We start from the raw sequence: 98,813 nt of genomic DNA, 5'->3' as shown, positions 1-98,813 counted from the left end.
GCACCCGTCACACCGGCGTCGGCCGCGCCGGCGCCCGCTGCGCCGGTGCACGGGCATGAGATGCCGTCGACGTTCGCCTCGCAGGCCCCGGCCGCACCGGTGATCGCACCGGTCCTGCAGGGCTACGCGGCACCCGCCGCCACCGCGCCGGCAACCGCCACCGCGCAGGGCGCGGCGTTCGGCATCCCCACCGCATCGTCGTACACCCAGCCGACGCAGCCGCTCGACGGCGGTGCCGGCCTTCCGGGCGAGGGGACGAAGACCAAGGAGCAGAAGCCTCGTAGCGGCGCGAAGTTCGCCGCTTTCATCGTCGCGGCCGCTCTGGTCGGCGGGGTCGCCGGTTTCGGCGGAGGCGCTCTGCTGAACGGGCTCCAGGACCAGCCCTCCTCGGGCACGGCGACCGGGCCGCAGACGGTGACCGTGAACAACCCCGGTTCCGTCAACGAGACCACGGCTGTCGCGACCGCCGCACTCCCGTCCGTCGTCACCATCGAGGTGGCGGGCTCCGACCAGGCAGGCAGTGGATCCGGTGTCATCATCAGCGATGACGGCTACGTGCTCACCAACACGCACGTCGTGACGCTGGGCGGCGCTGTCGCGGATCCGACGATCCGGGTGACCACGTCCGATGGACGCATCTTCGAGGCGACCGTGGTCGGCACCGACCCGATCTACGATCTGGCCGTGATCAAGCTGAAGGATGCCAAGGGGCTCACCCCGATCGACTTCGCCGATTCCTCGAAGCTCAACGTCGGCGACACCGCGGTGGCGCTCGGAGCCCCGCTCGGGCTCGCGAACTCGGTCACGACGGGCATCGTGAGCGCGCTGAACCGGAGCATCCAGATCGCTTCCTCCGCTCTGCCCGACTCGTCCTCCGAGGACGCTCCGAACCAGCAGCAGACGCCCGATCAGGGACAGGGCCAAGGGCCGTTCCAGTTCGACATCCCGGGCAGCGGCACGCCGCAGACCTCGGACTCCATCTCGATCGCCGTGATCCAGACGGATGCCGCGATCAACCACGGGAACTCCGGTGGTGCGCTCGTGAACAGCAAGGGCGAGCTGATCGGTATCAACGTGGCGATCGCGAGCTCGGGAAGCTCCGAGGAGTCGGGCTCGATCGGCATCGGCTTCGCCATCCCGTCGAACATCGCCAAGCGGGTCTCCGACGAGATCATCGCCGACGGTGCGGCGACGCACGGCCTTCTCGGCGCCTCGGTCCAGGACGCGTCGAGCGTGCAGGGTGCCACCGTCTCCGGCGCGTACATCGCCAAGGCGACGGACGGCGGCGCTGCGGCTGCGGCCGGCATCCAGGAGGGCGACGTCGTCACCACGTTCAACGGAGTCCCGATCACCAGCGCGAGCGATCTCACCGCTCAGGTGCGTGCGGCGGCGGCCGGCAGCGATGCCAAGGTCACCTACGTGCGCGGCGGCAAGCAGTACGACGTCGAGGTGAAGCTCGGCGAACTCGCCGGCTGAAGCCCACCGCGCGCCGAGAAGGACGCCACCCCGCGATAGGCTCGCGGGGTGGCGTCCTTCTCTTTCGGCACCGGCAATGCGGCCAAGCTCCTGCGGATCCCGCTGTATGCCGTCGGACGCATCGGCACGGTCCTCCTTCCGCGCGGTCGGCGCTGGGTCTTCGGCTGCGGAGCCGGGGTGGGCGACGGCGCCCTCGCACTGCAGCGCTTCGCATCGGCGGCCGGCCACGACACGATATGGCTCACATCGTCGGAGCGCGAGGACCGGGATGCGGCGGCGCTCGGCATCCGGTCCGCGCGCAAGGGCGGGCTTCGCGGCTGGTGGCACACAGCGCGGGCCGGGGTGCTCGTCGTGACGCACGGGCTCGGCGATGTGAACCGCTACGCGAACGGCGGCGCCTTCGTGGTGCAGCTCTGGCATGGGATCCCCCTGAAGCGCATCGGCCTGGACTCGCCCGCGACGACCCAGGTTCCGAATGTTCCCGGCGCAGCGCTGCTCCGCCGTGCCGTCGGCATCCTCTACCGCGCGGCGGCCCAGCGCATCCGAGTGCTCCCCGCGGCTTCGCACCGCGCGAGAGGGCGTCTGGAGTCCGCCTTCGGACTCGGGGGCGACCGCGTGGTGGTGACCGGAGAACCCCGAGTCGACGTGCTCTCGCGTGGTGCGGTCGACGAGGTGCGGTCGGCGGCATCCACTCTTCTCCGTGCAGTGGCGGGAGAGATCCCCCAGACGGCGCGCTCCATCCTGTATGCGCCCACCTGGCGTGACGGTGCCCCCGACCCGGCGGTTCCCACCGCCGACGAGTGGATCCGCATCCTCCGGCTCCTCGAAGAACGTGACGCCGTCCTTTTCGTACGCTCGCATCCTCTCGGCGAAGGCGGGTATGCGCCGCCACTTCCGAGCAGGCGGGTGCGCGCGCTCGGGGCCCCAGTGCTGGCGGACGTGACGCCGGCGCTCGCGGCATTCGACGTGCTCGTGACCGACTACTCGTCACTCGCGTACGACGTCGGTCTCCTGCGCATGCCGGTGCTCTTCCTGGCCCCCGATGCGGAGGAGTACGCCACCACCCGTGGGTTCTACGGTCGGTTCGACGACGTCGCGGGCCCGAATGCCGCCGCTGACTGGACGGAACTGCTCGCGCAGCTCGACGCCCTCCTCGCAGACGATGCCGTCCGCGACGCGGCATCCGTCCGTTCCGCTACGCTCAGCGCGGAGATGCACGCGTATCGGGACGGACGCAACACCGAACGCGTCTATCAGGTCATCCGCGCACGGGGGATTCCCGCGCCGAAGGGAGCAGTATGACAACGGCCCGCATCGATGACGCGGCGGAGGCCCTGATCATCGAAGGGACCGGTCAGCGACCGGAGACGGCCGACCTGCGCGGACCGCGGGCGCACGTCGAGGCTCGTATCAGCGGAGGCGGCGCGACCTGGAAGGCGACGTTCCCGCTGCAGGCATCGCGTTGGGGCGGGCCCTCGCTCCCGCTGCCGACCGGCTCCTACGAACTGCGGATCGCCGGCGCCGACCTCGACGGCGTGCGCATCGCTCCGGTGGTGCTCACCGGGGTGCGCATCGCCGTCGAGGCCGGTGTCGTGCGCATCGCCGCGCCGATCGATCCGGTGTACGAGACGGCGGAAGGACGATCCACCCTCGAGGAGAGGTACGTCGCACAGGCGGGAGGCACGGAGAACGCCGTGTTCTTCGAGAGCTTCTACGGACGCAGCGTCGGCTGCAACCCTCGGGCCATCGACCGGGAACTGGCGGCGCGAGCCCCCCAGGTGCGACGGTATTGGAGTGTGGTCGACCTCTCCGTCGAGGTGCCGGAGGGCGCGATCGCGGTCGTCGAGGGCAGCCCGCAGTGGTGGCACGCACGCGGAGCCGCTCGACTGCTCGTGGTGAACGACTGGCTGCGACGGCGCTTCGCTCGCAAGCCCGGCCAGAAGGTGCTCCAGACCTGGCATGGCACACCCCTCAAGCGGCTCGCGCTGCACCGTCCCGGTTTCGATCCGCGCCGGATGGCGGCGGTCGTGAAGGAATCCCGGCGCTGGGACGTCCTGCTGGCGCAGAACCCGTATTCCGAGCGCATCCTCCGGAAGGCGTACGCCTTCTTCGGGCGACCGATCTGGGTGGAGGGATACCCCAGGAACGATGCGCTCACGACGGGTGATCCCGTCGCGGTCCGTGCAGCGCTCGGCATCGGCCCCGACGAGCGGGTGCTGCTCTACGCGCCGACCTGGCGTGACGATCGCGCCGAGATGGTCGACTTCGTCGACGCGGAGCTTCTGGCACGCCAGGCGAACGCCGTGGTCCTCGTCCGCGGTCACTCCCGCACTCTGGAACAGGGGCGGGATCTCGCCGGTGCACGGGTCATCGATGTGACCGGCTACCCGGAGACGGCGCGGCTGCTGCTCGCCGCGGATGCGCTGATCACCGACTACTCCTCGGTCATGTTCGACTTCAGCGTCACCGGCAAGCCGATGTACTTCCTCGTGCCCGACATCGATCACTATCGCGGACAGCTGCGCGGTTTCTACTTCGATCTCGCGGAGAGGGCGCCCGGTCCGCTCGTGCGGACGCAGGAGGAGCTCACCGCTGCCCTCGACGACGAGCGCCATGAGGCGACGTATGCGGATCGCTATGCCGCCTGGCGTCAGCAGTTCAACGCTCGCGACGACGGTCATGCCGCGCGGCGCGTGGTCGACCGCATCCTGGACCTCGGGTTCGTCACGGCCTGAGCGCGGCGGGGCGCGAGCACGCTCGCGTGGAACACCTCCGGCGAGAGATCTCGTCAGCGGGGGTGTCAGCTCGACGGTTTCCGTACGAGGGGGTCAGGGCAGCGGGGTGTTGCGGGTGCCGAGACGCGAGGCGTCCACGGTGTCGTGGGCTCCCCGGAGCACGCCGCCGAGGAAGCCCAGACCCCAGGAGATGTGCATCGTCGGCAGGACGAGGAGCGTCCACATCCGCTGTCGCACGCCCCCTCCGCCGGGAGCCAGCGCGACGCCGAGGATGAGCAGCAGGTAGAGGGCGAGCGGTCCGTACACGAGAAGGGAGGCGACCATCGAGGCCACCCCGGTGAGCACGCCGGTCACCTGCAGGACCCCGACGAGGACGGCGAGGGCGACGACCACGACAAGCGCGGGCGGGGCGAAGTATCGAAGCCCGTTGCTCCGTCCGAACCGCCGAACGAGCTCGCCCCGCCAGGCTCCGGTGGCACGGAACTGTCGGGCCAGACGCAGCCAGCTCTCCCGTGGCCAGTAGGTGACGGACAGGTCGGGGTCGAACCAGACCCGATGACCTGCCTGGCGGATCCGGAGGTTGAGCTCCCAGTCCTCGCCGCGTCGAATCGTCTCGTCGAACAACCCGACCTCGTCGAGCACGTCACGCCGCATCACGCCGAGGTAGGCCGACTCCGCCTCGCCTTCCTGGGAGCTCCCGTGATATGCGCCACCACCGAGCCCGACCGGCGAGTTGTACAGACGCGCCACGGCCTTCTGGAAGGGGGTGCGTCCTTCGGCATGCATCACGCCGCCGACGTTCGCGGAGTCGGTGCGTTCCAGGGTCTTCAGCGCCCGAGCGGCGTACCCGGGGGAGAGCTCGGAGTGCGCGTCCACGCGCACGATCGTGTCGTAGCGGCTTGCGCGGATCGCGGCGTTCAGGCCGACGGGGATGTGCGCCGCAGGATTGTCGACCAGCCGGATGCGGTCGTCCGCGTCGGCGAGCCGTCGCGCGAGCTCGGTGGTGCCGTCCGTCGACGGCCCCAGCGCGAGCACGAGTTCGGTGGGAGCGTCGACATCCTGTGCGAGCACCGACGCGATCGCGTGTTCGAGGTATGCACGCTCGTTGAGCACCGGCATCACGAAGGACACCCCGGGCCGGGGAGTGGGGAATTCGTCTGCGGGCACATGACGATCATGGCACGGCGTCGACGGACGTTGCCTGAGGGGGTGGGAGGGGCAGACCTCGGGTACGTGGCTGGGGCTCAGCCGGAGGAAGCGACGCGGACGAACTATTCTGGAGGGATGGGTGCACTGTCTGACGCGAAGAAGGCATATCGTCTGCTGAAGCGGGCGCTCGCGTCTCGCACCGCTGTGCAGCGTGTGCGGCGGCGTCTCGCCGAGCGCGAACCGCTTCCGGCCGATCATTTCAAGGTCGCGGTCTACTTCGCCGACGGCGCGGTGAACATGTACCAGATGCGCCAGTGGTACCGCCCGCTCGCCGAGCTCTCGAAGCGCTGGCCCGTCGTCGTGCTCTCCCGCCAGGCGACCGGGACCGAGAAGCTGCTCGAGGAGGATTCGCCGCCCGTGGCTTTCGTGCCGAAGGTGCGCGACATGGAACGCTTCATCGCGACCCAGGACATCCGCCTGGTGCTCTACGTGAACCAGAACACTCGGAACTTCCAGATGTTCCGCTACGGGCGGCGTTGGCACGTGTTCATCAACCACGGCGAGTCCGACAAGATGTACATGACGACGAACCAGTACAAGGCCTACGACTACGCGTTCGTCGCCGGACAGGCCGCCCGTGATCGTCTCTCGCGCACGCTGTGGGACTACGACGTCGACCGCCGCACGATCGAGATCGGTCGCCCGCAGGCCGATCATTACGCCGGCACCCTTCCGTACACTCCCGATGAGCGCACCGTGGTGCTCTACGCGCCGACGTGGGAGGGAGACCGACCCAGCGCGCACTACGGTTCGATCGCATCGCACGGCGAGGTTCTCGTGTCTCGCCTGCTCGCGACCGGCGCCCACCGTGTCATCTACCGTCCCCACCCTCGCAGCGGGGTCGTCGACGAGGAGTACGGAGCCGCGCACCGACGGATCGTGGCTGCGATCCATGCGGCGAACGCGGCGGACCCGAACGCACACCACATCTACGATGCAGCTCCGGAACTCGGTTGGCAGCTGACGGCGGCTGACGTCGCGATCGTCGACATCTCCGCGATGGTGTACGACCGGCTTGCGGCGGGGAAGCCGCTGATGATCACGCGTCCGACCGACGAGCAGGCATCGATCGACACGCAGGGCTACCTGGCGGACTGCGAATGGTTGACCGCCGAGGCGGCGGCCGACATCGTGGCCGAGGTCGACCGCGTCCGCGCGGATGAGGCTGCGATCGCCCGGTTGCGGATGTGGGTCCAGCACTATTTCGGTGACACGACGCACGGGGTGGCCACCGCGAAGTTCCATGCGGCTGTCGACGGCCTCATGCAGGAGTGGGAGCGCTGGCAGGCTCACGAGGTCGGGACCGTTCGAACCGACGAGGACGACGACGACGACGAGGAAGCCGACGAGGACTCCTGATCATGGAGCTCCCCCTCGCGCGTGCGATCGCCGCTCGTCTCGATCTGGTGGGTGCCACCGGCTCCACGAACGCCGATCTGCGCGCGCACGCGTCCGATGCCGACGCGTGGCCGCACCTAGCCGTTCTGGTCACGCACGACCAGACGGCCGGACGTGGCCGCCTCGACCGCACCTGGACGGCACCCGCGGGCGCGGCCATCGCCGTCTCGGTCCTGCTTCGGGCGCTTCCCGCCGATCCTGCCGCGCGCGGGTGGATTCCGCTCGCCGCAGGGCTGGCCATGGCGGAGGCGATCGCTGAGCAGCTTCCGACGCACGACGTCGCCGTGAAGTGGCCGAACGATGTCCTCGTGGATGGACGCAAGATCTGCGGCATCCTCGCGGAAGCGACGACGGACGCCGTCGTTCTCGGCGCCGGCGTGAACACCGCCATGACGGCCGAGCAGCTTCCCGTGCCGTCGGCCACGTCGTTCGCCGCACTCGGCGCCGTCGCGGAAGACGATCTCCTGCTCTCCAGCTACCTCGAGAGACTCGACGGACTGCTCTCCGCGCTGACCGTCACGGAGAACGCGGTCGTGAGCGGTCTGCACGGCGCCGTGTCGGCGCGGTGCGCGACTCTCGGGCAGACGGTGCGGGTATCGCTGCCGGCTGGACGCTCTCTCGAAGGAGTGGCGACGGCGATCGACCCGGACGGTCGTCTTCTCGTCGAATCCGAAGGTCTCGAGCACGCGATCTCTGCGGGGGATGTCGTGCACGTGCGCCCGGCCGGAAGCTGACACGCCGCCGCACAGACGGCTTTGTCGCAGATCACGGGCACAATGGTGGGGTGACCCAGCCTGTGACGCTCGGCGGGCGGCCCCTGATGCCGCCGCCCGGTACGCCTTCGGAGGAGCTGTTGATCGCGCGCTTCCGAAGCCACGCACGTCGGCTGTTCTGGTCGGCTCTCGTCCTCATCGCCACCTTCGGGGCGACGGCATACTTCTTCGGCAACCTCCCGGCGGGGTTCGAGGACTGGATGCTCCTCGCCGCGGCGGGTGCGCTGTTGCTGTTCGCCGTCGTGCTGCCGTTCATCGTCTGGTACTCGCGGAGCACCACCGTCACGACGCGGCGGGTCATCGTCCGCCAGGGGATCGGTTCTCGTCGGCGCCATGAGATGTCGCATGCCCGGGGCTACACGATCGCCGTTCGGCGGGGGCCCTTGCAGCGGTTGTGGGGGTCGGGCACGATCACCCTCTCGAACGGCGTCGACGCGCCGCTGCGACTGCCGAACGTGCCGAACGTGACTCTGGTGCACGAGACTCTTGCCGACCAGATCGAGGTCGGGCAGATCCTCGCCCACCGCGACGCGCAGGCCGTCGGCGACTGAGTTCCCTCGCCGGGCATGCCGCGGAGCGAGCCGGCGCCGGCGACGCCCGTCGGCAACCGGTCGTGCGCGCCCGGTCGCGTGCGGAAGAATGGGTGCAGACGAATGGAGGCGGCACATGGCGTTGCGTGTTGGCGTGATCGGCGGAGGACAGCTGGCCCGGATGATGATCGCTCCGGCGGTCGAGCTCGGGATCGAACTGCGGGTGCTCGCAGAGGGGGAGGGGATGTCTGCCGAGCTGGCGTCCACCGCCGTGGGCGACTACCGCGATCTTGATACGGTGCGGGCTTTCGCGGCCGGCGTCGATGTCGTGACCTTCGATCATGAGCACGTGCCGCAGGACGTTCTCCGACAGCTGGTCGCGGACGGCGTCTCCGTGCACCCGGGGCCGGATGCGCTCCAGTACGCCCAGGACAAGCTCGTGATGCGCGCGCGCCTCGCAGAGCTGGGGATCCCTCAGCCCGAATGGGCGGCTGTGCGCACCGCCGCCGAACTGCAGGTCTTCCTGGACGAGCACGCCGGAGCAGGCGTGGTGAAGACGCCACGCGGAGGCTATGACGGCAAAGGCGTGCGGGTCGTGCGTGCGGCGGAGGAGGCACAGGACTGGCTGGCGGCGCTCGCCGACGGAGACGCCCTGCTCGTCGAGGAGCTCGTCCCGTTCGTGCGTGAGCTCGCCCAGCAGGTGGCGCGTGGCGTCGGCGGCGAGATCGTCGCCTACCCCGTCGTCGAGACCGTTCAGCGCGACGGGGTATGTGCCGAGGTCATCGCCCCGGCTCCTGCCGCGACCGAGCGTTTGGTGGAGGTCGCGGAGTCGATCGGTCGCACCATCGCGGAAGGTCTGGGCGTGACGGGCATGCTGGCGGTCGAGCTGTTCGAGACCGACGACGAGCGGATACTCGTCAACGAGCTCGCGATGCGTCCGCACAACAGCGGCCACTGGAGTCAGGACGGCGCCGTCACCGGCCAGTTCGAACAGCATCTGCGGGCGGTCGCCGATCTTCCTCTCGGGAGCACCGCGCCGCGCGCCGCCTGGTCAGTGATGGTGAACATCCTCGGCGGCCCGGCCGAAGGGACGTTGGACGAGCGCTTCGGGGCCGCGATGTCTGAGCACCCGCAGGCGAAGATCCACACCTACGGGAAGGCGCCCCGGCCCGGTCGGAAGGTCGGCCACGTGAACGTTGCAGACGATGATCTCGACGATGCGGTCTACGTCGCCCGTGCCGTCGCCGCGCACTTCGTCTGATCAGATCGCATGTGGCGGCTCTTCGCCGACACATGCGCGGCAAGTGGTGTGCCGTTCGGGGAATCTCACAGCGGCAGACCGTACCCTGATCTGGTGACCGAGCCACTGCACTCTTCCGCCGAGCCCCTGGTCGGCGTCGTGATGGGATCCGACTCCGACTGGCGCGTGATGAGCGATGCATCTCAGGCGCTCACGGAGTTCGGGATCCCCCACGAGGTGGAGGTCGTCTCCGCGCACCGCACACCCGACAAGCTCATGTCGTACGCGCGCGACGCGCGTTCACGCGGCATCCGCGTCATCATCGCCGGTGCCGGGGGAGCCGCCCATCTGCCCGGCATGCTCGCCTCCATGACACCGCTTCCCGTCGTCGGCGTGCCGGTGCCGCTCGCATATCTCGACGGCATGGATTCCCTGCTGTCGATCGTGCAGATGCCCGCGGGTATCCCGGTGGCGACCGTGTCCATCGGCGGGGCGCGCAACGCCGGTCTGCTGGCCGCGCGGATTCTCGGAACGTCGGATGAGGCTCTCGCCGATCGCGTCGAGGAGTACGCACGTGCGCTCGAGGCGCAGGTCGAGGAGAAGAACGAACGGCTGAAGGGTTCACTGTGACTCTTGCGCCTCCGCGCGCAACACGGCGCCCGCTCATCGAGACCCGGCCGCTGCGGCATCCTGATCCCGCCGATTCGGGGACGATGGTCAAACGCGGGTGGTGGCTGATCGCGGTGAACCTCCTGGTTCCGGGCTCCGCGCAGGTGCTCGCCGGCAACCGTCGCCTCGGGCGATTCGGTCTCGGAGCCACGTTGCTCTCCTGGTTCCTCGCGATCGTGGCACTGGGCCTCGCGCTCTTCGCCCGCCCTGTCCTGCTCTGGCTCACGATCGGTGGCGGGTTCTTCTCCGCCGTGGTCCTGACGATCGTGCAGGTGCTGCTGGTGGGGTACGTCGTGCTCTGGGCCGTGCTCACCTTCGACACTCTCCGCCTGGTGCGACTCGTGAAAGTGCCTGGGCCGTCCCGATTCGCCATCCCGGTCGTCGCGTTGGTGCTGTTGGGACTCGTGGGAGGCGGCGCAGGCTACGCTGCGACCGCCGTCGGATCGGTGCGCAACACGATCGGCTCGATCTTCGGACAGAGCGGACCGAGCGTGCAGCCCAGCGACGGCTACTACAACATCCTTCTCCTCGGCGCCGACAGCGGTGACGGGCGCGATTCGATGCGGTTCGACAGCATCTCGGTGGTCTCGGTGAACGCGGACACCGGGGCTGTCACGATCACCGGTATCCCGCGAGAGCTTCCGAATGCGCCGTTCAGCGACGGCAGTCCGATGCAGGAGCTGTATCCGAACGGGTTCGAAGGCCATGGCTCATCGACCTGCGGCTGGAACGGCTGGATGAACCATGTACGCAACGCCGCGGAGGTCTGTCGAGAGGATGGTGGCACCGGCCTCTATCCGGATGCCAAGGCCAACGGCTCGGAACCCGGGATCGAGGCGACGAAGGACGCGGCGGAGGGAGTTCTCGGAATCGAGATCCCGTACTACGTCTTCGTCGACATGCACGGCTTCGCAGAGCTCGTCGACGCTCTGGGCGGCGTGGAGATCGACGTCACCGAGCGTCTGCCGAAGGGCGGCCCGCCGGAGGGATGGACGGGCAGCGATGTGAACGAGTGGGCTATCGGATGGATCGAGCCCGGCAAGCAGCGCATGGATGGCGATACGGCGCAGTGGTACGCCCGCTCGCGGTACACCACCAGCGACTGGGATCGCATGAAGCGTCAGAGAGAGCTGCAGGCCGCGATTCTGGCGCAGTTCACCCCGCAGACGGTTCTCACGCGTTTCAACGAGGTGGCCGCGGCGGGGACGGCGCTGATCAGCACCGACCTTCCCTCCGACAAGCTCCCGGAGTTCTTCGATCTGATGCTCAAGGCCAAGGAGCAACCGGTCATCTCGATCGAACTCACACCCGAGACCGGCGTGGACGAGCACCAGCCCGACTACGCATTCATCCACGAGATGATCCAGCAGAAGCTGCATCCTCCGACGGAGACGCCGACTCCTGAGCCGTGACCCCGGGTGTCCCGGAGCGGCGGAATTCTGTGCGGGTCCGTGCCCGCTGGAGCGCGAGGTCAGTGCGCATGACAAAGCCCACGGTCGCCTCCCGAAGGAGAGCGGCCGTGGGCTTCCGGTGGGTTCCACCGGATGCACCAGACGACGGTGATCGGAGGGGGAGGGATCACCGTCGTCCAGTCGACCACCGCACGAGGCGGCAGCCGGACCTAGGCGCGCTTGCGGCGTGCAGCTCCGACCGCGACGAGTGCTCCGCCGGCGACCAGCGCAGCTGCTCCGCCGCCGAGGATCCACGGCGAGACGTTCCCGCCCGTGAGGGCCAGCTCGATACCCCCGCCGGTGAGCGGCAGCTCAGAACCTGCGGCCGCGACTCCAGGATCGTGGTCGCAGCTCACGGCAGCATCGTGGCCGTGCGAGACCGTGATCGTCGCCGTGTACGCACGCGAGCCGTTGAAGGCGACGGCGTAGGAGCCCTCTCCGTCGGACGGCGGACGGAACGTGAGCGTCAGGCTGCCGTCTCCGGCAGCGGTGTTGCCGGAGACCGCGGCTTTCCCTGCGTTGTAGCCGGAAACCGAAACGTTCACGTTCTCGGACGGCAGGAAGTAGCCCGGTCCGAACACGATCGTCGAGGCTTCGCAGATGTCGATGATCGGATCGCCGACCTTGGCGCCGGGAGGCGTCGGATACGAGTCGGACGACGCGGACGGAACCGTCGGCGCAGCGGTTGCGACGGTGGGCGCGACGAGTACGAGCGCGCCGGCGGCAAGGCTGATGGCAGCCAGTTTCTTCAGCATGATTTCTCCCCAGAATTTCACGCGGAATCGCCTTTGGATACACCCCTGCATCCAACTGCGTGACGTCGTCCTGCCCCCACGGCAGGATTGCGGACGTCAGATATTCCCCAGTGAGTCGACAGTACCCTATCGAGCTGTTAATGTCACGAAGCGCATCGGAGCGGTGATCGAGTCGTGACGGGGGTGTCGATCAGCGGGGTGTGCAGCACTTCGGTGAGACGCTCACCTGCGCCGGTGCCCTGGAACTCGATCGTGATCGTGGTCGATTCTCCGGGCGCGAGGGAGACCTCGTGCTGCACCGCCGATCGATCCCCGATCATCGCCGTCTGCACGCCCTCCTCTGCGCCGTCCCGATCGATATGCGACGGTGTCGACCCCTCGGGGCCGTATACGGCGATCAGAGTGCGCACCGTTCCTGCCGGTACGCCGTAGAAGCCATCGGCCGTGACGTAGGCGGGCAGGGTGGTCGCGGCGTCGGCGGGGGCTGTGTTCGTCCACGTCACCCGCACCTGCGTGGTGGGTGTTCCCTGGCACGTGCCGACCGATGTCGAGATGGCGGCGCGGGTGTAGTAGTCCATCTTGCCGCCGGTGGTGTCGTTCATCAGCACCCCGACGGAGGTCGTATCGGAGGTGTCGTCGGGGATCGTCCCGCCCAGGGCGGAAGCCGCGAGCACGGTCTCCTCGGGCTCGTGGGCACTCCAGATGCGGATGCGTCCCTCGGCCGCCGAGTCAGAGAGAGCTCCGAGCAGTGCGCGCGGTTCCGCGCGGGACAGGGCGGCACCGAACAGGGCTCCAGCGGCCTGAGCGAAGATCTCGTCCTGTACCGCGGGATCGGGGACGGCAGCGTAGATCGCCGACAGGAGGATGTCGGTGATGTTCTCGGACGTGGCCGTGAAGGGGCCGAACGTGAGATCTCCGGTCGCGGCGATCAGATGCTTCGCGACGACGGCGTCCACGGCGATGACGCCGTCCACGGTCCCGCCGAACCGTCCCTCCCACCGCGCGGCGATGGCGGCGCCGGCCTCACGGAAATCAGGGATGCTGGTGAGATTCTGCAGATATCGGCCGGGGCGATCCTCGAACAGGGCGATCGTGGAGTCGCTGAGAGGCAGGCCGGTCTCCAGCGGAGGAAAGTCCCGAGTCGATGCCTGGGTCTGAAGCGAGATCTTGCCGCCCTCGGCATGCAGCAGGGCGATCGATCCGATGATCCCGCCCGAGGATCGCAGCTCCGCGTTGTTCTGCATCGCGAGCACATAGTTGCGCGGGCCTTCGCCGCCGAGCATCGTCGGCAGCAGCACGGCGGCGCCGTGGAGCGAGCCGACGACGGTCGCCGCCTCGTCGACCGATGAACGCATGGTGCGGATGGCATCGGCGAGCGGGGGGAGCGTGGCGTCCGCGTCGATGCGTCTGCCCTTCGACTCCGCGGTGCCGAGCGCCGTGTCCGCGGCGCCGAGCGGGCCGGCGATCTCGGCGAACGGTGCGAGGTCGATGGTTCCGCCGGCGAAGCCGAGGCTCGCCAGGTCGAAGTCCGCGGCAACATCCAGGAGCGGCGTGAGGGCGTCGTTCGACACATCGTCGGCGATCTCGGCGATGTCGCTCACAGCGCTGAAGTTCGGTCCGATCCAGGGGAGGGCGCCGAAAGCGTGCCACACCGGGTCGGAGGTCAGGGCGTGCGCGGATTCCGCGTTGTGAGCGATGCTCCGCGCGATCGGCCTCGCGCCGTCGAGATCACCGGTAGCGATCGAGGCCTTCAGCTGCGAGGCACCCTTCGCGACCTGCTGAAGGTCGTTCACGGCGCCGATCCCGCGGACGGTGACCCAGCCGACGGCGATGAGGAGAAGGGTCAGCAGAATGCCGACGGTCCACCCGATCCATCGGCGCCGGACGGGAAGTCGACCATCGCTCACCCGAGCATTCAAGCATGAACCGCTGCGGCCGTGGTGGGCGAAAACTGTGCGAACGCTGACACTACGGCGGCGCGAGCGCTGACCTCACGGGGGGAGCGGCACAGCGGGGATAGCCTGTGTGCATGGGTGCTCGACTGCGTGTTGTTCTGGATCAGCTCGTGGATGTCGTCGATGCCGATCACGCGGACGCCGCGGTGGGAATCACCGCCGGTCTGGTCGCGACCGCCCCCTCCGGTTGCGCCGTGGACGCCATCGTTCCGGCCGGCGCGTCCGTGCCTGTGGCGGGAATAGGGGACATCCGCACGCTCGGGATGGGGCGTCGTGAACTCGCCGCAGCCTGGCAGCTCGGGATCGCTCCGGGTGTCGGCGGCGGACTCATCCATTCGCCGACGCTGATGGCGCCCCTTGTGCGCCATGATCGGGTGCACGACAACCACCAGACCACGGTCACGGTGTGGGATCTGCGAGCCTGGGATGCGCCGGAGCTGCTGTCCAAGGGGAATGCGGCCTGGCAGCGAGGCATGCTCCGTCGAGCTGTGAGACATGCCGACGCAGTGGTGGTGCCGTCTCACGCCGTTGCCGAGCGTCTTTCGGAGCTGGCGAAGATCGGCGACCGCGTGCGGGTGATCGCGGGCGCACCGCCGCAGGGATTCGACGTTCCCCGTGATGCCGCCGCACGTCGCCATGCTCTCTCGCTACCGGATGAGTACGTGGTCCTGAGCGGATCTCCCGCGAACCTGTCCGACGGGTTCCGAGGCGCGGCGGCCGCTGGTCTGGACGCTGTCATCGTCGATGCTCCCGACGGCGCGGAACCTCGCTACGCCGACGCGGCGTCGGCTGCAGGTCTTCCCGAGCGGCGTGCGCACGTGAGAGGAAGGCTGAGCGTCGAGGACCGCGCGGCGGTTCTGGACGGGGCCGCTGCTTTCGTGGCGACCGAGGCCGTGGCAGGGTGGCCGTGGCGTGCAGTCGAGGCCATGGTGCTGGGTATCCCGGTGGTGGCTGTCTCCAGCGGCTCGCACCACGACGTCATCGCCGACGGAGGGATTCTCGTCCCGTCCAGGGAGATCTCCGACGCCGTGGTGGAGGCGGCTGGGGGAGCGGCGGAGAGACTCCGAGTGCTTGCCGCCGATCGGTCGCGCGCGTTCTCCTGGGCGAGCTCGGCGGAACGCCTCTGGGGCCTGCACGCCGACTTGTGATTCGCTGAGAGCAACCTGCGCATACGGGCGACACGCCGAAAAGTTGTGGCGCAAAGTGTGTAACAGTGGCATCATCCCGCAACTTCCGTCACACTGGTCACATGTCTCGACGTGCCCCACGCTCGCGAAACACCATGAGGTTCCCCCGACTCCTCACCTGTTTCCTCGCTGCCTTCGCCCTTGTCATCGGCACTGTGGTCCCCGCCACCGCCGCAACCGCATCCGTCTTGGCGAGCGGCACGAGCGTCACGCGAGCAGCCGCCGATCCTGTCTCCGCCGGGATGGTGAAGACGACGCTGGCCGGATTCGATGCGGGAAACATCATCAGCGATGCGGTCTTCACGAACGCGGGAACGATGACGGAGGCGCAGATCCAGGCGTTCTTCAACAGCAAGGTTTCGAGCTGTCAGAGTGGCTACGTCTGCATCAAGGACTTCTCGATCACCTCCGTCACCCGCCCGGCCGACGCCTATTGCAAGGGCTATACCGGCGCGGCCAATGAGTCGGCCGCGAGGATCATCTACCGCGTCGCCCAGTCGTGCAACATCAACCCGCAGGTGCTGATCGTCATGCTCCAGAAGGAGCAGGGCCTCATCACCCACACCTGGCCGAGCGCGTGGCGCTACAACATCGCGTTGGGACAGGGCTGCCCTGACACGGCGCCCTGCGATCCGAATTACATCGGCTTCTTCCACCAGATCTACGGTGCCGCGCGTCAGATGCAGATCTACATGGAGGGCAAGTGGTTCCAGTGGTACGCGCCCGGCAAGACCTGGAACATCCTCTACAACCCCAACGCGAACTGCGGCAGCTCGCCGGTGTACATCGCGAACAAGGCGACGTCGGCGCTCTATTACTACACCCCCTATCAGCCCAATGCCGCGGCGCTGCGCGCCGGGTACGGAGAGGGGGACGGCTGTTCGGCATACGGCAACCGCAACTTCTACAACTACTTCACCGACTGGTTCGGCCCGACCCAGGGGCCGAGAGATGATCCGATCGGGGTCGTGGAGTCGATCGAGGCACTCCCCGGTGAGTATCGGGTGCGCGGTTGGGCGTTGGACCCCAACTCTGCGGAGAGCATCGGCGTGCACGTGTACGTGGGGTCGGCCGGCTACGCCTACACGGCGGACGGAGACCGCCCCGATGTCGGAGCGTCGTACCCCGGCAAGGGGAGCAAGCACGGGTTCGACGTCAGGATTCCCACTTCCGCGTCGGGCGGTATCCGGATCTGCGTCTACGGGATCAATGTCGGGGCGGGCGGAAACTCTACTCTCCGCTGTGAGGAAGTCATCGGCAAGACCGGTCCGCCCGTGGGGGCGCTGGAGGCCGTGGCCGGCGTCGCCGGCGGGGTAGAGGTGTCTGGCTGGGCTCTCGACCCCGATACCGCGGGCTCGATCGGAGTCCATGTCTACGTGGGGTCCTCGGCGACCGCGCTGGTCGCGAGCCGGCCGCGGAACGATGTGCGCGATCAGTACCCGCTCTACGGCAATGCTCACGGGTTCGGCGCGACCATCACCGCGCCCGCAGGGCAACAGTCCGTGTGCGCATACGGCATCAACGTCGGTAATGGTGGAAACGTGCTGCTCGGGTGCGCCACTGTGACGGTGCCCCCGGCGAAGGACCCGGGGCGTGCTCCGATCGGACACGTCGAGAGCATGGCCGCGGGTCCCGGAGGCGCCACGATCTCGGGGTGGGCGTACGACCCGGACACGACAGCATCGATCGATATCCGCATAGAGGTGGACGGCGTCGCCAAGAACTACCGTGCGGACAAGGATCGACCCGATTTCGGGGCGGCATATCCCGCGATGGGCTCACGCCACGGATTCAACGAGTTCGTGTCGATGTCCGTGGGATCGCACCAGGTCTGCGTGTACGCGATCAATGACGGTGCGGGCGGCAATCCGCTGATCGTGTGCTCGACCGTGAAGGTGACGTCGCCTGTCGATCAGGGGCGAGTGCCGAAGGGGTTCGTTGAGGGCATCGTGCCGGGGGCCGGCGGCGCGACGGTCACGGGATGGGCTTTCGATCCGGACACGACTGATCCCATCCAGGTGCACGTGTACGTCGATGGCGTGGGCAAGGCCTACCTCGCAGACAAGGCCCGCGCAGATGTCGCTGCTTCCTACCCGGGAGCAGGGCCACGTACCGGATTCAGCGAATTCGTTCCGATGTCGATGGGAACCCACCAGGTCTGCGTGTACGCGATCAACAACGGCGCCGGTGGCAATCCGCTGGTCTCCTGCACCAGCGTGAGGGTCACCGCGTCCGTGGACATGGGGCGTGTACCCCTCGGTTTCGTCGAGAGTATCGCCCCGGTGAACGGCGGCGCGACCGTCAGCGGTTGGGCGTTTGATCCCGACACGATCGATCCGATCCAGGTGCACGTCTACGTGGACGGTGTGGGCAAGGCCCTTCTTGCGGACAAGCCCAGACCAGATGTCGCGAAGTCGTATCCCGGCGCGGGGCCGAACACCGGCTTCACCGAGTTCTTCCCGATGTCGGAGGGGAGTCATCAGGTGTGCGTCTATGCGATCAACACGGGGAGCGGTGGCAACCCGTTGGTCGTCTGTTCCACCGTGAAGGTGAGCGCCCCCGTGATCGTCGACAAGGGCCGCGCGCCCGTCGGTTTCGTCGAGAGCATTGTGCCGGGTGCCGGAGGCGCGACCCTCACCGGCTGGGCGTTCGATCCCGATACGACGGACCCTATCCAGGTGCACGTCTACGTCAACGGGGTCGGCACGAGTTTCCTGGCCGATGGCGAACGCCCCGATGTCGGGGCAGCCTACCCGGGCGCCGGCTCGCGCCACGGTTTCAGCAAGTCGGTCGCGATGCCGTCCGGATCGAACCAGGTTTGCGTCTATGCGATCAACAACGGAGCAGGCGGCAATCCTCTGATCGTGTGCTCCACGGTGAGAGTGCCGTGACCTGCCGTTGATCCGCCGCGACAGCAACGTGCCGACGCTGAGGAGGCCGCTCCCGAACCTTTCGGGGGCGGCCTCCTCGCCGCCCCGCTGTGGTTAGACTCCATCGGGCATCCACCATCCAGAAAGACGGACGTGCGTAAGACCGAACTCGACTCCCTCCGTGGGCTGGCCGCACTTGCGGTCCTCCTCTATCACGCCACCGCTGCGTCGATCCCGGCGTTCTTCGACGGCGCGGAGCTTCTCCCGGTCGAGGGCTTCTGGAACAATGCTCTGATCTACTCGCCGTTGCGGATCATCACCGCGGGGCCGGAAGCGGTGTGGTTGTTCTTCGCGCTGTCGGGATTCGTGCTGGTTCGTTCAGCGGCGCGACCCGGATACCGTTGGGACGCCTACTATCCCAGCCGTATCATCCGCCTCTACCTCCCCGTCATCGGTTCGGTGCTGGTGACGGCGATGGTCTTCTGGCTCATTCCGCATGTCTCCAGCCCTGAGTTCCATCGGATGGTCATCGGACTGCCCACGACGTACACCGTCGAGAGTGCGCTCGAAGACGCGACGCTGCTGACGGGTACGAGCATCGCCAACGTCCCTCTCTGGTCCCTGCAGTGGGAGGTGTTGTTCTCCCTTCTGCTGCCCGTGGCCGTGCTGCTCGCGCGCCGGTTCCCCTGGATCTGCGCGTCGCTCGGTCTCATCGCATCGATCGCCAGTGTGTGGACCGGCTCGATGTTCCTCCTCTACATGCCCATGTTCCTGATCGGAGCGGTACTGGGCTACCACTGGGAGAGGATCGCCGAGCGATTCACGGGGCTGCGTTCCACGACATTCGGCGGGAACGTCGCGTGGGCGTCCCTCTTCGTCCTGGCCGTCTGCCTCATCACGGCTTCTTACACGTTCGACTTCGTCATCGACCGTGAATCCTATTGGAGCACGAACCTCTTTGCGAGCCTGTTCACTGTTTCCAAACTTACGGGGATCGTGTTGCTGCTCGTCGTTGTCATGCTCTGGACCCCGCTGCGGTCACTACTCCAGCTGAAGCCCTTCGTTGCGCTCGGGAAGATCTCCTTCAGCCTGTATCTCACCCATGGACCGATCGTGATCGGGATGCTCTTCCTGTTGGGGCCGGGCAAGCGCACCACGATCGTCCAGATCGTCCTGAGCCTCGCTGTCGCCGTCGCGTTCTATTACCTGGTGGAGAAGGGCGCGCACAGACTGTCCCGCCACGTCGCGCAGCGTATCCGCGCTGAGGATCGGTCCGTTCTCGCAGCATGATCGACGTGGTAGTCGACGCTGAGAAGATCGCCGGCCCACCACCGGGGAGCGCCATGACGACTAGGGGGTGTCAGATGCTCACGGCCGATGCTCCGGCCGATTCCCTGCGCTGAATCGACCGGTTCAGGCGGCGCGCGAGCCGGTGGATCGGCCGTTCGAAGGCGTAGTAGAAGCCGATGGCGATGGCGAAGCTGGCGACCACCGTGAGGATCGCGGGCACGGCACCCACGCCGATGGCGAAGCCCATGGCGATCATGATCGGCCGATGTACGAGATAGAGACTGAACGAGATCGTTCCGAGGAAGACCATCACGCGAAGCGAGAGCAGCCGGCTCAGAGGGCTCCATTGCACGCTGAGGATGGTGAGGAGCACGATGCCGGCCAGAGCGAACGGCATCGTGGCCAGGCGTGGATCGATGCCTATGGACTGCAGAGGGCGACCGACCAGGAAGAACGATGTCATGCCGCAGATCGCCACGACCACGAGGACGAGTCCGCTCGAATGCGCGATCCATCCACCGCCTCGGAGGAATGCGAATGCCCGACTGATCTGGTCCCAGTACTGCGCCAAGAGGGCTCCGAAGAAGAACATCGGCATGTACGAGAGGAGCTGGTTGCTGACGCTCCAACCGATCCCGCAGCCCACGATCGCGACGAGCGTCGCCCAACCGGGAAACCTGCGCACCAGGTAGAGATAGACCGGTAGGAGAAGCGAGAAGACGACCTCCCACTGCAAGGACCAGAGGACGCCGATACCGTTGCTCGTCCCTCCGAGCAGCGTGGCGTCGTAGACGATCTCCGACCACTCGTAGTTCTTCGGGAGGGAACTGATCACGATGTTGTCGCCTGGTTCGACGACGTGCGGAATCAGGACGTAGGTGAGCCACGCGAAGAGGATGGCGAAGAGTACGGGCCCGTACAAGCGAAGCATGCGACTGGGAAAGTACGCCGACCACGTGAAACCTGGACGCGTCGCCGCCTTTGTCAGCGCGAATCCTGAGAGGACGAAGAAGAACCACACAGCCTCGGCTCCCAGCCAGATGATGTGCAGAGGAGAGAAGATGAGGATGTTGAAGATCGTGCGGTCTGCCGGCAGAAGATCGATGCCGGCCTGCAACGTCGCCCAGTTCAGCGCGAGGACATGGTACAACAGCACCGAGATGGCGGCCAGACCGCGCAACGAGTCGAGTTCAGGATTTCTGATGGGTCAACCTCGGGGAGAGACGAACGCGACGGCGCGGAGAGCCACTTCTGTGCGAGTGCGACCGTCGACAAGATGGGTGCCCGAGTGCGGTCAATCGAGATACGCGGCGAGCGAGTCCAGCATAGGGGAGGGGGAGAAGCCCGTCGCGCTGATCCGGTCGAGGTTCAGCACGCTGTTGCTCGGACGGGGAGCGATCGGACCGGAGGCCGAGGAGAAGTACTCCTCGGTGCTGACTCCTGTCACGCGGGCGGCATCGTGTCCGGTGGACGTGAAGACGGTCTTGGCCAGCTCGGCCCAGGTCATCGGCGAGCCGGTTCCGGTGAGGTTGTAGACGCCGTACTCCGGACGAACGGACAGAAGGTGCTGCACCCCTGCCGCGATGTCCGCGGTGAAGGTGAGGCGTCCGGTCTGGTCGTCGACGACCTTCGGGTCGATGCCGCGCTCGGCGAGCGAAGCCATCGTCCGGACGAAGTTCTTCCCCTCGCCGATCACCCACGACGTGCGGATGATGTAGTGCTGCGGAACGGTGGAGACCAGAGCATCGCCGGCGGCCTTCGTCTGCCCGTACACGCCGAGCGGGCGCACGGCGTCGGTTTCGGCGTACTCGCCGGCCTTGGTGCCGTCGAAGACATAGTCGCTCGACACGTGCACGAGAGTGATGGCGTTCTCCGCAGCGATCTTCGCCAATGTTGCGACTCCGGTGACATTGGCAGCCCACGCATCTGCGCGTCCCTCGGGCGTCTCGGCCGTGTCGACCGCGGTATACGCCGCAGCATTGACGATCGTCGCGTAGTCACGCCAATGGCGAGCAGAAGAGAAGGAGGGGTCTGCGAGATCGAGCTCATCGCGCCCTGCGTACTCGTATTCCGGGGCATCGCCGAAGAGTTCTCGCAAGGCGCGTCCCAGCTGACCGTTGGCGCCGATCACGAGCGTCTTCTTCGGCGGAATCGGAGTGACGTCGGCAAGTCGCGGGTGGGCGAGGTCCTTCGCGGAGATCTCGACCTCGGACAACGGGATCGGCCATTCGATCGACGCGGTGTCATCGGCGAGGTTCAGGAATGAGTACTCCGCATCAGCGGACCAGTGGTCGTTCACCAGGTACACGTACGCGGTGTCTGCCTCGAGCGTCTGATATGCGTTGCCGACGCCGCGGGGCACGAAGATCGCCCGAGACGGGTCGATCTCCGCGGTGAAGACGCGACCGAACGTCGGGCCCTCTCGCAGGTCGACCCAGGCGCCGAAGATGCGTCCCGTCGCCACCGACACCCATTTGTCCCACGGCTCTGCGTGGATGCCGCGCGTCGTTCCGATCGCGTCGTTGAAGGAGATGTTGTTCTGCACCGGCCCGAAGTCCGGCAGCCCGGCCGCGATCATCTTCTCGCGTTGCCAGTTCTCCTTGAACCAGCCGCGGGAGTCCCCGTGAACAGGGAGGTCGGCGAGGAGCAGCCCGGGGATGTTGGTCTCTGTGACCGTGAGTGCCTTGCCGAACTCCGTCATCACTGCCCCTTCGACGCGTAGAACGACTCTGTGGCGTCCTTGGAAGGCGCCCACCAGGCCTCGTTGTCGCGGTACCACGCGATAGTCGATGCGAGCCCGGACTCGAAGTCGCCGAAGGTCGGCGTCCAGCCCAGCTCGGTGCGGAGCTTGGTCGAATCGATCGCATATCGCAGGTCGTGGCCCGCTCGATCTGTCACGTGGTCGTAGGCGTCCGCCGGCTGACCCATCTCGGTGAGGATCAGCTCGACGACGGACTTGTTGTCCTTCTCGCCGTCAGCGCCGATCAGATAGGTTTCACCGATTTCGCCCTTGCCGAGGATGGTGAGCACGGCGGAGGAGTGATCGTCTGCGTGGATCCAGTCTCGGACGTTAAGGCCAGCGCCGTACAACTTGGGCCGGATGCCGCGGATCACGTTCGTGATCTGACGCGGGATGAACTTCTCGACGTGCTGGTACGGACCGTAGTTGTTCGAGCAGTTCGAGATGGTCGCCCGCACCCCGAACGAGCGCACCCAGGCGCGGACGAGAAGATCGCTACCGGCTTTGGTGGAGGAGTACGGGGACGACGGGTTGTACGGCGTCTGCTCGGTGAAGCGCTCGGGATCGTCGAGCTCGAGATCTCCGTACACCTCGTCGGTCGAGATGTGGTGGAACCGGCGGTCATGGCGTCGCGCGGCCTCGAGCAGCGTATAGGTGCCGATGATGTTCGTGTCGAGGAAAGGGCGCGGATCGTGCAGGGAGTTGTCGTTGTGGGACTCGGCCGCATAGTGCACGACTGAATCGACATCGGCGAAAAGGCTGTCGACCAGCTTCGCGTCGGCGATGTCCCCCTCCACGAAGCGCACGCGGTCGCCGGGGAGTCCGTCGAGCGACGCTCGGTTTCCCGCATACGTGAGCTTGTCGAGCACGGTGACGTGGGCATCGGTGTTCTCGATGACGTGGTGCACGAAGTTGGAACCGATGAAGCCGGCGCCGCCGGTGACGAGCAGTTTCTGCATGACCATCAGCGTACCGGGTGGGGGTGCGGAGGATTCGGGGCGTTTGTTCAGGTGACCGCGATCAGGGAGACTGGTGTTCATGCGTGGCATCATTCTCGCCGGCGGCACAGGCTCCCGGCTCCACCCGATCACCCTCGGCGTCTCGAAGCAGTTGGTTCCGGTGTACGACAAGCCGATGATCTACTACCCGCTGTCGACCCTGATCCTCGCGGGCATCCGCGACATTCTGATGATCACGACGCCACATGATGCGGAGTCGTTCCAGCGGCTGCTCGGCGACGGCTCGAAGTTCGGGGTCTCGATCACGTACAAGACGCAGCCGTCTCCGGACGGCCTCGCTCAGGCCTTCATCCTCGGCGAGGAGCACATCGGAGACGAACCGGTGGCGCTCGTCCTGGGGGACAACATCTTCTACGGCCAGGGCATGGGCACACAGCTGCGCCAGTACACCGAGCTCGAGGGTGGCGTGGTCTTCGGCTACTGGGTCAACGATGCCACCGCGTACGGAGTCGTCGAGTTCGACCGCGAAGGCAAAGTGGTGTCACTCGAAGAGAAGCCTGCGCAGCCCAAGAGCAACTACGCGGTACCTGGCCTCTACTTCTACGACAACGAGGTCATCGAGATCGCCAAGGCGCTCAAGCCCTCGCCCCGCGGTGAACTCGAGATCACCGACATCAACCGCGAATACCTCGACCGCGGCAAGCTCAAAGTGCAGGTTCTCACCCGCGGAACAGCGTGGCTCGACACCGGAACTTTCGACTCGTTGGCGGAGGCTACCGACTTCATCCGCACCGTGGAGAAGCGGCAGGGCCTCTCGATCGGCTGCCCGGAGGAGGTCGCCTGGCGCATGGGCTTCCTCACCGACGACGAGCTGCGAGAGCGTGCCGAGCCGCTTCGCAAGAGCGGCTACGGAGAGTACCTTCTCAAAGCACTGCAGCAGGGAGGCCGCTGAGTGATGCCGAACGGCGCCCTCCCGGCCCCGCGGAGAGCCGTCGTCTACGCTCTCGCCGGTGATTCGCGAAGCCTGGAACCGACGGCGTCCACAGCCCTCGCCACGCTTTCGGCGCACGCGACCAGGGTGGTCGTGACGGTGCCGGCCTCGGTCAGCGATGCGGAGTCGCGTCTCGCCCACCTCGATGTGCAGCTCGTCCCCGTCGACACCGAGCGCTTCACCCCGACGAACTACCGGGATGCGCTTGATGTTCTCAAGCCGCTGCACGGGGAGATCGATGAGATCGTGCTCACCGGCGACGGTTGGTTCGGCCCTCTCGATTCCTTCGATGCGATGCTCGAGCGCATGGATGCGATTCCTGGTGACGGATGGCAGGCCTCCGAGATCATGGGAGACCTCGACGCTTCGTTCCCAGAACAGGGGCATCCGCTCGTGGCCATGCCGTGGGCCTGGTTCGTCGCACGTCGCTCTCTTTTCGAGAGTGCGGCGTGGTCGGCATTCTGGGACGAGGCGCATCGTATCCCGAATCCCGTCGAGTCGGAGCGGGTCATCGCTCCCAGGCTTGCTGCCGCGGGCCACCGCATCGAGTTCGCCTTCCCCGGGGATGCCTATCCGACGGGAAATGCACCCGCGCACGTCGCCGATCTCCTGATCGAAGACGGGTATCCCTTCCTCGACCGCGGCGTGTTCGCGTGGTATCCGTCTTATCTCGATCGGCACGGCATCATCGGTAGCGACATCCTCGATGTCGCGGAGACGCGTGGGTTGGACCGCGACGCGACGCTGAGCGCGCTCGCCCGCTCGGTCGCTCCGCGCACCCTGAATGCGAATGCGGGGCTCCTCGAGATCGCGTCGCAGAAGAGCGCCACGCCCCGCGCGGATACGAGCGGCCTCCGCGTCGCAGCCGTCGTCTATGCCCGTGACCTCCCGGCCTTCGAACAGCTCTGCGGGAAACTGGGTAACCTTCCCGCCGGGTTCGACCTGATCGTCACGACGACCGACGGGCGTAAGGCCGCGCGTATCGAGCGCTTCGTCGAGTCTCGGGACCTGGGCAATGCCGGACTCGACGTCCGCGTGACTCCCTCGCGCAAGGGGCGCGACATGGCCGACTTCTTCGTGGGATGCCACGACCTGCTCCTCGAACGCGAATACGACGTGCTCGTCAAGGTGCATGCCCGCAAACACGTCAAGAAGACGCTGAACATCGTGCGGTACTTCACTCGGTACCAGACCGAGAACCTCCTCGCATCGCCGGAGTACGTGCAGAATCTGCTCGGTGAGTTCGCTGCGAAGCCTCACCTCGGTGTCCTCTTCCCGCCGACGATGCACATCGGGTACTCCATCCTCGGTTCCGGCTGGGGGGGTGGGCGCTATCGCATCACCGCCGCGCGACTGGCCCGCAGACTCGGAGTGCATGTGCCTCTCGAGACGATCTCTCCCCTCGCTCCTTATGGGGGGATGTGGATGTGTCGGCCCGAGGCTCTCGCGTCTCTCGCCGAGCTGCGTCTCAGCTACCGTGACTACACGTCGAGCGGCCCGGTCAAGGATCTCGCCCGCGTCCAGGAACGCCTGATCGCGCACGTCGCCGGTGCGGAGGGCTACTACGCCGAAACCGTGCTCACTCCCGAGCATGCGGCGATCAGTCACACCGCGATCGACTACAAGGTGGATCAGCTCTTCTCGACGACACGCGGCTACCCCGTCGATGCGATCACGTTGATCCAGCGCGCGGGGAGGATGAGCGGGAGTGGCGCCTTCGGGCTCTCGCGCATGTATCTCAACATGAACCACCCCGTGCTCGCGGCGATCGCCAGCCCGGCATACAAGGCCGCCTACACCGCGATCTTCGTGGCCAAGTTCGGCCGTCGCGTGCTCCGATACGCGAAACGCCGCATCGACAACTACCGGGGAGGATTCTGATGAGAACCGCCGAACTCACCACCTTCCCGACGCGGGACGCCGCGCGCTTCCCCGATGGTGGGCGGCGCCTGCTCATCTATGTGGTCTATGACCGGCGCGGCGAAGTCGAAGACTACGTGCCGTACGCGTTGAAGGATCTTCGACGCTTCTGCGACACGATCCTCGTCATCTCCAACGGCGCCCTCGCGCCGGCAGGACGCGCGACGCTCGAGACCGTCGCAGACGAGGTGATCGAGCGTGACAATTCTGGGTTCGACATCTGGGGCTACAAGCACGGTCTCGACCACGTCGGCGAGGCGATCAGCGATTTCGACGAGGTCATCCTCGCCAACGACACCTGGTTCGGCCCTGTCCGGCCCTTCGACCCGGTGTTCGAACGCATGGATCGTCAGGAGCTCCATTTCTGGGGGATGACGGACCACGTCCGCGTCGAGCCGAACCCTTTCACGCACCGCGATTACCTCGCCTACCATCTCCAGTCGTATTGGCTGGTGGCTCGCAAAGAACTCGTCGCCAGCGTGGAATGGATCGACTACTGGGCCAACCTCCCGGCCATGAACGCCTACGAAGACGCGGTCGTCAAGCACGAGGCGATCTTCACCGAGCGCTTCACGTCGTACGGCTTCATCGGTGAGGTGGCGTTCCCCAGCATCACCGACAAGGTCGAGAACCACGCCGTGCTCTATGCCGAGCAGCTGCTCGACGCGGGGTGCCCGACGCTGAAGCGGCGTCCGTTCTTTCAATGGCCGCCCTACCTGGACCGCCTCGCGGTGATCGGCAAATGGACTCTGGACGCCGCAGCGCGCTACGGGTACCCGATGGAGATCCTCATGCAGGATCTGGCGAGGAACGTCGAGCCGAGAACGCTGAACGCGGACGCCGCTCTGCTCGACGTGATCCCCGAACACGACACGAACTACGACAAGAATTCGCCGTTGCGCACATTGGCGATCGCCCACATCTACTACCCGGAGCTCGCACCGACGATGCTCGACGGGCTCGACCGGCTCCCTGGGGACTACGACCTGATCGTGACGACCGCGGACGAGGGGCGAGCGGAACAGATCCGCGCCACTCTCGCGACCCGCACTCCTCGCGGCGCGGTGGATGTACGAGTGGTCGAATCGAACGACGGACGAGACCAGAGCGCGTTCCTCATCACCTGCCGGGAGGAGCTGCTCAACGGCGGCTACGAGCTGGTCGTGAAGATCCACTCCAAGAAGACACCACAGGACGCGTTCAACCCCGGCCGGCTCTTCGCCCGGCAGCAGTTCGGAAACCTGTTGCCCAGCTCCGGCTATGTCGCCAACGTGGTCGCATTGTTCCAGCGCGAGCCGGGTCTGGGCCTCGCCTACCCGCCGATGGTGCACATCGGCTATGGGACCATGGGGCACGCGTGGTGGGATAACCGCGCGCGATTCGTCGAAGTCGCTTCCGACCTCGGCATCCGCGTTCCAACCGACCAGCTTTCGCCTCTCGCTCCGTTCGGGTCGATGTACTTCGCGCGCCCGCAGGCTCTCCGTCTCCTGCTCGAGCCGGAATGGAGTTTCGAGGACTTCGGAGGCACCGAGGAGTACAAGGACGGTGGTCACGCACACGTGCTCGAGCGGATGCCTTCGTATGCGGCGGGTGAGCTCGGATATCACACCAGGACGATCGCCACTCCGGCGTACCTCGCGAGAAGCTATACGGCACTCGAGTACAATCTCGATCAGATGTCCAGCACCCTGATGGACACGACGATGCAGCAGATCGAGCGCATGCGCGCGGCCGGCGACTTCGGCGATGGGCGTCTGGAAGATTTCGCGTACATGTACGCGCGCATGAACAAACCCGAGCTCGAGCCGCGATTCCGCGCTGCCTTTGCGAGAGTCGCACCGTGGCGACGTCGTCTCGGCAGGCTGCGCCCCTCGCGAATCGTGCGCAGACTCTTGCCGAAGCCCGGCAGCAAGGGAGCATGAACGCATGACAGAGGCAACGCCGTCGGCGGCGAGCGCGAGGTTCGCGCGCATCGCCGAGATGCCCATGAGGAGCATCGGGGCAGTAGGTAAGGGGGCCTCGGGAGGTTTCCTCGGACCCTTCCGCGAACTCGTCGATCACCGAGAGATGCTCTCGCTTCTGGTCAAGCGCGACCTCAAGGCCCGATACAAGGACTCGGCTCTCGGGTTCCTGTGGGTGCTCGCACGGCCGCTCATGCAGCTCGCGATCTACTTCGTGGTGCTCGGCCACTTCCTGGGCGCTGCTCGCGGCATCCCCGATTTCGCCATCTACGTCTTCGCAGGTCTGACCGCGATGGGTCTCTTCCAGGAGATCCTCGTCGGCGGAACGGGATCGATCCTGGCCAACGCGGGACTCGTCAAGAAGGTCTACGTCCCGCGCGAGGTCTTCCCGCTCGCGAGCACGGGTGCCGCCTTGTTCAATTTCGGCGTTCAGCTGGTCGTGCTCGTGATCGCGACATTCGCCATCGGCAAGCCGCCTCTGCACGCAGGTCTCATCTATTTCCTTCCCGCGCTCGCCCTCATCGTCGTCTTCGGGCTCGCGCTGGCATTGTTCTGCGGCGCAGTCAACGTCTACCTCCGGGACACCCAGTACCTCGTCGACGTGATCACGATGCTGCTGTTCTGGGCCTCCCCGGTCGTGTATTCCTGGCAGATGGTGTCACAGCTCGTCACCGTCCCTTGGGTGATCGAGCTGTACACGGACAACCCCCTGACCCTTGCGGTGCTCGGGTTCCAACGGGCGTTCTGGGTCTCCGGCGACGCCGTCGAATGGCCGGACAACCTCATGATTCGCATGCTCATCGCGTTGATCGTCGGCGTCGTGCTGCTCTTCGTCAGCCATCGTGTCTTCCTGCGCCTGCAGGGCAACTTCGCGCAGGAGCTTTGAAAATGACAGAAAGCACGACACACGTCTTCGATGTGCCCGCACCCGAGGTGATCCGGGTCGCCAACGTGTCCAAGCGCTTCACGGTGCGAAAGGACTCCTCGCTCAAAGAGCGAGTCGTCACCCTCGGTCGCGCCGGGAGACAGCATCGTCAGGATTTCTGGGGCTTGAGTGACGTCAGCCTCGGTATCAGCGCCGGCACGACGATCGGCCTGATCGGCCACAACGGTTCGGGCAAGAGCACACTGCTCAAGGTGCTGGGTGGCATCATCCAGCCGACAGAGGGAACCGTCGAGCAGCGCGGGCGCGTGGCCGCTCTTCTCGAGCTCGGCGCTGGCTTCCATCCCGACCTGACGGGCCGGGAGAACGTCTTCCTGAACGGTTCGGTTCTTGGCCTCAGCAGAGAAGAGGTGGAGGAGCAGTTCGCCGCGATCCTCGAGTTCTCCGGCGTCGGCGATTTCATCGACACACAGGTGAAGTTCTACTCCTCCGGCATGTATGTCCGGCTGGCGTTCGCGATCGCCGTGCACACGGACCCGGACATCCTGCTCGTCGATGAGGTACTCGCCGTCGGCGATGAGCAGTTCCAGGAGAAGTGTCTCGCGAAGATCCGCGAGTTCCAGACCGAGGGCCGCACGATCATCATCGTGAGCCATGCCTTGGACCAGATCTCCTCGCTCTGCGACCGTGTCGTCGTCATGGACAAGGGCAAGCTCGTCTACGACGGGATCCCGGTGACGGCGATCGAGCGGTTCCGCGAACTTCTCGCGGAGAACGCCGTCGGACAGGCGCGACCGGATCAGATCTCCCGCGCACTCGAGATCCGCTCCATCGAGATCCTCGGGAAGAGCGGCACGGACATCGCCCAGCTCCGGGCGGGTGACGACGTCAACCTGCGCGTCGACGTCGAGATGCTTCGACCGATCGAGCGCTGGGCGATCGGGTTCAGCGTCGATTCGTCGCTGGGGCAGATCGCACTCGCATCGAACACCGACATGCTCGACATCGAGCTCGCGCCGCTCACGGCATCTCGCGACGTGTCGATCACCTTCACGACGGACGGGCTCAGCCCGGGGCATTACTCGATCAACGTGAACGCGTCGGGAATCAGCGAACCGACCTCGCACGGCCTGATGAACGGCGCGGAGTTCGAGATCCTGGGCGATGTTCTCTCCGTCGGTCCTGTGGCGACATCCGTGCGCATCACATGAATGCGGAGAAGACCCCGCGAGGCCCGCTGGTCTCGATCGTCGTGCCGGTCTACAACTCGGGCGTGCATCTGCTTCCGTGCGTCCGCTCTATCCTCGCGCAGACTCACGAGAACATCGAGGTCATTCTCATCGATGATGGATCGACGGACGAATCCGGAGCACTCTGCGACGCATTGGCTCTGGAAGACCGCCGTGTCGTCGTGCGCCATCAGGCGAACGGCGGCATCGCTTCCGCGCAGAACGCGGGTGTCGATCTGGCGACGGGAGAATTCATCACCTTCTGCGACAACGATGACCTCATGGCGCCGCGCATGCTGGAGCGCCTCGTGGGCCTGAACGAGTCGACAGGCGCCGACATGAGTTGCTGTCGGTGGCGGAACATCGGGGCGAGCCAGGGAGAAGCCGAACTGGCCAAGCACAGCGATGACCCGTTCGGGACGTCGATCGTCTTCCACGACGCGGCCAGGGCCTACCAGACGGTGTTCTCCGTCGCCGTGCGTCGCCTCTTGCGAGTGGAGCTCAAGTACTTCAGCGAAGCGAACTGGGGGAAGCTCTACCGGTCGCACCTGTTCGAGGGGGTCCGGTTCCCTGATGGGCGCTACGCTCAGGATGTCGCCGTCGCGATGACGCTGTATGAACGTATGTCGAAGGTCGTGTCCTGCAGTGATGCGCTCTACTACTGGCTTCAGCGTGGAGACAGCGTGTCGCACGCGGTGAAGTCGACCCGCTACTACTCCGACATCGTCCATGCTCATCTGGCCTCTTTCGACACGGCGCTGCGCATGGGAATCACCCCGGCCCGGGCATATTCGGGTCTGAAGACCCTCCGCTTCGAACGCCGCAGCGCGACGACAGCGCGGGATCGCGCGATCTACTCCGAAGATGTCGCGGCGGTACGCGCGCGGCTGAAGCGGTTGAGCCTCGGGCAGCGGCTGCTGTGCGCGGTGCTGTATCTTCAGCGCGCGATCGAGGTGCAGATCTACAACAGGACAGTCCATCGGCGTCGCTGACGTCGACGGCATCGCTATTAGGATGGCTAACCGTGGCGAAAGTGAATGAACGAGTGTTGGTGATCGTTCCCGCGTGGAACGAGGAGAAGAACGTCGGCCACACTGTTGCGGAGATCCTCGATGCCGACGACCGATATGACGTGATCGTGGTGGATGACGGATCGACCGATGCCACGGTGGCGGTCGCCAAGGCCGCCGGAGCCACGGTGCTCCCGCTGCCGTTCAACCTCGGCGTCGGTGGAGCGATGAAGACGGGGTACACCTACGCCCAGCGGCACGGATATGAGCGCGCGATTCAGGTCGACGCGGACGGCCAGCACAATCCCGCGAACATCGCCGAGGTTCTCGGAGGCCTTGAGAAGGCAGACATCTCGATCGGCGCGCGGTTCGCAGAGGTCGGTGACTATGCGGTCCGCGGGCCTCGCAAGTGGGCGATGCTCTTCCTCGCCTCCGTGGTCTCACGAGTGGCAGGTACCAAGCTCACCGACGTCACCAGCGGTTTCCGCGCGGCCAACTCCCGTGCGATCGCGCAATACGTCCGCTACTACCCGGCGGAGTACTTGGGTGACACCATCGATTCGCTCGTCGCCGGCGCTCATGCCGGTCTCACGGTGACGCAGGTCCCCGTCGCCATGCGCCCGCGTGTGCACGGGCGTCCTTCGCAGGGTGCGATCGGTTCCACCATCTATCTGTTCCGTTCCGTGTTCGCACTCGGGCTCGCGCTGATGCGCGGACGTCGAAAGGCCACCGCATGATCGTCTACGTCGGTATCGCGTCGGCCCTGTTCATCCTGGCCATCATCGTCTGGATGCTCCTGAGCAAGCGCCTCCGCGAAAAGTATGCGGTGCTCTGGCTCATCATCGGCGTCGCGATGCTCATCCTCACGGTGTTCCCGGACCTGCTCTTCTGGCTGTCGAACGTCCTCGGAGTCCAGGTGCCGTCGAACCTGCTCTTCGTCGGTGCGATCGCCCTCCTCGTCGGTGTCACCCTTCACCAGTCATGGGAGCTCTCCACCGCAGAGGACGAAACGCGACGAGTGGCCGAAGAAGTCGCGATCCTGCGTGCGGAAGTCGACGCGCTCAGGGCCGAGGGCGCGACTGGCGGGAATCAGATCCGCGACTGACGCGGAACGTCGCGTCAGTCGGCCCCGTGATGATCGCCGGCTCCACCGTCTCTCCGCAGTGCCGCGTCATCACGGTGTGTCGACTCCGTGGCCTCGGCCGAAAGCCGCTCGCACCGGGTTCGCCTTCACGCGCGGGCGAGCTCCGGTTCTTCCATGACGCGCAGGACGGCGCGGTTTCGACTGCTCCAGGCGACCCACGCAAAGGTCGTCAGCGCGATGGCGAAGGCGAGAGAGCCGACGACCCAGACCGTCATGGGTGAGATCGGCGTATTCCACCACCATTCGGCATCGCGGTCGAGGTTCAAACCGGGGTTGTCGAGCCCAGTGATGTAGCGGCGCATATTGATGTTGAGCGCCAGGCTGTTGGCCACCGACAGACCGGCGACGACGATCATCAGCTGCACTCGGCTCATCGAGACGTTCGCTCGACGCAGGCCCACAAGGGCGATTCCGACGAACATGATCATCATCGGGTACACGTAGCGCGGCTGCACGCCGGTTCCGACCATTACCCCCTCCCGAACGAGGATGTACATCGGGACCACGATGAGACCAGCTGCCACTCCGGCCAGCGCGAGCCATTTGCGCGGAGTGCCTTTCTTGAAGCCCCAGAAGACCACTCCGGCCACCATCGACACCGACGTCACCCAGACAAGAGGCGGCATCGGCGTGTCGAACCAGCCGAGGCCCCAGGAGCCGAGGGCGCCGGCCCAGAGGAGGGGGAGCAGCTGCAGGTTACCGACGATCAGCTGGTAGAGGCTCTGCGCTCCGCGCTCCGTCTCGGCCGTGAGGACCCCGGACTGCCCACTGGTCAGGAACAGCGATGCCGCGATGATAACGAGGGCGACAGGCAGGAGGAGCTCGAGCAGGAACCGCTTGTCACGACGCCAGCCGAGCACGATGGCGACGGCAACGGCGAGGACACCGTACGCGGCCGAGTCGCTTCGCGCGCCAGCGCCGATGACCATCAACAGGACGGCCAATGCCGCGAGACCGATCTTCTTGCGCCCGGTCTGCACAAAGAAACCCCACGTTGCCAGCCACAACCCGCAGGCCTGGATGATCGACCAGGAACTCGGATTCACGCTGGGGATCAGGAAGACGCCGAGCGGCACCAGGGCGACCAGTGAGCCCCACACCACGAGGTGCCTCATTCGCCACGGCAAGAGGAAGAAGAGGGCCGTCAGGACGCCGACGAAGAGCAGAGCGTTGATGGAACGCATGAGGATGATGGACACCGAGAGGTCCGGTCCGACGAAGGTGGTCATGACCGCGTAGAAGACAGGCGGGTAGCCGTTGTCCAGCCAGTTACCGCGGGTGGTCGGCTCCATGTTCGTCTCGTCGAGCGGGCAAGTCGCCGCCTGGCCGGAGTGGAAGGCGAAGCAGGCAGCGGCTTTGACGACATCGCCAGGGAGCTCACGGGTCGTCGCATCCTCGGTCAGCTCGCACTGTCCATCGACGGGACCGGACGCGCACCAGATGCTGCCCATATGGTAGTCCTCGTCCGGGCTCGAACCCGGAGGGGAGGAGACTCCCCAGGCGAGCAACGCGACAAGCAGCGCGAGGGGGGCGAGAACTGCTGCAACGATCTGTCGAGTCCGGCGGGTCATCGCGGAGGGGCTCCTCGTTCAGGGAAGCGACGCTGCCGACGAGTTGTTTCGGTGGCACAGAAAGTCGCGGGTATTGTTGGGTGGTGCGTGTTTACCGTGTCCCATCATATCTGCGTGCCCGGCCGCCACTTGGATGCACCGCCGACGTTGCACGGGCGCCATCACCGGCAGGGTCTGTGCGATGACGCTCGCTGGTGACACGAGCGTGAGCGTTGTCATCCCGTCGTACAATTCGGCGCGATGGCTCCCGTCGACTCTCGACGCTCTGGCCGTCGCGGTACGCCAGGCCGATGCGGGCGTCGAGGTGATCGTCGTCGACGACGGCAGCGATGACGGGTCTGGCGGTGTCGTCGAGCGGCTGGCCGCCGATTTCCCCGGGGACCTCGTGGTGGTGCGCCAAGAGAACAGTGGACGCTTTCTCGCACGCTGGGCCGGGATCGAGCGGGCACGAGGGGAGCACATCCTCCTCCTGGATTCGCGCGTCATCATCGCACCGGGCGCACTCTCGTACCTTCTCTCCGCGGTCGCCGCCGATCCGAAGCCGGCCGGGTGGAACGCTCACGTCCACACCGACCCTGCCTCGCCTCTCGTCGGCCGCTTCTGGGAGGTCCCGACATTCGTGTTCTGGGGTCGGTATCTGCGCGATCCTCGCCCGTATGACCTCACGCCCGCCACTTTCGACTCTGCGCCGAAGGGGACGGGCGCCTTCCTCGCCCGGAAGGAAGTCCTCGTCGCGGCGTTCACGCAGGCTTGGCCCGAGGGCGATGCCAAACTCATCTCCGATGACACCAAGATCCTGCGGTGGATAGCCCAAAACGGTGGAATCCGCCTCGATCCCGGCTTCTCTGCGACGTACCGTCCTCGGACCACAGTCGGCGGCTTCGTGCGGCATTCATTCGACCGGGGGACGCTGTTCGTCGACAGCTATGCGGGCACCTCGGCGGTCCGCTCGATCGTGCTGCTGCTCGCAGCGATCGGCCCGATCCTCGCGATCGCCGCGATCGTGTGGCTGGCCGTCGCCGGGAGCGGAGTCGTGGCTCTCGCCCTCGTCGCGGTCCTGGTGCTCCTCTTGCTCGCCCCACTCATCCCCGCGGCGATCAATCGATGCCCGCCGCAGGCCCTGCTGTCATACGTCACCTACATCCTGGTCTTCCTCGTCCCGTTCTGGAGCGGCCTCCTCCGAGGTATCGTCGTCCATCGTGGCGCCTTCCTCGATCGATCGAGATCCCAGGGACCCGTTGCCGGAAAGGCGCATCAATGATCATCTTCATCTACGGAACGACCGCCGAAGCGATCAAGATCGCCCCGGTCGTCCGCCGCTTGACCGACAAGGGGATCCCGGTGCAGCACTGGGTGACCCAGCAGCACACCGAGTCGCTGCGAAAGGCGATGCCCGAGCTGGGCTTCCCCGCGCCGACCGAAGTGATCGCCAACGGCTTCCGCGGCAAGCCCCTCAAGTCTCCGGTGCAGATGCTCGGGTGGATGTTCGACGTGGCCCGCTGGTCGGTCGGTAACATCCGCCGCATCCGCAAGACACTCCCTGCGGACTCGGTCGTCATCGTCCACGGTGACACCATGACGACGGTGCTCGGAACGTTCATCGGACGTCGACTCAAAGTGCCGGTCGCGCATGTCGAGGCCGGTCTGCGCTCCGGCAACTGGCGACACCCGTTCCCCGAGGAGCTCGACCGACGCATCGTCGGGCGCTTCGCCGATATCCACTACGTGCCCACTGAAGAGGCAGCGGAAAACCTCACGAAGCAGCGCAATGTCGTGCTGACGCACGGGAACACGGCGAAGGATGCCGTGCGGGATGCGGCGGGGGACGCCGCCGCCGAGACGGAACCCTACGGCCTGGTCCTGCTGCACCGTTTCGAGTTCATCTCCAACGCGGCACTGGTGACCGAAACGCTGCAGACGTTGGATGCGAACACACCTTTGCCCTTGCGTCTCATCGTCGATGCATACTCGCGAGACGCGATCGAGCAGACGATCCGTGACCTCGGTCTGACGAAGTTCACGGTGATGCCCAAACTCGAGCACAGCCAGTTCGTCGCCGCACTGCGCTCGGCCAGCTTCGTCGTGACCGACTCCGGGGGAATCCAGCAGGAGGCCGCCGTGTTCGGCATTCCGACCCTCGTTCACCGTAAGGTGTCCGAGAGCCGTGAGGGTATCGGCACCAGCGCGGTCCTGTCGGGCTGGGAGCAGAAGGCCGTCGCCGATTTCCTGGCGAACGCAGACGACTATCGGGTCATCGACGTCGACCCGGGGGCATCGCCATCCGACATCATCGTGGCAGATCTCATCTCTCGCGGCCTCGCGAAGCCCGCGGTCTGAGCCCTAGGCGACGAGCGTGCGCCGGAGGCGCCGTGCGTTGCGCATGTCGATCGCGAAGAAGGCGACCAGCACGACCGTGCCGATCGCCGCGTAGGAGATCAGCATCGCGGTCAGGTTCGGGATCGTGAGAGTGAAGGCGATCCACTGTGCCACGGCGGCGGCGACGAGAAGGGCTGCTGCGCCTCGCGATGCCGAGCTGGTCATCTTGATCATCATTCCTTGAGCGGCGATCCAGGGGAGATACGCGAGCGCGGTCGGTACGAGCAGGTCCGCCGCCGGCGCGTAGTCGGGCTTGTAGATGAGGCCGATGATCCAGTCGCCGAGCACGAGGAACACCAGGATCATCACGATGCTCGTCGCAAGGGAGAGCCCGAGTGTGGCGAGCACTCCGATGCGGGAGAGCGCCGGGTTGTCGCGGTGCTTGACGAAGCGCGGGAGCAGATAGAGGGAGAGGGTCGAGGGCAGCAGGAACCCTGTCTTCACGAGCACGATGGCCGAGGCGTAGAAACCTGCCAGATCTTCGGGGGCACCGGCCCGGAGGAAGATCACATCGGAGCTCGTCAACCAGGCGAAGGCGACGCTGAGCACCACGATCGCGATCCCGGACGAGGTGAAGACGCCGTTCCGGGGCCGCGGCACTTTTCTCGCTGTCCAGACGCCGCCGACGACAGCGACGACGAGTGCCGCGAGAACCGCCCCCATGATCCCGCCGAGACCGGTACCGACGGAGATCGCCAGAACGGCGAAGAGCACGCGGGCCACCTGCGAGAAGGTGGACCACCAGACGGCCTGAGCGACCTTGCCCGATCCTTGCAGCAGTCCCATCGCGTCGGCGAAGACGAAGCTCAGTGGAATCGTCGCTGCGGCGGCCAGGATGACGAGGGGCGTGGTGTTGAGCGTCGATGCGAGCCACGGCGACAGGACCGCGACGACGGCGCCGCCTCCGAGTCCGAGGAAGATCGCATCGAGCGGCCAGTGCTGTTCTCGTCTGGGCGTGTCTTCCGACGCGGAGAGAGCATGAGCCGTCTGGACGGTGATGGTGCTCTGAAGGGATGCGCTGCCGATCGCCGCGACGTTCACGATCACGAGGAAGGCCGCGAGGAGGCCGAGATCTGCGGGGGAGATGAATCGAGCGCTGACGAGCTGGAACGCGAACGAGGCCACGATGCCGAGCACGCTGGCGACGCCCACAGCCATCAGGGCCTTCGCGTGAGTGCGAACGTGAGAGCGCATCCCCGGTGCCTCTGGACGCGGTTCGATCGCCGATTCGTTCTCAGCCATCTGCCGATACTCCTGACCTTGTTCGCGCGCTCATGCGGGCGCGACGCGTGGGCGCACCGGTATCTGCGCCGCCGCAATGATACTCGGCGGGTCTGGGCGCCGGCTGTCGGGCAGCGCGCTCACACAGGTTCCCGGGCGGGGGAGGGTAAGGTTCTTCTTTGTGACACCCTCTCCACACGTTGACCCTGCGGTGCCTGTCGCCGGCGGAACTCGGATAGCCGACAGTGCTGATGTCTCGCCGGATGCGGTCATCGGAATCGGAAGCTCGATCTGGCATCTGGCGCAGGTCCGAGAGAACGCGATCCTTGGAGAGAACTGCATCGTCGGACGCGGTGCGTACATCGGTACGGGCGTGCGCATGGGCGACAACTGCAAGGTCCAGAACTACGCGCTCGTCTACGAGCCGGCCGTGCTCGGTCACGGCGTGTTCATCGGACCTGCGGTGGTTCTCACGAACGACACGTATCCTCGCGCCGTCACCCCCGACGGCCAGCTGAAGTCCGCACACGACTGGGAACCCGTCGGCGTCGTCATCGGAGACGGCGCGTCCATCGGTGCGCGTGCGACCTGTGTGGCCCCGGTCACGATCGGCGCGTGGGCAACGGTCGCGGCCGGCGCTGTCGTCGTGAAAGACGTCCCTGATTTCGCGCTGGTCGTCGGAGTGCCGGCGCGTCGGGTCGGATGGGTCGGCAAGGCCGGCGTGCCCCTCACGGAAACCGAACCCGGCGTCTGGGTGTGCCCGACGACCGGCTCCCGCTATCTCGAGACGGATGGCGTTCTCGCATTGGAGGAACGATGACGGAATTCATCCCCGCGGCGAAGCCGCTGATCGGCGACGAGGAACGAGCGGCCGTCGACCGCGTGCTGCTGAGCGGCATGGTGGCTCAGGGGCCCGAAGTCGCGGCATTCGAAAGCGAGTTCTCCGACCACTTCGTGGAAGGACTTCCCGTCATCGCGGTCAACTCTGGCACCTCGGGTCTGCACCTCGGCCTGCTCGCCGCCGGCGTCGGCCCGGGCGACGAGGTCATCGTCCCGTCCTTCACCTTCGCGGCCACCGCCAACGCGGTGGCGCTCACTGGGGCGACGCCCGTCTTCGCGGACATCGAGCCCGAGACGTTCACGCTGGACCCCGCCGCCGTCGACGCGGCGGTCACCGATCGCACCCGTGGCATCCTTCCCGTGCACCTCTACGGTCACCCCGCTCGTATGAATGAACTCGTCGAGATCGCCCAGAGACGCGGACTCGCGCTCTACGAAGATGCGGCACAGGCGCACGGCGCCGCGCTGAACGGACGCCCAGTGGGCACGTTCGGCACGATGACGATGTTCTCGCTCTACCCGACGAAGAACATGACCAGCGGCGAGGGCGGCATGGTCGTGACCGCCGATGAGGAGACCGCGCGCCGTGTGCGGCTGCTGCGGAACCAGGGCATGGAACGTCAGTACGAGAACGAGCTGATCGGCTTCAATGCACGAATGACCGACATCCACGCCGCGATCGGGCGCGTGCAGTTGACGAAGGTGGATGCCTGGACCGAGACGCGTCGATCGAACGCCGCGTTCCTGGATGCCAACCTCGAGGGCGTCACCGTCCCCCCGATCGCCGAGGGCGCGAGGCACGTGTACCACCAGTACACGATCCGTGTCGAGGACGACCGGGACGGATTCGTGAAGGCGCTCAGGGAGGAGCACTCGATCGGCAGCGGGGTCTACTATCCGATTCCCAACCACCGGCTTCCCTCTCTCGAGCAGTACGCGCCCGGCCTCGACCTCCCGCAGACCGAGCGGGCGGCCCGCGAGGCGGTCTCGCTTCCGGTGCACCCCTCACTCTCGGCAGTCGACCTCGAACGGATCATCGCTGCGGTGAACGCTCTCGCCGGAGCCGGCAGCTGATGGCCGCGCTGAAGGCCGGTCTCCTCGGCGTGGGGTCCATGGGGCGCCATCACGCGCGCATCCTCCGCGACATCGAGGGCGTCGAACTCGTCGCGGTCGCAGATCCCGGTGGCGATCCGTATCGTGTCGCTGGCGGAATCCCGCTCCTCGCGAACGTCCAGGAGCTGATCGCCGCCGGTATCGACATCGCCGTCGTCGCCATCCCGACCAGGTTCCATGCTGAAGCCGCTCTCGCTCTCGCGGATGCGGGCGTGCACACGCTGGTAGAGAAGCCGATCGCGGACGACAGCGTCTCGGGGCACCGCGTGAGCGAGGAGTTCGAAGCACGCGGACTCGTCGGTGCCGTCGGCCACGTCGAACGCTTCAACCCTGCGCTCCAGCAGCTTCGTCGTCGACTCTCCGAGGGGGATGCAGGAGCGGTCTATCAGATCGCCACCCGGCGCCAGAGCACGTTCCCAGCCCGTATCGGCGATGTGGGTGTGGCCAAGGACCTGGGCACCCATGACATCGACCTCACGGCGTGGGTCGCTCAGTCGGTGTACTCCTCGATCAGCGCACAGACCGCGTTCAAGAGCGGTCGGGAGTTCGAGGACATGATCGCGATGACGGGACGTCTCGAGAGCGGCATCATCACCAACCACCTCATCAACTGGCTCAGCCCCATGAAGGAGCGAGTCACTCTCGTGACGGGCGAGCGCGGCACCTTCGTCGCAGACACCGCCACCGGGGACCTCACGTTCCACGCGAATGGGACCGAGTTGTTCGAATGGGATTCGGTCTCCACGTTCCGCGGTGTGTCCGAAGGTGATGTGACGCGCTTCGCCTTCGCGAGGCGTGAACCGCTCCGCGCGGAGCTCGAGGCCTTCCGTGATGCTGTCCTCGGCCAGCCCAGCGAACTGTCGACGATGAGCGAGGCGGTCCACACCCTCGAGGTCGTCGAGTCCGCCCTCGAATCCGCGCGCGACGGCGGAAGGCTGGTGCGCATTGGGCGCGAGAAGCACTGATCTCCTCATCGTCGGCTCCGGCTTCTTCGGCCTGACGATCGCCGAGCGCGCCGCGAACGCCGGCCGCAAGGTCACGGTCATCGACCGTCGCTCTCACATCGGTGGCAACGCCTACAGCGAGGCCGAGCCGGAGACGGGCATCGAGGTGCATCGCTATGGAGCGCACCTCTTCCACACGTCGAACCCGACGGTGTGGGAGTACGCCAACCGCTTCACGTCGTTCACCAACTACGTGCACCGCGTCTACACGACCCACAAGGGCACTGTGTTTCCGATGCCGGTGAATCTCGGCACGATCAATCAATTCTTCCAGTCCGCATACACGCCCGACGAAGCGCGTGCGCTGATCAGGGAGCAGGCGGGGGAGTTCGATGCGAAGACCGCCGCCAACTTCGAGGAGAAGGGCATCGCTCTCGTGGGGCGCCCGTTGTTCGAGGCCTTCTTCCGCGACTACACGGCGAAGCAGTGGCAGACCGACCCGCAGAAGCTGTCCGGTGATATCGTCAGCCGCCTTCCCGTGCGCTACACCTACGACAACCGCTACTTCAATGACACGTGGGAGGGCCTCCCGACCGACGGCTACACCGCGTGGCTCGAGCGGATGGCAGATCATCCGAACATCGACGTGCAGCTGGATGTGGACTACTTCGACGAGTCCCAGCCGTTCAACAAGAAGGACACGGTCGGACAGGTTCCCATCGTGTACACCGGTCCCGTCGATCGCTATTTCGACTATACGGAAGGCGCGCTGAGCTGGCGGACCTTGGACTTCGAACAGGAGGTCCTCGACGTCGGGGACTTCCAGGGCACGAGCGTCATGAACTATCCCGACATGGATGTGCCCTACACCCGCATCCACGAGTTCAAGCACTTCCACCCGGAGCGCAGGGACGTCTACGACTCGGACCGCACGGTGATCATGCGGGAGTTCTCTCGGTTCGCTGAACGCGGGGATGAGCCCTACTACCCCGTGAACACCGCCGCGGACCGTGGCGGTCTCCTGGCCTACCGAGAGCTCGCTCGGGGCGAGACAGATGTCCACTTCGGCGGGCGTCTGGGGACCTACCAGTACCTCGACATGCACATGGCCATCGGCTCGGCGCTGTCGATGTGGAACAACAGTCTCTCGTAGACTCGACATCGTGAGTCACGCTGCTGTCGGGGCGCCCGGGACGCCCCGGCGATATCTGCATTCGTTGTGGCTGTTGTCGTCCCGCGACCTGAAGGTCCGCTATTCGACCAGCCTCCTCGGCTATCTCTGGTCGGTGCTCGATCCCCTCGTCATGAGCGCGATCTACTGGTTCGTGTTCACCCAGGTCTTCAAGCGCGACGTCGGTGAAGAGCCCTACATCATCTTCCTGATCAGCGCATTGCTGCCCTGGGTGTGGTTCAACGCCTCGGTCTCGGACTTCACCCGTGCATTCAAGAAAGACGCGCGGCTGGTGCGATCGACCGCCATCCCGCGCTCCATCTGGGTGAATCGCATTGTGCTCAGCAAGGGCATCGAGTACCTGTTCTCGCTGCCGGTGCTCGTGCTGTTCATCGTCGTCAACCTGTTCGTCGAGCTCGACCCGGGACGAACCGTGCATGTCGGCTGGGGCATCCTGTGGATGCCCGTGGCGATGATTCTGCAGACCATCCTCCTGGTCGGCCTGGGCCTGCTCGTCGCCCCGCTCTGCGTGCTCTTCGTCGACCTCGAACGCACGACGGCGCTGATCTTGCGGGCGATGTTCTACGCCACGCCGATCATCTACAACGTCACCGATCTTCCCGGCATCTTCCAGACCCTCGGAGCTTTCAACCCCCTCGCGGGCATCATGATGCTCTATCGCATGCCGTTCTTCCCTGATCAGTGGAATCCGTTCACTCTGACGATCAGCGTCGTCATGAGTCTGTTGGTCCTCGGACTGGGCATCTGGACATTCCGGAGCCTGGAACGACCCGTCCTGAAGGAGCTGTGATGGGCGCGGCCATCGAAGTGCGGGGGCTCGGCGTCCACTTCCGTCGTAACAGACGCGGAAACCGCAGTTTCAAGGATCTCTTCGCCGGGGCATCGCGTCGCTCCCGTCCGGGTGAGTTCTGGGCGCTGCGCGATGTCTCCTTCTCGGTGCAACCCGGGGAGTCCATCGGCGTCGTCGGGCGCAACGGTCAGGGCAAGTCGACCCTTCTCCGCCTGGTCGCGAAGGTGCTGCTGCCCGACGAGGGGACGGTCGCCGTCAACGGCGGCGTGGCTCCCCTCATCGAGATCACCGGAGGATTCGTCGGGGATCTCACGGTGCGAGAGAACGTCCGTCTCACCTCCGGCCTCCACGGCATGTCACGCGACGAGGTCACCCGCCGCTACGACGGCATCATCGAGTTCGCCGAGCTCGCCGGATTCGAGGACACCCCGTACAAGCACCTGTCAAACGGGATGAAGGTGCGGCTCGCGTTCGCCGTCGTGTCGCAGCTCGACGAACCCATCCTGCTCGTCGATGAGGTGCTGGCGGTCGGGGACAAGGCCTTCCGTGAGAAGTGCTACACCCGGATCGACGAGCTGCTGGCCGAGGGGCGCACGCTCTTCTTCGTGAGTCACAACGAGCGCGACCTCCGGCGTTTCTGCACTCGAGGGCTGTACCTCGACAAGGGTGCGCTGGTCCTGGACGCACCGATCACCGAGGTGCTCGACAGGTACAACGCCGACTACAACTCCTAGTCGTGGCTCGGGGCGCGTGTGGTCAGAGCCCCACGAGGCTCTGAAGATCCTGAACGGCCGCGCGAGCGGCATCCACGGAATCGGCCGTGTCGGACTCCGAGAGGATGGCAGCTCGAAGCTCCGTGAGGCGCTGCGAATAAGCCATGACGCCATCACGCCACTTCTGGTCGATCGACGAGGGCGGCGGCGCGTCGGATAGGCGACGTGCGTCCTGCTGCAGGGAGTCCACGACGGCAAGGGCGTCGTCAGGGTTCGACTCGGAGACGATGTCGAGGCCCTGCGGTGCATCCGACAGCCAGCCCCCGACCTGCTCGCGGAAGGTGTCGACGGTCGGATCGGCCGGAGATGGAGGTGTGGTCTGCGGTGTCGGCTCCTCTGCGGGCGACGACGGTGACGCGGTCGCTGTCGGGCGGGGAGAATCACTCGCCCTCGGTTCCAGAGACCCGCCGCGGGGGAGGAGGAAGAACACCAGCGCGCCGAGGATAGCGAGCCCGGCGATCGCGAGGCCGACGATCAGCCAGATTCGGCCCCTGTTCCTCGGCTTCGGTTCGATCGGTGCCCACCGGAGCTCGGGGGACGGCTCACTCATGAGGCGTCTTCCAGCGCGGGCATGGGCTTCCAGGAGCGGTCGCGGCTGATCTTGCGGCCTTCCTTGAGCCCGCGGAACAGGTTGCTCGTGCCGCGAACGGTGCGCTCGACGAAGAAGAGGCGGATGAGTTCCTTCGCGAAGGTCATCCCGGTGCCGAGTCCGAACAGCACGGGGTTGTAGTTGTCGTGCACACGGTAGTAGTGCTTGATGTAGGCGCGATTGCGCATGATGTAGAAGCGGTAGGCGTTGCTCGAGGCGTTCATGTGGCGGATGCCCATGTCCCACTGCTTGATCTCGCGTGTGCGGCGCAGCACGAACTCGTCGACGATGACGGCCGTGGTCTTTCGCGAGGCCAGCCACCCGTACATCTGGTCATCCCAGTAGATGAAGAAGCGGTGGTCGGGCAGGCCGATCTGCTTCACGACCGATCGGTGGATGAACATGCCTTCGAAGCAACCGCTGTTCATCTCCTTGAAGCCGGAGTCGTCGAAGCCCGAGGGAGCGAAAGGGATCGGGATGCCCATGCGCTCCGCGATGCGGTACTGCCAGTAGAACTCGCTGCCGTCGTAGTCGTAGCGGCGACCCTGGATGCTCTTGAAACGAGGGGCCCACTTGCCCATCTTCGCGAGACCGTCAGGAACGACCTCGACATCGTCGTCCATCATCCAGATCCACTCGGATCCGAGCTCATACGCGGTGCGCATGCCCTCGCTGAACCCGCCGGAGCCTCCCGTGTTCGTCTCCAAGCGGCGATACACCACCTCGGTGCCGATGGTGTCGCGGAAGGAGTCGACCACGTCGGTCGTGTCGTCGGAGGAGGCATTGTCGATGATCACGACGCGCCCGGGTTTCGGGTCCATCGCCGTGATGCTGGTGAGAAGTCCGGTGAGCAGATGCGATCTGTTGAAGGTGACGACGACGATCGTCGCCGCTTTCGGATCGAATGCAGCGGGCGCCGCGGTCATACCTTCTCCTCGAAGATCGATGGCAGTTCAGGGGGCTGAGGGCTCCGTCACCACGTGTCACCGTCGGGGACGATGCGGGACATGACGAGCAGTGAGTAGCCTACCGTCCGCTCCCTCGGGATCAGCGGAGAGGCTCACCTCGGCCGCAGAGAGACGATGGCTAGACTGGCTGCGATGAAGGTATTGATCACCGGCGGCGCCGGATACATCGGATCCACTGTCGCCACCGCGTGCATCGAGGCGGGGATGCAAGTGGTCATCCTCGACGACCTGTCCACGGGCCTTCGAGCGTTCTGTGAGGGGCGCGATCTCTATGAGGGCGACATCGCCGACCCGGAGATCCTGACCCGTCTCCTTTCGGATCACCCCGACATCGATGCTGTCGTCCACTGCGCGGCCCGCATCGTGGTGGCCGAATCGGTAACCGACCCCCTCGGCTACTACGACACCAACGTGGGCAGGACCATCGTGCTGCTCCAGCGGCTTCGTGACGCGGGTGTCTCCCGCATCGTGTTCAGCTCCTCGGCGGCGGTGTACGCGGGGGAGAGCGGTCAGGGCGCCGACGAGAACAGCCCCCTCGCACCGTCCAGCCCCTACGCCACGACAAAGGCCATGGTCGAGCAGATCTTGAAGGACGCGGCGACGAACGACGACTTCCGCGCGATCGCTCTCCGCTACTTCAATCCGATCGGAGCCGATCCGCAGATGCGTACCGGCCTGCAGAACCCCCTGCCCTCGCACGCGCTGGGGAAGATCATGCGGGCCCGCGCGACCGGTGAGCCGTTCTCGATCACGGGCACCGACTGGCCCACCCGCGACGGCTCAGGGCTGCGCGACTACATCCATGTCTGGGACCTTGCGCTCGCGCACGTGGCCGCTGTCCAGAGGTTCGACGACGTCTCCACACCCGATGAGCCCTACCAGGTGATCAATATCGGTACAGGGGAGGGCGTGACCGTCCGCGAGCTCGTGGCGGCGTTCGAGCGCGTCACCGGTGAGCCCCTTCCCACGATCGACACCGATCGCCGCCCCGGAGACCAGGCGGGCGCCTTCGCGATCGTCGATCGCGCGGCGGATGTCCTGGACTGGCGTGCGGAGCGCTCTGTGGACGACGGCGTGCGCGACGCGATCACCTGGGCGGCGAAGCTTCCCTCGGTGCGCTGACGACGCTCTCCGGCTACTCCTGCGGACGCAGCGTCGGGATGGCGCCCGTATGCGCCGCATCGATGTTCTCGCGCCACGACCGCGATTGCCCGGCACGCAGGGCGCACAGCACGAGCATGAACCACCCGGCGCCGACGAGCGTGAAGCTCTCGAACATCGAGTCGACCGCCAGGGTCACGAGCATGATCGGGGTCCACGCGTAGACGACCGATCGTCGTGTGCTCGCCACGAGCCAGGAGCGGATCAGGGCGACACCGCCCAGGAGCAGGAACACCACCAGGCCCGCGGTGCCGAGTTGCAGGAGCACGTCGAAGAACGCGTTGAGCGCGCTCTGGTGGCGATCGTCGAGCTGGAAGTTGATGTAGGTGAACGGGTATTCGCCGCGAGCCCAGTCACCGAACCATCCCCAGCCCTGGATCGGCTTCACCGCGACGAAGTCCAGGATGGTGTTCCACAGCGAGGCGCGGAGCGAGAAGTCGGATCCGGCGTCGAGCAGGGCGATGATCTGGTGGCGCAGCGCGAAGCCGGCAGCGAGAGCGAGGGTGACCACGACCCCGAGCATCCATTGCACGATCGTCCGTCGTTCCGGAGGCGCATGCCGGACGATCGTGAGCGCCACCGTGACGACGCCCACGGCACCGGCGAGCACCAGGACGGTCGGAGAGGAGGAGAGCACCGCCAGGAACCCCGCGAGCCCTATCGAGATCACGGCGAGCGGTGCGTTCACCGATTGCGTCCGCCACTCGATCACGAACGTGATCAGTGCGATCACCGCGATGAACCCGAGCATGTTGCGACTGCCGAACAGCCCCTGGATCGGGCCGCCCGCCGCGAGGTCGCCCTGCACGCCGAGGAATGTGAACGGCAGGTCGAGAAGCACGCCCGACAGGATCTCCACGGCGAGCGAGGCGGCGAGGAGCACCCGCAGCGTGTCTCCGATCGCCCGCACGGTCTGGAGGGTGTCCCGGATGTGTCCGATCGTGATCGCCAGGAACGCATAGCCGAACAGGGACATCCAGCCGAAGATCGTGTCGGACTTGTCCGTGCTCCAGAAGACGCTCACGAGGGCCCACGCGAGGAATGCGAGCAGCGACGACGGCGCGATGCGCAGAAGGGAGAGCTCGTCCCTGCGCACCCACAGGATCGCCGCGCCGAGCAGGCACAGCGCTGCGATGATCGTCGCCAGCGTGACGGCTGACGTCATCTGCCGGATCGCGTACGATCCGAACACCGCGGTCAGGGCAGCGAGCGTGAACGCACGAGCCAGCTCCACCGATGCGAGCAGGCGGACCATCGGGCGCGCCGGCGTCACGGCACCCGCCGCTGCCGAGCGCCGCGTTCGAACAGGAGGTCGCGCTCGCCGACGCCGACCAGCGGCACCGACTTGAGCTTGAACGACAGGAGCACCAGGAGCATCCACCCCCACAGCATGATCGGCGTGGACTCGGAGAAGCCCTGCACCAGCAGCACCACCGTGAACAGGCTGGGAAGCAGGGTCAGCGGGGAGAACGGTCGTGCGCCGTCGAGATCCCAGCGGGGACGGTCGACGGCGAAGAACCAGGAGCGCCACAGCAGCGTGCCGTACGCGACCGCCATGAGCACAACGCCGACGACACCGAGCTGGAGCAGGACGTCCAACCACATGTTGTGCGCGTGGAACACGGTGATGCCGTGGTCGGTGATCCACTCGTCGAAAGCGGGGTCCGTCGGGATCCAGGGGCTCGAGAAGCCGTTGCCGAAGATCGGGTGCTCACCGGCGCGCTGCAGCACCTTGGTCCAGATCTTGTCCGAACGGCCGGTCAGATCGGCGCTGCGGCCGAGGAGACCGAGCAGCGGCTCGCGCAGCAGCCAGACGCCCAGGGCCGCGATCGCCGCGCCGCCGATGGCCACGATGTAGATGCGCGTGCGTGCGCCGGGGGTGCGGGCGCGGCGCATCAGGAGTGCGACGACGAGGACCACCGCGACGGCGGCTGCGCACACCATCGCAGTGGCCGATGCCGTACGGAACAGGAAGTACGCGGCGAGGAGCATCCACAGGGCGAGCGTCGTGCGCCACCGCGCTCTGGCGGCGAACAGCACTCCGAATGTGATGATCGCGAAGAGCGAGATGATCGCCAGGAGATTCGCGTTTCCGACGATGCCCTGGATCCTGCCCCCGTCGAACAGGTTGTCGCGCACCCAGTACCACTGCGGATCGATCTTTCCGTCCGGGAGTTCGAGGAAGTTCGGCAGCAGCGGTCCATGAAGCACCAGAGAGACCCAGAGCTCGATCGCCAGGGAGAGGCCGAGGATCCATTTGAACGCGGAGGAGAGAGCGCGGACGATCTCATGCCAGGTCAGCACGTGGGCGATGAAGAGAGCGTTGACCGTGACCGACGCGAGCAGGACCCAGGTGATGAGCGTCGGCCCGCGCCACTGCGACCAGGCCACGGATACGAGCGCGAGGGTCGTGTAGCCGAGCGCGGTCCATGGCAGGCGACGCCAGCGGAAAGGCTGCGGCCGATTGCGGGCGAGCATCGGGACGCCGATGCCGAGCGTCGCCAGCGTGAAGACGGCGAGCGTGATCGCGGCGCCCTCCGGCCCGAGCAGGTTGTAGACGGCCGAGTGGGCGAAGGTCACGAAGAGCACGACGATCGCATACCCGCGCAGCATGAGATGCCCCGTCGACTCGCGCTCCGGCGCGGTGGGCGGGGCAGACACCGGATGCTTCGTGTACTGGGCCATCGCGTTCAGGTTACCGTCCCGCGCTCCCGACGTCGCTGAACGCGGCGACGCGGCTCTACGCTGGTGGCATGCTGCTGAGCCTCACCAACACGCCCCGTGATTACGCCTGGGGATCGGACTCCCTCCTCGCCGGACTCGAGGGACGCACACCGACCGGCGCTCCGGAGGCGGAGGTCTGGTTCGGCGATCACCCCGGTGACCCGGCCGACGTCGCCGGCGGTGGCACACTCGATCAGGTCACGGGAGGCACACTTCCCTACCTCCTCAAGCTGCTCGCGGCGGGACGCCCGCTCTCGATCCAGGTGCATCCGACGATCGAGCAGGCGCGAGCGGGGTGGGCGCGGGAGAGCGGTCTCGACGCCGACGACCCGCAGCGCAACTATCGGGATGACAACCACAAACCCGAACTCCTGGTGGCGCTCAGCGATCGATTCGAGTCGCTGAGCGGACTGCGTCCCGTCCCCGACACGCTTTTCTTGCTCGATGCGCTCGATGACAGCGGTGGGGTCCGACAGCTGCGCACACGTCTGAGTGCCGAGGGCGACGCCCTGCGCGACGTGATCGCCTGGCTGCTCGGCGGGGAGGCGGACGACGAGGTCGACGAGATCATCGGCGCGATCGTCACCGCCGCGGCTCGGGGCGAGGCGGGGGAGTGGAGCACGACGCTCCGCGCCATCGCCGACGTCGCGGCGACGTACCCGGGGGACCCGGGAGTCGTCGTGGCGCTCCTCATGAACCATGTGGTGCTCGAGCGTGGAGAGGGCGTGTTCCTGCGCGCCGGTCTGCTGCACGCCTATCTCTCCGGGCTCGGCGTCGAGATCATGGCCGCGAGCGACAACGTGCTCCGCGGCGGCCTCACGCCCAAGCGCATCGATGTGCCCGAGCTCCTGACCATCCTCGACACCACTCCCGGGGAGGTGCCGGTGCTGCGGGCAGAGAGCGCGGGGCCGGTCACGCCGTATCCCGTTCCGGTATCCGACTTCGCCCTCGAGCGCGTCGTGGTCGACGGAGCCGTCCTCACCCTCGACGTCTCCGGGCCGACGATGGTGCTCGCCACCGCGGGAGACGTCACCGTCTCTTCGGCCTCCGGGGACGAACTCGTGCTCGCGGTCGGCACGGTCGCCTTCGCCGACACGGACGAGGCGACCGTCACGCTCTCGGGCGTGGGCGAGGTCTTCATCGCCGGTCCAGGGCGATGATCCCCGCGGCCGATCACCGCATCCCGACACGCCGGTGATGGTCCATGAACCTTCAATAGTCGCTTGAGGGTTTACGATCCGCGACTTGACCGGAGCGAATGACACGGGTGTAATTAGTCATGCGCACGGCCCGCCGGGGGGCGGAGACAGGGTTGGAGATCGAGATGACGGGTTACCGTTCAGACGTACCGGAGAACTGGTTCGTCGATCCGATCAACCTCGGTGTTCCCGGGGTTCGACGCACCGATGCCGGCGATGACGACAACGCTCTCGCCTGGCAGAGCGACGCTCTCTGCTCGCAGACCGACCCGGAGGCGTTCTTCCCCGAGAAGGGTGGATCGACGAGGGACGCCAAGCGGATCTGCACGTCGTGCGACGTCCGCGGGGAGTGCCTGGAATACGCTCTCAACAACGATGAGCGGTTCGGCATCTGGGGTGGCCTGTCCGAGCGCGAGCGCCGGAAGCTCAAGCGCCGCGCGAGCTGAACGGACCCGCATCGGCGCGAGAGCGACGATGCCACCGGCTTCGCGGGCGCGCCGTATCCGGTGCGTCGACGTCGCCCCTCGCGCGCATAGGCTGACGACGTCATGCCAGCCCGAGTTCACGCCATCATCGTCGCGCGCACTGGATCCTCTTCCCGAGCGCAACTCCTCCGCACTCTCGACGCCCTTCGCACGCAGACCACCCCCGCGGCGGCGGTGACCCTCGTCGTATGCGGCGATGCGTCGTCCGTGCGCGAGAGCGAGGTCGTGGCGGGCACCGTCGAAGGGATCATCGAGGCGCGTGCCTCGACGTCCTTCGCCGAGGCGGTGGAGCTCGCCCGACCTCGAGTGCCCGAGGGGTCTGCGGTCTGGCTGCTGGCACAGGACACGACGCCGCACCCTCGGGCGCTGGAGCGTCTGAGCGGCACGCTGGAGCGCTCGCCGTCCGCCGCCATCGTCGCCCCCAAGCTCGTCGCCACGGACAACGAGCGCGAGATCGTCTCGCTCGGCGTCAGCATGACCGCGTGGGGCCGCTCCGTCGAACTCGCGGCGGGAGAGCTCGATCAGGGTCAGCACGACCGTTCCGACGATGCTCTCGGCGCCGATGTGCGGGGGATGCTCATCCGTGGCGAGGTGCGCGATGCCCTGCGACCCGATCCGGCCCTCGCGGGGGCCGATGAGGGACTTGACCTCGGGGTCCGTGCACGCCTCGGTGGTGGCCGTGTCGTCCTCGCGCCGAGTGCGCGGGTCTCAGCATCATCGGGCGGTCCTGCTGCGCTTCCGCCTGGTCGATCGCGCCGCGCTTACGTGACCCGCCTGGCCCAGCTGCACCGACGGCTGGCGTACGCGCCGGCCGCGGCCGTGCCGCTGCACTGGCTCAGCCTGCTTCCGCTCGCGCTGTGGCGCTCCATCACCGACCTCGTCGGCAAGCGGCCCGAGGCTGTTTTCCCCGAATGGGGGGCTGCCCTCACGGCCATGTTCCGATTCGGTGCGGTCGCACGTTCCCGCGCCGGCATCCGCGCCTTCCGCACTTCCGCCTGGGCCAGCATCGCTCCGTTGCGCGTGACGTCCTCCGAGCTGCGACGGCGTCTGGATGACGGGCACGGAAGCGAGGGAGGTGCGGTCAGCGAACTGCGTTTCTTCTCCGGTGGTGGGGCCTGGGCCGTACTCGCGGCCCTGGTCGTCAGCATCGCGTCCTTCACGAGCCTGCTCGCCTGGCCGACGCTGGGGGGCGGGGGACTGCTGCCGCTCCGTCAGACCATCGCCGCGCTCTGGAGCGATGCGGCGTGGGGAACCCGCGACGTCGCCCTCGGCCTCGTCGGCCCTGCCGACCCCTTCGCCTCCGTGGTCGCGGTACTCGGGACGCTCTGGCCTGCCGGCCCTTCCTTCGCCATGGTGCTGTTGTGGATCCTCGCCCTCCCGCTCGCAGTTCTGGGAGGGTGGTTCGCCGCCACGCGAGTGACCGATCGCGGAGGGCTCCGGATCTTCGCCGGCATCGCGTGGGCGCTCGCGCCCACGTTCCTCACCGCCCTGGTCGACGGACGTCCGGCCGCGGTGCTCGTCCATCTCCTGCTTCCTTGGCTCTTCCACAGCGCTGTGGTCGCCCATCGGTCATGGGGCGCCGCCGGGAGCGCGTCGCTGCTCCTCGCCGCCGTGCTCGCCTGCGCACCGTCGCTGGCACCCGCCCTTGCGCTGCTCTGGATCGTCGCCCTGGGCATCGTGCTGGGAACGGCGCAGTTCCGTGGCGCGGGGCGACTGCTCTGGCTGCCGGTGCCGACGATCGCCCTGTTCGCACCACTGGTGATCTGGCAGCTCGCTCACGGCACGCCTCTGGGGATCCTCGGCGACCCCGGACTCATCTGGGCGGGCCCCCAGGCCGCCGCTGACGCCGCCGGACGCCTCGCGATCGCCGGCGGCTTCCCGACATCGGAGCTGGGCGGCTGGATGGCGCTTCTGCCCGCACCCATCGCCGTGTGGGCACCACTCCTGTGCGCACCTCTCGCCGTGCTGGCGCTCGGTGCGGCGGTCGCTCCACGCTGGCGCGCGGGGATCACCCTGCTCGTGGTCGCCCTGTCCGGGCTCGCCACGGCGTTCCTCGCGGTCGGGGTCACGGTGAGCTTCGCGCAGGGGACGCCGGTGGCGATCTGGCCGGGTACCGGACTCAGCCTGGCGTGGATCGGTGTCGTAGGGGCTGCCCTCGTGACGCTCGACACCGCGCTCACGCTTCCGCGTCTGCGGATCTTCGCGGCCGTCGCCGCGGCCGTGACACTGGCGGTCTGCGCGATCCCGGCGCTCAGCGCGCTGCACATGGGGCGCTCGGTGCTCACGAACGGTCCTGAGTCGACGCTGCCCTCGTATGTGGCCGCACAGGCCGCGGGGGATCGGCCGATCGCGACCCTCGTGCTCACCCCGCAGAACGACGGAGGACTGGCCGCAGAAGTGGCCTGGGGAGCCAGCGAGACGCTGGGGTCGCAGTCGACGATGATCTCCACCGCGGTCGAGCCGCAGGGAGCCGACATCTCCGCCCTGGCCGTGGATCTCCTCTCGGCCCGCGACTTCGATGCTCCCGGAGCATTGGCCGCCGAAGGGATCAGCTACGTCCTGGTCGCTGAGGTTCCTGGTGAAGGGGACAAGGCGCGGGCGCTTCGTACCGCGGCTGTCGCCTCGATCGATCAGCGTGCCGGCCTCGTGCACGCGGGCACCACCGATCGCGGTGTGCTCTGGCGTCTCGATGCCGACGCCGCCGAACAGCCACCGCTGACATCCGCCCAGCAGGGCACTGCTCGCCTCGTGATCACCGTGCAGCTGCTCGCAGTCTTCGCGGCCCTCCTGCTGTCCATCCCGACCCGTGCGTCGCGTCGTGCGGCTCGCGCCCAGTCGCGCATCGTCGGTCGCGTGCCTGAGGAGCCGATCGTGCTGCCTCGGCACGCCGAGGACAGGGATTCCCTCGATGAAGCGCCCGTCGGGGTGATCGAGGACCCCCAGGACGCGCCCGCCCTGAACGACGAGGCACTGGCGCCGATCGCTGATCCGGTGATCGATGACGCCGCTGGGCCGGTGGACGAGGTGACAGTGGGCGACGCGACAGCGGACGGTGGGTCGGCGGACGGCGCTTCGGCGAGCCCCCACGACGAACACGCGAAGCCGATGGAGGAGGACCGATGAGCAACGGGAACCGCGCCTTCCGGGTCGCCGCGACCAGCGCCCGTGTCATCACGGGCGTGGCCGTGATCGCCGCCTGCGTCGTCGGTGTCGCCACGGCGATCCATGCGCCGTGGCCGACCGTCGCGCACGACCCCGCGCAGGTCGAGGTCACACCCGTGCCTGGCGACAGCGTGCTGGTCTGCAACGGCGATCTCCGTGCTCTCGGTCGTGACGCGTCGGCCCCCCTGGACATGCTCTCCGCGGCACCGACGAGCCTCACGTCCGGAGGCACGGCCGGAAGACCGTCGTCAGAGACGCTTGAGGTACCCGATCTGCCCGATGCGGGTGGACCGCAGGTGCTCACCGGCCCGGTCGATGGGCGTTCGGCACCGCTGATCGCCGGTGCCGAGTCCGTCACGATCGCCGCGGACGACCTCGCGGGATACGCCGCCCTGCCCTGCGGCGTGCCGAGGCTGGAGTCGTGGCTCGTGGGCGGGAGCATCGACACCGGCACCGAAGACATCATCACCCTCACCAATGCGACCGAGGTCCCGTCGACGGTGACCCTCGCCGTGTACGGAGCCGCCCGCAGCACCCGGACGGTCATCGTCCCTCCGCGCTCGCAGACGGCGCTCCCTCTGACCTCGTTCGCCACCGGCAACGATCTGCCGGTGGTCAAGGTGAGCGCGGTGGGAGCCCCGGTGAGAGCGGCCCTCCAGTCCTCGCTCGTGCGCGTCCTCGATCCTGCCGGCATCGATCTCCAGGACTCGGTCGCGGGACCCCAGCAGAGACTCGTCTTCACCGGAGTGCAGGCGTTCCCGGCCAACGGCGATGACGCGGAGATGGCCGTTCTCCGGGTGCTGGCCCCCGGCGTCGACGCTCGGGTCCAGGTGAAGGTGCAGGCCGAGGGCGCCACGGTGCCTGTAGACGAGTTCACCGTGCCCGTCGAGGCGGATCTTCCCGCTCAGGTCTCGCTCTCCGGCCTCGAGCCCGGTCGGTACACCGTCGAGGTCGAATCCGACGTGCCGCTCCTCGCCGGGGTCAGGCAGCAGGACGGCTTCGGTCTCGATTCGGACTTCGCGTGGGTCACCCCCGCGCCGGAGATCGACGCCGAGGTGGTCTTCGCCGTGCCCTCCGGTCCCGATGCACGACTGCAGGTGTCGAACACCTCGGACCGGGACGCGACCGTCACACTCGAGCGGGTCGACGGCGGTCAGGCCCAGGAGGTCGTCATCCCCGCGGGGGAGACCGGCGGGATCGCGGTGGAGGGGCGGACGACGTACCGGATGCGGACGACGGCGCCCGTGCACGCGGCCGTGACCCTCACGGCACCCGGGGCGCTCGCAGTGCTCCCGGTGCAGGCGAGCAGCGGCGGAGAGAAGCCGATCACGGTCTATCCCTGACGGAATGCGGGTGGCCCGGCCGCCGGAGTGTCAGTGCTCGTGACCGAGATCCCACGGTTCACGGCCGACGTACTCCGCGGCGGCCCGGAACACCGCGCTCTCGATGGCCATGCGTCTGTGGGCGGCATCGTCGTGCCCCGGAGGCAGGAGCCGCTCGATGGGAAGTCGGAACAGGACGATACGTCGATTGTCGCGATCGAGGTACCAGCGCGGCACCTCTTCGCCGGCGTCGAAACCCGGGATCGCGCCGATCTCGAACCGGACGTCCTGCAACTCTGGCCACGTCCCGCGGAGGAACTCCACGGCCGTTCCGACGGTGAGGTCGAATCTGTCGAGGCGGCCGTCGAGCGGAGCCAGCGGCGGTCGCACGACCTCGCTGCGGCCGAGACGCCCGTGTCGTCCGTGGCGTGCACCGCGCCGCGGGGCAGCGGAGGCATGAGCGGTGCGGCGGCGGGGCATGACGAAAGTCTAGGCGGTGCCAGGATCACTCGGCGCGGCATCCGGCGCTCACCCGGGGCGCGCCGTACGCTGGCGGAGATGGACGGACGACTGTGCTCGAAGGTCGGCTGCGCGCGCGAAGCCGTAGCCACCCTCACCTACGACTACGGCGATCAGATGGCGGCGCTCGGCCCGCTCGGCGCCGCGAACGACCCGCAGGCACATGATCTGTGCTCACCGCACGCGGACCGGCTCTCGGTTCCCGCCGGCTGGCTGGTCGTCCGTCACGAGGCCCTCCGCGCCTGACGGCGTTGCGTCGACACGCGGACGCAGCCGTCGGCGAGGATCCGAAGTCTGGATACGCTGACCGCAGGCGTGCCAGGGCGGCACGGCCGGAAAGGCACTCGTGATCGTCTGGCGCCGCTGGATCTTCCCCCTGCTTCTCGTGGTGGTCTTCGGAGCGTGTGCCGCGGCACTCGTCAAGATCGCGTTCTTCCCCGACCGCGCGGAGAGCGTCGTCAGCCCTGAGGCGGGGATCACGGATCCGGTGGTGATGGTGGAACGCGGTTCGGTGGTCAACGCGCTGAGCCTGAGTGGGAACGTGGCCCGCGACGACGCCTACGTCGTCCGCGGCGAGCTCAACGGCACCGTCCTCGCCGTGCACGTGGGTGAAGGAGCAGCGGTGGCCGCCGGCCAGAAGCTCTACACCGTGCGCCAGGAAGAGCCGCGCAAGGACATCGACGTCGTCGCGCCGGAAGCGGGCGACGTGTCGGAGTTCGCCATGGTCAAAGGCCAGGCCACCACGGTCGGGACAGAGGCGTACAAGCTCACCCCGGCCAAGTACCACCTGCTCGCGACGGTCGACCCCGTGCAGCTGTACCGCCTCGTCAACGCGCCCACGGAGGCGACGGTCACCATCACCGGCGGTCCCGCGCCGTTCGCGTGCACCGGAGTCGGGGTGCAGGTCACCGCGGAGGGCACGGCGAGTGTGCGCTGCGCCATCCCCGTCGATCAGACCGTCTTCGCCGGACTCCCCGCGAAGATGGACCTCGCCCTCGGCCAGGTCGACGATGCTCTGGTGATCCCGGTCACCGCCGTCCAGGGCGGCGCGGGATCCGGCAAGGTCTGGGTGGACGCGGGCGACGGATCCGACCCCGAGGAGCGCGCCGTGACGCTCGGCGTCAACGACGGCGTCACGGTCGAGGTGACGGAGGGGCTGGCCGAGGGGGACAGCATCCGTCAGTTCGTCCCCGGCTTCGTGGCTCCCGTCGAGGAGTTCTGCTACGAGGTCTCCCCGGGAGTCGAGCAGTGCGACAGCGGGATGAACTGGTGAGTCTCGTCGCGCTCGACGACGTCTCCAAGAGCGTGCTCCTGGCGGACGACTCCCGGCTGGAGATCCTCCGCGGGATCACCCTCGAGGTGGGAGCCGGTGACCACGTCTCGATCGTGGGTCGGTCGGGATCCGGGAAATCCACGCTGCTCAACATCCTGGGCATGCTGGACGCACCGACATCGGGCTCCGTCGCATTCGAAGGACGCGAGGTGCGCAGGATGCGCTCCGGTCGGCTCGACCGCCTGCGCGGGGACAACGTCGGCTTCGTCTTCCAGCAGTTCAATCTTCTTCCCGGGCGCACGGCGATCGACAACGTGATGATGCCGCTGGGCCACGCCAAGGGGAAGATGTTCTGGAACCGTCGTCAGATCGCCGCCGACATGCTGGAGCGGGTCGGCCTCGGGCATCGTGTCGAGCAGATCGCGGACAAGCTCTCCGGCGGCGAACAGCAGCGCGTCGCGATCGCCAGGGCGCTGGTACGCCGACCCGTCCTGATCCTCGCCGACGAGCCGACGGGCGCGCTCGACATCGACACCGGCGCATCCGTGATGTCGCTCCTCGACGAGGTGGCCACCGAGACGGACGCTGCACTGGTCACGATCACCCATGACCTCCATGTCGCGGCACGGGCACGTCGGCACTATCGCCTCGATGCGGGCCGCCTGGAAGCCGCCGACCTCAGCCGCGCCTTCGAAGCGTCGACCCTCGCGGCGTCGGTGCCTTCGGCGCCGCCGGAGGTGATCGCATGACCGGCTTCCTCGGTGCTCTCTCCGACGCCTGGGCCGAGATCCGGGTGCACAAGCTGCGTGTGCTGCTCAGCCTGATCGGCATCGCGGTGTCGGTGGGCGCTCTGACCGCGGTCGTCGCGTTCTCCGAGTACCAGCGCCAGTTCCAGGCCGAGCAGTCCGACCGGTGGGGCGGGCGCGCCGCGACCGTCGTCGTCTCCGTCAACAGCGATGACGGCTCTCCCGTCGACGCCGACGGCTTCGATGCCCGCTTCAGTCGTGTGTCCGAGCGGTTCGGCTTCAGCCACACCGCGCGCATCTCCCAGGGGCTGACGGTCGACCTGCAGCTTCCCGACGGCATAGCGCCGGTTCCGGCGCGCATCATGGATCCTGCGTTCTCGCAGATCCATCGCGAGCGGCTTCTGGACGGGCGCTGGTTCATCGACTCGGACACCGAGGCGATGGCACCCCCCGTCGTGATCACCGAGCCCCTCTGGGACCGTCTGGGGCGTGTGCCGCTGTCGCAGCACCCGACGGTGACCCTGAGCGGTCCGGCCGGTGGCACGTACCAGGTGATCGGAGTCACACCTCGCCAGGGCTTCGGCGACGAAGAGCTTCGCGTCGATCTGCTCTACGACGCGTACCGGGCTCGCGTGGACGCGTTGCCCACGGAGGCGTGGACCCAGTACGAGATCTGGATGGGCACGGGGCAGGTCGACCAGATCGCCCCGGTGCTCGCGATGGACCTCCGGGCGGGCCTGCCTGCCGGACAGACGGTCACGGTGAACAGATCGGACTGGGCGGCGCAGCCCGGCGCGATGGACGCCCAGGCGACCTTTGAGATGATCACCGGAGGAATCGCCGCGCTGATCCTCGCCCTCGGAGCGCTGAGCCTCATCAACATCCAGCTCGTGGCGATGCGCCAGCGCGTGCGCGAGATCGGTGTGCGACGCGCGTTCGGGGCGAGCTCGGGGCGGGTCTTCTTCGCGGTGTTCCTGGAGAGTCTGGTGGCGACGACGGTGGCCGGCGTGATCGGGATCGCGATCGTCGTCGCGGTGCTGCGGTCGGAATGGGTCATCACGTCGCTGTTCTACGGCATCCAGGACATCCCGCCGTTCCCGATGCGGGCGGCGCTCATCGGGCTTCTCGCCTCCGTCATCGTCGGCGCGGTGTCGGGCTTCATCCCCGCCCTCGTCGCCCTGCGGGTGAAGGTGATCGACGCGATCCGTTTCTGACACACCGGCGGGCTCGATCGGGTCGCCCGGTGGTGGTGGGAGGGTTCCTGCGGACGTCCGCTAGACGCCGACCCGACGGCCGGTGAGCCGTTCGGCACGACGATCGGAGTTCTCCAGCGCGCGCCGCTCGCGCTCGCGACGCAGAACGGTGATGCCGATCAGAACCTGCTCGGGCGGCGCCGAGGGCAGCGGTGAGACGAACGGGCTCGCCTCGGTGAGCAGATCCTGGGCGACGCGTGCCCGCGCCGCCGGGATCATGCGCGGGGCACTCTGCAGGAACTGGGAGATCCGGCGTGCGAGACGGTCGGGCAACCGGGCGACGTCGGCGATCTGCGCCCAGCCGGCCAGCGGTGAGGGAAGGACGGGGACGTGCGAGCTCAGAGCGGGTGTGCGCACGCGCTGGCTGTAGGTCCCGGCGACGAGGTCGCCCAGACGCTGCGATCGCGCGGTGAACGCGCCCGTGAGCACGGCGATCCCGCCGAAGGTCATGTAGATCTCGAGGACGCCGAGCAGCCCGCGGATGAACGCGTGACGGAAACCCGCGGCGCCGCCGTCCACGCGCACGATCCGTCCACCGACCGCGAGCTTGCCGAGGCTGCGTCCCTTCAACGCGACCTCCATCGTGATCGGGAGCACGACGAAGCTCACCACGAACGCCGAGACCACGGCGATGCGATCCGTCGTCTCATCGAGCACGCCCGCGTCCAGCAGCCAGATGCGCAGGAAGATCCACAGGATGAAGACGGCGTAGCCGAGGAGCATGTCGATCGCGGCGCCGAGCGCTCGCAGCAGGAACCCGACGGGCTGCACATCGAGCGCGACGGCCTCGCCGGACAGGACCTCGTCGGAGACGTCGATCGGGACGGACATGAGTACAGTAAATCAGGTGGATGCCGATGCGCTGACAGATGCACGCCGCGCCGAATGGGAGCGGCTCGACCAGCTCAGTCGCGCCCGTCTCGACGGCGACGGGGTCGATGAGCTCATCGTCCGGTATCGGGCGGCCTCCGCCGATCTCGCCGAACTGAAGACGTCCGTCGGCGACTCGCCGCAGGGCGCGTACCTGTCGACGATCCTGGTCCGCGCCCGGCTGCGGCTCACCGGCGCATCCGACAGCATCCTCACCCAGACGAGCCGCTTCTTCCGGTGGCAGCTGCCCGCGGCCCTGTACCGCTTGCGTTGGACGACGCTGGTCATCGCGATCTCGTTCATCGCGGTCGCCGTCGGCACCGCCGCATGGATCGCGAGCGACCCGGCGATCGTGGCCACCCTGGGGCCGCCTGCGGCCCTCGCGCAGTATGCGGAGGAGAGTTTCACGGGCTACTACACGGAGAACCCGGCAGCGGCGTTCATGGGCATGGTCTGGACGAACAACGCCTGGATCGCCATGCAGTGCGTGCTCTTCGGCGTCACGGGGATCTGGCCGGTGTACGTGCTGGTGCAGAACGCGATGGGTCTCGGCACGACCGGGGCGATCATGGCCGTCCACGACAAAGCCGACCTCATGGTGCTGTACATCCTTCCGCACGGGATGCTCGAGATGACCTGCATCTTCGTCGCGGCCGCCGCCGGGCTGCACGTCTTCTGGGCCTGGGTCGCCCCGGGGCACCGTACGCGTGGGCAGGCGCTCGCCGAGCAGGGAAGGGCGCTGGCGACCGTCGCGATGGGTCTGGTCTTCGCGCTGTTCCTCGCCGGGCTCGTCGAGGGATTCGTGACGGGCTGGGCACTGCCCTGGCCGGTGAAGATCGGGATCGGTGCGGCCGCGCTCGCCGTGTTCCTCATCTACATGCTGGTGATCGGCGGGAGGGCGCATCGCGCGGGTGAGACCGGCGACCTCGTCGAATACGAAGCGGGCACCCCGCGCCTGGTCGTCGGCTGACGCGATCGGTTGGGCGTCAGAGTCGACCGGCGGCCTTCAGCTCGAGGTAGCGGTCGGCGATCCGCGGTGGGAGGTCTTCCGGATCGGCGGCGATCGCTTCGCCCCCGGCCCTGCGGATCGCGTCGGCGACGTTCTCCGCGTCGCGGAGAGTTCGCTCGGCGGCCGCGGCGAGATACACGTCCTCGCGGGAATCACGACGGCGCGCGAGAGCGGAGATGCCGTCGTCGGTCACGGATCCGACGAGGACCGTGGTCGCACGTGAGGCGTTCGGGAAGGCGCCGAGGAAGCCACGGGCCGACTCGGCCGCGTCCTGCGCCGTCAGGGCCACGATCAGCGAGGGCCGCGTCGTGAGCGAGCGCACGGCGGCGAATGCGCCGTGCCAGTCCGTGTCGACGAGCCGCGCGTGCACGGGAGCCATGGCGTCGGTCAGAGCCGGAAGCAACGCGGCGCCGTCGACCCCGGTGACCCGACCGCGGACGACCCTGTCGTACATCAGCAGGTGCACGTGATCACCGGCACGCGAGGCGAGTGCCGCCAGCAGCAGTGCCGCCTCGAGCGCGGCATCAACGCGCGTACCGTCGCCGACACGAGCTGCCGCTGTACGTCCGGTGTCGATGATGATCACCACATGACGGTCCCGTTCCGGTCGCCAGGTGCGCAGCATCGTCGTTCCTGCGCGGGCGGTCGCCCGCCAGTCGATCGAGCGCACGTCGTCACCGCGCACGTACTCACGCAATGAATCGAACTCGGTACCCTGACCGCGCACCTGGATGCTCGTGTTGCCATCCAGCTCGCGCAGCCGAGCGAGGCGGGACGGAAGGTGCTTGCGCGAGGAGAAGGCAGGGAGCACGCGGATCGCTCCGCGGACGGAATGCCGTGCCTGCCGGCCCGCGATGCCGAGTGGTCCGCGGGAGCGGATCATCACGAACTCGCTGGCCAGTTCCCCGCGACGGCGGGGGAGGAGCGGAATGGCGACACGGCCGCGCTCACCCGGCGGGACGACCAGGTGCTGCCGGTCCGACGGCGCCCCCGCCGTCGGCTGCCATGCGTCGCGAAGCAGGGCGTGCAGTGGCCTGGTGCCGTGGTTGTGCACGGCCACGCTCACCGGGACCGGCTCCCCGATGCGCACACGCGCGGGCACTCTGCGACTCACCGTCACCGATCGGGGGCTCGCCGCGAGCGCGACGTCGACGGCGACGAGCAGCGCGCACAGGCCGATCCAGGCGCCGAGGACCGCGTACGCCGGATAGCCCGCGAGTCCGGCGATGACGAGCGGGAAGACGCCCACGGCGAGGGCGACGGCGAGGCGGCCGGTGACGAACACCTAGATCGGCACCCGGGTCTGCTGCACCACGGAGGTGAGCACCGCGTCGGCGGACACGCCTTCCATCTGCGCGTCGGGTCGCAACTGGAGGCGGTGACGCCACACGGGCACCAGCATCGTCTGCACGTGGTCGGGGGTCACCGCGGAGGAGGCGTTGAGCCACGCCCACGCCTTCGCCGCCGCGAGCAGACCGGTCGATGCGCGCGGGCTGGCACCGAGTTCGACCGACGGAGACTGACGGGTCGCCCGAGCGAGGTCGACGACGTAGCCGAGCACGTCGTCCGTGACCTCGACGGCGGCGGCCGCCTGCTGGGCTGCGCGGATCTCGTCGGCGGTGACCACCGCCTCCACACCGGTCAGCTCGCGCGGCGAGAAGCCCTCTGCGTGTCGACGCAGCACCGAGACCTCCGCGTCGCGTTCGGGCATGCCGACGACGAGCTTCATCAGGAAGCGGTCCAGCTGCGCCTCGGGCAGCGAGTAGGTGCCCTCGTGTTCGATCGGGTTCTGCGTCGCGGCGACGAGGAACGGGTCGGGCAGGGGGCGACTGACGCCGTCAGCCGACACCTGGCGCTCCTCCATGGCTTCCAGGAGCGCGGCCTGGGTCTTCGGCGGCGTGCGGTTGATCTCGTCCGCGAGCAGGATGTTCGTGAACACCGGGCCGGCGCGGAAGTCGAACTCGCCGGTGCGCGCGTCGTACACGAGCGAGCCGGTGACATCGCCCGGCATCAGGTCGGGAGTGAACTGGACGCGTTTGGTGTCGAGGCCGAGCGCTCGTGCGAAGGAGCGGACGACCAGCGTCTTCGCGACGCCCGGCACACCCTCGAGGAGCACATGGCCTCGGGCGAGCAGCGACACGAGCAGCCCGGTGACGGTGCCGGCCTGGCCGACCACCGCCTTGTCGACCTCGGTGCGCACCCGGTGCATGGCCTGGCGCAGTGCGGCGTCGTCGGTGGGAAGGTTCTCAACGGTCACGTGTTTCCCTCTGCTTCTCGGGGATGGGTGGTCGGTTCTGATCGGTCGACGTGCGTGCTGTCGTCCACTGCGGTCTCGAGCTCGTCCAGGCGTCTGGCGAGGTCGACCAGAGCGGCGTCGTTCTCGGGGAGCGGCCCGGCGAGCAGCGCCTGGAGCGTGCCCCGGGGAATCCGCAGACGATCAGAGGCTGCATCCGCGACCTCGTCTGCGCCCGCGTGGACGGGGAGTCCGAGCCGTCGAGCCAGTCGTCGCTGGGTTCCGTCGCGGAGCGCCTGCCCGGCGTGCGGTGCATCTGCGGCTCTGGCCGTGAGACGCGCACGTCCGTGCATCGTCTCCGACGCCCGCACGGTGACCGGCAGCGTCTCGGCGACCAGGGGACCGAACCGCTGACCACGCCAGATCGCCGTGGCGATCCCCGCGATGATCAGCAGCAGGATCGCAGGTGTGACCCAGGGAGGCGTGAGACTGCCGAGGGTGTCGACCGGCTCGGCCTCGATGTCGGAGTCCGCGAAGCTGGGGACGTACCAGACGACGCGATCGGTCTGACCCAGCAGCGCCAACCCGAGGGCGGCGTTGCCGTTCTCGGCGAGATAGGCGTTGCCGAAGAGCCTGGTGCCCTCCACCACCACTCGTTCGGGCGTGGAACGGCGGTCCACGAGGACGGCGGCGCCCTCGGCATCGCCGAAGCAGGCCTGCACGCCGTCAGCCGGGGTGAACAGGCGGTCGGCACGGATGGTCCCGACCCTCGCGAACTCGGCGACGTCGCAGTCGGGGGCCGCCGCCGGCAGTGTTCCCGTGGCGTTCTCTCCGATGCCGAGCTCGTTCAGCAGGTGCGTGCCGGTCGAGAGGAACACGACGCGCCCCGCCGGAGCGGTGAGCGTCTCCAGGGCTTCGTCGGTCAGGGTGTACGGGTTGGCCATCACGAGTGTCGTGTCTTCGTCGATCGCTGTGAGCGCCTCGGCCCGCGAGCGGCGGACGTCGACCTCGACGCCCTGATCGCGCAGGATGTCCGCGAGCGCGAGGGCGCCGCCGTCGTCTCGGGCTTCGGGGTCGAGGGCACCGCGCGCGCCGGGGGCGGTCACGGCGACACGCAGTCCGACCGCAGCGACGATCAGGACCAGGGCGGCGACGATTGTCCATCCGATGATCGTCTTGGCCCGGCTCAGGCGGTGTTCCGCTGTGGAAGGGGCAGCCGGAGAGGAGGCGGCGTGGTCAGGCTCGATCACGGTCATGCCGGCACCGCCTCGGGGCGGCGTGCGCGGATCCGATCATCGATGTCGACGAGATCCCGATAGGTCTCGGCGCTCGCGGTGTGCCCGAGGTAGCGGACGTCGTCGAAGGAGGAGGCTGCTCGACGCATGGCGGCTGCCTCGTCGACGAACACCGTGCTCGCCTCGCGGGCGATCGACTGCGCCGTCGCGCCCGGCGCCGGATCGATCAGATCGCGCTCCCGCAGGCTGCGCGCGATCGCCCGGTACCGGAGGATCGTCGCGGCGTCCCAGTCTCGTTCGCGGGCGGCCCGCTCGGCGTCCGATCTCAACTGCGCCGCACTGCGGTCGTCGGCCGCTCCGAGGAGGTCTCCCTGTGCCCGCCTGACGGCGCGGGAGCTGCGCGGTCTGCCCCAGATGATGAGCGCGGCGACCAGCGCGGCCGCGATGATGACGATGACGATGATGAGGGCGGACGGCCCGATGCCCGCCCCGTTGCCGGAGCTGAACAGGTCGGCGAGGAAACGGCCGATGTCACGTGCCAGGAGATCGAACCACGTGGGCTTCGCGTCGGCGTAGCGAGGGTTGGAGAGCTCTTCCTCCGCCCAGCGTCGGGCTTCGTCCCCGTCGGGGACGAACAGGTCGTCGAACGGTCGGATCATGCGGTGCCGTCTGCGCCGGGCGCGGCCCACCCGCCGTCATCGGGTGCTGCTTCCGCTGAGGGGACGCTCGGCATGGTGGATGTTCCCGATGCGGCGGTCGGCGCGGGAGGCGGCGGTGGCGGGAACGCGACGGCAGGCGGTGTCACGGGCGCCGCCGCCGGATACGGCATCGAAGGCTGTGCGGGGTACGGCTGCGCGGGGTACGGCTGTGCGGGATATGCCTGAGGCGCTCCCGGCTCTCCGAACGTCGGCTGTGCGCCGTAGGGCGGATACCCGTAGCCCTGCGACATCATGACGTGCTCCGGCACCTGGCGGGGCGGCGGTGCAGAGGTGACGGCCCGTGACGGATCGACGCGGAACGGATCGTCCTGCTGCTCGTCGGTCCAGCCGAGGTCACGGCGCTCCACGTATGCGATCAAGGTCTGGTCCAGACCCTCGTAGCGCATCCGGCAGTCGAGGTAGACGAGCGCCGATCCGGTGCTCTGGACCACGAGGGTGATCGCCTGGATGACGAGGAGCAGGATCTGCGGGGCGATCAAGGTCACGACGAAGGCGACCACCGCACTCGGGTCCTCTGCTCCTGTGGGCGCGACGACCGAGCCGAGGAGAGAGCCGAGCAGCGTGGCGGGGACGCTGACGACCTGGGCCGCGATGCCCATGATCGCGCTGATGAGGAAGGTCACACCGAACGCGACCCAGAAGCGCCCGCGGGTGAGCCTCCAGGAGCGGACGAAAGCGTCTCGGAAACGTGCACGCTCGAGGACCAGGATCGACGGTACGAGCAGCAGCTTCGTGGTGAGCCACACCGCCAGCGGGATGCAGGCGAGGACGATGACGATCACCACGAGCACGACGACGCCGACCATCTCGGCGCTCCCGCCCATGCCGCCGGCGATGAAGGCCGCGATGACGACGGCAGCGATGATGAAGATGCCGAACACGGCCGCGACGGAGAGGGAGGCGAAGCCGGCGAGTCGCCAGAACGCCGGGGCCATCCGGCGCCACAGCATCCGCAGCGTCGCCTTCACTCCGATCGCGGCATAGCCGATCTCCGCGGCGACGACGCCTTGCATCATCGCCGTGAAGGCGATCGAGGCGACACCCACGGCGAGCCCGGCGATCAGGTTCACCGCGATGGTCCCCGCCATCACCGCCTCGAAGTCCGGAGAAGAGGGAGAGACGGTCTCCAGGCGGCTGAACGTCGTGAAGAAGACGACGCCCATGACCACGGCCGTGACGACCACCACGACGAGCTGGGTGACCACGGCGAAGCCGAAGAGCACCTTCGGGTTGTGCCGAAGCGCGGCGAAGGCCTTTCCCAGCAGCATTCCGAACGAGAGCGGATGAAGGGGGATGATGCCCTTCTTCGGGGCAGGCGTCCACGTCTGTCCGGTCACAGGCACTCCCTCTCCATCGTGCGCTCCCATCGTGTCATATCCCTCGCGCGGCGCGTCATATCCCGCACACGGTGCGCAGACCTGGGATCGCTGGGACTCGGTGCCATAAGGTAACTCTTATGACCTCACGTATTCTCGTGGTCGACGACGACACCGCGCTCGCCGAGATGATCGGGATCGTGCTGCGGACCGAAGGCTTCGAGCCGGTCTTCTGCGCGGACGGTGCGCGCGCCGTCGACGAGTGGCGAGCGCAGCGACCCGACCTCGTGCTGCTCGACCTCATGCTCCCCGGCATGGACGGGATCGAGATCTGCACCCGCATCCGTGCCGAGTCCGGCGTGCCGATCATCATGCTCACCGCGCGCAGCGACACCGCCGATGTCGTCCGCGGGCTCGAGGTGGGCGCCGACGACTACATGGTCAAGCCTTTCAACCCGAAGGAACTGGTCGCCCGCATCCGCACCCGGCTTCGTCCCACGCCGCAGGCCACGAGCGAGCAGCTCCGCGTCGGCGACCTCACCGTCGACGTCGATGCGCACGAGGTCCGTCGGGGGACGGCTCCGATCGCGCTCACGCCGTTGGAGTTCCAGCTTCTCGTCGCACTCGCGTCGAAGCCCCAGCAGGTGTTCTCCCGGGAGATGCTCCTGGAGCAGGTGTGGGGCTACCACTACAAGGCCGACACCCGACTGGTGAACGTGCATGTGCAGCGCCTGCGCGCGAAGGTGGAGCTCGACCCCGACAACCCGAAGATCGTCATGACGGTGCGCGGCGTGGGCTACCGCGCCGGGAGCGTCGGCTAGGAGCACGATGGCCGCGACGACAGCGACCACCGCGACGGTCGCTGTCCTGCGCGACTGGCGAGGTTGGCCGACGATGCTCGGCATCCTGTGGCGCCGCTCCTTGCGGTTCCGCACGCTCTCGATCACCCTGCTCGCGACCTCCCTGGCGATCTTCATCACGTGCGTGACGATGGCTCTCGTCATCCAGAACGATCTCTTCATCTCCCGCAAGGACGTCGCACTCGAAGACTCCCGCCGCGCGGTCGATCAGGCGCAGGGGATCCTGGACGTGGCCGAGGTGGGGGATGACTCCGCGGCCCTCACCGAACTGTGGAACAGCGTCCAGTCGAACCTCACCCGCACGTCGAGCACCGATCAGCTCGCCGGCTTCAAGATCGACAATGCGAACGGGGTCCGACTGAACGGCTTCGAGGCCGGGCTGAGCAGGAGCCTGCTGAGCCCGGAACTCCAGGCGCGCGTCGTGGAGTTCGACGACCGCCAGGCCTGGCAGTCGGTGGCTCTGCCCTCCCCGGACGGGGGAGAGGTTCCCGGAATCATCGTCGGGCAGCAGCTCCAGGTGCCGGAAGCCGGGGCGTTCGCGATCTACTTCGCCTACGACCTCGGCGACGCGGACCAGACCCTGGTGTTCGTGCAGCGAACGCTGTGGATCGCGGGGATCGGTCTCGTGGCGATCGTCGCCGCGATCTCCTGGATCGTCCTCCGCGCCGTCTCGACCCCGATCGTGCAGGCTGCGGAGACCAGCGCGCGGCTGGCGGCGGGGGATCTCGGCGTGCGCCTCGAAGTACACGGAGAAGACGAACTCGCCACTCTCGGACGGTCGTTCAACGCGATGGCCGACAGCATCGAGTCGCAGATCAAGGAACTCGGCGAGCTGTCGATGGTGCAGCAGCGGTTCGTGTCGGACGTGTCGCACGAGCTGCGGACTCCGCTGACCACCATCCGTCTCGCCGCGGACATGCTCAACGATCAGCGTGAGGAGTTCGACCCCACCACCGCCCGCACGGCCGAGCTGCTGCACGCCCAGGTGCAGCGCTTCGAGACCTTGCTGTCGGATCTGCTCGAGATCAGCCGTTACGACGCGGGATCGGTGCAGCTCGAGTTGGAGGCGACGAGTCTCACCCACCTGGCAGAGGACATCATCGAGCAGATGCGTCCGTTGGCCGAGGGGCACGGCACCGAGCTGCGGCTGGTGGCACCGGGCGGCTACTCGCCCGTCGACATGGATCCGCGTCGGGTGCGCCGGGTGCTGCGCAACCTGATCGGCAACGCGATCGAGCACGGCGAGGGACGCCCGGTGGTCGTCACGGTCGACAGCAACCAGCACGCGGTCGCCGCCGGGGTGCGGGATTTCGGCCTGGGCATGGAGCCGGCCGATGCGGAGCGTGTCTTCGATCGCTTCTGGCGCGCCGACCCTTCGCGTCAGCGCACGATCGGGGGGACGGGACTCGGGCTCTCGATCGCCCTGGGAGATGCGACCCTGCACGGCGGTACCCTCGACGTCTGGTCCGAACTCGGCGTCGGGACGAACTTCGTGCTCACGATTCCCCGACACGGTGGAGTGCTGGACGGTCCGAGCCCGATCCCGATCGAACCCCAGGAGCCCTTCGCGGAGCTCGGCGACGCGACACAGCCGATCTCGCTGACGGACGCGCCCGCCGGCATGTTCGATGAGGAGGACTGGTCGTGACCGAGCGGAGACCGAATCGGCGGCTGCGAGGCCTCGCGTTGATACTCGTCGCAGCGCTGCTTCCCGCATGCGCGGGGTTGCCGACCAGCGGTGACGTCGCGGTCGGTCTCAAGCTGGGGGAGTCCCCGCAGGACGTCGACATCCTCCCCGTGGCCTCCGGCCCGATCACCGGTGCGGGACCCGAGGAGATCGTCGAGGGCTTCCTCGAGGCCGGTATCACGACGACCGACAACTGGGACACCGCACGCGACTTCCTCGCGCCTTCGTTGCAGCGCAGCTGGAGCCCGTCGGCAGGGGTGTCGATCGACATCGGCACGGACACCAGGACCGTCACCTCTTCGGTCCCCGACGATGAGGTGGAGAGTGCGGACACCGCAGAGGTCCAGGTCACGCTCGACCTGGTCGCGAGTGTCGATGACGCCGGAGAGTACTCCGAGGCCCTCGGATCGTCCAACGTGGCATTCACGCTGCAGCGGATGGAGAACGGCGAATGGCGCATCACGCAGGCGCCGGACGGCGTGGTGATCGATGAGACGCGATTCACCAAGGTGTTCGAAGGGTATCCGTTGCAGTACTTCGACCTCGGCTGGTCGAGGCTGGTGCCCGACATGCGCTGGTTCCCGCGGCGCCAGAGCCCCGCGACGACGGTGACACGGGCGCTCATCGGCGGCGAGCCCAGCGAGTGGTTGGACCCCGCAGTGCAGAACGCTTTCCCCGCCGACGTGCAGTTGGCGCAGGACGCGGTTCCCATCGTCGGCCAGGTGGCGGATGTCGCGCTCACCCGGCCCGCCTCGGGCCTCGACGCCGCCACGCTCTCCCGGATGCGCACCCAGCTCCAGGCGACCCTCCGCGCTGCCGGCGTCGCGGTGACCGAGGTCCGGTTCACGGTGGACGGCCGCAACCTCGAGGCCGGGGTGGCGGATGTCGTCCCCCCGTCGGCCACGACGGGCACTCTCGTGCTGCAGAACGGCGCGTTCGGGCGGATCGTCGGCGATGAGATCTCGCCCATCCCCGGTATCAGCTCGGAGATCAGCGCCGTCACGCAGCCGATCGTCTCCATAGACGTCGCCGCCGATGACTCCCGCGCCGCCGTGCAGCTCGCCGATCAGCACGTCTATCTGATCGGCGAAGGCAGCCTCGACGAGCTGGACGCCCGTCCCGGTCTCATCAAGCCCTCACTCGATCCGTACGGCTACACCTGGTCGGTCCCCGCGGGAGCACCGGCGGCGGTGCAGGCGGCGGGAAGCGATGCCGTCGGGCATCAGATCGCGAAGGCATGGCCGAGCGCATCGACGATCTCTCATCTGCGGGTATCGGCAGACGGCGCCAGGGTGGCGGCCGTGGTGACCGTCGGCAAGCAGATGTGGGTGGTCGTCGCGGCGGTCGTCCGTGACGCCGCCGGCATCCCGATCGAGCTCGGCGAGTTCACGCAGCTGACCCAGCTCTCCGAGCCGGCGATGGGATTGGTGTGGCTGGGGGCCGATCGTGTGGGTGTGCTCGCCGACCAGAGCAGCCCGCGTCTCCTCACCCAGGTGGTCGGCGGTCCGGGGTCGGCGGAGGCCGCACCGAGCAACGCCCTCTCGATCGCCGGCGCACGCACCGCGTCCGGGGTGAGGATCCTCGGCTCCAACGGCGAGCTGTTCGCGCACGCGGGGTCGGCCTGGCGCGAGGTCGCCTCCGACGTCTCCGTGCTCGCGACACGCGTGGGTGAATGACCTTCCCTGCACGGAGGGGACCTGCCTTCAGCTCATTCGCGCAACGGGGATGATCGGCAACTCCGGCGGAGGTCGAGGGCGCAGAATCTTCGAATGTGGAAGACAAGGGGTCCCCGCGGCGTCGGTGCCGAGATCGCCGCATTCCTCCTCGCTGCCACGTGTGCCGGATGCGATGAGCCGGCCACGCTCCTGTGCGGGCGGTGTGAAGCGGCGCTCCGGCCCGCCCTGCAGCTCGGGCAGACCCCTCGAGGCATTCCGGTCCGAACCGCCCTCGTGTTCGATGGGGTGGCCGCGCGCTGCATCCGCCGTCTGAAGGGAGAGGGGGAGACGCTTCTCGCCCGCCCCCTCGGCGCCGCCCTGGCGGCGGTGCTCGAGCCTGTGGTCACGCCGAGCACGTGGATCGTGCCGGTCCCGACCAGGAGAAGCGCGTTTCGGCGTCGCGGATACCGCGTGCCCGAGCTCTTGATCCGTCGCGCGCACGCAGAGCCTCAGCGATTGCTCTCGCTTGCGGACGGTACCGCCGATCAGCGCGGCCTCGGTGCACGCGCACGAGAGTCCAACGTGCATGGTGCGATGCAGGCACGCCGGTCAGGTGGGGGCGCAGAGGCGGTCGTCGTCGACGACGTCGTCACGACGGGGGTGACCCTCGACGAAGCGGCACGAGCACTGGAATCGACCGGCTTCCGCGTCGTGGCGGCGGTCGCGCTCGCCGCCACGCCGCGTCGTGGCGGATTCTGATGAAGCTCATCGGGAATGCACCGGCGACACAGCGGAATGATCCCGTGACATCCGTCGGCGGGCGGACTACGGTGGGGGGACACAAGGCGACCACGGTCCGCCCTTGGCCGGGAGGACCGGGACAAGGAGGCAGCAATGGAAACAAGCATCGTTGGCGTCGGAGTGGGTATCACCGATCGCTTCCGAACCGTTGTCGAAGAGAAGATCGCCAAGATCCAGATGCTCGCGTCTCGCGCGCAACGGCTGGACGTGAAAGTCACCCATCGCGTATATCGCAACGGTCATGTCCCGGATGAGACCGTCGAGCTGACCTTGATCGGCAAGGGCCCGGTCGTCCGCGCAGAGGCGACGGATGGAGACAAGTTCGTGGCCCTCGACCTCGCGGTCGACAAGATGTCCGAGCAGCTGCGTCGCGCGAAGGAGAAGCGAGTCGACGGACGACAGCATCCGCGCGGCGCGCATTTCGAGAAGGAGAGTGGAGCGCTCGAGGGCATCGACGTCCAGCCGGCATCGGCCGACATCCTCCACGCGGTCGCGACCGGCAGCGTGCTGGTGCAGCAGACCGAAGAAGACGACTATTCGCCCGTCGTCATCCGCACGAAAAGCTTCGATGCGGAATGGATGACCGTCGAAGAGGCGGTCGACAGGATGGAGCTGGTCGGACACGACTTCTTCCTCTTCGTCGACGTCCGCACCGACCACCCGAGCGTCGTCTATCGACGCAAGGGCTGGGACTACGGTGTCATCGCGTTGAGCACTCAGGCTCCGCCGTCCGAGGCGCTCGCCTCCTGATCTGAATCGCAGAACGGCCCGATCCCGTGAGGGACCGGGCCGTTTCTGTGTCGAGGGATGCGGCGGAGACTGAATGTCAGTCGAAGATGCCGTCCAGCAGACTGCCGATCACGAGGCCACCGAGGATGCCCGAGGCGAGATCGCCGCCGCCACCGCCGCGCCGTCCGCCGCCGCCCCAGCCGCCACCGCCGCCCCAGTTCTGATCCTGGGGACGCGAGGAATCGATGTCGCGCTGCGCGAGCTGCAGCGCTTCGGAGGCCAGGTGCGCGACGCGACGCGCCTGGACGAGCGCCGCTTCGCGAGTGTCCTCGGCGGGGAGGAGGTCGGACAGATCGACGCGAAGGCGCTCCGCCTCGGCGAGGCGGGTGCGGGCGTCGGCACCGATCCAGCCGCGGTGTCCGGAGATGAGGCCGCGCGCCACCCCCAGCTGCCGGTCGGCATCGTCGATCGCGTGCTGCACCTGAGCGATGCTCGGGAGAGGGTTCTCGGCGCGGTGACGGGCCTGAGCGATCGCCTGGTCGAGGGCCGAGTTCGCGTCGCGCAGCTGGGACAGCTCGGCGAACGGATCGTTGGGCTGTCCGGAGGGCGTCAGCGCGCCCAGCGCGGCCTGGAGTGCGGCGACCGCCTGGGCGACGGCAGGCACGTTCGGGGCTGTCCGCGCCGCGATGAGATCGCCGCGGGAGTCGGCGACCACCTCGGCCAGGGTGGATTCGGCGCGCAGGGCCTCGATCTCGAAGTCCTCCACCGCATCGAGCAGGGCAGACGCACGGCGGGTGGCTTCCGTCGCCGTCTCGAGGGCGACGTTGGCCTCCTCGTTCTGCTTCGCCGCGCGACGGCGTTCCGACACGTCGGCGCTGTGCGTAGCGAAACTGATGAGCTGCTCCGCCTCCGCCGCGCTGGCGGTGATCTGGTGCATGGCGGAATCGGCGTACCGGGCCGAGAGACGGGAGACGGCTTCGTTGGTCTGGGGGATGCGGGCGCTGAGCGCGGCTGCCTCGGCCCGCACCTGCGCGATGATCTCCGGGGCGCGTCGTACCTTGGCGACCGACTCGGCGAGGACGGAGGTCTTCTCGTCGAGCAGGTCCTGCGCCCAGTCGCAGAGCTGGAGGATGCGCGCGTTGCGCGTACGCAGCTCCTCGTCGGTGTCCGGGATCTCGTCGTGGTTCAGCTGGTGGAGCTGGAACGCTTCGCGCAAGTGGGTGCGCACCGCAGCGAGTGCCGTGCGCAGATCAGCAGTGAGCGACTCGCCGAGCTCGGCTTCCGCGAAGGAGAGCTCGTCGGAGGTCGTGCGGATCCGCTCGTCGGCGCTGACCAGGGCCTGCTCAGCACGTCGAGCCAGATCGGCATCCTGTGCGGCGAGTTCTTCCTGTTCGCGTTTGCGTCTGCCCCAAAATCCAGCCATGACCCGATCCTAGTTTCCCCGGGCACAGGGATGGCTGAGCATCCGCTCGGGGCGAACGGCGATCCCGTGTCGGTCCCGGCGTGCGGAGCGTGCCTGTGACGTGGGTCAGAGCGCCGGGAGGGCGTCGGACATCGCCGACACGGTCTTCGCGGGTCGCCCGCGCTTGGGGCGATCGGCGGTGAGCTCGAGCGCCATCGCATGGCGGGGACGCCCGCTGAGGCGCTGAGCGGTGTGATCGAGCCAGCGCACCTCGGCCTCCGCGGCGAAGATCATGGAGTCGGTCACGAGGGCCCACGCGAGTCCTTCGGGATCGTCGGCGTCGCCCCGTTCTCGGCGCTCCTGCCGAAGAGCTTCCAGCTGTCGCAGGGAGGCCGATCGCTGGGCGAGGATGGCTGCGGTCGCATCGACGCCCGGAAGAGTCGCCGCGACCGCGAGCTTGATCGCGAGTTCGTCCCGGGTGCCCTGGGGGCGCACGACGGGGGAGGAGAGCCACTCGTCGACGTCGGCGATCCCGGCATCCGTGATCCGCCAGTACACGTGTCCGCGATCGTCGGCCTCGCCGCGCGACACCAGGCCGTCGCGTTCGAGGCGCTCGAGGGTGTTGTAGATCTGCCCGACGTTCAACGGCCAGACCGATCCGGTGCGGCGATCGAATTCGTGGCGGAGCTGGTATCCGTAGCAGGGCCCCTGCGCGAGGATGGCGAGCAGGCTCTGGCGTACTGACATCGTTCGTCCCCCGTGACCGTTCTTTGGAATGCGATACCGAGTATATGGTTACCGGGCAACCCGACGATCCGACGCGCGGGACCGCCATGCAGGCGACGTGCAGGTCACAGCCCGGTAACATGGCGAAGTATGCCTGGCGTCGGGTTCACCGATGACCGGCGATTTACCCACTGACAGGGAGATGACATCCGTGGCCAATCCTCTTGAGAAGCTGCTGCGTGCGGGCGAAGGGCGGGTCATCCGCCGCCTGAATCAGGTCGTCAAGGCAGTGGGGGCGCTGGAAGAGGACATCTCCAAGCTCACCGACGACGAGCTGCGCAACGAGACCACGGAGCTGCGTGCTCGCTTCGAGAAGGGCGAGACGCTCGACCAGCTGATGCCCGAGGCGTTCGCCGCGGTGCGCGAGGCCGCCAAGCGCACGCTCGGAATGCGCGCGTACGACGTGCAGATCATGGGCGGCGCCGCCCTCCATCTCGGCAACATCGCCGAGATGAAGACCGGTGAGGGCAAGACGCTGGTCGCCACGCTCCCGGCCTACCTGAACGCGATCGCCGGCAAGGGCGTCCACGTCATCACGGTCAACGACTTCCTCGCCAGCTATCAGGCCGAGCTCATGGGACGCGTGTTCCGCGCGCTCGGGATGACCACCGGCATCATCGTCTCCGGTCAGACTCCCGCGGTGCGCCGCGAGCAGTACGCCGCTGACATCACCTACGGCACGAACAACGAGTTCGGCTTCGACTACCTGCGCGACAACATGGCGTGGCGCAAGGAAGACCTCGTGCAGCGCGAGCACTTCTTCGCCATCGTCGACGAGGTCGACTCGATCCTCATCGACGAGGCGCGCACGCCGCTCATCATCTCGGGTCCGTCGTCGGGCGAGGCCAACCGCTGGTTCGCCGAGTTCGCGAAGATCGCCCGCACGCTCGAAGTCGGCGAGGACTACGAGGTCGACGAGAAGAAGCGAACCGTCGGCGTGCTCGAGCCCGGTATCGAGAAGGTCGAGGACTACCTCGGCATCGACAACCTCTACGAGTCCGCGAACACCCCGCTGATCTCCTTCCTCAACAACTCGATCAAGGCGCTGGCCCTGTTCAAGAAGGACACCGACTACGTCGTCATGAACGACGAGGTCATGATCGTCGACGAGCACACCGGCCGAATCCTGGTCGGTCGTCGCTACAACGAGGGCATCCACCAGGCCATCGAGGCCAAGGAGGGCGTGCCGGTCAAGGCCGAGAACCAGACTCTCGCCACCGTCACCCTGCAGAACTACTTCCGCCTGTACGACAAGCTCGCCGGCATGACCGGTACGGCCGAGACCGAGGCCGCCGAGTTCATGTCCACGTACAAGCTCGGTGTCATCCCGATCCCGACGAACCGTCCGATGATCCGCAAGGACCAGTCCGACCTCGTCTACAAGAACGAGACGGCGAAGTTCGCACAGGTCGTCGAGGACATCGCCGAGCGTCACGCATCCGGTCAGCCGGTGCTGGTGGGAACGGTGAGCGTCGAGAAGAGCGAATACCTGTCGCGCCTGCTCGCGAAGAAGGGCGTCAAGCACGAGGTCCTCAACGCGAAGAACCACGCACGCGAGGCCGAGATCGTCGCTCGGGCCGGTCGCCTGGGAGCCGTCACCGTCGCCACGAACATGGCCGGACGAGGAACCGACATCATGCTCGGTGGTAACGCCGAGTTCCTCGCCGTCCAGGAGCTCAAGGGCAAGGGCCTCGACCCCGTGGAGACGCCCGAGGAGTACGAGGTCGCGTGGGATGAGACCTACGAGGCGATGAAGGCCGTCGTCGCGGAGGAGGCCGAGAAGGTCATCGAGGCCGGCGGCCTCTACGTGCTCGGCACCGAGCGTCACGAGTCCCGCCGCATCGACAACCAGCTCCGTGGCCGTTCCGGACGTCAGGGCGACCCCGGTGAGAGCCGCTTCTACCTGAGCCTCACCGACGACCTGATGCGTCTGTTCCAGTCGGGGGCGGCCGAGGCGATCCTCGCCCGCACGAACTTCCCGGACGACGTGCCGATCGAGTCGGGGCTCGTGTCCCGTGCGATCCGCAGCGCGCAGTCGCAGGTCGAATCCCGCAACGCGGAGATGCGCAAGAACGTCCTCAAGTACGACGACGTCCTGAACCGCCAGCGCGAGGCCATCTACGCCGACCGCCGACACATCCTCCAGGGCGATGACATCGCCGACCGGGTGCAGCACTTCATCGAAGACGCCATCAGTGGCGTCGTGAAGGATCACACCGGGGAAGGTCACAACGAGAGCTGGGACTTCGATGCTCTCTGGACCGAGCTCAAGACCCTTTACCCCGTCGGCGTGACGATCGATGAGGTGGTGGCCGAGGCCGCCGACCGCAAGGGCGGAATCGATGCCGATGGACTCACCCGTGAGCTGCTCTCCGACGCCAAGATCGCGTATGAGGCGCGCGAGGAGTCGCTCGGCGAAGCCGCCACACGTGAACTCGAGCGTCGTGTCGTGCTCCAGGTGCTCGACCGCCGCTGGCGCGACCACCTCTACGAGATGGACTACCTCAAGGACGGCATCGGCCTGCGTGCGATGGCTCAGCGCGACCCGCTCATCGAGTACCAGCGCGAGGGCTACGCGATGTTCCAGTCGATGATGGGGCAGATCAAGGAGGAGTCGGTCGGCTACCTCTACAACCTCGAGGTCGAGGTGCGTCGTGCCGGTGACTCGCAGACCGCAGAGGTCGAGGCGAAGGGCCTCGCCACGGACGGCGGCGAGCAGCGACTCGAGTACTCCGCCGCGAACGATGCGGGAGAGGTCGAGGTGCGCAACGACCGCGGTCAGGTCCAGCAGGCGGCCACCGATCGCGTACGCCAGGCGGCGGCTCGCGCGCAGGCACCGCAGACCGAGCCGGAGGAAGCGCCGCGCGGGGCTTTCGGTCAGCGCACCGATGCAGAGGCGCCCGCTGCCGGGAACCGCGAGCAGCGTCGCGCCCAGGGCAAGAAAAAGAAGTAGCGTCAGCGCAGGGAGGGCCAGTCCGCGTGGATTGGCCCTCCTTTCGTCGCTGTAGGCTTGGCCGATGACCCCAACGCGCAACTTCGACCAGTCGTCGAAGCTCAAGAACGTCCTGTACGAGATCCGCGGAAACGCCCTCGTCGAGGCGGCGCGGTTGGAAGCCGAGGGACACAAGATCCTCAAGCTGAACACGGGCAATCCGGCGATCTTCGGTTTCGACGCTCCGCACCAGATCGTGCGCGACATGCTCGCGGCGCTGCCGACGGCGCACGGCTACAGCGACAGCAAGGGCATCATCTCCGCCCGGCGTGCTGTCGTGAGCCGCTATGAGGAGATCGAGGGCTTCCCTCGATTCGACCCCGATGACGTGTATCTCGGCAACGGTGTCTCCGAGCTCATCACGATGACCATGCAGGCGCTGCTGGATGAGGGCGACGAAGTGCTCATCCCGGCGCCGGACTACCCGCTCTGGACGGCGATGACCAGCCTCGCCGGCGGGACGCCCGTGCACTACCTCTGCGACGAGGATGACGAGTGGCAGCCGGACCTCGAGGACATCCGCTCGAAGATCACGCCACGCACCAAGGCGCTCGTCATCATCAACCCGAACAACCCCACGGGCGTCGTGTACTCCCGTCAGATCCTCGAGGGGCTGGTGCAGATCGCCCGCGAGCACCAGCTGTTGCTGCTGTCGGACGAGATCTATGACCGCATCCTGTTCGATGGCGCCGTGCACATCCCGACGGCGACCCTTGCTCCCGATCTGCTGTGCCTGACCTTCAACGGCCTGTCCAAGACGTATCGGGTGGCGGGATACCGGTCGGGATGGATGGTCATCACGGGACCGCAGGACCACGCCAAGGGCTTCCTGGAGGGCATCACGCTCTTGGCGTCCACGCGACTCTGCCCGAACGTCCCGGCACAGCATGCCGTGCAGGCGGCGCTCTCCGGAGTGCAGTCGATCGAGGCGCTGATCGCTCCGACCGGTCGCCTGCACGAGCAGCGCGACATCGCGTGGGAGGGGCTCGAGTCGATCCCCGGCGTCTCCTGCGTCAAGCCGCAGGGGGCCCTGTATGCATTCCCGCGGCTCGACCCGAATGTGCACGAGATCCGGGATGACGCACGGTTGGTGTACGACCTGCTGGTCTCGGAGCACATCCTGCTCGTTCAGGGCACCGGCTTCAACTGGGCGACCCCGGACCACCTCCGGCTCGTCACGCTCCCCGAACCCCGAGTGCTGAGCGAAGCCGTCGAACGACTGGGGAACTTCCTCTCGAGCTACCGGCAGTAGCGGTCTCCGCCTCGGCGGGACAGAGCGTCGTCGCCAGTCGTCTCACGGCGGCAGCGAAGGGCGAGCGGGGAGCCACATCGGTCATGGGGCGCGCATGCAGCAGCGCCGCGTCGGCCGCGCGCTGGTCGAACGGCAGGAAGACGACGTCGGTGATGCCCGCGAACCTCTCGAGCGTGCGCCGCACCTGCCCTCGCGCATCGATCCCGAGGGGCCCCGATCGCACCCGATTGACCACGACGACCACGGGAGTGCGTGCGGCGATGCGTCGCAGCTCGGCATGGTCGCGCACGAATCTGCTGATTCCGAGCGGATCGGCCGAGGCGACCGCGATGATCAGATCAGCCTCTTCCAATGTCGCCGAGGTCGCCGCGTGACGACGCGGCCCCGCGAGATCGTGCGTGACCTCGTCGTCGGCATCGAAGGCGTCGGACATATCGACGACGGTGTCCTCGATCCACTCGCGGCAGGCGGCGAACGTCGCTCTGAGGCGCGTCGCAGAGAGCTCCGGCCAACGGCTGGGACGGTTGATGCCGGGCAGCACCTCGATGTCCCCTCCGCCCGTGGAGACCGTGGTGGCGAGTCTGGTCAGTTCGGCGGAGTCGAGAGCCCCGCGCTCCGCCCGCCGGCACGCGGCGGCCACGCCCGGTGAGTCGTCGCCGAGCCCGAGCAGGAGAGCGAGAGCCGGAGCGACGGTATCGGCGTCGACCAGAGCGGTCCGGCGTCCGGTGCGGGCGAGCTCGGCCGCCAGCTGGATAGCCAGCGTGGATCGCCCCGGGGCGCCGTGCGGACCCCAGACGGCGATGACGCGGTGGGGGAGGATGGACGGCGGCCGCGGCGCCGCATCCGCCTCTGTCGCCAACGTCGCTGCGACCTCCCATCCCGCGGCGTCGGCGCGCAGGGCCGCGGACAGCCCGAGACGGCCCAGCAAACGGCTGTCCGCTCCGCCGAGAGCCAGGATGCGCACGCCGGCCCGATCGCACGTGGAGATCAGTTCTGGGGTCAGCACCGCGCGCGTGGCAGGGACGATGACGGCTTCGGTGCCGGGAGGGATCTCGACGCCCGGGGCGGGCACGACGATCGAGACCACCTCGATGCCTTCCAGTCCGAGTTCCGCGGCCAGCACGCTCGCGCGGGGCTCGGGAACCGCCACGACGACAGCCGTCACGATCCGGACCCGACCGGCACGACCGAGAGGGCGGCCCCACCGGTGGTCGCGGCGAGCACGTCGGCCACATCGGCGCGGTCGATCACGACTTCGAGCTGGCTTCCGGTATCGGCGAGCACGCCCTCCTGGTCGAGCACGTCGTGCACGATCACGTCGGCGACGAGGATGCGCGGGACATCGTAGGACCTGCCCTCGTCGAGGGGCGGCGCCTGCCAGATCTCCACAACCGTGCCCGCCTCGACTCCTTCCGGGATCCCGGTGCTGCTCTGGATCACGACGGTCGTGGAACGGCTGCTGTCGGCGTCGGTCAGGGCTGACGTCGGAACGAGCTCGCCGCTCTGCAGAGTGCGCGCCGCCACGCTGCCAGGACGGACGTCTTCGGGCCCGAGATAGTCGTCGGCCAACGAGCCCAGACCGACGTCGACGACCTGGAAGTCCGAGGAGGTCAGCTCCTCTCCCTGCGCGATCGTCCGCGTGGCCTGGAGGGCCGGTACTGCATGGTCTGATGCCGACACGATCAGCCAGACGCCTGCGATGGAGAGCGCTACCAGTGCGATGCCCACGAGGAAGCGGACGTCGCCCCAGAACGCACGCCGAGGAGGAGGGAGGGATGCCATGGCGATATCGTCACAGAAACGGCGTCGATGGTCCGTGAGTTATCCACAGGAGGCGATCGGACCGGAATTCTGGCTCTCCGCGGGAGAGAATGAGGACATGTCCGCCTCTCCTGTTCGCGCCTCGCGTTATCTCGCGCCGGCACAGGTGGCCGAGCTGCTGAGCATCGAGGTGGATGAGGTCATCGCGCTCGTGCATGAGGGACGACTTCGGGGAGCACAACTCGGATCGCCGCCTCGGTGGCGGGTGGAGGAGACCAGTCTCGAGGGGTATCTGGCCGAGGAGTCCGAGAACTCCCGACGGATGGCGCTGTGGCATCAGTCCCAGACCGCGAGCTTCCCCGAGGTCTGGGGCACATCATCGGCTCATCGCAACTGATCGCCGGGGGCGCGTACCGCGACCAGCGCTGAGAACGGGATGATGCGGAACCCGTGCACGGCCCCGGCGAGCCGAGCCTGGCCCGCGTCGTGCACGGCCAGATCGAGGTGATCGGCAGCGGCGCGGTCGATCGTGCCATGGACGTCGTCGCCCACCCGTGTGCTGATGTGCACCGGGACGCGTCGCCGCGCGAGGTCACGCAGCACGAAACCGAGAGTCATCCGCTCCCGTAGCGGTATGTCAGCAGACGGCGGTGCGTCGAGACTCGCCAGGAGCATGCCGTGATCCGTCGCGACACCGCTGACGGCCGCGAGCGGAAGGAAGAGGGCGGTGGAGTCGCCGTGTGCCGCGCCAGTGCCGCGCGTGGAAACCGCGACCCAATCCGCACCGAGGCACTGCAGCGAGACCGGAATTCGTCTCCCGTTCGTGAGGTCGATCGTGGCGTCCGCACCGGTGCGGCACAGCGCGCGCAGCCGAGAGCGCAGATCCAATCGCGCGATGCGAAGCCGTTCCGACTCGGCGTCCAGCACCGCGCGCTCGGCCTCCCATTCCGATGCCAGCTGGCCTTCGAGGTCTTCGAACAGTCGGTCCCAGTGCATTCGACAGAGCGTAGGCGACACCATTCCCCGGCTGTACGAGTTATCCACATTCCTCCACCTTTTCCGCCCTCGCCCGGGCATCGCGGTGCTGTACTTGCTCACTCGCAGACCTCCCCGATCGAGAGTTCGACATGATGCCGCACGAGTACTTCGCACCCCAGCCGACACCGACCATCGAGCTGCCCGACCCTGTTCCGCTTCTGCGCAGCCTCACGCACGGCGTGCTCGAGGTACTTGCGGGTGTCAGAGAAATCGATCAGCTCGCCCGATGGTTCAGCGAAGAGGCGTTCCGCAGCCTGGTCACCCGATCGAACCTCTCCGCGCGAGCACGCAGTGCACGCGGAGTGCCTCCTGCACGTCCGACCTTCGAGATCCGCGCGCTACGAGTCACCGAGCCCCTCGACGGTGTCATCGAAGCCGTGGTGGTGGTCGCGGGTCCCGGTCGAACCCGGGCGGTCGCGGTGCGCCTGGAAGGGACGGATCGTCGCTGGCGCGCGACTTCGCTGGCGATTCTCTGAGGCATGTGACCGTAGGCTGGTCAGGTGTCAACCCTCAGCGATCTCGCCCATGCCCAGGGACTCCTGAACGACAGCGATGTCGAATGGCTCCATCGTCTCGCCGGCGACGGACAGCTCCTCGCGGACCTGGCCTCCGCCGACATCGTGATCTGGATCCAGACCGACGACGGCTCCTTCATCGCGGTCGCACACGCGCGACCGAGCGGCGCCGCGACCCTCTTCTATCGCGACATCGTCGGTGAACGGGTGCGGCCGCAGTGGCGCACGCAGGTCCAGGGCGCCTTCGAGTCCGCCGAGATCGTCGATTCCTCTTCGCCTGACTGGTTCGAAGAGACGCCGACCAGAGTGCGAGCCGTGCCGATCGTGAGCGTCCGCCGCGGCGCCGATGCCCAGTCCACCGTGATCGGAGTCGTCACCCGGCACACCAACCTCGGCGAGGTGCGCACGCCCTCCCGTCAGCAGATCACCTTCGACGAGTGCGCGAACGATCTCTTCCGCATGATCGCCGACGGAAGCTTCCCCGACCTCACCGCACCGACGTCACCGCGTCGCGGCGCCCCGCGAGCCTCCGACGGACTCATCCGCATCGACGTCGACGGGATCACCACATTCGCCAGCCCGAATGCGCTCTCCGCCTTCAACCGGATGGGTTTCGACGACGAGCTCGAGGGGGAGTCGCTCGCCGAGGTCACCACTCGGCTGGTGCCGCCTTCCCGACAGGTAGACGAGTCTCTGCCCGTCGTCGTCACCGGACGCGCGCCCTGGCGCACCGATATCGAGGCGCGCGGGGTGACGGTGTCGCTGCGCGCCATTCCGCTGAAGGACCACGGTACCCGGATCGGGGCGATCGTCCTCTGTCGCGATGTGTCGGAGCTGCGCCATCAGGAGCAGGAGCTCATCACCAAGGATGCGACGATCCGCGAGATCCACCACCGGGTGAAGAACAATCTGCAGACGGTGGCCTCCCTGCTGCGGATCCAGGCACGTCGTACGCATTCCGACGAGGCGCGGGACGCGCTCACGCAGGCCATGCGCCGCGTGGATGCCATCGCCGTCGTGCATGACACGCTCGCTCAGGGACTCACGCAGAAGGTCGATTTCGATGAGGTCTTCCACCGCGTGCTCAAGCTCGTCGCCGAGGTCGCCTCTGCGCCCAACACGCGCGCACGCACACAGTCGACCGGACGCTTCGGAGTGCTGCCGAGCGAGTATGCGACTCCGCTCGCACTCGCGCTGACGGAGGTCGTGACCAACGCGGTGGAGCATGGTCTCGCCGGGCAGGAGGGCGTCGTGACGATCGACGCCAAGCGCACCGAGGAGAACCTCCGCGTGACGGTGAGGGACACCGGACTAGGCCTGCCGGAGGGGCGGATCGGCCAGGGGCTCGGCACTCAGATCATCCGCACCCTCATCCAGGGCGAACTCGGTGGAACGATCGAATGGCACGGGAGCGACGGAGAAGGCACCGAGGTGGTCATCGACATCCCGCTGCGCTGGCTCGAGAGGTGAGCACGGCCGCTCCCGAACAGACGGAAGCGGCCTGAGAGTCGATCTCAGGCCGCTTCCGGACGATCAGGAGGCGCGGCGGGCGCGGGCGGCGCGACGCTTCAGAGCGCGGCGCTCGTCTTCGGAGAGACCGCCCCACACGCCCGAGTCCTGGCTGGTCTCCAGGGCGTACTGCAGGCAGATCTCGGTGACGGTGCAGGTGGCGCACACAGTCTTCGCCTTCTCGATCTGATCGACGGCCGGGCCGGTGTTCCCCACGGGGAAGAAAAGCTCGGGGTCGACAGTCAGGCAGGCGGCCTTATCGCGCCAGTCCATGGGGGCTCCTCGGTGTGGATTTCAAGAGATGTCGCGATGCGACCTCTCGGATTCGGGTAGTAGTTCGGGTTCCGCTACCCTGTTGAGATGCGGACGGAATGCCCGCGAATTGTGATGCGAGCGTGAACGCTCGCCCCACGCCGCTGTGGGAGCACATGACTTTCTCTATTCTGTTACATGAAAACCGTGAAATCAAGGGTTTTCTCCTCTTTCGATCCTTGGGAGACACCGTGCGCGCACCCGGAATCGCCCTCGCAGCTGCGGCGGTCCTCGCCCTCGAGGCGGTGGCTCTCCTGGTCTTCGCCGTGATCGAGCTCGCCGGCCTCGGTGCGGGCGACGCGGCCTCGCTGCCGACGGCGCTGGCACTCATCGTGCTCACGCTGATCGGTGCCGCAGCCCTCGTCGCGTTCGCCGTCGGCACACGCGTGGGCAAGTCGTGGGCGCGGTCCGGGGGAGTGGTCTTCCAGGTGCTCGCCGTGGCTCTCGCGCTGGCGTCTCTCACGCTGCAGCCGATCGCGTGGACATTCACCCTCGGTGTCGGGCTTCCCGGGCTGGTCGGATTCGTCCTGCTGATCTCGAGCGCGCGTCTGGAAGGCCCGCAGCGCGCTGCCGAGTGACCTCAGCGCCGTGCGGGCCGCGGGGCCCATCGGCCTCGGATCGAAAGTCGCGGCTCAGGCGTCGATGCCGAGCTGCTTGCGCAGTCGTGCGACGTGGCCGGTGGCCTTGACGTTGTACTGCGCGAGAGCGATCTTGCCCTCTTCGTCGAGCACGAAGGTCGAGCGGATAACGCCCTCGATGCGCTTGCCGTAATTCATCTTCTCGCCCCACGCGCCGTACGCCGTGTGCACCGCGTGGTCGGGATCGCTCAGGAGCGGGAAGGTCAGCCCGTCGCGCTCGCGGAACTTCGTCAGCGTGGCGGGTTCGTCGCGCGAGATGCCGATCACCCGATAGCCGGCGCCCTGGAGCGAGGAGATGCTGTCGCGGAAGTCGCAGGCCTCGGTGGTGCATCCGGGGGTCATCGCAGCCGGATAGAAGTACAGCACGGTCTTCTGGCCGCGCAGGTCGTCCAGACGGACGGTGTTCCCGTCCTGGTCGAGGAGGGAGAAGTCGGGGGCGGCGGTTCCGGGTTCGAGGCGCTGAGTCACGTGTCCAGCCTAACGGCCGGGCGCCTGCTCCGCCTTGTCCGCGAAGGTCTGCAGGAGCCGCTGCAGGGAGTCGAGCCGCGCTCGACCGGTCTCGCCCAGTTCGCCGCTCTCCGCGGCCTCGATGAGGGCACAGTCGGGGGCGTCGGCGAGGTGGGTGCAGCCGCGAGGGCAGTTCTCGGCGATCGCGGCGAGCTCGGTGAACGCCGCAAGGATGTTCGCGGGATCGACGTGTCCGAGACCGAACGAGCGCACGCCGGGGGTGTCGATGACCCAGCCGGTCCCGCGGGGGCCTTCGTAGCGCAGCGACACCGTCGACGACGAGGTGTGCCGCCCGCGTCCGGTGACCTGATTCACGTGGCCGGTGGCGCGCAGCGCCGTCGGGACGAGCGCGTTGACGAGCGTGGACTTGCCCACCCCGGAGTGGCCGACGAAGACGGTGGAGTGTCCGACGAGGGATTCGCCGATCTCGTCAACGGGCATCTGATCCTGCGCACTGGTGAACACCCGCAGGTCGAGCCCGTCGAAGTGCGTGAGGAACTCGGTGGGATCCGCGATGTCGGTCTTGGTGACGACGAGGAGTGGGCGGATGCCGGCATCCAGCGCGGCCACGAGATAGCGGTCGACGAGTCGGGCGCGGGGCTCGGGGTCGGCAGCCGCGACCACGACGAGCATCTGATCGGCGTTGGCGACGATCACGCGCTCGACCTGGTCGGTGTCGTCGGCACTGCGTCGCAGCAACGAGGTGCGGTCGATGATGCCGACGATGCGGGCGAGGGTGCCTTCGTCTCCCGATGTGTCGCCGACGACCCGTGCCTGATCGCCGGTGACGATCGGCATACGTCGCAGCTCCCTGGCGCGCGTGGTGGTGATCATGCGCTCCTCGGCGGTGTCCTCGCCGAGGAGGACGGAGTACCTGCCGCGGTCGACGCCGAGCACTCGACCCACCTGCGCATCCTCGTGCGCTGGGCGACGTTTGGTGCGCGGGCGGTTCGCCTTCGGGTTGGGGCGCGTCCGGATGCTGCTCTCGTCGAAGTCCTCGAAGTCGTCTTCGAGGTCGTCGGCGTCGTCGAGCCAGCTCATCCTCAGCCCCGCAGCATCCGCTCCCAGAGCATCGTGAACTCCGGGAGGGTCTTGGCGGTCGTACCGATGTCGTCGATCTCGACGGCGGGGATGCGCAGGCCGATGAGCGCTCCGGTGGTGGCCATCCGGTGATCGTGATGCGCGGCCCATCCGCCGCCCTGCAGTGGGCGGGGGATGATGCGGAGGCCGTCGGGAAGTTCTTCGGCTTCGCCGCCGAGCTTTCGGAGGTTGCCGATCAGTGCGGCGATCCGGTCGGTCTCGTGCAGACGGATGTGCCCGATGCCGCGGATCGTGGTCGGAGACTCCGCGAAGGCGGCGAGGCCGACCAGGGTCGGCGTCAATTCGCTGGCCGCGGAGAGGTCGAGATCGAGGCCGCGGATTCCGGAGCCGGCGCGCACGGTGAGCGTGCCGCCGTGACGGCCGACGTGCGCTCCCATGGCCTGGAGGATCTCGGGCAGCAGCGCACCGGGCTGGGTGGAGTGGGCGGGCCAGCCCGTGATCGACACCGATCCGCCGGTGACGAGTGCCGCGGCGAGGAACGGTGCGGCGTTGGAGAGATCGGGTTCGATCGCGATCTCCTTGGCGCGCGGCACGCCCGCTTCGACCAGCCATTCGCCGACAGCGGGGCGCTCGATGCGGATGCCGCGTCGGCTGAGGGCCTCGATCGTCATGTCGATGTGCGGGAGGCTCGGCAGGTGCTCGCCGGTGTGGACGAGGTGCAGGCCGACGTCGAACCGAGGAGCGGCGAGCAGAAGCCCGGAGACGAACTGGCTGGATGCCGAGGCGTCGATCTCGACCCGTCCACCGCGGATCCGACCGTGACCGCGGATCGTGAAGGGGAGGGCCCAGGTGCCCTCGTCGTCGATGTCGACGCCGAGATCGCGCAGCGCGCTGATCAGGCCGCCCATCGGACGGTGGAGGGCGGTCTCATGGGCGGTGAGATGCACGTCATGTTCCGCGAGTCCGGCGAGCGGGGCGATGAATCGCATCACGGTTCCGGCCTGCCCGCAATCGATCGTGGTGCCGCCACGGAGCTTCGCAGGGGTGACGACCAGATCGGGTCCGAACTCGTGTCCGGCGTCCACCTCCTCGATACCGACCCCGAGAGCGCGGAGAGCGTCGACCATGCGCGCGGAATCGTCGGAGTGCAGCGGCGAGATCAGGCGGCCGGGACCGTCGGCGATCGCGGCAATCATCAGCTCGCGGTTCGTCAGCGATTTGGAACCGGGGATCGTGAGCTCGGCGTGCACCGGCACGTCGGTCGTGGGCGCGGCATAGGCGCCCTGCACACGGGAAGGGGAATACCTGTTGGCGCTCATCGGTTCTCACCTTAGTAAACACAGGGAGCTTCGTCGCGAAAGACAGGCATCCCGACGCGAAGGAGAGAGTATGCCGGCGACGTTGGAGCGCGAGGTGTTCGACCTCAGCGGCCTAGACTGGCCGATGATGGATGACACCGCAACCGCAGACACCGTCAGCGACCCTCGGCGCGAGTTCGAGGAGCAGGCGATCCCTTTCATGGATCAGCTCTACGCCGCGGCGATGCGCATGACGCGCAACCCGGCCGACGCCGCCGACCTCGTGCAGGAGACCTTCGTCAAGGCCTACGGGTCCTGGGCGACGTTCTCGCAGGGCACGAACCTCAAGGCGTGGTTGTACCGGATTCTCACGAACACCTACATCAACATCTACCGCAAGCGCCAGCGGGAGCCGTTCCAGGGAACGATCGACGAGCTCGAGGACTGGCAGCTGGGCGGAGCAGAGTCGACCACGGCGTCGCACAGCCGGTCGGCCGAAGCCGAAGCCATCGACCGGATGCCCGCGTCGGTCGTCAAGGACGCGCTGCAGGCCGTTCCGGAGGATTTCCGACTGGCGGTGTATCTCGCCGACGTCGAGGGCTTCGCGTACCAGGAGATCGCCGACATCATGAAGACCCCCATCGGCACCGTCATGAGCCGTCTGCACCGTGGCAGGCGGATGCTGCGGGAGCTGTTGGCAGATTACGCCGCTGAGCGGGGCATCGCCGCGGCTGAGACGAGGAGCAAGAAATGAGCGACTGCGGCTGCGACAAAGCCCGTCAGGATCTGGAGGAATACCTCCGCAACGAGGTGTGCAAGACCGAACACACCGAGATCCGCGAGCATCTCGAGAACTGCCCGTCGTGCCGGGACGAGGCGCTCGTCGCCACCACCCTCACCGATGTGATCGCCCGTGCCTGCAAGGAGACGGCTCCGGAGGAGCTGCGCGACCAGGTGTTCGCGCGTCTGCGGGCCGTTCAGGCGACACAGCACTGACACACGCGTCTGAGGCCGTCGCTAGTGTGGATGGATGAACTCCATCGATGCGCGCGACGTTCCCGCTGACAACACCTCGACGGAAAGACTGGCCGGATCCGGGCTCGAGTACCGAGTCGTCGATCTGAGCGACGAGGCGAGCGCTTCCGCCTTCGCCCGCGCTGTCGACCGAGGGTTCCTCGGGTCCGACCCGAACGCCGAGATGCGGGCTCAGGTGCGGAAAACGTTCGCCGAGCGACGGAACATCGGTGTCTTCGAGAAGACACCGCCGGCGACCGCTCTGCCGGTGGCGACGATCAACAGCTGGGTGACTCCGCTCACCCTCCCCGGCGGCGAGATCCCCATGTGGGCCATCAGCGTGGTCACGGTCTCGGCGACGCACCGGCGTCGCGGGATCGCCCGGGCACTGCTCGAGGGCGAACTGCGCGCGGCAGCATCCGCAGGGGTGCCGATCGCGGGGCTCACCGTGTCCGAGGCGACGATCTACGGTCGGTACGGGTTCGGATCGGCGATCCCGGTCGCGCGTCACACGGTCGACACCCGACGCGCAGGCTGGAGCGGACCGACGCCGACCGGCCGGCTCGAGTACATCGATGGCGAAACCCTCGCCGCCGATCTCGGCACGGTGCACGAGCGCGCCCGGGGCCGGGCATCGGGGCAGATCCCCGGCTGGCAGGGGCGATGGGAGGGGTACGCGGGCGTCGCGCCCACCCCGGATCGCGACCAGGCCCGCGGGGTGCGCTACCTCGACGAGGAGGGTGCGCTGCGCGGTGTGATGGCGTACACGGTGGGGGAGGCCGGCGGAACCTTCCGCTTCCGGATGGACGTGCGCCTGCTGGTCGCCGAGACCGACGATGCGCGCACCGCCCTGTGGCGTTTCGCGCTGCAGCACGATCTCGTCGACGAGGTGGTCGCCGACCTCCGCCCGATCGACGACCCGCTGCCGTGGCTGGTCCACGACACCCGCGGGGTGAAGCAGGAGGTGCACGATCACGGGTGGCTCCGCATCCTCGATCTGCCGACCGCGCTGACCGCACGCCGCTATTCCGCACCGATCGACACGGTCCTTCGCGTGGAGGACTCTCTGGGCTTCGCGAGCGGCGACTGGCGTCTGCGCGTCGATGACGCCGGGGTCGCGACGGTGGACGCGGCCGCGGGAGGCTCCGCGGTCGACGTCACACTCGACGTCTCGACGCTCTCCGTGCTCTACGCGGGGGGTGTCCGTGCGTCCACACTGCACGGTGCCGGACGGATCTCCGCCGAATCCGCGGCGGTCGAGGCGCTCGATCGCGCGCTCGTCGCCTTCCCGGCACCGTCGCTCGACATCTGGTATTGAGTCCGGAGGGGAAACGAAAGGGGCGCCACGACCGAAGTCGCGGCGCCCCTTCTCGTCTGACGATCAGCCGAGGGTGACCGCCGCGCGGATCAGCGCGGCCTGCTCAGCCGCGTGGACCTTCGAGGATCCGGTCGCCGGCGATGCCGAGGCCGGGCGCGACACCGGGCGGAACGAGCGGTCTCCGGGAACGTCGGCGAAGGCGAGCGCCAGGAACGGCCAGGCGCCCTGGTTCTCCGGTTCTTCCTGCACCCACACCAGTTCGGCGTTCGGGTAGGAGTCGGTGATGGCCTTGAGCTCGTCGATCGGCGTCGGGTACAGCTGCTCGAGCCGGACGAGGGCGACCTCGGGGTTCGGGTTCTTCTCGAGCTCGGCACGCAGATCCCAGTGCACCTTGCCCGAGTGCACGAGCACCCGCTTGACGGCGGTGCGGTCGAGCCCGCGGTCGTCATCGATGACCGGCTCGAAACGACCCTGCGTGAACGCCTCGACCGGGCTCGTCGCGCCGCGCAGACGCAGCATCGCCTTCGGTGTGAAGACGATGAGCGGCTTGCGCGGTCGGGCGTAGGCCTGGCGGCGCAGCAGGTGGAAGTACGACGCGGGGGTCGACGGACGCGACACGATCATGTTGTCCTGCGCGCACATCTGCAGGAAGCGCTCGATGCGTGCCGACGAGTGGTCCGGCCCCTGGCCTTCGTAGCCGTGGGGGAGGAGCAGGGTCACGCTGGACTGCTGTCCCCACTTCTGCTCGGCGGCCGAGATGTACTCGTCGATGACCGACTGGGCACCGTTGACGAAGTCGCCGAACTGGGCCTCCCAGAGCACGAGCGCCTCCGGAGCCTCCACCGAATAGCCGTACTCGAAGCCGAGGGCGGCGTACTCGCTGAGCAGCGAGTCGTAGACGAAGAAGCGCCCTTGAGCGTCGGAGAGGTTCGACAGCGGCAGCCATTCCTGGCCGTTCGCACGGTCGTGCAGGGTCGCGTGTCGCTGCACGAACGTGCCGCGGCGAGCGTCCTGGCCGGCGAGCCGGACGGGCGTTCCCTCCACCAGCAGCGAACCGAATGCGAGCAGTTCGCCGAAGCCCCAATCGATATTGCCGTTTCGGCTCATGTCGAGGCGCTTGTCCAGCAGCTGCTGGATCTTCGGGTGCACCGTGAAGCCCTCGGGCTTGTTCACGAAGGCGTCGCCGATCATCTGGATGACCTCGCTCGGCACACCGGTGATCTCGGGGGCACCGACCTGGTCGTCGACGGGGGCCTGCTCCGGAGCGATCGGCAGAGCGCCGGTCTCGGCGGCGTGCGTCTCGGCGAACGCGATCTCCAGGCGGTTCTGGAAATCGGCCTTGGCCTCGTCGTACTCCTGCTCGGTGATGTCACCACGGCCGACGAGCGACTCGGTGTACAGGCGGCGGACGGAACGCTTCGCCTGGATGAGGTCGGTCATCAACGGCTGCGTCATCGAGGGGTCGTCGCCCTCGTTGTGACCACGTCGGCGGTAGCAGACGAGGTCGATCACGACGTCACGGTGGAAGCGCTCGCGGTACTCGAACGCGAGCTGCGCGACGTGGATGACGGCCTCGGGGTCGTCGCCGTTCACGTGGAACACCGGCGCCTGGATCGTCTTGGCGACGTCGGTCGAGTAGATCGACGTGCGGCCGTCGTTCGGCGTCGTGGTGAATCCGACCTGGTTGTTCACGACCACGTGGATCGTGCCACCGGTGCGGTAGCCGCGCAGCTGCGACATCTGCAGCGTCTCGACCACGACACCCTGACCGGCGAAGGCCGCGTCGCCGTGCACGAGGATCGGCAGCCAGGCGAAGGTGCCGATCGGCTTGCGGTCCTGTTTGGCGCGGACGATGCCTTCCAGCACGCCATCGACGGTCTCGAGGTGCGAGGGATTGGCGGCCAGGTAGACCGGAAGCTCGGAGTCGTCGTCGGCGACGAAGGTGCCCTCGGTGCCGAGGTGGTACTTGACGTCGCCGGAACCGCGCTGGTTGCCCGGGGTCTGCGTGCCCTCGAACTCACGGAACACCTGGCCGTAGGTCTTGCCGGCGATGTTGGTGAGCACGTTCAGACGGCCGCGGTGCGCCATGCCGATCGCGGCGCCCTCGAGGCCGGCGGTCGCGGCGCCCTGAAGGATCTCGTCGAGCAGCGGGATGAGCGATTCGCCGCCCTCGAGCGAGAAGCGCTTCTGACCGACGAACTTGGTCTGCAGGAAGGTCTCGAAGGCCTCGGCCTCGTTGAGCTTGCGGAGAACCCGCAGCTGCTCGTCGTGGCCGGGCTTCTGGTACTTGACCTCCACCTTCTCCTGGAACCAGCGACGCTGCTCCGGGTCCTGGATGTGCATGTACTCGATACCGAGCGTGCGGCAGTACGAGTCGCGGAGCACCCCGAGGATGTCGCGGAGCTTCGCGATGCGCCGACCGCCGAACCCGCCGGTGACGAACTCGCGGTCCAGGTCCCAGAAGGTGAGGCCGTGGCTCTCGATCTCGAGGTCGGGGTGCGAGCGCTGCACGTACTCGAGCGGGTCGATGTCGGCCATCAGGTGTCCGCGCACACGGAACGAGTTGATGAGCTCCTGCACACGGGACTGCTTGTCGACGCGCTCGGCGAGGTCGACGGCGATGTCGGGGTTCCAGCGGATCGGCGCGTAGGGGATGCGCAGGGCCGCGAAGATGTCGTCGTAGAACCCGCGCTGGCCGATGAGCAGCTCGTGCACCTTCTTCAGGAACTCGCCGGAGCCGGCGCCCTGGATGACGCGGTGGTCGTAGGTGCTGGTCAGTGTGATCGTCTTGCCGATGGCGAGTTCGTTGAGCGTCTTCTCGCTCGCGCCCTGGAACTCGGCGGGGTACTCGAGGGCACCGGCACCGATGATGCAGCCCTGGCCCTTCATCAGACGCGGCACCGAGTGCACGGTTCCGATGCCACCCGGGTTCGTCAGCGACACCGTGGTGCCCTGGAAGTCGCCGGCCGTCAGCTTGTTGCCGCGGGCGCGGGTGACCAGGTCCTCGTAGGCGGAGAGGTACTCGGTGAAGGTGAGGGTGTCGGCGCGCTTGATGCTGGGCACCATGAGGGCGCGTGTGCCGTCGGGCTTGGGCAGGTCGATCGCGATGCCGAGGTTGACGTGCGCCGGCGCGACCACGGAGGGCTTTCCGTCGACCTCCGCGTAGAACACGTTCTGGCTGCGGAACTCGTCGAGTGTCCGGATGAGCGCCCAACCGATGAGGTGGGTGAAGCTCACCTTGCCGCCGCGGGTGCGTGCCATGTGGTTGTTGATGACGATGCGGTTGTCGATCATCAGCTTGGCCGGCACGGTACGCACGCTGGTGGCGGTCGGGACGGTGAGCGACTCGTCCATGTTCGCGGCGAGGGTCTTGGGCAGACCGCGCAGCGGCGTGACCTTGTCCTCTTCGGCGGGCGCCGGAGCGTCCTTCGACTCGGATTTCGCCGGCTTCGGGGCCTGGGCGGGGATCGGCGCGGCAGCGGCGGGCTTGGCCGTCGTGCGCGCCACCGGCTGCGAACCGATCACCGGGATCGGTGCGGTGACGGGATGAGCCGCCGCCGGCGCATCGGGCGTTGCCGCGGGAGCTGCGGAAGCCGTCTCGGAGTGGTACTTCTCCAGGATGGGCCACCACTCCTTGTCGACGGAGTCGCGGTTCACCTTGAACTGCTCGTAGAGCTCTTCAACGAGCCAGGAATTGGCTCCGAACCCCCCGTCGCCGTTGACGCCGGTCACCTGGTTCGACACTCTCGATCGCCCTCTTTCATCGCTGAAGCTCTCTGGTGCGGACGTCGACGCAGGATGCGTTCGGGCCCGCACACTCTCGACCAACAAGCCTAACGTGTTTCGCTATGGGAATCGTCGAAGCTGAGCGCCCACCGCGTCGCGATCTGGGTACCGTGGAAGCATGAAGTTCTCTGGAGAGCAGCCGACCGTCGATCTGACCTACTCCGACGTCTTCCTGGTACCGCGCAGATCCGCGGTCACCAGCCGTCTCCAGGTCGACCTCGCCCCGCAGGACGGCACCCCGGCGACCCTGCCACTCGTCGCCGCGAACATGAACTCCGTGACCGGCCCGCGCATCGCAGCCGTGCTCGCGCGGCGTGGCGCGCTGGGCGTGCTGCCCCAGGACCTGCCGCTGCAGGATCTCGATGCGGCGATCCGCGAGGTGAAGTCGCAGCCCGTGCTCTGGGACACGCCCATCGTGCTGCCTCCCGAAGCATCGGCGGCCGATGCGCTCCGTCTGCTCCCGGCGACCAGCGGTCACGGGATCGTCGTCGCCCGCGGCACGGCGCCGATCGGCGTCGAGCGCATCCTCGGGATCCTCCCGGCGACCCGCCTGGCCACGGCGCTCCCCGATGCGCAGCTCGGCGATCTCGTGCACCACGGCACGCCGGCGATCGACGCGGACGACATCGGCTCGGAGCGGCACGCGTTCGATGTGATCACCGATGCCGGCGTCGAGATGGTGACCGTCGTGCACCACGGACACCTCGTCGGAACACTGAGCGCCCGGAGTGCGCTGCGCTCGACGCTCTACCGCCCTGCGGTCGATTCCGATGGGCGCCTCGCGGTCGCCGCGGCCGTCGGGATCAACGGCGACGTCGCGGCCAAGGCCAAGGCACTCGCAGCGGCAGGCGTCGACGTTCTGGTCGTCGACACCGCCCACGGCCACCAGGAGGGGATGCTGCGGGCTCTGCGCGCGGTCGCCGAGCTCGACCTCGGCCTCCCCGTCGTCGCAGGCAACATCGTCACCGCCGACGGCGTGGCCGATCTGGTCGACGCGGGGGCGTCGATCCTCAAAGTCGGCGTCGGCCCCGGCGCCATGTGCACCACCCGCATGATGACCGCGGTCGGCCGCCCGCAGTTCTCCGCCGTGCTCGAGACCGCGCAGGCGGCACGCGAGCTCGGTGCGCACGTCTGGGCCGACGGTGGCGTGCGCTATCCGCGCGATGTCGCTCTGGCCCTCGCCGCCGGCGCGGCCTCCGTCATGGTGGGATCCTGGTTCGCCGGCACCATCGAGGCGCCGGGGGAGTTGCAGCGCGATGCCGATGGCCGTCTGTTCAAGGAGTCCTGGGGCATGGCGTCGACCAAGGCCGTCCAGGCGCGCTTCGGTCGCCTCGACGCCTACGAGCGTGCTCGCAAGGAGCTCTTCGCCGAGGGCATCTCCTCATCGAAGATCTATCTCGACCCGCTCCGTCCCGGGATCGAAGACCTTCTCGACATGATCACCTCCGGTGTCCGCTCATCCTTCACCTACGCCGGCTCCTCGTCTGTACCGGAGTTCCATGAGCGCGCCGTGGTGGGCCTGCAGTCGGCGGCCGGCTACGAAGAGGGCAAGGCGCTGCCGGTCAGCTGGTGACCGCGAGCGCACTCCCCGTCGTCTTCGGTACAATCGTCGGCATAATGGACGACCCTCCCAGTTGTAGAACATCGCCCCACTGTCCGCCTCTCTCACAGGAGAGGAACCTCTGATGGACTACATCATGTTGGGCGTGGGGCTCCTGCTCACGGTCGGCACCGGCCTCTTCGTGGCGAGCGAGTTCGCATTGGTGAACCTCGATCGCGCCGAACTCGAAGCCAGGCAGGCACGCGGCGAATCGCGGCTCTCGCTCACGATCAGCGCCCTCAGGCACACATCGACGCATCTCTCGGCGGCCCAGCTCGGCATCACGCTCACGACGCTTCTGACCGGTTACACGATGGAGCCGGCGCTGTCGAACCTCCTGCGCCCGACCCTCATCGCCTGGAACCTCCCTGAAGCGGCCGTCGCGCCGATCGCGACCATCGTGGCGATGCTGGCGGCGACGGTGCTCTCGATGATCCTCGGCGAACTCGTGCCCAAGAACTTCGCCCTCGCTCTGCCGCTGGCGACGGCGAAGCTCGTGATCCCGTTCCAGATCGCGTTCACGACCGTGTTCAAACCGGCCGTCGTGGTGCTCAACGGCAGTGCGAACGGCGTACTGCGCGGCATGGGGATCGAGCCGAAGGAAGAGCTCTCAGGCGCCCGCAGCGCGGAGGAGCTGTCATCGCTCGTGCGGCGGTCCGCCAACGCGGGCCTGCTGGAGGCCGACACCGCCTCGCTGCTCGACCGCACCCTCATGTTCTCGCGCCTCACGGCCGCCGACGTGATGACGGCCAGACCGAGCATGCACGCGATCGCTGCAGGCGACTCGGTGGACGACGTCATCCAGCTCGCGCGACGCACGGGCCACAGCCGCTTCCCCGTGTACGACGACGACCTCGACGACATCACGGGCGTCGTGCACCTGAAAGCCGCCATCTCGGTTCCGCGCGAGCGGCGCACGGAGGTGCCGGTGGGCGCTCTCGCGACGGAACCGCTCCGCGTTCCGGAGACCGTGCACGTCGACGCCCTGATCGCGGAACTCCGTGCGCGCGGTTATCAACTCGCGATCGTCGTGGACGAGTACGGCGGGACCGCGGGGCTGGTGACCTTGGAAGACCTCGTCGAAGAACTCGTCGGAGAAGTCGCCGATGAGCACGATCGCACCCGCGCGGGAGTCATCCGCAACCGGGAGGGAGTCACGTTCCCCGGAGAGCTGCGCCCGGACGAGCTGCGTCGCCGTGCCGGTGTGGAAGTACCCGAGGGCGATGTGTACGACACCGTCGGCGGCTACGTCATGAGCGTGCTCGAGCGCGTGCCCGCGGTGGGCGACGAGGTCTCTCTCGACAGCGGCGTGCTGCAGGTGGTCCGCATGGATGGCAGACGGGTGGATCGGGTGCGCTACGTGCCGAATCCGCTCGATGGCGATGAGGAGGTGACCCGATGAGCGATTGGGCAGGACTCGCCTGGCTCGTCGTGCTCCTGGTCGCGAATGCGTTCTTCGTCGGTGCCGAGTTCGCGGTGATCTCGGCCAGACGATCGCAGATCGAGCCTCGAGCCGACCAGGGCTCACGCGCCGCGAAGACCGCGCTTTACGCGATGGAACACGCGACGCTGATGCTCGCGACGTCGCAGCTGGGCATCACGATCTGCTCGCTTCTCATCCTCAATGTGTCCGAACCGGCGATCCACCATCTGCTCTCCGTGCCGTTGCACGCGCTCGGGTGGCCGGACGGTGCGGTCGACGCCGTGTCGTTCACGATCGCATTGGTGATCGTGTCCTTCCTGCACGTGGTGTTCGGCGAGATGGTGCCGAAGAACCTGGCGTTCTCGGTGCCGGACCGTGCCGTGCTGATCCTCGCCCCACCGCTGGTGTGGGTGTCGAAGGTGTTCATGCCCGTGATCTGGGTGCTCAACGCGGCAGCCAACGGCGTCCTGCGCCTGTTCCGGGTCGAGCCCAAGAACGAGGCCGCATCGACGTTCACTCTCGATGAGGTCGCGACCATCGTCAGCCAGTCGCGTCGCGAAGGCGTGCTCATGGACACGGCGGGAACAGTCGCCGCAGCGGTCGAGTTCACCGACAAGAAGGCGCGGGACGTCGCGGTGCCACTGAGCGATCTGGTCACGCTGCCCCAGTCGACGACGCCCGACGACATCGAGAAGGCGGTCGCACGATACGGGTTCTCGCGCTACGTGATCGTCGACGATGCATCCGTACCGATCGGCTACGTGCACCTGAAAGACATCCTCCGCGCATCCGAAGGCCCCGACGCCGAGGCCAAGATGGTCGAGCCGGTTCCGGCCAAGCGCATCCACCACATGGTGCCGGTGCAGGAGGACACGGATCTCGAGGACGCCCTCGCGGTCATGCGTCGCGCGGGTCGGCATCTGGCGAAGGTGCGTGACGCGCAGGGCAACACCACCGCCGTGCTGTTCCTCGAGGACATCCTCGAGGAGTTGGTCGGTGAGGTGCAGGACGCGACCCGCCGCTTCCGCGGACGCTGATCGTCGCTCGGACGACGAAGGCCGCCGACCCCTCTCAGGGGATCGGCGGCCTTCGTCGTCCGAGCACTGTTCAGCGCAGGCGGGCCCGCTCGTACTGCGGTGGCCAGACGATCTCGGCGTCGAGCTCGTGCGCGGCACGGAGCGCGAAATGGGGGTCGCGCAGCCACTCCCGTCCGGCGAAGATCGCATCCGCGGCTCCCTCGCTGAGCACCTGCTCGGCCTGGGCCGCCGCGGTGATGAGACCGACCGCCGATACCGGGATCCGGCCACCCTGTCGCACGGTTTCGGCGAGCGGGACCTGATACCCGGGGAAGACGCTGATCCGCTGGTGCGCGACCAGGCCGCCACTCGAGACGTCGATCAGATCGGCACCACGCTGCGCTGCCCAGTCGCCGACGATCGCCGCTTCTTCGGGCGTGAAACCGCCGTCGGCATGATCTGTGGCGGAGATGCGCACGAACAACGGCACATCGGCTCCTGCGGCTTCGCGGACCGCGTCGACGACGCGCAGCAGCAGGCGGGCACGATTCTCGAGCGAGCCGCCGTACTCGTCCCCGCGCAGGTTCGACAGGGGAGACAGGAACTGGTGCAGGAGGTACCCATGCGCCCCGTGCACCTCCAGCACGTCGAACCCGGCGTCCGTCGCGCGCCGTGCTGCGGACGCGAATGCGTCGACCACACGGTCGATCCCGGCGAGGTCGAGGGCGACCGGCTCGTCGAAGCCGTCGAAGGCGATGGCCGAGGGGGCGGATGTCGTCCACCCGCCATCGGCGGCCGGCACCGATCCGCGTTCGGGTGCCCAGGGCCACCACGTCGATGCTTTGCGGCCGGCATGGGCGAGCTGGATGCCGGCGTGGGCTCCGCGGTCATGGATCGCCTGGACGATCGGGACGAGGGCGTCGCGCTGCTCGTCATCCCAGAGCCCCAGGTCACGCGGTGAGATCCGTCCCTCGGGGACCACGGCCGTCGCCTCGGCGATGATGAGTCCCGCGCCGCCGGACGCGAACTGTACGAGGTGCGTGTGATGCCACTCCTGGGCCACGCCGTCGACCGCGCTGTACATGCACATGGGCGAGACCCAGAGGCGGTTGCGGAAGTCGACGGAACGGATGCGCAGCGGGGAGAAGAGAAGACTCACGGTTCGACGGTACCGCCGCGCGGGTGCAGGACGGGCCGTCGCACTAACGTGGAGTCATGTTCGAGGTGCGCGAGTGGACACGCGGCGACACGGCGCGGTTGTTGCGTGCGCCGACCGCGGATGACGACAAGTACGCCCGTGGCGTGGTGGCGCTGCGCACCGGATCGCCCGCGTATCCCGGTGCCGCGGTGCTCGGCGTCGAGGCGGCGTGGCGGGCCGGGGCGGGCTTCGTCCGCTACGTGGGCGCGGAGCGGGTGGCGGATGCCGTTCTCGCCCGGCGACCGGAGACCGTCGCCGGGGCGGACACGGGGCGTTCGAGGGTCGACGCCTGGGTGATCGGATCGGGGACGGACCCGGCGCACCGCAGCGACACGGAATCCGGTGCTCTGCGGGAGATCCTCTCCGGCACCGCCGCCGTCGTGATCGACGCCGGAGCGCTCGATCTCGCCGAACGCGCGACGGCGCCGTTCCTCGTGACGCCCCACGCGCGGGAGTTCGTCCGGCTGCAGGAGAGGCTCGGAATGTCCTCGACCGCGGAGGATCGCGCGCAGGCCGCGCGGCACATGGCGGACACGCTCGGGGGCGCCGTGCTGCTCAAGGGCGCGCGTACGCTGATCGCGGCGCCGGACGGGACGGTCATCGCCGTCGAAGCGGGGACCGGCTGGCTGGCCACCGCGGGGACGGGCGACGTCCTCGCCGGCGCGCTGGGTGCCGTGCTCGCGGCGAACCCCGGACG

86 protein-coding genes are annotated in these 98,813 nt (G+C 67.6%); 56 read left to right on the top strand and 30 right to left on the bottom strand.

The features are described from left to right. The 3 genes from DW307_RS02805 to DW307_RS02795 all read left to right on the top strand — a co-directional run. Positions 1-1,476 (top strand): S1C family serine protease (locus DW307_RS02805; RefSeq protein WP_240750463.1); only part of this gene is annotated, 1,476 nt, incomplete at its 5' end. A gap of 48 nt (positions 1,477-1,524) precedes the next feature. Continuing rightward, on the top strand, positions 1,525-2,778 hold the full coding sequence (locus DW307_RS02800; protein ID WP_136023860.1) for a CDP-glycerol glycerophosphotransferase family protein: 1,254 nt from the start codon (positions 1,525-1,527) through the stop codon (positions 2,776-2,778). Further along, a complete protein-coding gene (locus tag DW307_RS02795) occupies positions 2,775-4,211 on the top strand; it encodes a CDP-glycerol glycerophosphotransferase family protein (RefSeq protein WP_029266770.1) in 1,437 nt (478 codons plus the stop codon). Before DW307_RS02800 ends, DW307_RS02795 begins: the two co-directional genes overlap by 4 nt. A 93-nt stretch (positions 4,212-4,304) precedes the next feature. Here DW307_RS02795 and DW307_RS02790 read toward each other — a convergent pair whose 3' ends face one another. Then, the gene (locus tag DW307_RS02790) at positions 4,305-5,378 is read right to left on the bottom strand and encodes a glycosyltransferase family 2 protein (protein WP_029266771.1); all 1,074 of its coding nucleotides are present in this window, start codon (positions 5,376-5,378) and stop codon (positions 4,305-4,307) included. A 117-nt stretch (positions 5,379-5,495) separates the two neighbouring features. On the opposite strand from DW307_RS02790, the gene DW307_RS02785 reads away from it, so the two are divergent. The 6 genes from DW307_RS02785 (at position 5,496) to DW307_RS02760 (ending at position 11,442) form a co-directional block, all read left to right on the top strand. Further along, on the top strand, positions 5,496-6,779 hold the full coding sequence (locus DW307_RS02785) for a CDP-glycerol glycerophosphotransferase family protein (RefSeq protein WP_136023859.1): 1,284 nt from the start codon (positions 5,496-5,498) through the stop codon (positions 6,777-6,779). A gap of 2 nt (positions 6,780-6,781) precedes the next feature. Then, a complete protein-coding gene (locus DW307_RS02780) occupies positions 6,782-7,552 on the top strand; it encodes a biotin--[acetyl-CoA-carboxylase] ligase (protein WP_136023858.1) in 771 nt (256 codons plus the stop codon). 86 nt (positions 7,553-7,638) lie between these two features. Then, positions 7,639-8,142 (top strand): PH domain-containing protein, encoded by a 504-nt coding sequence (locus DW307_RS02775; protein ID WP_172889180.1) that lies wholly within the window; start codon positions 7,639-7,641, stop codon positions 8,140-8,142. A gap of 115 nt (positions 8,143-8,257) precedes the next feature. Next, the gene (locus DW307_RS02770; RefSeq protein WP_029258298.1) at positions 8,258-9,382 is read left to right on the top strand and encodes a 5-(carboxyamino)imidazole ribonucleotide synthase; all 1,125 of its coding nucleotides are present in this window, start codon (positions 8,258-8,260) and stop codon (positions 9,380-9,382) included. A 141-nt stretch (positions 9,383-9,523) separates the two neighbouring features. Then, complete coding sequence (gene purE, locus DW307_RS02765) at positions 9,524-9,991, top strand: 5-(carboxyamino)imidazole ribonucleotide mutase (protein ID WP_136023861.1); 468 nt, start codon at positions 9,524-9,526, stop codon at positions 9,989-9,991. Then, entirely contained in the window at positions 9,988-11,442 is a 1,455-nt protein-coding gene (locus tag DW307_RS02760) for an LCP family protein (protein ID WP_136023857.1), read from the top strand. Before purE ends, DW307_RS02760 begins: the two co-directional genes overlap by 4 nt. A 209-nt stretch (positions 11,443-11,651) precedes the next feature. On the opposite strand, the gene DW307_RS02755 is transcribed toward DW307_RS02760, so the two are convergent. Beyond that, positions 11,652-12,236, bottom strand: coding sequence for a hypothetical protein (locus DW307_RS02755; RefSeq protein WP_021200307.1), 585 nt, complete (start codon positions 12,234-12,236; stop codon positions 11,652-11,654). Positions 12,237-12,379: 143 nt separating this feature from the next. Further along, on the bottom strand, positions 12,380-14,143 hold the full coding sequence (locus tag DW307_RS02750; RefSeq protein WP_136023856.1) for a DUF4012 domain-containing protein: 1,764 nt from the start codon (positions 14,141-14,143) through the stop codon (positions 12,380-12,382). Between the two features lie 122 nt (positions 14,144-14,265). Between DW307_RS02750 and DW307_RS02745 the strand changes: the two genes are divergently transcribed. From DW307_RS02745 to DW307_RS02735, 3 genes are all read left to right on the top strand, one after another. After that, on the top strand, positions 14,266-15,339 hold the full coding sequence (locus tag DW307_RS02745) for a glycosyltransferase (RefSeq protein ID WP_029266780.1): 1,074 nt from the start codon (positions 14,266-14,268) through the stop codon (positions 15,337-15,339). Positions 15,340-15,473: 134 nt separating this feature from the next. Continuing rightward, on the top strand, positions 15,474-18,269 hold the full coding sequence (locus tag DW307_RS02740) for a hypothetical protein (RefSeq protein WP_029266781.1): 2,796 nt from the start codon (positions 15,474-15,476) through the stop codon (positions 18,267-18,269). 132 nt (positions 18,270-18,401) lie between these two features. Next, on the top strand, positions 18,402-19,538 hold the full coding sequence (locus DW307_RS02735; protein WP_029258292.1) for an acyltransferase family protein: 1,137 nt from the start codon (positions 18,402-18,404) through the stop codon (positions 19,536-19,538). A gap of 70 nt (positions 19,539-19,608) precedes the next feature. Here DW307_RS02735 and DW307_RS02730 read toward each other — a convergent pair whose 3' ends face one another. From DW307_RS02730 to rfbB, 3 genes are all read right to left on the bottom strand, one after another. Further along, a complete protein-coding gene (locus tag DW307_RS02730; protein ID WP_081860066.1) occupies positions 19,609-20,742 on the bottom strand; it encodes an acyltransferase family protein in 1,134 nt (377 codons plus the stop codon). Between the two features lie 90 nt (positions 20,743-20,832). Further along, the gene (locus tag DW307_RS02725; protein ID WP_029258290.1) at positions 20,833-22,239 is read right to left on the bottom strand and encodes a sugar nucleotide-binding protein; all 1,407 of its coding nucleotides are present in this window, start codon (positions 22,237-22,239) and stop codon (positions 20,833-20,835) included. Further along, positions 22,239-23,237: a dTDP-glucose 4,6-dehydratase gene (rfbB, locus tag DW307_RS02720; protein WP_029258289.1), complete on the bottom strand. Its 999-nt coding sequence runs from the start codon at positions 23,235-23,237 to the stop codon at positions 22,239-22,241. The genes DW307_RS02725 and rfbB overlap by 1 nt, the downstream gene beginning before the upstream one ends. Positions 23,238-23,316: 79 nt before the next feature. On the opposite strand from rfbB, the gene rfbA reads away from it, so the two are divergent. The 8 genes from rfbA to DW307_RS02680 are packed head-to-tail and all read left to right on the top strand — an operon-like array spanning position 23,317 to position 32,336. After that, positions 23,317-24,189, top strand: a complete 873-nt coding sequence (gene rfbA / locus DW307_RS02715; RefSeq protein ID WP_029258288.1) for a glucose-1-phosphate thymidylyltransferase RfbA — start codon at positions 23,317-23,319, stop codon at positions 24,187-24,189. Between the two features lie 3 nt (positions 24,190-24,192). Continuing rightward, positions 24,193-26,109: a rhamnan synthesis F family protein gene (locus tag DW307_RS02710; protein WP_136023855.1), complete on the top strand. Its 1,917-nt coding sequence runs from the start codon at positions 24,193-24,195 to the stop codon at positions 26,107-26,109. Next, the gene (locus DW307_RS02705; RefSeq protein ID WP_136023854.1) at positions 26,109-28,070 is read left to right on the top strand and encodes a rhamnan synthesis F family protein; all 1,962 of its coding nucleotides are present in this window, start codon (positions 26,109-26,111) and stop codon (positions 28,068-28,070) included. Before DW307_RS02710 ends, DW307_RS02705 begins: the two co-directional genes overlap by 1 nt. A gap of 4 nt (positions 28,071-28,074) precedes the next feature. After that, on the top strand, positions 28,075-28,995 hold the full coding sequence (locus DW307_RS02700; RefSeq protein ID WP_029258285.1) for an ABC transporter permease: 921 nt from the start codon (positions 28,075-28,077) through the stop codon (positions 28,993-28,995). Positions 28,996-28,997: 2 nt separating this feature from the next. Further along, a complete protein-coding gene (locus DW307_RS02695) occupies positions 28,998-30,203 on the top strand; it encodes an ABC transporter ATP-binding protein (RefSeq protein ID WP_029258284.1) in 1,206 nt (401 codons plus the stop codon). Then, positions 30,200-31,213, top strand: coding sequence for a glycosyltransferase family 2 protein (locus tag DW307_RS02690; protein WP_136023853.1), 1,014 nt, complete (start codon positions 30,200-30,202; stop codon positions 31,211-31,213). The genes DW307_RS02695 and DW307_RS02690 overlap by 4 nt, the downstream gene beginning before the upstream one ends. A 32-nt stretch (positions 31,214-31,245) precedes the next feature. Next, positions 31,246-31,968 carry a glycosyltransferase family 2 protein gene (locus DW307_RS02685; RefSeq protein WP_231479881.1) on the top strand — a complete coding sequence of 241 codons (723 nt, stop codon included), beginning with the start codon at positions 31,246-31,248 and terminating at the stop codon, positions 31,966-31,968. Then, positions 31,965-32,336, top strand: coding sequence for a DUF2304 domain-containing protein (locus tag DW307_RS02680; protein WP_029258281.1), 372 nt, complete (start codon positions 31,965-31,967; stop codon positions 32,334-32,336). The genes DW307_RS02685 and DW307_RS02680 overlap by 4 nt, the downstream gene beginning before the upstream one ends. 125 nt (positions 32,337-32,461) lie before the next feature. Here the strand turns inward: DW307_RS02680 and DW307_RS02675 are convergent, their stop codons facing one another. After that, entirely contained in the window at positions 32,462-33,946 is a 1,485-nt protein-coding gene (locus DW307_RS02675) for a DUF2142 domain-containing protein (RefSeq protein WP_029258280.1), read from the bottom strand. 181 nt (positions 33,947-34,127) lie between these two features. On the opposite strand from DW307_RS02675, the gene DW307_RS02670 reads away from it, so the two are divergent. Continuing rightward, complete coding sequence (locus DW307_RS02670; RefSeq protein ID WP_051670920.1) at positions 34,128-35,207, top strand: glycosyltransferase; 1,080 nt, start codon at positions 34,128-34,130, stop codon at positions 35,205-35,207. Continuing rightward, positions 35,204-36,283, top strand: a complete 1,080-nt coding sequence (locus DW307_RS02665; protein WP_136023852.1) for a UDP-N-acetylglucosamine 2-epimerase — start codon at positions 35,204-35,206, stop codon at positions 36,281-36,283. The genes DW307_RS02670 and DW307_RS02665 overlap by 4 nt, the downstream gene beginning before the upstream one ends. A gap of 3 nt (positions 36,284-36,286) precedes the next feature. Here the strand turns inward: DW307_RS02665 and DW307_RS02660 are convergent, their stop codons facing one another. Beyond that, positions 36,287-37,564, bottom strand: a complete 1,278-nt coding sequence (locus DW307_RS02660; RefSeq protein WP_051668007.1) for a lipopolysaccharide biosynthesis protein — start codon at positions 37,562-37,564, stop codon at positions 36,287-36,289. A gap of 190 nt (positions 37,565-37,754) precedes the next feature. Between DW307_RS02660 and DW307_RS02655 the strand changes: the two genes are divergently transcribed. The 6 genes from DW307_RS02655 to DW307_RS02630 are packed head-to-tail and all read left to right on the top strand — an operon-like array spanning position 37,755 to position 43,156. After that, entirely contained in the window at positions 37,755-38,363 is a 609-nt protein-coding gene (locus DW307_RS02655) for an acyltransferase (protein ID WP_029258276.1), read from the top strand. Next, positions 38,360-39,457 (top strand): DegT/DnrJ/EryC1/StrS family aminotransferase, encoded by a 1,098-nt coding sequence (locus DW307_RS02650; protein WP_029258275.1) that lies wholly within the window; start codon positions 38,360-38,362, stop codon positions 39,455-39,457. Before DW307_RS02655 ends, DW307_RS02650 begins: the two co-directional genes overlap by 4 nt. After that, positions 39,457-40,461, top strand: a complete 1,005-nt coding sequence (locus DW307_RS02645; RefSeq protein ID WP_029258274.1) for a Gfo/Idh/MocA family protein — start codon at positions 39,457-39,459, stop codon at positions 40,459-40,461. Before DW307_RS02650 ends, DW307_RS02645 begins: the two co-directional genes overlap by 1 nt. Beyond that, positions 40,442-41,593: a UDP-galactopyranose mutase gene (gene glf, locus DW307_RS02640; RefSeq protein WP_029258273.1), complete on the top strand. Its 1,152-nt coding sequence runs from the start codon at positions 40,442-40,444 to the stop codon at positions 41,591-41,593. Before DW307_RS02645 ends, glf begins: the two co-directional genes overlap by 20 nt. A 10-nt stretch (positions 41,594-41,603) precedes the next feature. Continuing rightward, positions 41,604-42,422 carry an ABC transporter permease gene (locus tag DW307_RS02635; protein WP_029258272.1) on the top strand — a complete coding sequence of 273 codons (819 nt, stop codon included), beginning with the start codon at positions 41,604-41,606 and terminating at the stop codon, positions 42,420-42,422. Continuing rightward, positions 42,422-43,156: an ABC transporter ATP-binding protein gene (locus DW307_RS02630; protein ID WP_029258271.1), complete on the top strand. Its 735-nt coding sequence runs from the start codon at positions 42,422-42,424 to the stop codon at positions 43,154-43,156. Before DW307_RS02635 ends, DW307_RS02630 begins: the two co-directional genes overlap by 1 nt. Before the next feature lie 22 nt (positions 43,157-43,178). Here DW307_RS02630 and DW307_RS02625 read toward each other — a convergent pair whose 3' ends face one another. After that, positions 43,179-43,745 (bottom strand): hypothetical protein, encoded by a 567-nt coding sequence (locus DW307_RS02625; RefSeq protein WP_029266796.1) that lies wholly within the window; start codon positions 43,743-43,745, stop codon positions 43,179-43,181. Further along, positions 43,742-44,710: a glycosyltransferase family 2 protein gene (locus DW307_RS02620; RefSeq protein ID WP_136023851.1), complete on the bottom strand. Its 969-nt coding sequence runs from the start codon at positions 44,708-44,710 to the stop codon at positions 43,742-43,744. The genes DW307_RS02625 and DW307_RS02620 overlap by 4 nt, the downstream gene beginning before the upstream one ends. Before the next feature lie 174 nt (positions 44,711-44,884). Here DW307_RS02620 and galE point away from each other — a divergent pair, with 174 nt between their 5' ends. Further along, the gene (gene galE, locus DW307_RS02615) at positions 44,885-45,874 is read left to right on the top strand and encodes a UDP-glucose 4-epimerase GalE (protein ID WP_036271433.1); all 990 of its coding nucleotides are present in this window, start codon (positions 44,885-44,887) and stop codon (positions 45,872-45,874) included. Positions 45,875-45,887: 13 nt separating this feature from the next. On the opposite strand, the gene DW307_RS02610 is transcribed toward galE, so the two are convergent. Together DW307_RS02610 and DW307_RS02605 are read right to left on the bottom strand one after the other, a co-directional pair. After that, positions 45,888-47,168: an O-antigen ligase family protein gene (locus DW307_RS02610; protein WP_240750461.1), complete on the bottom strand. Its 1,281-nt coding sequence runs from the start codon at positions 47,166-47,168 to the stop codon at positions 45,888-45,890. A 14-nt stretch (positions 47,169-47,182) separates the two neighbouring features. Further along, complete coding sequence (locus tag DW307_RS02605) at positions 47,183-48,598, bottom strand: O-antigen ligase family protein (RefSeq protein ID WP_029258266.1); 1,416 nt, start codon at positions 48,596-48,598, stop codon at positions 47,183-47,185. 68 nt (positions 48,599-48,666) lie between these two features. Here DW307_RS02605 and manA point away from each other — a divergent pair, with 68 nt between their 5' ends. From manA to DW307_RS02585, 4 genes are all read left to right on the top strand, one after another. After that, positions 48,667-49,797 carry a mannose-6-phosphate isomerase, class I gene (gene manA / locus DW307_RS02600; protein ID WP_029258265.1) on the top strand — a complete coding sequence of 377 codons (1,131 nt, stop codon included), beginning with the start codon at positions 48,667-48,669 and terminating at the stop codon, positions 49,795-49,797. A 164-nt stretch (positions 49,798-49,961) separates the two neighbouring features. Further along, complete coding sequence (locus tag DW307_RS02595; protein WP_081859749.1) at positions 49,962-50,282, top strand: WhiB family transcriptional regulator; 321 nt, start codon at positions 49,962-49,964, stop codon at positions 50,280-50,282. 102 nt (positions 50,283-50,384) lie between these two features. Continuing rightward, positions 50,385-53,444 (top strand): glycosyltransferase, encoded by a 3,060-nt coding sequence (locus DW307_RS02590; protein ID WP_240750459.1) that lies wholly within the window; start codon positions 50,385-50,387, stop codon positions 53,442-53,444. Continuing rightward, positions 53,441-54,826: a DUF5719 family protein gene (locus DW307_RS02585; RefSeq protein WP_136023849.1), complete on the top strand. Its 1,386-nt coding sequence runs from the start codon at positions 53,441-53,443 to the stop codon at positions 54,824-54,826. The genes DW307_RS02590 and DW307_RS02585 overlap by 4 nt, the downstream gene beginning before the upstream one ends. 30 nt (positions 54,827-54,856) lie before the next feature. Here the strand turns inward: DW307_RS02585 and DW307_RS02580 are convergent, their stop codons facing one another. After that, a complete protein-coding gene (locus DW307_RS02580; protein WP_231479885.1) occupies positions 54,857-55,285 on the bottom strand; it encodes a hypothetical protein in 429 nt (142 codons plus the stop codon). Positions 55,286-55,363: 78 nt separating this feature from the next. On the opposite strand from DW307_RS02580, the gene DW307_RS02575 reads away from it, so the two are divergent. From DW307_RS02575 to DW307_RS02560, 4 genes are all read left to right on the top strand, one after another. Beyond that, complete coding sequence (locus DW307_RS02575; RefSeq protein ID WP_021199833.1) at positions 55,364-55,570, top strand: DUF3499 family protein; 207 nt, start codon at positions 55,364-55,366, stop codon at positions 55,568-55,570. 100 nt (positions 55,571-55,670) lie between these two features. Beyond that, on the top strand, positions 55,671-56,597 hold the full coding sequence (locus DW307_RS02570; protein WP_136023848.1) for an efflux RND transporter periplasmic adaptor subunit: 927 nt from the start codon (positions 55,671-55,673) through the stop codon (positions 56,595-56,597). Then, on the top strand, positions 56,594-57,346 hold the full coding sequence (locus tag DW307_RS02565; protein ID WP_081859744.1) for an ABC transporter ATP-binding protein: 753 nt from the start codon (positions 56,594-56,596) through the stop codon (positions 57,344-57,346). Before DW307_RS02570 ends, DW307_RS02565 begins: the two co-directional genes overlap by 4 nt. Next, the gene (locus DW307_RS02560) at positions 57,343-58,557 is read left to right on the top strand and encodes an ABC transporter permease (protein WP_136023847.1); all 1,215 of its coding nucleotides are present in this window, start codon (positions 57,343-57,345) and stop codon (positions 58,555-58,557) included. The genes DW307_RS02565 and DW307_RS02560 overlap by 4 nt, the downstream gene beginning before the upstream one ends. Positions 58,558-58,617: 60 nt before the next feature. On the opposite strand, the gene DW307_RS02555 is transcribed toward DW307_RS02560, so the two are convergent. Then, positions 58,618-59,427: an RDD family protein gene (locus DW307_RS02555; RefSeq protein ID WP_136023846.1), complete on the bottom strand. Its 810-nt coding sequence runs from the start codon at positions 59,425-59,427 to the stop codon at positions 58,618-58,620. Between the two features lie 16 nt (positions 59,428-59,443). Between DW307_RS02555 and DW307_RS02550 the strand changes: the two genes are divergently transcribed. After that, on the top strand, positions 59,444-60,436 hold the full coding sequence (locus DW307_RS02550; RefSeq protein WP_021199838.1) for a stage II sporulation protein M: 993 nt from the start codon (positions 59,444-59,446) through the stop codon (positions 60,434-60,436). A 16-nt stretch (positions 60,437-60,452) separates the two neighbouring features. Here DW307_RS02550 and DW307_RS02545 read toward each other — a convergent pair whose 3' ends face one another. Genes DW307_RS02545 through DW307_RS02525 form a run of 5 tightly spaced genes read right to left on the bottom strand, consistent with a single transcriptional unit; the run spans position 60,453 to position 65,999 of the window. Further along, entirely contained in the window at positions 60,453-61,760 is a 1,308-nt protein-coding gene (locus tag DW307_RS02545; protein ID WP_136023845.1) for a DUF58 domain-containing protein, read from the bottom strand. Then, on the bottom strand, positions 61,761-62,684 hold the full coding sequence (locus DW307_RS02540) for an AAA family ATPase (RefSeq protein ID WP_208323723.1): 924 nt from the start codon (positions 62,682-62,684) through the stop codon (positions 61,761-61,763). A 44-nt stretch (positions 62,685-62,728) separates the two neighbouring features. Next, a complete protein-coding gene (locus DW307_RS02535; protein ID WP_136023844.1) occupies positions 62,729-63,964 on the bottom strand; it encodes a DUF4350 domain-containing protein in 1,236 nt (411 codons plus the stop codon). Next, positions 63,961-64,602, bottom strand: a complete 642-nt coding sequence (locus DW307_RS02530; protein WP_029258253.1) for a DUF4129 domain-containing protein — start codon at positions 64,600-64,602, stop codon at positions 63,961-63,963. The genes DW307_RS02535 and DW307_RS02530 overlap by 4 nt, the downstream gene beginning before the upstream one ends. Next, positions 64,599-65,999, bottom strand: coding sequence for a hypothetical protein (locus DW307_RS02525; protein ID WP_136023843.1), 1,401 nt, complete (start codon positions 65,997-65,999; stop codon positions 64,599-64,601). Before DW307_RS02525 ends, DW307_RS02530 begins: the two co-directional genes overlap by 4 nt. A gap of 119 nt (positions 66,000-66,118) precedes the next feature. Between DW307_RS02525 and mtrA the strand changes: the two genes are divergently transcribed. The 5 genes from mtrA to hpf all read left to right on the top strand — a co-directional run bounded on the left by mtrA (position 66,119) and on the right by hpf (position 71,731). Beyond that, positions 66,119-66,799, top strand: coding sequence for an MtrAB system response regulator MtrA (gene mtrA, locus DW307_RS02520; RefSeq protein WP_021199844.1), 681 nt, complete (start codon positions 66,119-66,121; stop codon positions 66,797-66,799). 7 nt (positions 66,800-66,806) lie between these two features. Further along, on the top strand, positions 66,807-68,486 hold the full coding sequence (mtrB, locus tag DW307_RS02515) for an MtrAB system histidine kinase MtrB (protein ID WP_021199845.1): 1,680 nt from the start codon (positions 66,807-66,809) through the stop codon (positions 68,484-68,486). Next, on the top strand, positions 68,483-70,201 hold the full coding sequence (locus tag DW307_RS02510; RefSeq protein WP_051668012.1) for an LpqB family beta-propeller domain-containing protein: 1,719 nt from the start codon (positions 68,483-68,485) through the stop codon (positions 70,199-70,201). The genes mtrB and DW307_RS02510 overlap by 4 nt, the downstream gene beginning before the upstream one ends. Positions 70,202-70,294: 93 nt before the next feature. Further along, positions 70,295-70,939 (top strand): ComF family protein, encoded by a 645-nt coding sequence (locus tag DW307_RS02505; protein WP_136023842.1) that lies wholly within the window; start codon positions 70,295-70,297, stop codon positions 70,937-70,939. A gap of 135 nt (positions 70,940-71,074) precedes the next feature. Then, complete coding sequence (gene hpf, locus DW307_RS02500) at positions 71,075-71,731, top strand: ribosome hibernation-promoting factor, HPF/YfiA family (protein WP_136023841.1); 657 nt, start codon at positions 71,075-71,077, stop codon at positions 71,729-71,731. Between the two features lie 76 nt (positions 71,732-71,807). Here the strand turns inward: hpf and DW307_RS02495 are convergent, their stop codons facing one another. Together DW307_RS02495 and DW307_RS02490 are read right to left on the bottom strand one after the other, a co-directional pair. Next, the gene (locus DW307_RS02495) at positions 71,808-73,133 is read right to left on the bottom strand and encodes a hypothetical protein (protein ID WP_029258248.1); all 1,326 of its coding nucleotides are present in this window, start codon (positions 73,131-73,133) and stop codon (positions 71,808-71,810) included. A 105-nt stretch (positions 73,134-73,238) separates the two neighbouring features. Then, the gene (locus tag DW307_RS02490; protein WP_136023840.1) at positions 73,239-73,859 is read right to left on the bottom strand and encodes a PadR family transcriptional regulator; all 621 of its coding nucleotides are present in this window, start codon (positions 73,857-73,859) and stop codon (positions 73,239-73,241) included. Between the two features lie 190 nt (positions 73,860-74,049). On the opposite strand from DW307_RS02490, the gene secA reads away from it, so the two are divergent. Beyond that, complete coding sequence (gene secA / locus DW307_RS02485; RefSeq protein ID WP_029258246.1) at positions 74,050-76,851, top strand: preprotein translocase subunit SecA; 2,802 nt, start codon at positions 74,050-74,052, stop codon at positions 76,849-76,851. A 64-nt stretch (positions 76,852-76,915) separates the two neighbouring features. Further along, positions 76,916-78,142 (top strand): pyridoxal phosphate-dependent aminotransferase, encoded by a 1,227-nt coding sequence (locus DW307_RS02480; RefSeq protein WP_021199852.1) that lies wholly within the window; start codon positions 76,916-76,918, stop codon positions 78,140-78,142. Here DW307_RS02480 and DW307_RS02475 read toward each other — a convergent pair. Both DW307_RS02475 and DW307_RS02470 read right to left on the bottom strand, forming a co-directional pair. Further along, on the bottom strand, positions 78,066-79,307 hold the full coding sequence (locus tag DW307_RS02475; protein WP_168440973.1) for an AAA family ATPase: 1,242 nt from the start codon (positions 79,305-79,307) through the stop codon (positions 78,066-78,068). The two genes, DW307_RS02480 and DW307_RS02475, sit on opposite strands and share 77 nt — an antisense overlap. Next, positions 79,304-79,924, bottom strand: coding sequence for an SAF domain-containing protein (locus DW307_RS02470; protein WP_136023838.1), 621 nt, complete (start codon positions 79,922-79,924; stop codon positions 79,304-79,306). Before DW307_RS02470 ends, DW307_RS02475 begins: the two co-directional genes overlap by 4 nt. 97 nt (positions 79,925-80,021) lie before the next feature. Between DW307_RS02470 and DW307_RS02465 the strand changes: the two genes are divergently transcribed. After that, on the top strand, positions 80,022-80,300 hold the full coding sequence (locus tag DW307_RS02465) for a helix-turn-helix domain-containing protein (RefSeq protein WP_029258242.1): 279 nt from the start codon (positions 80,022-80,024) through the stop codon (positions 80,298-80,300). Here the strand turns inward: DW307_RS02465 and DW307_RS02460 are convergent. Beyond that, positions 80,288-80,899, bottom strand: coding sequence for a hypothetical protein (locus tag DW307_RS02460; RefSeq protein WP_029258241.1), 612 nt, complete (start codon positions 80,897-80,899; stop codon positions 80,288-80,290). The genes DW307_RS02465 and DW307_RS02460 overlap by 13 nt on opposite strands. A 131-nt stretch (positions 80,900-81,030) precedes the next feature. Between DW307_RS02460 and DW307_RS02455 the strand changes: the two genes are divergently transcribed. Further along, entirely contained in the window at positions 81,031-81,417 is a 387-nt protein-coding gene (locus DW307_RS02455) for an Rv3235 family protein (RefSeq protein WP_021199857.1), read from the top strand. Positions 81,418-81,441: 24 nt separating this feature from the next. Further along, on the top strand, positions 81,442-82,926 hold the full coding sequence (locus DW307_RS02450) for a sensor histidine kinase (protein WP_029266826.1): 1,485 nt from the start codon (positions 81,442-81,444) through the stop codon (positions 82,924-82,926). Positions 82,927-82,989: 63 nt separating this feature from the next. Here DW307_RS02450 and DW307_RS02445 read toward each other — a convergent pair whose 3' ends face one another. Continuing rightward, positions 82,990-83,238 (bottom strand): WhiB family transcriptional regulator, encoded by a 249-nt coding sequence (locus DW307_RS02445; protein WP_017203224.1) that lies wholly within the window; start codon positions 83,236-83,238, stop codon positions 82,990-82,992. A 230-nt stretch (positions 83,239-83,468) separates the two neighbouring features. Here DW307_RS02445 and DW307_RS02440 point away from each other — a divergent pair, with 230 nt between their 5' ends. Further along, positions 83,469-83,855, top strand: coding sequence for a hypothetical protein (locus tag DW307_RS02440; RefSeq protein WP_029258238.1), 387 nt, complete (start codon positions 83,469-83,471; stop codon positions 83,853-83,855). 54 nt (positions 83,856-83,909) lie between these two features. Here the strand turns inward: DW307_RS02440 and bcp are convergent, their stop codons facing one another. Genes bcp through aroA form a run of 3 tightly spaced genes read right to left on the bottom strand, consistent with a single transcriptional unit; the run spans position 83,910 to position 86,782 of the window. Beyond that, positions 83,910-84,383, bottom strand: a complete 474-nt coding sequence (gene bcp / locus DW307_RS02435; protein WP_021199860.1) for a thioredoxin-dependent thiol peroxidase — start codon at positions 84,381-84,383, stop codon at positions 83,910-83,912. A 9-nt stretch (positions 84,384-84,392) separates the two neighbouring features. Further along, positions 84,393-85,463 (bottom strand): ribosome small subunit-dependent GTPase A, encoded by a 1,071-nt coding sequence (gene rsgA / locus DW307_RS02430; protein ID WP_136023837.1) that lies wholly within the window; start codon positions 85,461-85,463, stop codon positions 84,393-84,395. A gap of 2 nt (positions 85,464-85,465) precedes the next feature. After that, positions 85,466-86,782, bottom strand: coding sequence for a 3-phosphoshikimate 1-carboxyvinyltransferase (gene aroA / locus DW307_RS02425; protein WP_029258236.1), 1,317 nt, complete (start codon positions 86,780-86,782; stop codon positions 85,466-85,468). 70 nt (positions 86,783-86,852) lie between these two features. Here aroA and DW307_RS02420 point away from each other — a divergent pair, with 70 nt between their 5' ends. From DW307_RS02420 to DW307_RS02410, 3 genes are read left to right on the top strand one after another with little or no spacing between them, the layout of a single operon-like run. Next, the gene (locus DW307_RS02420) at positions 86,853-87,515 is read left to right on the top strand and encodes a sigma-70 family RNA polymerase sigma factor (RefSeq protein ID WP_021199863.1); all 663 of its coding nucleotides are present in this window, start codon (positions 86,853-86,855) and stop codon (positions 87,513-87,515) included. Beyond that, positions 87,512-87,757, top strand: coding sequence for a zf-HC2 domain-containing protein (locus DW307_RS02415; RefSeq protein ID WP_021199864.1), 246 nt, complete (start codon positions 87,512-87,514; stop codon positions 87,755-87,757). Before DW307_RS02420 ends, DW307_RS02415 begins: the two co-directional genes overlap by 4 nt. Before the next feature lie 34 nt (positions 87,758-87,791). After that, positions 87,792-89,093, top strand: a complete 1,302-nt coding sequence (locus tag DW307_RS02410; protein WP_136023836.1) for a GNAT family N-acetyltransferase — start codon at positions 87,792-87,794, stop codon at positions 89,091-89,093. A gap of 63 nt (positions 89,094-89,156) precedes the next feature. On the opposite strand, the gene DW307_RS02405 is transcribed toward DW307_RS02410, so the two are convergent. Beyond that, complete coding sequence (locus DW307_RS02405) at positions 89,157-92,837, bottom strand: multifunctional oxoglutarate decarboxylase/oxoglutarate dehydrogenase thiamine pyrophosphate-binding subunit/dihydrolipoyllysine-residue succinyltransferase subunit (protein ID WP_021199866.1); 3,681 nt, start codon at positions 92,835-92,837, stop codon at positions 89,157-89,159. A 160-nt stretch (positions 92,838-92,997) separates the two neighbouring features. On the opposite strand from DW307_RS02405, the gene guaB1 reads away from it, so the two are divergent. The 3 genes from guaB1 (at position 92,998) to DW307_RS02390 (ending at position 96,939) form a co-directional block, all read left to right on the top strand. Then, positions 92,998-94,452: a GMP reductase gene (guaB1, locus tag DW307_RS02400; RefSeq protein WP_136023835.1), complete on the top strand. Its 1,455-nt coding sequence runs from the start codon at positions 92,998-93,000 to the stop codon at positions 94,450-94,452. A gap of 112 nt (positions 94,453-94,564) precedes the next feature. Next, positions 94,565-95,881: a hemolysin family protein gene (locus DW307_RS02395; RefSeq protein WP_136023834.1), complete on the top strand. Its 1,317-nt coding sequence runs from the start codon at positions 94,565-94,567 to the stop codon at positions 95,879-95,881. Continuing rightward, a complete protein-coding gene (locus tag DW307_RS02390) occupies positions 95,878-96,939 on the top strand; it encodes a hemolysin family protein (RefSeq protein WP_021199869.1) in 1,062 nt (353 codons plus the stop codon). Before DW307_RS02395 ends, DW307_RS02390 begins: the two co-directional genes overlap by 4 nt. Before the next feature lie 70 nt (positions 96,940-97,009). On the opposite strand, the gene DW307_RS02385 is transcribed toward DW307_RS02390, so the two are convergent. Continuing rightward, positions 97,010-98,077 (bottom strand): NADH:flavin oxidoreductase/NADH oxidase, encoded by a 1,068-nt coding sequence (locus DW307_RS02385; protein WP_136023833.1) that lies wholly within the window; start codon positions 98,075-98,077, stop codon positions 97,010-97,012. Between the two features lie 56 nt (positions 98,078-98,133). Here DW307_RS02385 and DW307_RS02380 point away from each other — a divergent pair. Then, positions 98,134-98,813: ADP-dependent NAD(P)H-hydrate dehydratase (locus DW307_RS02380; protein ID WP_136023832.1), on the top strand; the 680-nt coding region annotated here is incomplete at its 3' end.

The organism is Microbacterium sp. K27 (assembly GCF_004794435.1).
GTDB classification, from domain to species: domain Bacteria; phylum Actinomycetota; class Actinomycetes; order Actinomycetales; family Microbacteriaceae; genus Microbacterium; species Microbacterium maritypicum_A.
This window is presented reverse-complemented; position numbering and strand designations above follow the sequence as displayed.

Bases quoted from the DNA above. Each gene is read 5' to 3' on its own strand.
- DW307_RS02740 (WP_029266781.1), top strand. From the start codon at position 15,474: ATGAGGTTCCCCCGACTCCTCACCTGTTTCCTCGCTGCCTTCGCCCTT.
- DW307_RS02455 (WP_021199857.1), top strand. From the start codon at position 81,031: ATGATGCCGCACGAGTACTTCGCACCCCAGCCGACACCGACCATCGAG.
- DW307_RS02585 (WP_136023849.1), top strand. From the start codon at position 53,441: ATGAGCAACGGGAACCGCGCCTTCCGGGTCGCCGCGACCAGCGCCCGT.
- DW307_RS02415 (WP_021199864.1), top strand. From the start codon at position 87,512: ATGAGCGACTGCGGCTGCGACAAAGCCCGTCAGGATCTGGAGGAATAC.
- DW307_RS02560 (WP_136023847.1), top strand. From the start codon at position 57,343: ATGACCGGCTTCCTCGGTGCTCTCTCCGACGCCTGGGCCGAGATCCGG.
- DW307_RS02490 (WP_136023840.1), bottom strand. From the start codon at position 73,859: ATGTCAGTACGCCAGAGCCTGCTCGCCATCCTCGCGCAGGGGCCCTGC.
- DW307_RS02775 (WP_172889180.1), top strand. From the start codon at position 7,639: ATGCCGCCGCCCGGTACGCCTTCGGAGGAGCTGTTGATCGCGCGCTTC.
- DW307_RS02755 (WP_021200307.1), bottom strand. From the start codon at position 12,236: ATGCTGAAGAAACTGGCTGCCATCAGCCTTGCCGCCGGCGCGCTCGTA.
- DW307_RS02420 (WP_021199863.1), top strand. From the start codon at position 86,853: ATGCCGGCGACGTTGGAGCGCGAGGTGTTCGACCTCAGCGGCCTAGAC.
- manA (WP_029258265.1), top strand. From the start codon at position 48,667: ATGCTGCTGAGCCTCACCAACACGCCCCGTGATTACGCCTGGGGATCG.
- DW307_RS02665 (WP_136023852.1), top strand. From the start codon at position 35,204: ATGATCATCTTCATCTACGGAACGACCGCCGAAGCGATCAAGATCGCC.
- DW307_RS02610 (WP_240750461.1), bottom strand. From the start codon at position 47,168: ATGGTCCGCCTGCTCGCATCGGTGGAGCTGGCTCGTGCGTTCACGCTC.
- DW307_RS02390 (WP_021199869.1), top strand. From the start codon at position 95,878: ATGAGCGATTGGGCAGGACTCGCCTGGCTCGTCGTGCTCCTGGTCGCG.
- DW307_RS02595 (WP_081859749.1), top strand. From the start codon at position 49,962: ATGACGGGTTACCGTTCAGACGTACCGGAGAACTGGTTCGTCGATCCG.
- DW307_RS02460 (WP_029258241.1), bottom strand. From the start codon at position 80,899: ATGCACTGGGACCGACTGTTCGAAGACCTCGAAGGCCAGCTGGCATCG.
- mtrB (WP_021199845.1), top strand. From the start codon at position 66,807: ATGGCCGCGACGACAGCGACCACCGCGACGGTCGCTGTCCTGCGCGAC.
- DW307_RS02410 (WP_136023836.1), top strand. From the start codon at position 87,792: ATGAACTCCATCGATGCGCGCGACGTTCCCGCTGACAACACCTCGACG.
- DW307_RS02645 (WP_029258274.1), top strand. From the start codon at position 39,457: ATGGCCGCGCTGAAGGCCGGTCTCCTCGGCGTGGGGTCCATGGGGCGC.
- DW307_RS02605 (WP_029258266.1), bottom strand. From the start codon at position 48,598: ATGGCCCAGTACACGAAGCATCCGGTGTCTGCCCCGCCCACCGCGCCG.
- DW307_RS02555 (WP_136023846.1), bottom strand. From the start codon at position 59,427: ATGTCCGTCCCGATCGACGTCTCCGACGAGGTCCTGTCCGGCGAGGCC.
- DW307_RS02675 (WP_029258280.1), bottom strand. From the start codon at position 33,946: ATGACCCGCCGGACTCGACAGATCGTTGCAGCAGTTCTCGCCCCCCTC.
- DW307_RS02695 (WP_029258284.1), top strand. From the start codon at position 28,998: ATGACAGAAAGCACGACACACGTCTTCGATGTGCCCGCACCCGAGGTG.
- DW307_RS02445 (WP_017203224.1), bottom strand. From the start codon at position 83,238: ATGGACTGGCGCGATAAGGCCGCCTGCCTGACTGTCGACCCCGAGCTT.
- DW307_RS02620 (WP_136023851.1), bottom strand. From the start codon at position 44,710: ATGACCGCGGCGCCCGCTGCATTCGATCCGAAAGCGGCGACGATCGTC.
- DW307_RS02710 (WP_136023855.1), top strand. From the start codon at position 24,193: ATGCCGAACGGCGCCCTCCCGGCCCCGCGGAGAGCCGTCGTCTACGCT.
- DW307_RS02465 (WP_029258242.1), top strand. From the start codon at position 80,022: ATGTCCGCCTCTCCTGTTCGCGCCTCGCGTTATCTCGCGCCGGCACAG.
- DW307_RS02580 (WP_231479885.1), bottom strand. From the start codon at position 55,285: ATGCCCCGCCGCCGCACCGCTCATGCCTCCGCTGCCCCGCGGCGCGGT.
- DW307_RS02705 (WP_136023854.1), top strand. From the start codon at position 26,109: ATGAGAACCGCCGAACTCACCACCTTCCCGACGCGGGACGCCGCGCGC.
- DW307_RS02540 (WP_208323723.1), bottom strand. From the start codon at position 62,684: ATGCACCGGGTGCGCACCGAGGTCGACAAGGCGGTGGTCGGCCAGGCC.
- DW307_RS02590 (WP_240750459.1), top strand. From the start codon at position 50,385: ATGCCAGCCCGAGTTCACGCCATCATCGTCGCGCGCACTGGATCCTCT.
- DW307_RS02690 (WP_136023853.1), top strand. From the start codon at position 30,200: ATGAATGCGGAGAAGACCCCGCGAGGCCCGCTGGTCTCGATCGTCGTG.
- DW307_RS02495 (WP_029258248.1), bottom strand. From the start codon at position 73,133: ATGGCTGGATTTTGGGGCAGACGCAAACGCGAACAGGAAGAACTCGCC.
- DW307_RS02630 (WP_029258271.1), top strand. From the start codon at position 42,422: ATGGGCGCGGCCATCGAAGTGCGGGGGCTCGGCGTCCACTTCCGTCGT.
- DW307_RS02625 (WP_029266796.1), bottom strand. From the start codon at position 43,745: ATGAGTGAGCCGTCCCCCGAGCTCCGGTGGGCACCGATCGAACCGAAG.
- mtrA (WP_021199844.1), top strand. From the start codon at position 66,119: ATGACCTCACGTATTCTCGTGGTCGACGACGACACCGCGCTCGCCGAG.
- rsgA (WP_136023837.1), bottom strand. From the start codon at position 85,463: ATGAGCTGGCTCGACGACGCCGACGACCTCGAAGACGACTTCGAGGAC.
- DW307_RS02535 (WP_136023844.1), bottom strand. From the start codon at position 63,964: ATGACCGTGATCGAGCCTGACCACGCCGCCTCCTCTCCGGCTGCCCCT.
- rfbA (WP_029258288.1), top strand. From the start codon at position 23,317: ATGCGTGGCATCATTCTCGCCGGCGGCACAGGCTCCCGGCTCCACCCG.
- purE (WP_136023861.1), top strand. From the start codon at position 9,524: ATGGGATCCGACTCCGACTGGCGCGTGATGAGCGATGCATCTCAGGCG.
- DW307_RS02770 (WP_029258298.1), top strand. From the start codon at position 8,258: ATGGCGTTGCGTGTTGGCGTGATCGGCGGAGGACAGCTGGCCCGGATG.
- guaB1 (WP_136023835.1), top strand. From the start codon at position 92,998: ATGAAGTTCTCTGGAGAGCAGCCGACCGTCGATCTGACCTACTCCGAC.
- DW307_RS02505 (WP_136023842.1), top strand. From the start codon at position 70,295: ATGTGGAAGACAAGGGGTCCCCGCGGCGTCGGTGCCGAGATCGCCGCA.
- aroA (WP_029258236.1), bottom strand. From the start codon at position 86,782: ATGAGCGCCAACAGGTATTCCCCTTCCCGTGTGCAGGGCGCCTATGCC.
- DW307_RS02700 (WP_029258285.1), top strand. From the start codon at position 28,075: ATGACAGAGGCAACGCCGTCGGCGGCGAGCGCGAGGTTCGCGCGCATC.
- DW307_RS02395 (WP_136023834.1), top strand. From the start codon at position 94,565: ATGGACTACATCATGTTGGGCGTGGGGCTCCTGCTCACGGTCGGCACC.
- rfbB (WP_029258289.1), bottom strand. From the start codon at position 23,237: ATGCAGAAACTGCTCGTCACCGGCGGCGCCGGCTTCATCGGTTCCAAC.
- DW307_RS02745 (WP_029266780.1), top strand. From the start codon at position 14,266: ATGGGTGCTCGACTGCGTGTTGTTCTGGATCAGCTCGTGGATGTCGTC.
- DW307_RS02660 (WP_051668007.1), bottom strand. From the start codon at position 37,564: ATGGCTGAGAACGAATCGGCGATCGAACCGCGTCCAGAGGCACCGGGG.
- DW307_RS02650 (WP_029258275.1), top strand. From the start codon at position 38,360: ATGACGGAATTCATCCCCGCGGCGAAGCCGCTGATCGGCGACGAGGAA.
- DW307_RS02575 (WP_021199833.1), top strand. From the start codon at position 55,364: ATGGACGGACGACTGTGCTCGAAGGTCGGCTGCGCGCGCGAAGCCGTA.
- DW307_RS02725 (WP_029258290.1), bottom strand. From the start codon at position 22,239: ATGACGGAGTTCGGCAAGGCACTCACGGTCACAGAGACCAACATCCCC.
- galE (WP_036271433.1), top strand. From the start codon at position 44,885: ATGAAGGTATTGATCACCGGCGGCGCCGGATACATCGGATCCACTGTC.
- DW307_RS02795 (WP_029266770.1), top strand. From the start codon at position 2,775: ATGACAACGGCCCGCATCGATGACGCGGCGGAGGCCCTGATCATCGAA.
- DW307_RS02780 (WP_136023858.1), top strand. From the start codon at position 6,782: ATGGAGCTCCCCCTCGCGCGTGCGATCGCCGCTCGTCTCGATCTGGTG.
- DW307_RS02785 (WP_136023859.1), top strand. From the start codon at position 5,496: ATGGGTGCACTGTCTGACGCGAAGAAGGCATATCGTCTGCTGAAGCGG.
- DW307_RS02480 (WP_021199852.1), top strand. From the start codon at position 76,916: ATGACCCCAACGCGCAACTTCGACCAGTCGTCGAAGCTCAAGAACGTC.
- hpf (WP_136023841.1), top strand. From the start codon at position 71,075: ATGGAAACAAGCATCGTTGGCGTCGGAGTGGGTATCACCGATCGCTTC.
- DW307_RS02680 (WP_029258281.1), top strand. From the start codon at position 31,965: ATGATCGTCTACGTCGGTATCGCGTCGGCCCTGTTCATCCTGGCCATC.
- DW307_RS02530 (WP_029258253.1), bottom strand. From the start codon at position 64,602: ATGATCCGACCGTTCGACGACCTGTTCGTCCCCGACGGGGACGAAGCC.
- DW307_RS02470 (WP_136023838.1), bottom strand. From the start codon at position 79,924: ATGGCATCCCTCCCTCCTCCTCGGCGTGCGTTCTGGGGCGACGTCCGC.
- DW307_RS02670 (WP_051670920.1), top strand. From the start codon at position 34,128: ATGACGCTCGCTGGTGACACGAGCGTGAGCGTTGTCATCCCGTCGTAC.